Here is a 111,660-nt window from a genome sequence, read left to right on the forward strand (position 1 = left end):
CGGGCTGGGCCGGGAGAAGCATGTCGCTCGCGGGCGGCCTCCCGTCACGGGATGCCTCAGGGAGCCGCCACCTCGACGAGGCGCTCCGTCGCGAGGCAGGAGATGAGGCAGCGCTCCTTGGCGTCGCCGAGCAGCCGTGCGGTCCAGTCGGTGAAACCGCCGTCACCGATCTCCCATCCACCGTCGCGGACCGTGACCCGCAGCGCCGCACCTCGGTAGTAGCCGCGACCGCGTTGCCGCTCGGGCTCGTCATGCAGGGGAACCGGGCCGTCACCGAGCATCGGACGGACCGTGTCGGCGAGCCGGTCGCTGACGATCTCGTCCAGGGCCGTGACGTGCAGCCGAGGTGTTGCCGCCGGAACCAGGTCGGCCAGCACCGCACGCCAGAAGGCGAGATGCCGGACGAGCATCCGAGCCTCGGTGCGTCCCGACCCGGTGTCCCGTGCGGTGGAGACGAGCGCGCAGAGCCGGAAATGGGCCGAGGCGCCAGGCCCGAAGTCCTGTGCCCGCAGCACCCTGTGCATCGCGGCCAGGTGCACCTCATCGGCCTGCCTGCGGCGCACCGCAGCTTCCACCGCCAGAGCGTTCGTCGGGTCGCTGACCACCTCCGCGCCGCGCATCGTGGAGACGATGCGGTGCTGGCTGACCGGTGCGACGGTGGTGCAGGTGCCGAGTGGCGCCACCGGTGACAACTCCACCCCGGCCACGTCCGGCGGCAACAACGACCAGATCCGCCCCTCCACCCGGGACAGCGCACGGGGGTCGGCCACGGACGGCCGGACGAACCGGTCCTCATTCCAGCGCCGCAGCACCTGCGCCGGCCGGACGGCCCCGGCGCGGTCACGGGCGACGCCGAGAAGCAGGGTTCGCAGGTCCGCCGACGGGAGCGCCGCGAGCGCGTCGCGGCTACCGGCCGGCATTGCCGCCCACTCCCGACGTTCCGCGTCGCCGCCCACGAGGTCACGGTCGCGCACGTGCCTGTGCGAGTCCACCGGATTCTCGGCAAGCCGGGTGACGGGGCGGCACCGGAGCGACGCTCGGTCCGGCCTGGCTGCGCCAACGCGGCCGGCAGCTCTCGCGGGAAGGATGAGCTTCCGAGCGTTATGCCTCTCAGTCATAAATATGACTGAGAGGCATAACGCCCGAGGGGCAACTCTTCTGTTCCGAGGCGACACGCCGGGAGGGCGGTTAACCGGTCGACCGGGGGCGGGGGCCGTGCCACGATCGCGCGATGCCTGCCTCCGTGACCGGCGTGCTGCGCTGGCAGTTCGACCTGACCTGGGCGCTCGCCGAGTACCACCTCGACCGGCTGGAGCCGGCGGACTTCCTCTGGGAGCCGGCCGTGCTGTGCTGGACCATGCGTCCCGGCCCGGGCGGCGGGTGGCGTCCCGACTGGGCGGACAGCGAGCCGGACCCGGTTCCGGCGCCCACCATCGCTTGGCTGACCTGGCACGTCGGCTGGTGGTGGTCGGTCGCGACCGACCACGTGCGGCAGCGCCCGGCGCGGGAACGCGACGACATTCGCTGGCCCGGGCCGGGCGCGGAGACGGTCGCCTGGCTGCGGGAGCTGCGGGAGCAGTGGACGGACGCGCTGGACGGTCTGACCGCGGCCGATCTGGACCGGCCGTCCGCGTACCCCTGGCCGGCCGACGCGGGGCTCACCGTCGCGCACCTGGCCGCGTGGGTGAACGCCGAGCTGATGAAGAACGTGGCCGAGATCGGGCAGCTGCGGCTGCTGCGCGCGGCGGGCTGAGCCGGGCGACGCTCAGTGGGCGCCGCCGAGGTTGAGCACCACCACCCCGGCGATGACCAGTCCCGCGCCGACCACCTTCGCCACGCTCAGCGGCTCGCCCAGGAACGCCGCGCCGATCGCCATGATGGCGGCGGTGCCGAGGCCGGACCAGATCGCGTACGCGACGCCGACCGGGATGTCCTTCACGGCCAGCGAGAGCAGCCCGAACGCGGACAGGTACGCCACCGCCAGGCCGAGCGTCGGCCAGAGCCGGGTGAACCCGTCGGTCGCCTTGAGCAGGCTGGTGCCGATCACCTCGGCGGTGATCGCGCCGAGCAGGAAGAGGTACGCCATCGCAGGACCGTACCCGGTCCTGCGATGGCGTCCGGTCAGCTCGGTCAGGAGACCGTGCAGGCCTTTCCGTTCACTGTGACCAGCCCCGGATCCGGGTTGGGGAAGCGGGAAGCGGTGCCGTTGAAGCCGAACGTGGTGGACGCGCCCGGCGCCAGTTTCGCGTTCCAGGACAGGTTCTTCGCGGTGACCGTGGCACCGCTCTGGCCGACCTGCGCCGACCACGACTGGCTCACCTTCTGGTCGCCGAGGAACGCCCACCGCAGGCTCCACCCGTTCACCGCCGACGTGCCGGTGTTGCGCACCGTCACCTGGGTGGTGAAGCCGGACGGCCAGCTCCCGTGGGTGGTGTAGGTGACCGCGCAGGACGGCGCCGGCACCGCGCCGGCCTCACCCTGGTCGGCCAGGAACGACGCGAGCCAGGCCAGCGCCGAGTTCCAGTTGATCGCCACCTCGTTCGTCGCGTACGAGTTGATGTCGTCGACGAAGCAGAACATCGGCGCGCATCCGGCGAGCAGGTTCGCCGCGAACGGGTCCTGCAGGGCGGCGTTCGGGCCGCCGGCGAGCGAGCCGGCCGGCGGTCGCGGCAGGTCCGGGTTCAGCTGGTGGCCGAAGATCCGGCTGTGCTGGTTGCGGGCGTGCTGCTCGCCCCACCCGGTCACGTACGACATGTTCAGCGCGTTGCGGCCGAACAGGTAGTCGGCGGCCTGCACCGCGCCGTCGCGGTACTTCGCGTCCCGGCTCAGGTCGAACGCGGTGGCCAGCACGATCGCGTTGTTCACCAGGTTGCTGTTGCTGCCCCAGACGTACGCGTCGGCGCTGCCCGGGAACGGCAGCCCGTACGCCTGGCCGGCGATCGTGGCCAGGTAGCTGTCGGCGGCGGCGGTGATCGACTCGCGGATGCGGGTCTTCTCCGCCGCGGGCAGCGTGTTCGGCACGGTGGCCAGGTCCAGGCGGCCCAGCGCGGCGACGCTCTGCCAGCCGAACGCGCCGTTCGGGGCGAACACGTCGGCGGTGTGCAGCGGCGAGCCGGTGACGTCGGCCAGGTACGCCTTGTCGCCGGTGGTCAGCCACAGCTCGGCCGCGGCCCAGTAGAACTCGTCGCTGACGTTGGTGTCGTCGTACGCGCCGCCGCCGGTGCTGTCGCTGGCCGGGGCGTAGATCGCCGGGTTCGCCTTGGCCGCCGCGTACGCGGTCTTCGCGGCGGTGCCGCAGCGCGCGGCGAAGGCGGCGTCGTACGGGGCGTACAGCCGCTGGCACTGCGCCGCGACGGCGGCCAGGTTCAGCGTGGCGGCGGTGGACGGCGCGTGCAGCTCACGCGGCTGCGGGTCGTCCTGGGGCGAGAGCGGCAGGCCGGTCCAGTTCCGGTCGTGGATCTTGTGGTGGACCATCCCGGCCAGCGGCTTGCCGGCCGGCACCTGCATGCGCAGCAGGAACTCCAGCTCCCAGCGGGCCTCGTCGAGCACGTCCGGCACGTCGTTGCCGCGCTCGGGCAGCCGCAGCGTGGAGTCGCCCAGGGCGGCGCCGCCGTCGGCGGTCTCGGCCGTCTTGGTCCGCTCGAAGGTGCTCAGGAGCTGGTAGGCGGCGATGCCGCCGTTGACGACGTACTTGCCGTGGTCGCCCGCGTCGTACCAGCCGCCGCGCACGTCCAGCGAGTAGTCGCAGACGCCGGCCTGGCACGGCACGTCGGTGTCGCCCTGGTTCGGCGCGACGCCGAGGTGGCCGGCCGGGCGGGCGTACTCCTCGCCGATCAGGTCGCCGTCGATCTCGATACCGCTGCGCTGGGCGTAGAAGAACTGCAGCGAGTCGGCGCGCAGCCGGTCGTAGAGCGCGCCGGAGATGTCGAACGGGTGGCTGGTCTCACCGTCGACGGTGAGCGTGTAGCCGGTACCCGGCGTGCGGTACGCGGAGAAGTCGACGGTCTGCACGTTCTGCGCCGAGGCGGCGTCGGTGCCGCGCGGCGTGGTCTGCCCGCTGGCGACCACCGCGCCGCTGCCCGACTTCAACTGCCACGGCAGCGCTTCGGTGGCCTCGGTGACCACAGTCGCGTGCTTCGGCCCGCCGGGCAGGTAGCCGACCTGGTTGACCCGGACCCGGGGCCCGGTGTCCGGCTCGTACGGCGGCGCCGGCTCCCCGCCACGCAGCGACACGTTGTCCAGGCAGAACGTCTGCGCCTCGGCGCTGCCGCCGACCTGGAAGATCAGCTGGGCGGTGGGGTTCTCGGCCGGGGAGGTGAACGTGGTGGTGACGCGCTTCGCGGTGCCGGCGGCGGTCGCGTCGACGCTCGCGTACGTGGTGTAGGGGGCGCTGCCGAGCTGGAGCACCGCCTTGACGGCCGCGCCGGGGGTGGCGGAGACGTCGAAGGACAGCTCGTACTCGGCGCCCTCCGTCAGCGGCACCGCGTCCTGGCCGATGCCGGCGTCCCAGGGGTTGGCGGTGCCCGCCGCGACTGTGGTGCAGAGCCGGCCGTCGACGACCGCGAGGTCGCCCGTGCCGTAGGAGAACCAGGGGGAGACACCGGCGCTGAAGTCGCCGTTACGGAGTTGTTCGGGGGCGTCCGGCGGCACCTCGGCAAGGGCCGGGCCGGCGGAGAGGCCGGTGAGCGCCAGCGTGGTGGCCGCGAGCGCGGCGAGCCGACGACGGGATCGGGTCACGGAGGTTCCTTCCGTGCTCGGGGGTGGTGGGGGACCACGGGAGCTGGGAGCGCTCCCAATATCAGGGCGATGTTTCCACCGCGTTCCGTCGCTGTCAATCGATCTGGCCCGATGCTCGGCCGAACGCCCGCTCGCGGAGGGATCAGGCGCGCCACGTACGATGTCGGTGATCTCCTACAGACAACCGAGCCCTCGACCTGGCAGGCTGCGACCCATGACCCTGAAGCTTCGTTCCGTCGGAGCGAGCGACCGTGGGCTGATTCGTAGCGGCAACCAGGACGCGCAGCACGCGGGCCCCTGGCTGGTCGCGGTCGCCGACGGCATGGGCGGCATGGCGGCCGGCGACCTGGCCAGCCGCATCGCGATCGACGCGATCGCCCCGCTGGACGTGGAGACGCCGGAGGACGCGCTCGTCGCCGCGCTCCAGGGCGCGATCGAGCTGGCCACCGCGCGGATCCGCCAGGCGGTGGAGGAGGACCCGGAGCGTCAGGGCATGGGGACCACGCTCACCGCGCTGCTGTTCGCCCGTACCGGCAGCTGCCTGGCGCTGGCGCACGTCGGCGACTCCCGCGCCTACCTGTTCCGCGAGGGCGTGCTCAAGCAGGTCACCCGCGACGACACGTTCGTGCAGATGCTCGTCGACCAGGGCGTGATCACCGCCGAGCAGGCCAGCAGCCATCCGCGGCGGGCGGTGGTCACCCAGGCGTTGCAGGGCGACCAGGTCTCCCCGTCGTACGCGACGATGGTGCCCCGCGCCGGTGACCGCTGGCTGCTGTGCAGCGACGGCCTCTCCAACGTGGTCCGCGCGGACACGCTCACCGAGGTGCTCAACGAACAGCTGGAGCGGGACGCCTGCGCGGCCCGGCTGATCGACCTGGCGCTGCGGGCCGGTGGCCCGGACAACATCACAGTCGTGATCGCCGACGTCGTCGAGGAGTAGCCGTCACCGTCGACGCGGAGCGGCCCGACGGGTCGGCTCGGCAGTGGTCGGGTCCTCCGGCCACGGGTGGCGCGGGTAGCGGCCACGCAGCTCCGCCCGTACCTGCGGATAGCCGGTTCGCCAGAACGACGCCAGGTCGGCGGTGACCGCCACCGGCCGCCCGGCGGGGGAGAGCAGGTGCAGCAGCACCGGCACCCGCCCGTCGGCGATCCGCGGCACGTCCCGCCAGCCGAACGTCTCCTGGAGCTTCACCGCCAGCACCGGCGCGGCCGGATCGGCGTAGTCGACACGCACCCGCGACCCGCTCGGCACCGCGAGCCGTTCCGGGGCCAGCTCGTCCAGCCGGGCGGCCTGCCGCCAGTCCAGCAACCGGCGCAGCGCCGCCGCCACGTCCACCCGGCCCAGGTCGGCCCGGCGGCGGGCGCGGACCAGCTCCGGCCCGAGCCAGTCAGGCGCGCGGTCGAGCAGCGCCGCGTCGGAGACGTCCGGCCAGTCCTCGCCGAGCGCGTGGCGGCAGAACGCCATCCGGCGACGCAGCCCGGTCGCCTCCGGCGTCCAGCGCAGCAGTCCCGGCCCTTCCTGCCGCAGCCCGTCCAGCAGCGCCGCCGCGACCAGGTCCGGCGCCGGCGCGGTCAGTTGCCGCTCGACCAGCTCGATCGCGCCGAGCCGGACCACCTCCCGGGCCACCACGTCCCCGCCGGCCCAGGCCACCTCGCGCCCGGAGCGCAGCAGCGCCGCCCCGGCCTCCCGGGCGGTCGCCTCGTCGATCGGCGCGGCCAGCCGCACCCGGGCGGCCGGCGCGCCGGGGGAGCGGTCGGCCACCGCGACGGCCAGCCACGCCGACCCGGCCAGCCCGGACCCGGGCGCCAGCTCCGCTGCGGTTCCGCCGGCCATCAGGTACGCGGACCCGCCCGGCCGCCGCACCCGGGCCAGCCGTTCCGGGTACGCCAGCCCGGCGAGCAGCCCCGCGGCCAGATCGTCGGGCAGACGCTCCCGCCGGTCTCCCGCCGGCTGCCCGCTGGCGCCACGGTGCGGCGCCGGGTCGGTGGGCGTGCCGGTGGGGCGTCGGTCGGCGGGGGCGGTGGGCAGGGCGGCACGCAGCCGGCGTACCTCGGCGCGCCAGCGTGCGGTGGCGGCCGGGTCGGCGCCGGAGCGCAGGCGGCGCCAGCGGGCCGGCAGGTCGTCCCCCGGCCCGCCCAGCGTGTCGTCGGAGAGCACCGCCACCACCTCGGCGGCCCGGTCCGCGTCGACCCGGAGCGCACCGTCCAGCAGGGCCCGCGCCAGCCGGGGATGGGTGCCTGCCGCCGCGACCGCCCGGCCCCGCGCGGTGATCCGGCCGTCGTCGTCCACCGCGCCGAGCGTGCGCAGGGTCTCCCTTGCCACGGCCAGCGCGGCCGGTGGCGGCGGATCGGGCAGCGCCAGACCGGCGCCGTCCGGCGTGCCCCACGCCGCCAGCTCCAGCGCGAACCCGGTCAGGTCGGCGGTGGCGATCTCCGGCTCGGGTTGCGGGGCGAGCCGCTCGTGTGTCGCCTGCGACCAGCAGCGGTAGACCGCGCCCGGCGCCTCCCGTCCGGCCCGGCCGGCCCGCTGGGTGGCCGCCGCCCGGGACACCGGCACCGTGACCAGCGCGCCCAGCCCTCGGGCCAGGTCGGTGCGGGGTACGCGGCTCAGGCCGGCGTCGACCACCACCCGCACGCCCGGCACGGTCAGGCTGCTCTCCGCCACTGCGGTCGCCAGCACCACGCGCCGTCCGGCGGCCGGTGTCAGGGCCGCGTCCTGGGCGGCGGCGGGCAGCCGGCCGTGCAGCGGCAGGACGGCGACGTGCTCACGCAGGTCGGCCAGCCGCCCCGCGACCGCGGCGATCTCGCCCGCCCCGGGCAGGAAGACCAGCACGTCGCCGTCGCGTTCGCGCAGCGCCCGGCGGACCGTGGCGGCCACGTGGTCCAGCAGCGCCGGATCGACCCGGCCGCCGCCGGGCGGCGTCACCGGGCGCGGCGGCGGCGCCCACACCCGATCGACCGGGTGCAGGGCGGCCTCGGCGCGCACCACTGGCGCGGGGTCGCCGGAGCCGAGCAGCGCGGCGAACCGGTCCGCCTGCGGGGTGGCCGACATGGCCAGCAGCCAGAGGTCCGGGCGCAGCGTGCCGCGCGCCTCGACGCTGAACGCCAGCGCCAGGTCGGCGTCGAGCTGCCGCTCGTGGCACTCGTCGAGCAGCACTGCGTCCACGCCGGGCAGCTCCGGGTCGTGGTGCAGCCGCCGCACCAGCAGGCCGGTGGTGACCACCTCGATCCGGGTACGTGGCCCGGACCGCCGCTCGCCGCGCACCGCGTAGCCGATCCGGTCGCCGACCCGCTCGCCGAGCAGCCCGGCCATCCGGTGCGCGGCGGCGCGGGCGGCGACCCGCCGGGGCTGGGCGATCACCACCCGTCCGGCGACGGCGTCGGCGACCGCGAGCGGCGCGGTAGTGGTCTTGCCGGTGCCCGGCGGCGCCACCAGCACGGCGGCGCCCCGGGCGCGCAGCGCCTCGACGAGCGCCGGCAGCACCGGCCGGACCGGCAGGTCGAGGGTGACGTCGGCGAGCACGGACCCACTCTCGCACCGCGCCGCCGGACGGTCCGCGCTGCCCCCGGAACACGGAACGGCCCGGCCGGCGCACCGCCGACCGGGCCGGGTTGACCGCGACGCCGGGCCCGCCGCCCGGCCGCCGCCACCCCCTAGTACGTTCCGTCGAGCTGCCCGCGCAGCTTGGTCAGGGCCCGGGCCAGCAGCCGGGACACGTGCATCTGCGAGACGCCGATCTGCTCGGCGATCTGCGACTGGGTCAGGTTGCCGTAGAAGCGCAGCGTGAGGATCTTCTGCTCGCGCTGGTCGAGCGTGGCCAGCGCCGGGCCGAGGGCCACCCGCATCTCGGCCAGCTCGAACTCGCCGTCCTCGCCGCCGAGCAGGTCGCCGAGCTCGGTGGCGCGCTCGCCGTCGCCGGTCGGGGTGGACAGCGACACCGCGTTGTACGCGCGGGCGCCCTCCAGGCCCTCCAGCACCTCTTCCTCGGTGAGCTTGAGGTGGGCGGCGATGTCGGCGACCGTCGGCGAGCGGCCGAGCGTCTGCAGCAGCGTGTTGTTGGCGTCGGAGATGGCCAGGCGCAGCTCCTGCAGCCGGCGGGGGACGCGGATGTCCCAGGTGCGGTCGCGGAAGTGGCGCTTCAGCTCGCCGATGATGGTGGGGATCGCGTAGCCGGCGAAGTCGACGCCGCGCGACGGGTCGAACTTGTCGATCGCCTTGATCAAGCCGATCGCGGCGGTCTGCGCCAGGTCGTCGTTCGGCTCGCCGCGGCCGCTGTAGCGGTGGGCCAGGTGGTTCGCCAGCGGCAGCCAGGCCTCGATGGCGCGGTCGCGCAGCGCGGGCCGCGACGGGTGGTCGGCCGGCAGCGCCGCCATCGCGTCGAGCAGGTCGGCGGCGCTGTCGGTGAGCGAGCGGGGGTCGAGCTTCGCGGAGCCGGCCGGCGCGGTCGCCGGGGCGCTGATCGTGGGAGCGGTCATGGGTGGTCCTCCCTGCACCTCGTCCACGGAAGAAAAAAGACGTGACGCTTAGGTTTAGGTGACGGTAGTACGTTCGGAAGCCACCATAGCCCGATCGTGCTGCGGAAATCTAGCCGAAAGTACGATGTACTTAAGGTGTAAGTGGCCATGAAAGGCGTGAGCCGGTTGATATCGCGCTCGGCAGGGCGGCGCGCCGCAGTGACCGGTCGGCCCCGGTCCTACCCCGACCGGTCAACGCGGAATCCGACAGGTGGGCGAAGTGTCGCCTTTCTGTCGTTGTCCCGCCGACGGGACCGCCCGTACCGTCCGTAGCGACACGCTGGTTCCGGCCGGGCTGCGCCCGCACCCGCAGCGACAGGTCTTCGTCAACCAGTACGTGGTCGACGACGAGACGCAGACCTCCGGCTTCGGCGCGTACTCACTCACCTACATCGGTGTCTCGCTCGCGGACATGGACCCGCCCGACGGCGGGACGCCCGGGGGCTGGTGGACGCACTACCTCGCCTCCAGCGAACGGGTCCGGCAGTACGCCGCCGCGCGCGGCGCGCCGGCCGTCGAGGGGCAGACCCGGGTGGACGTGCGGGGCGACCGGCTCACCTCCGAGACCCGGGCCGCGGACGGCACGCCGCTGATCCGGGTCACCGCCCGGGTCGGGCACACCGGCACCGAGGCGCACAACGGCCACCACCGCTACCTCACCCGCGGCGACGGCGAGCTGATCGTGACCGACTACCCGTACGTGGCCGAGCCGGTGTCACCGTTCGAGGTCGAGTCGGTGGAGTTCCCGGCGCCGCAGCACCCGGTCCACGCGCTGCGGCCGGCCAACCCGCTGCAGGTGTGCTGGGGCTTCTACTCGCCGCGCGTGTCGTTCGCGTACCCGGCCCGCCCGAACGTGCCCGACGAGGTGACCGGCCTTCACCAGGTGCCGGCCCGCCGGGCCCGCAGCGGCCTGCCGTCCGGGTCGTAGACCAGCCGGTACGCCGGCAGCGCCCAGAGCCGCGTACGCCAGGGCAGCCGCTCCGGGCGGTGCGGCCGCAACCGGCCCGGCGGACGGGGACCGACCCGGCCACCGGCGTGCCAGCGGTCCAGTTCCTCCGCCGCCGCGGCGACAGCCGTCACCGCGTCCGCCGGGTCGATCAGGTCGTCGTCCTGCGCGCCGCCGGGATCGCGGTCCAGGTGCTCGCGCCACAACCGCAGCCGCAGGTCGCGGGCGAACACCCGGGCGCCGTCGCCCAACCCGGCCGGGTCGGCCGGCACCCGCTCGTCCCGGGTGTCGTCGAGCACCGCGCAGGACAGCTCGCTGTCGTGCGTCCAGGACCGGCGGTTGAAGTTGTCGCTGCCCACGCTGGCCCACACGTCGTCCACCACGCAGACCTTCGCGTGCACGTAGACGGGCGTGCCGTCGTGGTTCTCCACGTCGAACACGTACACCCGCTCCGGCGCGGCCCGGCGGCACAGCGACAGCGCCTGCTCCCGGCCCACCATGTTCGGCGGCAGCGCGAGCCGGCCGTCCACGTCCGGGTGCCGGGGCACGACCGCCACCAGGTGCAGGTCCTGGTGCTCGTGCAGCGCCTGCGCGAACAGCTCGGCCACCTCTGTCGACCAGAGGTACTGGTCCTCCAGGTAGATCAGCCGCCGCGCCCGGCGTACCGCCTTGGTGTAGCCGCGGGCCACGGTTCGCTCGCCGTCCGGGGCGAACGAGTAGCGGGGCCGCACCGCCGGGTAGGTGCGCAGCACCTGCACGTGGTGCGGCCCGCAGGGCGGCGGGTCGGCGGGCTGCTCGGGCAGCGGGTCCGGGCGCAGGTCCGAGCCGCGCATCCGGTCCCGCAGGTACGCCATCGGGTTCTCCGAGTCCAGCGGCATCGGGTCGGTCCACCGCTCCCGGAACGTCGTGTCGAGCGCGCCGACCACCGGCCCGCGCACCGCGAGCTGCACGTCGTGCCAGGGCGGCGTGGGGCCGTACCGGGGGGACATGCCGATCGGCTGCGGGTCGCCGGCGTGCCCGGCGTCGTCGCGGCGGCTGTGGCACAGGTCGATGCCGCCGGCGAACGCGATGTCGCGGCTCGGGTCGCCGGGCCGGCGCAGCACCACGAGCTTCTGGTGGTGCGAGCCGCCACGCCGGACCCGCTGGTCGAGCAGCACCTCGCCGCCGGCCGCGCGGATCGCCTCGCTGAGGTCGCGGTTCTCCGACTCGCTGTAGGAGAGCGTGTCGAGGTGGGAACGCCAGACCAGGCCCTTGACGATCACGCCGCGCTGGGCGGCCCGGGCGAACAACTGCGCCACAGTCGGGCCGTCCGGGCGCATCAGCTCGTCCGGGTCGCCACGCCAGTCGGTGAAGAACAGGTGGTCGCCCGCCGACAGCGCCTCCACCTCGCTGACCAGGCGGTCGAAGTACGGGGCACCGTGAATCAGCGGCTCGGCGAGGTTTCCATCGGTCCAGACGGGTAATTCAGAGCCCGGGTTGGCGCGTTCCTGTGCGGTGAGGAACCAGTCCCGCAGAGTCACGTTCCACCCCCCGAGGTCGACGACGTCCTCACACGGTAGGACCCCCGGCAGGGCCCCGCACGTCGAGCAGCAGGTCGGCGTCGGTGCGCGCGTCAGGGGTGCGCCGGACCCCTGGACCGCGAAACCGAGGAGGCACCGACATGCCCGTCGAGACGACGAACACCGTGACCGACGACCGCGACCAGGCGGTGGAGGGGGAGCGGGGTGCGCTGGTGGCGGTCCTGTTGATGGTGATCCTCGGGGTGGCCGGGATCTTCGCCGTCTCCTGAGACCGCGGCCGGGCGCCCCGGCGAACCGGGGCGCCCGTGGCAGGTCAGGGCCGGTCGCCCTGGCCGTCGCTGTGCGGTACCCGCCCGGTCGGGATCACCCCGAGCCGGCCGGCCTGGAAGTCCTCGACCGCCTGGATCAGCTCGGCGCGGGTGTTCATCACGAACGGGCCGTAGTGCGCCACCGGCTCGCGGATCGGCTGGCCGCCCATCAGGTAGAGCTCCAGCGCCGGGGCGTTGGAGTCCTGCGTCGGGTCGGCGGTGATCCGCAGCGCCTCGCCGGGCCCGTGCACGGCGAGCTGGCCGAGGTGGATCGGCCGCCGGTCGGTGCCGACGGTGCCGCGGCCGGCCAGCACGTACACCAGCGCGTTGAAGTCCGACCGCCACGGCAGGTTCAGCTCGGCGCCGGGCTGCAACGTGACGTGCGCGATGGTGATCGGCGTGTGCGTCGAGCCCGGGCCCTGGTGCCCGGCGACCTCGCCGGCGATGACCCGGATCAGGCCGCCGCCGTCGGGTGTGGTCAGCAACGCCGACTCCCGGCCGCGGATGTCCTGGTAGCGGGGCGCGCTCATCTTCGCCACCCGGGGCAAGTTGACCCAGAGCTGAAGGCCGTGGAACAGCCCGCCGCTCATCACCAGGTGCTCCGGCGGCGCCTCGATGTGCAACAGGCCACTACCTGCTGTCATCCACTGGGTGTCGCCGTCGGTGATGGTGCCGCCGCCACCGGTCGAGTCCTGGTGGTCCATGATCCCGTCGATCATGTAGGTCACCGTCTCGAAGCCGCGGTGCGGGTGCCAGGAGGTGCCCTTCGGCTCGCCCGGCGCGTAGTCGACCTCGCCCATCTGGTCGAGGTGGATGAACGGGTCCAGCTCGGTCATCGGCACGCCGGCGAAGGCCCGGCGGACCGGGAAGCCCTCGCCCTCGTACCCGCTGGGGGCGGTGGTGACCCGGCGGACCGAGCGGTATTCGGTGGCCTCCCCGAGCTTCGGCAGGCGGGGCAGGACGAGGACGTCGTCGACGGTGATCGCGGGCATCGCGGGGCTCCTTACTTGTCGGCCGGGGTGGACGACGCGGTGCGGTCGGCGCGCAGGCGCCGGCCGAGCCGCTCGAAGACCCGGGTGAGGCAGGCGACCTCGGCGTCGTCGAGGTCGTCGATCAGGTGGGCGCGCACGGAGCGCAGGTGGTGCGGCGCGGCCTCGCGCAGGGCGAGCAGGCCGGCCGCCGTGAGTACGGCTTCGCTGCCGCGCCGGTCCGCCGGACACGCCTCCTTCGCCACCAGGCCGCGCTTCTGCATCGTGGTGACCTGGTAGGTCAGCCGGCTCGGCGAGAACACCAGCCGGTCGGCCAGCTCACCCATGCGCAGCCGCTGGCCGGGCGCCTCGGAGAGCAGCACCAGCACGTGGTAGTCGGCGAAGCTCAGGTCGCTGTCGGCGCGCAGGTCGTCCTCGAGCCGGGTGAACAGCCGCTGGCTCGACTCGATGTACGCGCGCCAGCAGGCCATCCGCTCCGCGTCCATGCTCTCCGTCATGGCTCCGAGAGTAGCACTATTTAAAATTTAAACAAGCGCCCCTGCCGTGTGTGGTGCAGGTCGCTCGCGGGCCTTCCTTGAAAACTGAATATAGGGTCGGGGGATGGACGATCTCGACCTGCTCGACTGGCGGGAGCGGGTGGAGCTGTTCCGCACCCACCCCAGCAGCCCGGTGCCGCCCGCCGACCGGCCCGGCTTCACCGGGCTGCGGTGGTACCCGCCCGACCCGGCAGCCGTGGTCGAGGCGCCACTGCGGCCCGCCTCCGGTGAGCTGCGCATCGACACCGGCGGCCCGGACGGCGTGGTCGCGTACCGGCGGGTGGCAGTTGCCGAGACGCCGTGGGGACCGCTGACGCTCTGGTGGATCGAGGCGTACGGGGGCGGGCTGTTCCTGCCCCTGCGCGACGGCACCTGCGGCGACGGCTCGTACGGCGGGGGCCGGTACCTCACCGACACGGTGAAGGGCACGTTCGGCCGCGGCCTGACCGTGCTGCCCGGTGACCGGGTACGCCTGGACGCGCCAACTACCTCTACAACCCCAGCTGCGCCTACGACGACAGGTGGGCCTGCCCGCTGGCCCCGCCGGAGAACCGGGTGGACGTGCCGCTGCGCGCCGGTGAGCGGGCGTACCACTGACGCGGTGAGGGAGGACCCCGGCGGGGCCCTCCCTCGATGTCGCGTACCGCCGGTCAGCGGGCGGTGGCGCCGGTCGGTGTCAGGTGCATCCGGCTGAGCAGCTGCTGGGCCTGGCCGGCCAGGTCCGCGTCCACTGTGACCGCGTACTGGGCGGCCCGCAGCGAACTGGCGGACGTGAAGTCACGCTGACCGCCGCTCATCGCGTGCGCGACAGCGCCGAACACGGCGCCCCAGATCGCGCCGATCACCAGCCCGACCAGGATCACCGCCAGCCAGTTCCCGGCGGTGAAGATGCCGAAGAGCAACCCGATGAACAAACCGAACCAGGCACCGGTGCCGGCCCCGAGCAGGGCCGCCCGGCCCGTCGTGAGCCGTCCCATCACGGTCTCCACGAGCGTGAGGTCCGTACCGACGATCGAGGTACGTTCCACCGGGAACCGGTTGTCGGCCAGATAGTCCACCACGCGCTGGGCGGACGGATAGTCCGGGTACGAGCCGATTGTGACGGTCGCCGAACCGGCCTGCGGTCCGTGCCCGTCCCCGCTCGGCGGCGTCGGGCGACCGCCCGGGCCGGACGGGAGGTTGTCGCTGCCCGGCATTCCGGGTTGCCAGGCCGCGGTCGGAGTCGAGGGTCTGGTCATGAGCATCCTCCTTCGTCAACTCGCCGCGTTCCCGCCCGCGGCGAGCGGTAACGCGGCGACCGCCACCGATGCGGCCAGGCATGGCGGCACCCGTGCCGGGTAGGCACAGTCGTGCGGACCGGACGGATCAGCGAGCAAGGCTTCCTCGCCGACGGGCGCAGCGCGGCGCTTGTCGACCGGGAGGGCGCCGTCAACTGGTGGTGCCCGGCCCGCTTCGACTCGCCGTCGGTGTTCGGGCGGCTCCTCGACTCCGACGCCGGGCACTGGAGCATCCGCCCCGAGGGCGAGGCCACCAGCACGCGCTCGTACCTGGACGACACGCTCGTGCTGCGTACCGTCTTCGCCACCGGGACCGGCACGGTGGCCGTCACCGACGCGTTGGCGCTGGAGCCCGGCGCGCGCGGGCACGAGATCGGGTTGCGCTCGCCGCGGGTGCTCGCCCGGGTGGTGGAGGGGCTCACCGGCGAGGTGCCGATGCGCGTCGACTACGCGCCGCGCTTCGAGTACGGCCGCGTCGGCGCCTACCTCACCGAACGCGACGGCGTGGTGGGCGCCACCGCCGGGGCGTGTCACCTGGAGTTGCGCTGCGACGTCCCGCTGAGCTTCGACGGCGGGACCGCCGTCGGGCGGTTCACCGCCCGCGCCGGCAGCAGGCACCGCTTCACCCTCGGGTACGCCCCGACGTACGACGGCGCCGCCCCGGCGCTGCCCGACGCCGCCGACGTGGTGGCCGAGACGGTGGCGGGCTGGCGCTCCTGGTCCGCCCTGCACGACTACCAGGGCGAGTTCCGCGACGAGGTGCGGCGCAGCGCGCTCGCCGTGCAGGGCATGACGTACGGGCCCAGCGGCGCTGTCGTCGCGGCGGCCACCGCCTCGCTGCCGGAGAAGCCCGGCGGTGACCGCAACTACGACTACCGCTTCGTCTGGCTGCGCGACTTCAGCCTCACCCTCCAGGCGCTCTGGCGGGCCGCCTGCCCGGACGAGGCGGACCGGCAGTTCACCTGGGTGGCGCGGGCGATGGGGCGGATCGGCGACGAGCCGGTGCCGATCATGTACGGGGTCGAGGGTGAGCGGGACCTGACCGAGCACGACCTCGACCACCTCGCCGGGTACGCCGGCAGCCGGCCGGTGGTCGTCGGCAACAACGCCTGGCGGCAGCGGCAGAACGACGTGCTGGGCGAGGTGCTCGACGCGGCCTGGCTGCTGCGCTACTACCTCGATCCGATGTCCCCCGAGGTGCGTGACCTGCTGCGGACGCTCGCCGACCAGGCGGTGCGCGGCTGGCACCTGCCCGACTCCGGGATGTGGGAGGGGCGCGGCCCGGAGCGGCACTACGTCTCCTCCAAGGTGGAGTGCTGGACCGCGCTGGACCGGGCGGTCCGGTTCGGCTCCCGCATCGGCGAGCCGGCCGACGTGGCCCGTTGGGCGGCAGCCCGCGACGAGGTCCGGGCGGCGGTACTCACCCAGGGCTGGAACGAGCGGGTCGGCGCGTACACCGGGGTCTTCGGCTCCGACGAACTGGATGCCTCGGTGCTGGTCATGCCGCTCGTCGGCTTCCTGCCCGCGAGCGATCCGCGGATGCGGGCCACGATGGACGTCATCGAGCGCCGGCTGTCCCGGGGCGGGCTGCTGCGCCGCTGGGACGGCGACCCGGCCGGGTTCGTGATCTGCTCGTTCTGGTTGGCCGCCTGCCTGGCCGAAGCGGGCGAGCTGGACCGGGCCCGGCGGCTGTTCGGGCAAGTGGCCGCTCGCACCAACGACCTCGGGCTCTACGCCGAGCAGATCGACCAGGACACCGGCGAGCAGGTCGGCAACTTCCCGCAGGCGTACTCGCACATCGGCCTGATCATCGCCGCCGGCCACATCACCGACGCCGCCGCCCGCGCCGAGGCATCCCGCGCCGCCGCCCCCACCGCCGCCTCTCCGCGCCGATCATGAAGTTGACGGCGTAGTCGATCTCCCTGAGTGCCGCCAACCTCATGATCGACACGGGAAAAGAGGCGGGTGGGGGAGGATGAGGGGGTGGATCTCGTGATCATGGCGGACACGCATGTGCCGAAGCGGGCGCGGGATCTGCCCGCGCCGCTGTGGGCGGCGGTGGAGGCCGCAGACGTGGTGGTGCACGCCGGGGACTGGGTGGACGTGGCGCTGCTGGACGCGCTGGAGGCGCGGTCGCGTCGGCTGATCGGCGTGTACGGCAACAACGACGGGCCGCCGCTGCGCGCCCGGCTGCCCGAGGCGGCCCGGGTCGAGCTGGACGGCCTGCGGGTCGCCGTGGTGCACGAGACCGGCCCGAAGACCCGCCGCGAGGAGCGCTGCGCCGCCGCGTACGGCGACTGCGACCTGCTCGTCTTCGGGCACTCGCACATCCCCTGGGACAGCGTCGCCCCGGGCGGCCTGCGGCTGCTCAACCCCGGCTCACCGACCGACCGGCGGGCGCAGCCGCACGCCACGTACCTGACCGCGCGGGTGGCGGCGGGGCGGCTCGACCGGGTCGAGCTGCACCGCCTGCCCCCGCGCTGACCGCTCAGCGGCCCCGGCCGGTCTCCGCCTGCAACTCGTCGATCCGCCGGGACGCCTCGGCCTTGGTCAGGCCCTCCGGCACCGGCTCGCCCGCCTCCTGGGCCAGCGTGTGCAGGTACGACTCCTGGGCGGCGGTGGGCGGCTCGTCGCCGGTGACCCAGTCGTCCGGGTCCTTGACGGCGGCGTCCGGGTTCACGTTCCTGCCGTTGGTGTTGGCGCGGTCGGCCATGCTCATCACCTCTCCTCGAACAGGTGTTCCACTACCCTCGGCCCGCCGGGTTCATGCCGGCCGCCGCCTACGATCACCTGGTGACGGCGGACCGGGTGGGCGTGGTGGTGGTCGGCGCAGGCATCGCCGGAGTGGCCTGCGCGACCGAGTTGGCGCGGGCCGGGATCCCGGTACGGCTGCGCGAGCGCGCCCGGGTCACCGGCGGGCGGATGGCCAGCAGGCGTTTCGACGGCCGCCCCGCCGACCTGGGCGCCGCGTACTTCACGGTCGACGACCCGGACTTCGCCGCCGTGGTGGACCGGTGGCGGGCGGCCGGGCTGGCGCGGGAGTGGACCGACACGCTCGTCGCGTACGGGCCGCGCGGCCGCGAGCAGGTCAGCGGCCCGATGCGCTGGGCCGCCCCGCGCGGGCTGCGCTCGCTCGTCGAACATCTGGCCGGCGACCTGCCGGTGACCCACGACCGGCTGGTGATGAGCGTCGAGCCGGGCCCCCGGGTGGACGGCGCCGAGGCCGAGGCGGTCGTGCTCGCCATGCCCGGCCCGCAGGCCGCGCTGCTGCTGGACCCGGCTCTGGCCGAGGCGACCCGGGCGGTTGCCGCGCAGCGGTGGTCGCCCGCGTTGACCGGGGTGCTGCACTTCCCGGCCCGCCGCTGGGCGGACTTCCGGGGCGCGTTCGTCAACGACCACCCCGTGCTCAGCCTGGTCTGCGACGACGGCGACCGGCGCGGAGACGGCGCGCCGGTGCTCGTCGCGCACACCACCGCCGGGTTCGCCGCCGGGCACCTGCTCCAGCCCACCGGGGCCCGGGAGGCCGTCGAGCAGGCGGTCCGCGACCTGCTGGGGCTGCCCGAGCCGGCGCTGTCGACCCACGTGCACCGCTGGACGTACGCCACGCCGGCGGCCCGCGCCGACGGCGCGACCTTCCACCTGGACGACGACGGGATCGGCCTGGCCGGCGACGCGTTCGGCCGCCCGCGCGTGCAGACCGCCTGGCGCTCCGGCCGGGATCTCGGCCGCGCGCTCGCCGCCCGGCTGGCCTGAGGCGCGCCGGCCCGGGCCCGGGGCGTTCAGCCCGTGGCGCCGACCGGTTGCGCCGCCCGCCCGGCCTCGGCGCCCTCGCCGGTGCGCTGGCCCGCCCGGTCGAGCAGCTGCATGACAGGGGTCGCGGCGATGCCGTGCGCCACCACCGACACCACCACCACGAGACCGACAGTGGCCCAGACCAGATCCGCCTGCGGGAAGTCGGTCTTGCTGGTGGCGTACGCCAGGTAGTAGAACGAGCCGACGCCGCGGATGCCGAACAGCGAGATCACCCAGTGCTCGGCCGGCTTGCCGCGCGCACCGCGCAGCGACAGCCACCCGGCCAGCGGCCGGATCACCAGCACCAGGGCCAGTCCGGCCAGCGCCGCCGGCCAGGTGAGCGGGGCGAGCAGCCCACCGATCACCGCGCCGCCGAACAGCAGCAGCAACAGCACTGTGAGCAGCCGCTCCACCTGCTCGGCGAAGTCGTGCAGCACGGAGTGGAACTCGTGGGTGCGCTCGGCGGCGCGGATCGCGCGGGCGGCCACGAACACGGCCAGGAATCCGTACCCGCCGATCACCTCGACCAGCCCGTACGCGAGGAACGTCGCGGCCAGCGCGAGGAACCCCTCGGAGTGCCGGGCCAGCTGCAGCTTGCTCGGGGCGCGGAAGAACAGCTTGCCGAGCAGCCAGCCGACGAGCAGCCCGCCGCCCACCCCGGCGGCGAGCTTGTAGAACACGTCCACCGCGAACCACTCGGCGAGCCAGCCGGACGGCGCGAGACCTGTGGTGGCGATCGCGATGGCCGCGTACACGAACGGGAAGGCCAGCCCGTCGTTGAGGCCCGCCTCGGAGGTGAGCGCGAAGCGCACCTCGTCCTCCGAGTCCTCCACATCGGTCGGTTCCCCCACCTGCACGTCGGAGGCGAGGACCGGGTCGGTGGGGGCGAGCGCCGCCCCGAGCAGCAGCGCCGCGGCCGGCACCAGGCCGGCCCACCACCAGCCGAGCAGCGCCACCGCGGCGATGCACAACGGCATGGCGATGGCCAGCAGCCGCCAGGTCGTCGACCAGCGGGCCCAGCTCAACGGGCGGTCGATCTTCAGGCCGGCGCCCATGAGGGCGACGATCACCCCGACCTCGGTGAGGTGGGTGGTCAGCTCCGGCCAGCGCAGCGGGTCCGGTGTGGGCAGACCGGTGGGCAGCAGGAAGACGAGCATGCCGAGCCCGAGGAACGCGATGGGCATCGACAGTGGCCGTCTCTCCAGCACCCGGGGGAGCACCCCGGCCAGCAGCGCACCGACGCCCAGCAGAGCGAACGCGACATCGACCGGTTCCACGGCACCACCCTTCCGACGCCCGTCGCCCGGGCGGTGGAGTCCAGCAGTGCCCCGAAGCGGGCCCGGCTATGCCTGCGCGTGCCCGCCGGTTGAGGCCGGTCAGCCGAGCGACGCGATGGCGCTGTCCGACAGGGCGTCCAGCAGCGCGGCCGGGTCGTCGTACACCGCCACCGCGCCCGCGCCGGCCAGCTCCGCGCGGCTGGTGCCGCCGCAGGTCAGCCCGATGCAGGGGATGTCAAGCTTGCCGGCGGCGGCGACGTCCCAGACGGAGTCACCGACGAACACCACCCGCTCGGCGGCCAGTCCCGACTGCTCCAGCGCGGCGACCAGGATGTCCGGCGCCGGCTTGCTCTCCTGCGCGTCCGCCGACGAGGTGACCGAGTCGATCACGTCGTCCACGTCCAGCGCGGCCCGCAGCGCGGTCACCTCGTGCTCGGCGGCCGAGGTCGCGAGCACCACCCGCAGCCCGCGCTCCGCGCAGGCGCGCAGCAGCTCCCGCGCCCCGGGCAGCGGCGTGAGCCGCTCCCAGTACTCGCCGTAGAGCGCGTCGTGCGCGTCGCGCAGCCGGCCGTCGGCGTCCCGGTCGCGCTCCGCGCCGAGCAGATGGTCGAGGAGCTTGTCCGAGCCCATGCCGATGGACCTGTGGATCCGCGCCATCGGCACCCGGTGGTCGGCCTGGCGCAGCGCCTCCCACCAGCTCACCGTGTGCAGGTACGTCGTGTCGACCAGGGTGCCGTCCACGTCGAAGAGGACACCGCGGCGCTTGTCGTCGGTCATGGTCGGCTCCTACCTGGCCGGGGCGTCGCCGACGCGCGACCCGTCCGACGGAATGAGGATCTCGAACCACACAGTCGAGCCGCGTACGGTCGGGTCGGTGCCCCAGGCGTCGCTCAGCTCCTCGATCAGGCCGAGCCCGCGGCCCCGGCTGCTGAGCGTGTCGGTCTGGGCACGGGTGACCTGACCCCGGGTGCCCGAGTCGGCCACGGACACCAGCAGCCGCTCCGCGGACAGGTCCACCTCGACCCGGGCGGCGGTGCCGGCGTGCAGCAGCGCGTTCGTGGTCAGCTCGCTCGTGCACAGCACCGCCGCGCCGATCACCGCCTCGGGCACCTGCCACTCGGTGAGCTGCGCGGTCATCCAGTGCCGGACCCGGCTCGGCGCGGTCGGCTCGGCCGGCACCTCCATGCTCGCCGACCGGCTCGGCCGGACCGCGTACTCCACCGCGAGCACCGCCACGTCGTCCTCGGTGGCGCCCGGCACCGCGGCGGTCGCGACCGCGCACAGCGCACGCGGGTCCCCGCTGGTCGCCCCGGTGACCGCCGCGCCCAGTCCGGCCAGCCCGGCGGCCAGGTCCTGCCAGCGCCGCTCCACCACGCCGTCGCTGTAGAGCAGCAGGGTGTCGCCGGGGTGGAACGCCACGCTCGCGGTACGCGCGCGCCCGCCGAGACCCAGCGGCGGCGCGGGCGGCACCTGGACGAACTCGGCGACCGCCGGCGCGCCGGGCCCGGCGCGGCGGATCAGTGGCGCGGGATGCCCGGCGCTGGCGAGCGTGACCCGCTCCCGGTCCGCCTCGACCACGCCGAACACCACCGTGACGAACAGTTCCTGCGTGCCGCCCTCCACGCCGAGGCTGGCCACCAGCCGGTCCAGGCCGTCGAGCACCGCGTCCGGGCGGGGGTCGACCAGGGCGAGCGCGCGCAGCGCGGCGCGCACCTGACCCATCCGGGCGGCGGCCTGCACGTCGTGCCCGGCCACGTCGCCGAGCACCACCCCGAGCGCCCCGGTGGGCAGCAGGAACGCGTCGTAGAAGTCGCCGCCGGCGGCGTTGCCGTCCACGCCCGGGTCGTACCGGGCGGCGATGCGCAGCCGGGGCAGGTCCGGCAGCCGCTCCGGCAGCATGCTGCGTTGCAGCATCTGGGCGGTGCCGTGCTGGGTCTCGAAGCGGCGGGCCCGCTCGGCGGCCTGGCCGACCAGCTCCGCCGACGCGGCGAGCAGCGCCCGTTCCGCGGGGGACCAGGGACGCGGCTCCCGGTAACCGATGGTGAGCGAGCCACGGACCACAGTCGTGCGCAGCGGCAGCGCCGCGAGCGCGCGGATCTTCTCGTCGTGCCGGTCCGCCGCGACGCCGCGCAGCGGCTGGCCGTCGGCGATGAACGAGGCCACGCCGCTGCGCGCGGACACCACCGCCGGCAGCGCCGACTCGGCGGACATCCGCCGCCACAGCGGGGGCAGCCGCTCGTCGGCCTCGTCGAGGAGTTCGCCGCGGATGCGGCGGACCAGCCGCCAGGCGCTGCCCTCGTCCACCGCGAACGACACCCGGTCCGCGTCGAAGGAGTGCAGGCAGTAGCGCAGTGTCACCCGGGCCACGTCGTCCAGGGTGAGCGTGCCGGACAGCGCCGCCGCGAAGTCGCTCAGGCTCTGCAACTGCTGGGTCAGCTGGGTGGTCTGCGCCGAGACCGTGAGCACGCCGACGATGCGGCCGGCGGAGTCGCGTACCGCGCAGTGCCCACGGGTGAAGACGGCCGGCTCGGCCGGGCCCTGCCGGTCGGCGGGCAGCACCGCCTCCCGCTGCAGGAACGGCTCACCGTGCCGGTAGACGCGCTCCAGCGCCTCCCCGGCGCCGGGGTCGCGCCACACCTCGGCGAACGCCTCGACCGCCGGCCGGCCCAGCGCGTCCGGGTGCCGGTCGCCGATCAGCTCGGCGTACCCGTCGTTGTAGAAGACGACGAGGTCGTCGCCGAGGAGCAGCGCCATCGGCACCGGGGAGGCGAGCACCACGTCCATCACGGCGCGTACCGCCGGATCCCAGCTCTGCGGGGCGCCCAGCGCCGTGCCGGCCCACGGATGACCGGTCTGCGCGGACGGCCCGTGGACGACGGGATCGGCGGGCGCTCCCGGTGCGGGGGCGGACGGTGTGGGAACCCGACCGACGGTGCCTGGCATGACCGCAGCCTAACCGGAGCGTGGCGGGCTGGTTCCGATCATGCGTTCGTGGCGGGTCCCGGATTGCGGCTGCGTGGACGTTCGGGCAGGTCAGGGCCGGTTCGATCACCCATGTCGGGAAATTGGCCCGGTCCGGCCCGGAGTGCTGCCCTGGTCACCGGGTATGCGGGCGGCGCAGTTCACGCGACAGGAGGGACATCATGCCGAAAACCCTCGCGGTCGGGCAGGTCGACATCGGTGCGGCCTGGACCGACTTCTGGAGGTCGGTGCTGCTCTTCGTACCGCGGGCGATCGCGTTCATCGCGATTCTCGTCGTGGGTTGGCTCATCGCCCGAGCCGTACTCAAAATCGTGGACGCGGCACTGGAACGGGTGGGGTTCGACCGCGCCGTGGAACGCGGCGGCATCAAACGAGCCCTGGAACGCACCAAGTACGACGCCAGCGACATCCTGGCCAAACTGGCCTACTACGCGGTCCTGCTGTTCACCCTGCAGTTCGCCTTCGGGGTATGGGGACCGAACGCGATCAGCGACCTGATCCGCGGGGTGGTGTCCTGGCTTCCGCGAGCCTTCGTGGCGATCGTGATCGTGGTGATCGCCGCCGCCATCGCCAACGCTGTCCGGGACCTGGTCTCCGGCGCGCTCGGCGGGCTCTCGTACGGCCGGGTGCTGGCCGACGTGACGGCGATCTTCATCCTGGCGCTCGGCGTGATCGCCGCGCTGAACCAGGTGGGTATCGCCACCACGGTGACCACACCGGTGCTCGTGGCCTTCCTCGCCACCGTGGCCGGCATCCTGATCGTCGGTGTCGGTGGTGGTCTGATCAAGCCGATGCAGGACCGCTGGGACGGGTGGCTGCACCGGGCCGCGGAGGAGTCCCGGGCGTTCCGGGAGCAGCGGCAGGCGCAGCAGGCCGGCCGGGGCGACTACGAACGCAAGATGGCCGACCGGGGCGGGCAACCGACGCCGGCCGCGCCGCAGTCGTCGATGTCGGGCGCGGGCACGTACCGCTCCGGCGAGATGGGCGACGAGACGCAACAGTTCCGCCGGCCGGGAGGCTGACGGCAACGGGTGACGGGGTGTCCGCGGGGTGATCGCGGGCGCCCCGAAGCCGTGTCCGGAGCAGGCCGGCCGTCGAGGTCAGGCCGGGTGTACGGGTCAGGCCAGGTGACGCGGGTCGAGTGTGCGCGCCAGCAGGCAGACCGCCAGGAGGCGGGTGAGCACCCAGTCCGGCGCGGACCAGTCCACCGGCTCGGCCGGCGGCGTCCAGCCGTGCTCCGCCGCCGCGTCGCGCAGCCCTTCGGCGTATCCGGCGAGCGCCGCCACGGTCAGCGGGTGGCGGTCGCCGTCGAGGCTGTCGCGTACCCCCGCGGCGTGCTGGTCGACCTCGGCGAGCAGCCCGGGGTTCGCGTGGGCCGCGGCGAGGCCGGCGGTGCCGACGGCGGCGGTCAGCGTGGTGAGGGTCGACCGCGCGGCCACTGCCGCGGAGCGGGTCGCGACCCGGTTGTTCGGCACGCGCATGGTGTCCGAGGCTAACGCCGCCCGGCGCGGGCCGACCTCGGCCGACCGGCGGACTGCCGGGTCGTCCGGGGGACCGGCCACCCCGTCCGCGGGGATTGAGTCGCCCGTGCGGGGGCAGAAGTCCGGCACGAGGACCACGCAGCAGGCCCACGGAGGCACATCATGGGACACCAGGCCGACGGACCGGACCGGGCACACCGGCGCCCGGAGGGAGTGAGTGACGCCACGGTCGAGGCGCTCGGCAAGCTCAGCGAGGCCCTGGAGTGCGTCGAACGGGCACGTGGGCACCTCTACGAGCTGCACCAGCTGATCGGCCACGCCGACCTGATGCTCGACGACGCCGTGGAGATGTTCCGTTCCGCCGGGCACCCGGCCCTGGCCGAGCGCATCGACCGGGAGCTGCTCGGACGCAACGTCATCGCCGGGCGGTGGACGTTCCAGATCGTCGAGGACTTCGACGACGGGTACTACGCGCTCTTCCGGGAGCTGGACCGGCAGGCCCGCGACGAGCTGGTCGAGGGACGGCGGCACCTCTACGAGGCGGAGATGAAGGAACGCCGCCGCAGCCGGGGGGTGCCGGGGCACGAGGCGCGTCCCGGCACGAGCTGACTCAGTCGGAGGGGCGGGCGTCGGCCGGGCGGCGGCGCGCGCCGTCGTCGGCGATGATCACGGTGGCGACCATCAGCGCCACCACCAGGCTGAACAGCCAGGAGCTGTCCTCGGTGAACCGGGCGGAGACCGGAGCCTGGATCGCGGCGAGCAGGAAGCCCAGCCAGGCGAGCTTGCGCTGACGGTTGGAGAGGAAACCGGAGCCCTGTTGCATTCCGAAAGTCTTGCGCGCGACAGGGGGAGTGCCGTCAGCCGTTCGGCCGATTCTGGATGGGCTGTCCGTTTTCCTGCCTGTCCGTACCGCACTTTTTGTCATATCGGCCGAGCATGAATCCGGCGGCTACGGGCATCGGCGCGGGTGCCCGCAGCCGCCCGGGATCACATGCTGTCCGGGCCGGTCCGCCCGATCGTCGACGGCCGGTACGCCCGGTCCGCATCGGTCATCTCGCGCCGCTCAGCCTCCGGACCGGCGCCCCGGTCCACCGCCTCCGGGCCGTGGCCGAACGCGGCCTCCTCGCCGGCGTCGTTGGCCGTGACGTCGTCGCCCTGGCCGTCCATCGCCGACCGGGCGACGGCCTTGTCCAACTCGTGCAGGGGAGTACGGTCCTCGTCGCGCCACACGTGGCGGTCGTTGTCGGTCATTCCCCTGCCGTACCCGGACCGGATGATCGCAAACGGCCGGGCACGGCGATGGCCGCCGACAGTGCCGGCGGCCATCGAGGCTCGGGTAGGGGGAGGTGGCTCAGGGGACGGGCCGGTCGACCGAACCGCGCCAGGCGCCCGTCTCCTGGCCGCGCCGCTCGATGAAATGCTTGAACCGCTCCAGGTCGCCCTTGGCGCGCCGGTCGACCACGCCGAGCTTGTCGCCGGCCTTCTCGACCGCGCCGTGCGGCTCGAACTCCATCTGCAGCGTGACCCGGGTGTGCCCCTCGTCGAGGCGGTGGAAGGTCACCACACCGGCCTGCTGGGTGCCGCCGGTGGAGCGCCAGGCCACCCGCTCGTCCGGCAACTGCTCGGTGATCTCGGCGTCGAACTCGCGCTTCACGCCCGCGATCTCGACGGTCCAGTGGGTCATCGTGTCCGAGAGCTGCCGGACCTCCTGCACGCCCTCCATGAAGTGCGGGAACTCCTCGAACTGGGTCCACTGGTCGTACGCGGTCCGGATCGGGACGTCCACGTCCACATGCTCGGTAACACCACTCATGTCGGGGTTCCTCCTGTTCCGCTGGTACGTCTCGCGCGGGCCGTGGGCCGCCCCGCTCACCAGCGCGTCGTCTCGTTCTTGTGCCCGAGCGCGGCCCACACCTCGGAGATCGTGCGGTAACGGGTGCCCTCGGGCAGGGTCTCCAGGGCGGCGACGAGATCCGCCGGCGCCTCGTTCTCCCGCGCGTTGGCCAGCAGCGTCTCCCGGTCACCGGGCAGGGCCGTCATGGTGATGAACCGTCCCAGCCGGCTGCGCGCCTCGACGTCCTCGGAGCTCATGCCCTGCGGCGTGCCGCTGCGCAGCTCCCCGGCCGGGGCCGTGGTGGCCTCCGGCTGGTCCTCGCCGGCCGGCTCGGGGATCCGGAACTCCTCGGCCCGCGAACCGCCGGTCCCGGCGCTCTGGACGAGCCCGCTGACCTCGCTGCTCATCTGGTCGTCGACCCTGGGCGAGTGCTTGCTGCTGCCACGTTCCATGCCTTGGGAGATGCCCGGGGGAACCGCCGGTAAACCGGCGCCGGCCGGGGGAGCCGGTCATCCGGGCGGCAACCGGTCGGCCGTCTTCTCCCCGCCTGACTTCTCCCCGTCGGTCTTGTCCGCGTCGGTCTTGTCCGTGTCGGCCGGGGCGCGCGGCGGCAGCACCGGGTCGTCCGGCTCCTCGACCCCGGCCTGCATCACCCTCCCGCGTTGCAGCTCGGCGTTCACCTGCACGCCGAGCATCAGCGCGCAGTTGGACAGGTAGAGCCAGACCAGGAACGCGATGACCGCGCCGAGACTGCCGTAGGTGACGTCGTACGAGCCGAAGTTGGCCACGTACAGGCCGAAGCCGAAGGACGCGAGCACCCAGGCCACGAGCGCCAGCGCGCCGCCCGGGGTGAGCCAGCGGAACCGCGGCTGCCGGACGTTCGGCGCGATCCAGAACAGCAGCGACAGCAGCGTCATCGCGACCACGGCGAGCAGCGGCCACTTCGCCACCGACCACGTGGTGCGGGCCACCGCCCCGGCGTGCAGCAGGTCGCCCACCGCGTCGGTGACCGGGCCGCTGACGATCAGCCCGGTGGCCACCACGGCGAGCAGCACGATCGTCACCGCGGCCATGCCGATCTGCAACGGGCGCAGCCGGTAGAACGGCCGGCCCTCCCGCACCCCGTAGATCGCGTTGGAGGCGCGGGTGAACGCGCCGATGAACCCGGAGGCGGACCAGAGCGCGCCGAGCAGACCGAAGCTCAGCAGCACCTTCGCCGAGCCCTGCTGCTCCACGACGTTGCGTACCACGCCCACGAACGCGTCGTTGCCGACCACCGAGCCGGCGCCGATCTCCCGGGCCAGGTCGATCACCGTGTCGACGGTGCGCGGGCCGTCGGAGACCAGGCCGACCAGCGCCACCACCACGATCGTGGACGGGAACAGCGCGAGCACCCCGTAGTAGGTGAGCGCCGCCGCCCAGTCGGCGCAGTTGTCAGTGACGAAACCCTTGCCGCTGCGCACCAGCACGCCCCGCCAGGTGCGCCAGTTCAGCTGCCGGATCCGGCGGGGGAGACGGGACCGCGTCCGGCCGCCGACCGCCTGTGGTGCCGTCACGGTCATGTCCGCCTCCTTCACCGCCCCGCCGCCGGGCGTGGCCGGGCGATACCCCCAGGGGGAAATCGACAAACCGGGGCGTCGGTTTGCCCGCCGGGCGGCAGGGAACCAGGCAAGACAGACGATCGAGACTCCAGGAGGACGAGATGCCCGGGCGCGAGGTACTGCCCAGCACGCTGCGGCGCTCGCCGGCGAAGGCGCAGCGGACCTGGGAGAAGACGCACGACTCGGCGGTCGAGACCTACGGCGAGGGGGAGCGGGCGCACCGCACCGCCTTCGCCGCGGTCAAGCACGAGTTCGAGAAGGTGGGCGACCACTGGGAGCCAAAGGGCCGCAAGGGCCCCAGCGACAAGCAGGCCGAAGGCGGCGGCCCGGCCCGGCGCGCGAACACGGCCGGCGGGGTGGACGCCAACGCCACCAAGGACCACCTCATGGAGGTGGCGAAGAAACTGGACGTGCGCGGCCGGTCCCGGATGACCAAGCCGGAACTGGTCAAGGCGATCGAGAAGGCCAACAACAACGCGACCCGCAAGGCCCGCGGCGGTCGCTGACCCCTCGGGGTACGCGTCGAGCCCGGGACCGCCTCGGTCCCGGGCTCGCTTCGTGCCGGCTCACCAGTGGCCGCGGCCCGGCGCCTCCAGGTGCACCACCTTCACGGTGCTGAACTCGTCCAGCAGCTCCGGGCCGTACCCGAAGCCGTGGCCGCTGCCCCGGCGCGGCTGCGCGGCGCCGCCCGGCGCCCCGCCGAAGACCGCGTTCACCTTGACGGTGCCCACCGGCAGCTCCCGCCAGGCGCGCTGGGCGTGGCTCATCGAGCCGGTCAGCACGGTGGCGGCCAGGCCGTACGGGGAGTCGGCCGCACAGCGCAGCCCTTCGCTGAACGAGTCGACCACCACCACCGGGGCGACCGGCCCGAACGTCTCCTCGCGGACCAGAGCCATGTCGTGGCGGCAGCCCTCGATCACTGTGGCCGGATAGAACGCGCCCGGCCCCTCCGGCAGCGTGCCCCCGGCGCGTACCCGGGCGCCGGCGGCCACCGCGGCGGTGACCTGCCCGTGCACGTGGTCCCGGTGCCGCCGGTCGACAAGCGGGCCGAGCTGCGTGCCCGGGTCACGGCCGGGGCCGACGGTGAGGGCCTCGGCGCGCGCCACGAGCGCGTCGGTGAAGCCGTCGGCGACATCCCGGTGCACGTAGATCCGCTCGACCGCCACGCAGATCTGACCGGCGTTGGCGAAGCAACCGAGCGCCGCCTGCTCGGCCGCCCAGAGCGGGTCGACGTCCGCGTCCACCACCAGCGGGTCGCTGCCGCCGTTCTCCAGCAACACCTTAGCGCCGGTCCGCGCGCCCGCCGCGGCGATCGCCCGGCCGGTGGCTGTGGAACCGACGTGGGCGACGACGTCGACGTCCTGCCCGGACAGCGCGGCGCCCACCTCGCCGCCGCCGGTGAGCAGCGACAGCACCCCGGCCGGCAACGCCGAGTCCAGCGCCCGGGCCAGCAGCCAGCCGGTCGCCGGGGTCCGCTCGCTCGGCTTGTGCAGCACCACGTTGCCGGTGACCAGTGCCGCGCCGAGCAGGCCGCAGGACACCGCCACCGGATCGTTCCACGGGGTGATGGCGGCGACCACGCCGCGCGGCTCGGGGGCCATGAAGTCCAGCGCGTCGTGTCCGCCGTGCAGCGTCCGGCCGCCCCGCACCGGCGCCAGCTCGGCGTACTGTCGCAGCGTGCCGATGCCCGCCGCCACCCCGCCCCGCGCGTCGTCGAGGGGCTTGCCCATCTCCGCGGTGGTGGCCTGGGCCAGGTCCTCGGCCGCCGCCTCGACGGCGTCCGCCGCCCGGTGCAGCGCCGCGGCCCGGTCCGCGGGCGCGGCCGCCGCCCATTCCGCCGCTACGCCCCGGGCCGCCTCCACCGCCTTGGCCACCTCGTCGGCAGTCGCCACCGGCGCCCGGCTCACCGGCGACCCGTCCGCCGGATCGTGGACGACGAGTTCGCCACCCTCGCCGCCGGCGCCCCACACTCCACCTATGAGCTGCGCAACCGTGTACATGCGGCCGTGCTTGCCCCGGCCTGGGCGGGGCAAACGCGTTTCGCCCGGTGACCGGCCGGGTAGGCGGATCCGATGACCTCCACCGCCGACGCCGTCGTCATCGGAGCCGGGCACAACGGCCTGGTGGCCGCGAACCTGCTGGTGGACGCCGGCTGGGACGTCACGGTCCTGGAGGCCACCGAGGCGCCCGGCGGGGCCGTGCGGTCCGCGTACGTGACAGCGCCCGGTTACCTCAGCGACCTGTACAGCTCGTTCTACCCGCTCGGTTACGCGTCCCCCGTCCTGGACGGGCTGGACCTGGAACGGCACGGCCTGTCCTGGACGCACGCCCCGGACGTGCTGGCGCACCTGCTCCCGGACGGGCGGGCCGCGGTGGTCAACCGCGACCTGGACACCACAGCCGCGTCGATGGAGGCGTTCGCGCCCGGCGACGGGGAGCGCTGGCGGCACGCGTACGCCGACTGGCGTCAGGTCGCCGAGCCGATGCTGCAGACCATCACCACCCCGTTCCCGCCGGTACGCGGCGGGCTCGGCCTGTTGCGGCAGCTCCGGATCGGCGGCGCGCTCCGGCTCGCCCGCCGCCTCGTGCTGCCGGTACGCAAGCTCGGCGCGGAGCTGTTCGAGGGCGAGGGCGGGCCCGTGCTGCTGGCCGGCTGCGCCCTGCACACCGACCTGTCCCCGGAGGAGGCCGGCTCCGGGGTGTACGGCTGGCTGCTCGCCATGCTCGGCCAGCAGGTGGGCTGGCCGGTGCCGGTCGGCGGCGCGCAGCGGATCACCGACGCGCTGGTGGCCCGGCTGGTCGAGCGGGGCGGGCGGATCGAGTACAGCGCCCGGGTCGAGCGGGTGCTCACCGCCCGGGGCCGCGCGATGGGCGTACGCACCGCCGGGGGAACCGACTGGCGGGCGCGCCGCGCGGTGCTCGCCGACGTGCCCGCGCCTGCGCTCTTCCTCGACCTGGTCGGCGCGGCGGCGCTGCCGCCCCGGATGGTCGAGGACCTGGCGCACTTCAAGTGGGACGGCTCCACGCTCAAGGTCGACTGGGCGTTGTCCACGCCGGTGCCGTGGAAGAACCGGGAACTGGCCGGCGCCGGCACCGTGCACCTGGGCGCCGACATGGACGGCCTGACCACGTACGCGGCCGAGCTGGCCCGCGGCGAGCTGCCCCGGGACCCGTTCCTGCTGGTGGGGCAGATGTCGGTGGCCGACCCGAGCCACTCCCCGCCGGGCACCGAGTCGCTCTGGTCCTACACGCACCTGCCGTTCCGGCGGGACTGGCGGGCCGAGGACGTGGCGGGGCACGTGGAGCGGATGGAGGAGGTGCTGGAGGCGGCGGCACCCGGATTCCGGGCGTCGGTCGTCGGGCGGCACGTGGCCGGCCCGGCCGACCTGGAGGCCGCCCAGCCCAGCCTGGTGGGCGGCGCGCTCGGCGGTGGCACTGCTGCCGCGTACCAGCAGTTGTTCCTGCGGCCGATCCCCGGCCTGGGCCGCGCCGACACCCCGGTGGACCGGCTCTACCTGGCCAGCGCCTCCGCCCACCCCGGCGGCGGCGTCCACGGCGCGCCGGGGGCGAACGCGGCACGGGCCGCGCTGGCCCGCGATCGGGCCGTCACCGGCGCGGTGTACGCCCGCACGATCGCCGCCGCCCACCGCGCCGTCTACCGCTGACCACCCCCGCACCCGTTTCGGCTGACCACCTGGTCCGCGAACTGCGGAACACCGGCAGAACGGTTCACCGGAAGCTCGTCACCGCCGGCCGTGTCGGCGCGTCCCGCCATCTCGGGTCTCGGCAAGCGAGATGGGCAGCCCACATCTCGGGAGTCAGCGTAGATCCGGTCGCCACTTCTCCGATGTGGTGGCAACGAAGTGCCCCGGATTCAGCCACTTCGCCGGGCTGGCGAACCGGGCCACCACCACGGCGAAGTGGTGGCAACGGAGCGCCCGGCATCCAGCCAGCTCCCCGACCTGGCGGGCCACCCTGCTCAAGGCGGTGCTGCGCCGATGGCGGCAGAGCAAAGGGCGCAGCGGGGGATGTGGCAGAGCGAGCGCGCCCTCACGCGCGGTGACAGTTGCGCAGCGTGAGGGCGCGTTGCGGCGTGCGGGTAGGTCAGGAGTCGATGTTGCGGTGCCGGCTGCGCAGCTTGAACGGCATCAACGCGCTCTCGATCTTCGTGGCGGTGGTCATCTTCGAGTCGCCGTCACGGCGCTCCTCGAAGCGGATCGGCACCTCCAGGATGGTGTGTCCCAGCTTGGTGGCGAGGTAGTGCATCTCCACCTGGAAGCTGTAGCCGTTCGACTGGACCCGGTCCAGCCCGATCTCGCGCAGCGCCTCGGCCCGCCAGATCTTGAACCCGGCGGTCAGGTCACGGATGCGCACCCGCAGCAGCGTGTGCACGTACAGGTTGGCCCAGCCGCTGAGCGCGCGCCGGTAGAGCGGCCAGTTCTCGTCCAGCTCACCGCCGGGCACGTACCGCGAGCCGATGACCACCGAAGCCTGCGTGGAGAGCAGCGCGCCGAGCATGCCGGGCAGCGCCTCCGGCGGGTGCGACAGGTCGGCGTCCATCTGGGCGACGAAGTCCGCGCCGTCGTCGAGCGCCCGGCCGATGCCGTCCACGTACGCCCGGCCGAGACCCTCCTTGCCCGGGCGGTGCACCACCGTCACCCGCTCCGGGTGCTCGATGGCCAGCTTGTCGGCGACCTCACCGGTGCCGTCCGGGGAGTTGTCGTCCGCGACCAGCACCTTCAACCCCGGCAGAGGCAACGCGAGGAGGCGCTCGACCAGCACCGGGAGGTTGCCCGCCTCGTTGTAGGTCGGAACGACGACGGTCAGGCGCGCATCCCCCCACGGGGAGGGCAACTGCACGGGTTCGATCATCACGGACATCCTCGGTCAGCCGACAGGTTCACCTGAGAGGGTATCCAGTGGGCCGCGCGTCGGCCGCACAGACGCCCCGCCCGAGGGATCGATCACCGCTCCGGCTTCTGCCGCGTCGCGATGTCGGACAGCCGGGCCAGCGTCTCCCGGTTGCGCAGATGCAGCACCAGGTCGTTGAGCTTGGTCCGGACCCACCGCAGCGGCCCGGCGGCGAAGTCCTCGCCGAGGGTCACCCGGGTCCGGCCGTCCTCCAGCGGTTCCAGGGCGAACGCCACGATCGCCTCGCCGGCCGGCCACAACCCGGCGCGCAGCACGAGCCGGTGCGGCGCCTGGCACTCCAGCACGGTGGACTTGTCCTGGAGCGAGAACGGCCAGGGCCCGGCCCGATGGTGCAGATTGCTGCCGACGCGGGGCCACGCGTCGTCCACGTCCCGCACGTGCGCGGTGCCCACCACCCAGTCGCTGTACGTCCACCCGTCCGCGAGCACCTCGAAGACCTGCTCCGGGGGCGCGTCGATCACCTTCTCCACAACCGCCATCACCAACCGGTACCCCGGCGCGGGCCGCCGCTAACGGCGATGCGGGTTAGCTTCTCGGGGGCGGCGGGTAACGCCGGACCGGGCCGGTCGTGGCACGCGTGCGCCGGCCGTGCGGCACCGGCGGGGCGCGCCTGGCGCCGACGTCGACGTTTACTCCTCGGGGGCTCGGGAACCCGCCGCCCGTGCGACGGGACCAGGAGCGGGATCAGTGCAGGTCAGCCCGGGTTGACCCGGGTGCTGACCGGTTCCCGTCCGGCCTGTACGACGCGGTGCTGCTGGACCGGGACGGCACGCTGGTCGAGGACGTGCCGTACAACGGCGATCCGGAGAAGGTACGGCCGGTGCCGGGTGCTCGGGAGGCGCTGGACCGCTTGCGGGCGGCCGGGTTGCGGCTCGCCGTCGTCACGAACCAGTCCGGCCTGGCCCGCGGCTACTTCACCGCGGACGAGCTGCGCCTGGTCAACGCCCGGGTGGAGGAGCTGCTCGGGCCCTTCGACCACTGGGCGATCTGCCCGCACGCGGAAGCCGACGGGTGCGCCTGCCGCAAGCCCGCGCCCGGCCTCGTGCACGAGGCCGCTGCCGCGCTCGGCACCACACCCACCCGGTGCGTGCTGATCGGGGACATCGGCGCGGACACGGCTGCCGCCGCCGCTGCGGGGGCCGCCGCGATCATGGTGCCCACGCCGGCCACCCGGGCCGCCGAGGTGGCCGCCGCGCCGACAGTCGCCGCCGACCTGCCGGACGCGGTGAGCACCGTGCTGGCAAGGATGCGCCTGACGGCCGCGCCGGAACGCGCGCGCCGCAGCCGCCGGGGCACTGTCCTCGTCGTGCGCAGCGACGCCGCCGGGGACGTGCTGGTGACCGGTCCGGGCATCCGCGCGGTAGCGTCCGGGGCCGAGCGGGTGGTGCTGCTGTGCGGGCCACGCGGCCGGGCCGCAGCCGAACTGCTGCCCGGCGTGGACGAGATCATCGAAGCGCCGCTGCCCTGGATCGACGCGCCCGCCCCACCCGTCGACCCCGCCGCCATGCGCGCGCTCACCGACCGGCTCGCCACGGTACGCGTCGACGAAGCGGTCGTGTTCACCTCCTTCCACCAGTCACCCCTGCCCCTGGCGCTGCTGCTGCGCCTGGCCGGCGTGCCCCGGATCAGCGCCATCAGCGACGACTACCCCGGCAGCCTCCTCGACGTCCGCCACCGCGTCCCCGCCGGCGTACCCGAACCCGAACGCGCCCTGTCCCTCGCCGCCGCCGCCGGCTACGCGCTGCCCGACCACGACGAACCCGCCCTGCGCATCCGCACCGACCGCCTTCCGCCGCCCGCGGCCGAGGCCGGGGCGGCCGGCTACGTGGTGCTGCACCCCGGATCCTCGGTGGAGACCCGCGCCTGCCCGGAGGAACTGGCCACCCGCGTGGTCCGGGTGCTCGGCGCGGCCGGTCACCGGGTGGTGGTCACCGGCGGGCCGGACGAGCGAGGGCTGACCGCGCGGGTCGCCGCGGCGGGCGGCGTCGACCTGGGCGGGCGCACCGGGCTGGCGGAGCTGGCCGCGGTGGTCGCCGGAGCCGGCGCGCTGGTGGTCGGCAACACCGGGCCCGCGCACCTGGCCGCGGCGCTCGGCGTGCCGGTGGTGAGCCTGTTCGCGCCGACGGTGCCGTTCGGACAGTGGGGGCCCTACCGGGTGCCGACCGTGCGCCTCGGTGACGCGGCGGCGCCCTGCCGGGACACCCGCGCCACCGTCTGCCCGGTCCCCGGGCACCCGTGCCTGTCGGCGGTCGAGCCGGGCCGGGTGCTGGAGGCGTTGCGGCTGCTCGGCGTGCCGGCGCCGGTCCCGGGCGGGGTGGTCGGATGAACATCCTGCTGTGGCACGTGCACGGCTCCTGGACGACGTCCTTCGTGCACGGCAAGCACCGCTACCTCGTGCCGGTGACCCCCGACCGGGGCCCCTACGGCCTCGGCCGGGCGCGCACCTACCCGTGGCCGGACAGCGCCGTCGAGGTCACTCCCGAGGCTCTGCGGGACACCGACGTCGACCTGGTCGTCCTCCAGCGCCCCGAGGAGCTCGACCTGGCCGCCGAGTGGCTCGGCCGCCGTCCCGGCCGCGACCTTCCGGCGATCTACGTCGAGCACAACACGCCGAAAGGCGACGTGCCGAACACCCGGCACCCGATGGCCGACCGCGACGACCTGCTCCTGACGCACGTCACGGCCTTCAACGAGCTGTTCTGGGACAACGGGACGACCCGCACCACAGTGGTCGACCACGGCGTCGTACCGCCCGCCGTCGAATGGACCGGGAAGCTCGACCGCCTCGCCGTCGTCATCAACGAGCCGGTACGCCGCTGGCGGATCACCGGCACCGACCTTCTCGCCCGGTTCGCCGCCGTCGCCCCGCTCGACGTCTACGGCATGAAGGTGGCCGGCCTCGCCGCCCACCTCGGGCTGCCCGAGGACCGGCTGACCAGCCACGACGACGTACCGCAGCACGCCATGCACGCCGAACTCGCCAAACGGCGCGCCTACCTGCACCTGTGCCGCTGGACCTCACTCGGCCTCAGCCTCGTCGAGGCCATGACCATGGGCATGCCCGTGGTGGCGCTGGCCACCACGGAAGCGGTGGAAGCCGTACCGCCGGAGGCGGGCGCGCTCTCCACCCGGGTCGACACGCTCGTCGACGCCGCCCGTGGCCTGCTGGACGACCCGGAGTCCGCCCGCCGGGCGGGCGCCGCGGCGCGGGCCGCCGCCCGGAGCCGCTACGGCCTGGAGCGTTTCCTCGCCGACTGGGACCGGCTGCTGGAGGAGGAAGTATGCGCATCGCGATGATCTCGGAGCACGCCAGCCCGCTCGCCGTCCTCGGCGGCGAGGACGCCGGTGGCCAGAACACGCATGTCGCGGAGCTCTCCGCCGCGCTCGCGGCCGCCGGTCACGACGTCCGGGTCTACACCCGGCTCGACGCGGTGGACCTGCCGGTGAGCGTCCGCGCCCCGGACGGGTACGAGGTGGTGCACGTACCGGCCGGGCCGGCCGAGCCGGTGGCCAAGGACGACCTGCTGCCGTACATGCCGGCGTTCGGGGACTGGCTGGCCGACCGGTGGCGCGCCGGCGACTGGCAGCCCGAGGTGGTGCACGCGCACTTCTGGATGAGCGGGCTGGCCGGGCTCGCCGCGGCCCGCCGCGCGGGCGTGCCGGTGGTGCAGACCTACCACGCGCTCGGTACCGTCAAGCGCCGCCACCAGGGCGTGCAGGACACCAGCCCGCCGGGCCGGGTCGAGCACGAGCGGAAGCTGGGCCGCTCGGTGGACCGGGTGGTCGCCCAGTGCCAGGACGAGGTCGCCGAGCTGGTCCGGATGGGTGTGCCCCGCTCCCGGATGACAGTCGTGGCGTCGGGGGTGAACCTGTCCACGTTCTCCCCGCTCGGCCCGGTCGCCGACCGTGACGGCGGCCGGGCCCGCATCCTCACCGTCGGCCGGCTGGTCGAGCGCAAGGGCTTCCAGGACGTCATCCGGGCCGTCGCCGAGGTGCCGGACGCGGAGTGCGTCGTGGTCGGCGGCCCGCCGGCCGGGCTGCTGGAGACCGACCCGTACGCGTTGCGCCTGCGGACGCTGGCCCGCTCCCTCGGCGTCGCCGACCGGGTACGGCTGGTCGGCGCGGTGCCCCGGGAGGAGATGGGCCGCTGGTACCGGTCGGCGGACGTGCTCGTCGCCGCCCCCTGGTACGAGCCGTTCGGGCTCACCCCGCTGGAAGCGATGGCGTGCGGCGTACCGGTGGTCGGAACCGCCGTCGGCGGGCTCATCGACACGGTGGTGCCCGGCCGCACCGGCGACCTGGTGCCGGCCCGCGATCCGGCCGCCCTCGCCGCGGCGATCCGGGGCCTGCTCGGCGACCGGATCCGCCGGTTCGCCTACGCCACCGCGGCGCTGGAGCGGGCCCGCACCCGCTACTCGTGGGCCACCGCCGCGGACCGCCTCACCGAGCTGTACGGCGAGGTAACCACCGTCGGCCGCCCCACCCGGGTGGTCGCCTGATGGCGGCGACCCCGCCGGCCGCCGGCGGCACGCTGCTGGAGGACCACCTGGCGCTGCTGGCCGCCGCGCTGCTGCCGCTGCGGGAGTCGGAGCGGATGCTGGCCCGCTGGGGTGAGGAACTGGCGCACCGGCTCGCCGCCGGCGGGCGGCTGCTGGTGGCCGGCAACGGCGGCAGCGCCGCCGAAGCCCAACACCTCACCGCCGAACTCGTCGGCAAACTCCGCCATGACCGCCAACCCCTGTCCGCCATCGCCCTGCACGCCGAAACCAGCGCCCTCACCGCCATCGCCAACGACTACGGGTACGACGAAACCTTCGCCCGACAGGTCCGCGCCCACGGCCGACCCGACGACATCCTCCTACTCCTCACCACCAGCGGCACCAGCACCAACCTCCTCACCGCCGCCCACGCCGCCCACCAGACCGGCCTGCGCTGCTGGGCCTTCACCGGCCCCGCACCCAACCCCCTCGCCGACCTCTGCCACGAGCACCTGGCGATCGACTCGCCGGACGGGCAGGTGGTGCAGGAACTGCACCTGGTGGCCTCGCACGTGCTCTGCGAGTACATGGAACGGGCGCTGCCCGCGGCGCTCGCCGCCCCGGCGCCGGCCGAACCGGTGCGTACCGGCGTCGAGGTGGTGCTCGGCGACCCGGACCCGGCGGCGCCCGCCGGACCGGGAGGCCGGGCATGACGGGGCCGGTGGTGGTGCTCGGCGACACGCTGCTGGACCGCGACGTCGAAGGTCTGGTGAACCGGCTCTGCCCGGATTCCCCGGTGCCGGTGCTGGACGAGACGTCCTCCGTCGACCGTCCCGGGGGCGCCGGCCTGGCCGCGGTCTTCGCCGCCGCCCAGGGCGCCGAGGTCGCGCTGGTCACCGCCGTGGCCGACGACGCCGGCGGGGCCCGGCTCGGCACGCTGCTCGCCGCCGCGGGGGTGCGGTTGTACGCGCTGCCGCTGGCCGGCGCCACACCGGAGAAGGTCCGGCTGCGGGTACGGGGCCGGGTGCTGCTGCGCCACGACCGGGGCGGGGCGGCCGGCGTGCCCGGTCAGCCGAGCGACGCCGTGCTGCGGCTGATCGCCGGCGCGTCCGCCGTGCTGGTGAGCGACTACGGCCGGGGCGTGGCCGGGCATCCCGCGCTGCGCGCCGCGCTGGCCGCCACCCGGGCGCCCGTGGTCTGGGACCCGCATCCGCGCGGCCCGGCCGCCGTGCCCGGGGTGCACCTGGCCACCCCGAACGAGCCGGAGGCCCGCGACCTGGCGAAAACGCCGCCGGGCGGGTCCCGCCTGGCCGCCGCGTCCCGCAGCGCGCAGGCGCTGCGCCGCCGCTGGCAGGCGCGCGCGGTCGCGGTGACGCTCGGCGGGGACGGCGCGCTGCTCTGTCACGCCGGATCCACGCCCCTGGTGGTGCCGGCGCCACCGGCCGAGGGGGACACCTGCGGGGCGGGGGACCGGTTCGCGTCCACGGCGACGCTGGCCCTGGCCCGGGGCGCGCTGGTCTCCGAGGCGGTGCAGGAGGCGGTGGCGGAGGCGTCCGCGTACGTGGCCGGGGGTGGGGTGGCCAGCGCGCTGCCGGCCCCGGTACGGGCGGTGGCCCCGGCGGTGGTCACCGGCGGCAGCGACCGGATCGGCGCCGGGGCGGCCGGTGAGGTGGTGGCCCGGGTACGCGCGGCCGGCGGCACCGTGGTGGCCACCGGCGGCTGCTTCGACCTGCTGCACGCCGGGCATGTGGCGACGCTCCAGGCGGCCCGGCAACTCGGCGACTGCCTGGTGGTCTGCCTCAACTCCGACGCCAGCGTGTCCGGGCTGAAGGGACCGGAGCGCCCGGTCGTGCCGCAGGGCGACCGAGGGCGGCTGCTCGCCGCGCTCGGCTGCGTCGACGCGGTGCTGATCTTCGACGAGCCGACCCCGGAGGCGGCGATGTCCTGGCTGCGCCCGGACATCTGGGTCAAGGGCGGCGACTACGCCAGCGGCGGCGGCGCGGAGACGCTGCCCGAGTCGGAGATCCTGGCCCGCTGGGGCGGGCACACGGTGGTCGTGCCGTACCTCGACGGGCGCTCGACCACCGACATGATCGCGGCGGCGCGGGCGGGGCGGGGCAGCGCCGGCTGGCCGGCCGCGACGGTCGACCCGGCGGAGGCCGTCGCGCAGACGGTGGTCCGGTCCACGGCGAAGGGAGCACGATGAACGAGCGACGCATCCGTTCCGGCGCGGTCGCGCGGGCGGCGGCATGAGCGCCCCCGCTCCCGGAGCCGGGCCCGCGGTCCTGGTCACCGGCGGGTCGAGCGGGCTCGGCGCGGCGGTGGTCGCCGCGGTGGCCCGCTCAGGTGGACGCCCGCTGGTGCTGGACCGGCAGCGTCCCGCCGACGGGGTGCCCTGGGCCGAGTGCGACCTGGCCGACACCCGCGCCGCCGAGGCCGCCACCCGCGATCTCGCGGAACGCTCCGGCGGGCTGGACGCCGTGGTCACCGCCGCCGGCATGGACGTGCCGGGGAAGCTGGCCGACATCCCGGCGGAGACCTGGGAACGGATCGTCACTGTGGACCTGCTCGCCACGGCCGCGGTGATCCGGGCCGCGCTGCCCTGGCTGGAGGCGTCCCGCGGCAACATCGTCACGGTGGCCTCGACGCTGGGCGTGAAGGCGGTGAGCGACGCGACGGCGTACTGCGCGGCGAAGTTCGGGGTGGTGGGCTTCACCCGGGCGCTCGCCGCCGAACTGGCCGGCGCGGTCGGCGTGACGCTGCTGATCCCGGGCGGCATGCGCACCGCGTTCTTCGACGAGCGGGACGCGCAGTACCGCCCCGGCCCGGACGCGGTGCTCAACGAGCCGTCCGACACCGCCGCCGCGGTCATGTTCGCGCTGTCCCAGCCGGCCGGTTGCGCGGTACGCGAGATGGTGGTCTGCGCCGCGCAGGAGTCCTCGTACCCGTGATCCTGGTGCTGCGGGCGCTCGGCGTCGGCGACCTGGTCACCGCCGTGCCGGCGCTGCGCGGCCTGCGCGCCGGCCTGCCGGGCCGGGAACTGGTGCTCGCCGCCCCGGACTGGCTGGCGCCGCTGGCGCAGCTGACCGGGGCGGTCGACCGGGTCCTGCCCACCACCGGGCCGGACCGGATCGGGTGGACCGGGCCAGCGCCGGAGGTGGCTGTCAACCTGCACGGGCGGGGGCCGCAGTCGCACCGGGCGCTGGCCGCTGTCCGGCCCGCCCGGACGCTCGCCTACCGCAATCCGGCGGCCGGTCATCCGGACGGCCCGGCCTGGGACGACGACGAGCACGAGGTCCGCCGCTGGTGCCGGCTGCTGCACGCGTACGGCCTGCCGGCCGACCCGGGAGACCTGGCGCTGCGCCGCCCGGCGGCGGTCGGCGTACCGGCCGGGGTGACGCTGCTGCACCCGGGCGGCAAGATTCCGGCGAAGCGCTGGCCGGCGGAGCGGTTCGCCGGGCTGGCCCGGGAGCTGACCGCGCGGGGCCACCGGGTGGCGGTCACCGGGTCGGCCGGCGAGCGGGAGCTGGCCGAGCGGGTCGCCCGCGACGGCGGGTTGCCGCCGGAGGCGGTGCTGGCCGGCCGGACCGGGCTGGCCGAGCTGGCCGCGCTCGTCGCGGGCGCACGGCTGGTGGTCAGCGGGGACACCGGCGTGGCGCACCTCGCCACCGGTTACGGCACCGCCTCCGTGGTGCTGTTCGGGCCGGTGCCGGCAGCGCACTGGGGTCCACCGGCGGACCGGCCCCGGCACCGCGCGCTGGGTGCGATCGAGCCCACCCCCGTCAACCGGGATTCGACCGGGTCACGCGGGGTAGGAACCCACCCGACGTTGGATGCCATCGGGATCGACGAGGTGGTGGCTGCGGTGGCCGCTGTGGAACGGGTCTCCGGTGCGGTTGCGGCGTAGCGATCCGGGCCGGCCGGGGTACGCGCGCCGGCGGCGTGGCAAGGGCTGGCTGTTCCTCGACCCGGCCGGCGAGCCGGTGCGCGACGCCGGAGAGCTGGCCCGGCTGCGGGAGCTGGTCATCCCGCCGGCCTGGCAGGACGTGTGGATCTCGCCGTACCCGCACGGCCACATCCAGGCCACCGGCATCGACGCGGCGGGCCGCAAGCAGTACCTCTACCACCCGCACTGGCGGCGCAAGCGCGACGAGGCGAAGTTCGACCACGTGCTGGAGGTGGCGCACCGGCTGCCCGCGCTGCGGGACCGGGTCACGCACGACCTGACGCTGCGCGGCCTGCGCCGGGAGCGGGTGCTGGCCACCGTCGCCCGGCTGCTCGACATGGGCGCCTTCCGGGTCGGCAGCGACCAGTACGCCACCGGCGACGACCCGACCTTCGGGGTGGCCACGCTGCGCCCCGAGCACACCCGCTCCCGGGGCGGGTGCGTGGTCCTCGAGTTCCCCGCCAAGGGCGGCATCGAGCAGGTCCGCCGGATCGAGGACGCGGAGCTGTGCCGGGTGCTGCTCAACCTGCGCCGGCGACGGCGGGCCCAGGAGCGGCTGTTCGGCTACTGGGACGGCCGGGCCTGGCGCGACGTGCGCAGCGACGAGGTGAACGACTACCTGCGCGACGCCAGCGGCGGGGAGATGACCGCGAAGGACTTCCGCACCTGGCACGCCACCGTGCTGGCCGCGGCCGAGCTGGCCACTGTGGGCCCGCAGCGCTCCGCCACCGCCCGCAGGCGCGCGGTGGCGGGGGTGATGCGCTCGGTGGCCGAACTGCTCGGCAACACCCCGACGGTGGCGCGGGCCTCCTACGTGGATCCACGGGTGGTGGACCTCTACCACGACGGGGTGCTGGCGCCGGTGCAGCCGGAGATGCCGCGGGAGGCGGTGGAGAAGTCCGTGCTGGCGCTGCTGGAGGAGGAGGCCGGCTGACCGCTGACCGGCCCCGTCGGTCCTGGGGGGAAGCGCGACGGGGCCGGAAACCTCGGCGGGCGCGGATGCGGGAGACCGCCGACTGGCGGCCGCCCGCGGCCGGGCCGCCGCGGACGCCACGCCACGGCCCCCGTTACCCGTGGGCTGCCGCCATGAGCGGTGTCAGCCCTGTTTCAAGTATGTCCGCGCCGAGTTGACTGCGGATGCCGTGGTGTTGACGATCCGTGCCGGTTCCAGGTGACGGGTCCGGTATGCCTGCGGCGTCTCCGCGTGCGCGTTCCGGAACGCGCGGCTGAAGTGGGCCTTGTCCCGGAAACCCCAGCGGGCGGCGATGAGCTGGATCGAGCGGTCGCTCAGGCCCGGGTCGGCGAGGTCGCGGCGGCACCGGGCCAGCCGCTCGTCACGGATGTACGCCGCGACAGTGGTCTCCTCGTCCTCGAAGAGCCGGTGCAGCGAGCGCACCGAGATGTGGTGCGCGTCGGCGATCCGGCCCGGGTCCAGCGTGGCGTCGCCGAGGTGCTGCTCCACGTACGAGCGCACCTGGGCGAGCAGGGCGCGCCGCCGGATCTCGGTGGGGACCGCCTCCTCGGAGACCAGGTTGCGGCCGAGCAGCGTGGCGACCAGGTCCAGGCCGATCCCGCCCAGCTGCTCGGCGTCGGCCGCGTGGTACTGCTCGGGGTGACCGGTGACCCGGATGAGGAAGTCGGCGAGCAGGCCGCCGACGCCCTCGGAGCCGGACATCCGCCCGGCGAACAGGGGAGCGAGGCGGCGGCGCGGCAGCGGCAGCGCGTCGTACGGCATCAGGGCCACGATCGAGCGGGCGTACGCGGGCCCGGCCGGGTCGGCGTGGTGGCTGACCTCGTGCGGGCGGGAACAGTCGTAGAACGTCAGGTCGCCGGGGCGGCAGCGGGCCCGCTGCCCCGCCTGGTCGGCCTGGCTGGTCCCGGTGAGCGTGAGCGCGAGCAGGTAGTAGTCCGGGTCGGAGCGCTGGATCAGTTTCGAGGTGCGGACGCAGTCCACCGACGGGTAGCGGTAGCGGATGAGCCGCATCCGGCCCAGCTCGATGAACTCGGCCCGGGCGACGAAGTCGTGGGCGTGCGCGCTGTGCACCCGCAGCGGCGTCGGGCTGCTGGCCATCATGTCCAGCCACGTGCCGAAGCGCTCCCGTGGTGGCAGAACTTCCGTGTCGAGCACCTGCCGGCGCAGCTTGCCGTCCATCAACCGACCCCCGTCGTTTTGTCACACCTGTTAAAACCAGGACGCCCCACGGGGCCGGAAAGCGACACCCGTGGGGCAGTGACGTCCGTCATTGACGGACAGGGGAGCCTTCTGTTAGCAGTCCGTTCAGTCGTTCAGCACCTGGGCCAGCCGGTCGCGGAACCGGCGCTCGGAGTCGGTCACCGTGTCGCCGCCGAGGCCCAGGAGGCCGCCGCTGGACGCCGCGCCCACCACCTGCTCGGCGATGTCCACCAGCCAGTGCCGGTACGCCCCGGCCTGGCCCTCGTCCACCCGGGCGGCGAGCAGGGCGGCGGCCTGACCGGCCCGGGCCAGCACGTCCTCGATCATCGCCTTCGGGTCCTGCGGCGTGAGCACCGGAAGCTCCGCGCCGGTCTCCGGGTCGCCGACCCGGGACACGATCTCGCCGGCCACCGCGGCGACGAGAGGGCTCGCCGACTCGCGGCCGGCGGCGATGGTCTCCAGCCCGGCGGCGTTCTCGGCCATGGTGCGGCGGGTGCCGTCGGACTCGGCGGCGGCCGCCGCGGTGAGCACCGACTGCGGCAGTCCCACCAGCAGCCCCCACTCCTCGTCGGAGACACCGAACCGGGTGTACGCCGGCTGCTCGATCACGATCAGGCCCCTTTCGCCGTGGTCGTCGTTGTCGACGGGCGCCGCCGCGGCGCCCGGGTCAGGCTAGTCGAGTTCCAGCAGTCCCTGTTCGGACACCACGGGCACGGAGAGCGTCTTGTAACCGACCTCGTCGAAGAGCACCGTCATCCGGTCCTCCTCGTAGCTGAGCACCAGGCCGGCGCCCCACTCCGGGTGGCGTACCTGGCTGTGCACGGGGAACGGCCCGACCGCGCCGTCGGCGGCCACGCTGGTGCCGGCGTGGCAGTTGTCGCAGTGCCCGCAGACCTTCTGCATCTGCTCGCCGAAGTACGCCAGCAGGGCCTGGCCGCGGCAGCCGGTGGTCTCGGCGAAGGCGCGCATCATGTCGGTACGCGAGCGGGTCACTGTCTGCTGCCGTTCCGCCTCGGCGAGCGCCGCGCGGCCCGACTCGGCGGCCTCGGGCGCGTACCGGGGCGCGCCGATGCGCTGCCCGGCCCGCGGCTCGGCGGCGCCGATCTGCTCCAGCAGGGACAGGTACTGGCCCAGCTTGCGCGGACCGAGGCCGGTCAGCTCGCGCAGCTCCTTGCGGTTGCGGGCCTTGCCGCGCAGCACCGCGGCCAGTTCGGCCAGTTCCTTTTCGTCCGGCAGTCCGCCGCTGAAGTAGCGCTGCAGGCCGACGTCCTCGGCGCGCCACAGCAGCAGCACCCGGGCCGGCGCCCCGTCGCGCCCGGCGCGGCCGATCTCCTGGAAGTAGCTGTCCGGCGAGTCGGGCAGCGCCATGTGCGCCACCCAGGCGATGTTCGGCTTGTCGATGCCCATGCCGAACGCCGACGTGGCCACCATGATCGGCACCCGGTCGGCGAGGAACGCCTCGTGCAGCTCGTGCCGGGCCGCCGTGGGCATGCCGCCGTGGTAGAACTCGGCCGGGAAACCGGCGCCGGTGAGCCGCTCGGACAGCTCCTCGGCCGCCCGGCGGGTCGGCACGTAGATGATGCCGGGCCGCTCGTCGTCGCGCAGCAACGCGATCAGCCGCCGCCACCGGTAGTCGTCGGTGGGGCAGTGGGCCACCTCCAGGAAGAGGTTCGGCCGGTCCAGCCCGGAGACCACCACCTCGGGCTCGCGCAGCCGCAGCCGGGCGATGATGTCGTCGCGTACCGGCGGGGAGGCGGTGGCGGTGAGCGCCACCACCGGCGGGCGGCCCAGGCCGTCGATCAGGTGGCCCAGCGCCAGGTAGTCCGGCCGGAAGTCGTGGCCCCAGGCGGAGATGCAGTGCGCCTCGTCGATCGCCACCAGCGCCGGCTTCAGCTCACGGACCTCGGCGAGCCGGTCCGGGTTGCTCAGCGCCTCCGGCGTGATGAACAGGAACTCCGCGCGCCCGGCCCGGATGTCCTCGATCGCCTCGGCCTGCTGGGCGGCGCTCTCGTCCGAGCTGATCCGCACCGCGCGCAGCTCCGGACGCTGCCGCTCGTTGAGCGCGGCGATCTGGTCCTGCTGCAACGCCAGCAGCGGGGAGATCACCACCGTCGGGCCCGGGATCAGGCTGGCCGGGATCTGGTAGATCGCCGACTTGCCGGCGCCGGTGGGCAGCACCACCAGGGCGTCGCGGCGCTTCATGACGGCACGCATGGCGGCGAGCTGGTTGGGCCGCAGCGCGGTCCAGCCGAACAGGTTCCGCGCCGCCCGGCGCAGGCTGGAGGAGTGCGTCGTCAGTTTCATCAAGCGCCTCAGCTACCCCCGGCGATCCCGCGCGAAACCGTTCGCCCTCTCACCGCAGCCGGGGCAGGACCTCGTGCCGGTACAGGTCGAACAGGCCCTGCCAGTGCGGGCCGGTGTTCGCCACGTACACCTCGTCGAAGCCGGCCTTGGCGTACCTGTCGATCATCTCCAGGTGAGCGTCGGCGTCCCGGCCGCAGACGAACGCCTCCCGCACCTGCTCCGGCGAGACCAGCTCGGCGGCCTGCTCGAAGTGCCGGGGGGAGGGGAGCACCTGGGACAGCTCGCCGGGCACGCCCGCGTTGGGCCAGCGCTCGTACGCGATCCGCGCGCCCTCGTCGGCGCTGTCGGCGTACGCGGCCTTGAACCCGCCCTGGCACGGCTTGTCACCGCCGCCGGCCTCGCGGAACCGGCGCACCATGTCGGCGTCGGGCATGGTGCTGACGTAGCCGTCGCCGATCCGGCCGGCCAGCTCGATCGACTTGGGGCCGAACCCGGAGACGTAGATCGGCGGGGGCGTGTCCGGCCGGGTGTAGATCCGGGCGTGCTCCACTGTGTAGTGCTTGCCGTGGTGGTTGACGAACTCGCCGCGCCACAGCTCGCGGATCACCTCCACCGCTTCCTCCAGCATCTCCAGCCGCACGTCGGTCTGCGGCCAGGCGTCGCCGAAGATGTGCTCGTTGAGCGCCTCGCCGGTGCCCACCCCGAGTACGAAGCGGCCCTCGTGCAGCACCGCGCTGGTGGCTGCCGCCTGCGCGATCACCGCCGGGTGGATGCGCATGGTCGGGCAGGTGACGGCGGTGGTCACTGGTAGCCGGCAGACCTGGCTGAGCGCGCCGATGGTGGACCAGACGAACGGGCTCTGGCCCTGCGCGTCGACCCACGGGTGGTAGTGGTCGGAGATCCACAGTGCCTCGAAGCCGGCCTGCTCGGCGCCGCGCGCCTGGGCCAGCAGCTCCGCCGGGGTGTACTCCTCGCTGGACAGGAAGTAGCCGATCTTCATGGTGGGTGCCCTCTCCGCCCTGTCCGGACGTCCGGACAGGGCAAGCCCTACCCCCGGCGGCGGGCTCCAACCCGGCCGGCGTGGGCTCAGCGGCGGAACATGGCCCGGATCGCGATCAGCAGGAACAGGCCGCCGACGATCAGGCCGAGCAGGCGTACGCCGGGGATGTCGGCGGCGCTCGTGGCGTCGGCGAGCGGCAGGGCGGACATGTGGGAACTCTCCCACGGGTGGTCGCGGGGCGCCAGCGGCTAACAGTAAGGATTGTTGACTATTTAGCTGGGCGGTGTGACCATGGCAGCACCCGCCGGCCCCGGCGGGTCCGTGGGGGAGACGGGGGTACGACAGCACATGAGCGAGCGGACCGAGGGATCGACCGGAGACCTGGCGGCGCTCGCCGCCGCCGTCCTGCAACCGGGGTTCGTCGGCACCACGCCGCCGCCGTGGGTGTGCCGCTGGCTCGGCGAAGGACTCGGCTCGGTCGTCCTGTTCGCCCGCAACGTCGTCGACCACGAGCAGGTCGCCACGCTCACCGCGACCCTGCGCGCCGAACGGCCGGACGTCATCGTCGCGATCGACGAGGAAGCCGGCGACGTCACCCGGATCGAGTCCGCCCGGGGCAGCTCGCGGCCCGGCAACTACGCGCTCGGCGCGGTCGACGACCCGGCGCTGACCGAGGAGGTCGCCCGGGACCTCGGCGCCGAACTGGCAGCCGTCGGCGTCACGCTCAACTACGCCCCGGACGCCGACGTCAACTCCAACCCGGCCAACCCCGTCATCGGGGTACGCGCGTTCGGCGCCGACCCGGACCTGGTCGCCCGGCACACCGCCGCCTGGGTACGCGGCCTGCAGTCCGGCGGCGTCGCCGCGTGCGCCAAGCACTTCCCCGGGCACGGCGACACCCGGGTCGACTCGCACCACGACCTGCCCCGCATCGGCGGCGACCGGGCCCGCCTCGACGCGGTCGAGCTGGCCCCGTTCCGGGCCGCTGTGGCAGCCGGGGCGCAGGCGGTGATGACCGGCCACCTGCTGGTGCCGGCGCTGGACCCGGAGCTGCCCGCCACGCTCAGCCCGCTCGTGCTGGGCGGCCTGCTGCGCGAGGAGATGGGCTTCGGCGGCGTGGTGGTCACCGACGCGGTGGAGATGCGGGCGGTGTCCGACCGGTACGGCTTCACCGGCGCGGCGGTGCGCGCGCTCGTCGCCGGCGCCGACGCGATCTGCGTCGGCGGGGAACGGGCCACCGAGGCTGACGCCCGCGAGCTGCGCGACGCGATCGTCGCCGCGGTGATCAGCGGGGAGCTGCCCGAGGAACGGCTCGCCGAGGCGGCCAAGCGCGTCGGTCAGCTCGCCGCCTGGAGCGTCGCCGCCCGCGCCCGCCGGGTCGCCGGCACGCCACCGGCCGACGGCTCACCGATCGGGCTGGCCGCCGCCCGCCGGGCGGTACGGGTCAGCGGCGACGCCGCGCTGCTGCCGCTGGCCGGGCCGGCGCACGTGGTGGAGTTCGCGCCGCCGCGCAACATCGCCATCGGCGAGGAGACGCCGTGGGGGATCGCCGCGCCCCTGGCCCACCTCGTCCCGGGCACCACCACCGCCCGCTACGCCGCCGACGCCGTACCGGCCGACCCGGGCGACGTGCCCGCCGGACGGCCGCTCGTACTCGTGGTGCGCGACCTGCACCGGCACGACTGGATGCGGGACGCGGTGCGCCGGGCGCTCGCCGCGCGCCCGGACGCGGTGGTCGTCGAACTGGGCGTGCCCGAGCTGGTCACCGGCGCGGTGCACCTGGCCACCCACGGCGCCACCGCCGCCGCGGCGAGGGCCGCAGCCGAAGTGCTCACCGGCGCCCGCTGACTCCCGGGCCGGCCGGGTGGGGAGGTCCCCCGGCCGTCCCGGGCCTCACGCCGGGTCGACCACCAGGTCGGCGTACTCGGGGTGACGCTTGACGAACGCGGCCACGAAGGGGCACCTCGGCACGATCCGGTCGCCCCGGGCGCGAACCTCGTCCAGCGCGCCCCGGACCAGCGCCGCGCCGACGCCCTGACCCTGGAACCGGTTGTCGACCTCGGTGTGGGTGAAGACCAGCACCCCGTCGCCGGGGGTGTACGCGGCGAACCCGGCCAGCGCGTCGTCCACCAGGATCTCGAAGCGCCGCTTGGCGGGGTTGTCCTCGACCTGAAAGCTCACCGGGCCATTCTCCCTCCGGGGCCGGCCAGCCGGTCCAGTTCGACCAGCAGCCGGTCCACCTCCTCGACGGTGTTGTAGTGGTAGACGCTGGCCCGGACCGCGCCGCCGTCCGCGCGCAGGCCCGTGGTGCGGAAGTACTCGTAGGCGTAGTAGTCGCCGTGCGACAGGCACAGGCCCGCCTCGCCCAACGCCGCCGCCGTCTCGGCCGGGGACCGGCCGGCCACCCGGAACGACACCGTCGGGCAGCGCCGGGCCGGCGTCCCGTAGACGGTCACGAACGACCGGCCGGTCAGCCCGGCGAGCAGCCGGTCGAAGACCGCCTCCTCGTGCGCCTGCGCGGCGGCCAGCCCGGCGCGTACCCGCTCCCGGCGGTCGCCGGTCGCGGACGGATCCAGGCCGGCCAGGTGGTCCACCGCGGCGGTCACCCCGGCCAGCAGCGGGAAGCTCGGCGTGCCGTACTCGAACCGGTCCGGGACCGCGTCGGCGGAGGGGATCAGCTTCGCCGGGCGCAGCTGCCCCCACCGCGCCGGGTCGGCGGCCATCGCCGCCAGGTGCGGCCCGGACCACTTGTACGCGCTGGTCACCAGGAAGTCCGCGCCGAGCGTGGCCAGGTCGGTAGGGCCGTGCGGCACCGAGTGCACGCCGTCGACGCAGACCAGCGCGCCGGCCGCGTGCGCGGTCTTGGCGATCGCCGCCACGTCCGGCACCGTGCCGATCGCGTTGCTGCCGGCGGTCACCGCGACCAGCCGGGTGCGCTCGGTGACCAGGTCGGCGTACTGGCCGGTGGGCAGGTCGCCGGTCACCGGGTCGAACTCGGCCCAGCGCACCGTGGCGCCGGCCGCCTCGGCGGCCTGCACCCAGGGCCGGACGTTCGCGTCGTGGTCCAGCCGGGAGACCACCACCTCGTCGCCCGGCCGCCAGCCGGCGCCGAGCGTCCGCGCCAGGGTGTACGTCAGCGCGGTGGCGCTCGGACCGAGCACCACACCCGACGGCTGCGCACCGAGCAGGTCGGCGACCGCGGCCCGCGCCCCGGCGACCAGCTCCAGGGCCCGGCGGCCGGGCACGAAGGCCGTGCTGCGGTTGCCGGTGGCGGCGCGCATGGCGCCGGTCACCGCCTCGATCACGCCGGCGGCGGTCTGGGTGCCCCCGGCACCGTCGAAGTGGACGAAGCCCTCGCCCAGAGCGGGGTAGGCGGCCCGGACCCGGGCGACGTCGAAAGCCATTCCGGCACCCTAGCGCGCACCCCGCCAGACACCGCCCGGCGTGGCTGTCGCGGGCCCGGGGGCGCGACGGCACGGTGGCGCATGCCGCCTATCCTTGGACGGGTGACGATCCGACGCGCCACCTCCGCCCCCGCCCGCCGTGCCGCCGGTCTGCTCGCCGGGCTCGCGCTCGGCGCCGCACTGCTCGCCGGATGCAGCTCCGAGGGTGCCGAGACCGACTGCGGTCTCGACGCCTGCACGATCACCTTCGACCGCGGCGTGGAGGCCAGCGCCCGCATCCTCGGCGTCGAGGCGAAGCTGGTCAGCGCCGAGGGCGAGCAGGTCACCGTCGAGGTCGCCGGGGAACAGCTCTCCCTGACCGTCGGCCAGCAGGCCACCGAGGTCGCCGGCTTCCAGGTCAGCCTGGACAGCGTCACCGACCAGCAGGTGGTGCTGCGGGTCGCCCGCGACCTCAACGGCTGATCCGTTTCGGCCGCTCCCGGCGGGGGAGACGTTTGGAAAATCGCCCGCCGGGAGATTGAGTGCTCATGTCTCTCACCCGGAATGCCGGAGCCACCGCCTCCCAGGCTCGAAACAGCCGGTGGCTCGAACTGTTGACCCGTGCCGGATTCATCGGATACGGGGTGGTGCACCTCCTCTTCGCCTGGCTGGCGCTGCAGATCGCCTTCGGCAACTCGGGCGAGGAGGGAAACCAGAACGGCGCGCTGCGCACCCTCGGTGAACAGCCGCTCGGGAAGTTCCTCCTGATCGCCGTCGCGGTCGGCCTGTTCGCCATGGCGATCTGGCAGGCCTTCGAAGCGATCTCCGGCCACGTCTCCAAGACCGGCAAGGAACGACTGTTCGAACGGATCGCCTCGGCGGCCCGGGTCGTCGTCTTCGTCTGGCTGGGCTGGACCGCGATCCAGGTCTTCCAGGACGCCAGCTCCAACGCCTCGGACCAGCAGCAGCAGCTCTCCGAGAAGCTGATGGCCTCCGACGGCGGCCGGTGGCTGGTCGGGCTGGCCGGCCTGGCGCTCGCCGCGCTCGGCGTCGGCATGGTGATCTACGGCCTGAAGAAGAAGTTCGAGCGCAACCTGAAGACCGGCGAGATGAGCCCCAAGACCCGCCAGCTCACCCGCCGCCTCGGCATGGCCGGGTACGCCGCCCGTGGTGGCGTGTTCGCCATCGCCGGCCTGCTGGTCGTCGTCGCCGCGGTGAACTACGACCCGGAGAAGGCGCGCGGCCTGGATGCCGCCCTGCGGACGCTGCGCGACCAGTCGTACGGGCCGTGGCTGCTGGCGCTCATGGCGCTCGGCATCGCCGCGTTCGGCGTCTACTGCTTCTTCCAGTCCCGGTACCGCAAGGTCTGATCCTGGTCGATACCCGGGCCGCCGGGCACCATTGGGCCTTTGCGCCCGATTCCGCCCGGTCGGAGGGAGAGAGAGTTAGTGCAGAGTTACGTCGTGACCATCGCCGCCGCGCTTGCCGCGGCGGCGATCGCGTTGGTGCTGGCCCAGGTGGTGCACCGGGTCACCCGCCGGCTCGGGCGCCGCTCGCTGCTGATGACCGAGCTGACCGAGCACTCGCACCGCGCGTTCCAGGTGGCCGCCACTGTGGTCGCGGTGCAGATCGCGGTGCGGTTCACCACCCTGTACGCGGTCGGCAGCCCGTGGCGGCAGTTCGTCCTGCACACGCTCGTGCTGGCGATGATCGCCGCCACCGCCTGGCTGGTGGCCTCGCTGCTGGTGGTGGCGGAGGACACCGCGCTGGCCCGGTTCCGGGTGGACGTGCCGAACAACAGGCACGCGCGCCGGGTGCGTACCCAGGTGGTGCTGCTGCGCCGGCTGACCATCGCGGTGATCGTGATTCTCACCGTCGGCGTCATGCTGATGACGTTCCCGGCCGTACGTGGCGTCGGCGCCGGTGTGCTGACCTCCGCCGGTGTGATCGCCGCGGTCGCCGCGCTGGCCGCGCAGAGCCTGCTCGGCAACGTCTTCGCCGGTCTCCAGCTCGCGTTCAGCGACGCGGTGCGGCTCGACGACGTGGTGGTGGTCGAGGGGGAGTGGGGCCGGATCGAGGAGCTGACGCTCAGCTACGTGGTGGTGCAGATCTGGGACGACCGCCGGCTGATCCTGCCCACCTCGTACTTCACCAGCCGGCCGTTCCAGAACTGGACCCGCACCGAGGCGGCGGTGCTCGGCACCGCCGAGTTCGAGCTGGACTGGGCCATCCCGGTGCAGGCGATGCGGGAGGAGCTGCGCCGCCTGTGCGAGGGCACCGAGCTGTGGGACGGGCGGGTCTGCGTGCTCCAGGTGACCGACGCCACCGGCGGCATGGTCAAGGTCCGCGCGCTGGTCAGCGCCGCCGACGCGGGCAGCCTGTGGGACCTGCGCTGCCTGGTCCGCGAGCACCTGGTGACCTGGGTACGCGACCAGCGCCCGACCGCCCTGCCCCGGCTGCGCGCCGAGGTGGGCGACGCCGCCGGCCCGCTGCCCTGGCAGGCGGCGCAGCCGCGCCGCCCGGTCCGCCGCCCGGCCGGCACCGAGGCGCCCGACGACGCGCGGGTCTTCGGCGGCAGCGACGACGGCGAGGCCCGCAGCGAGGTGTTCGTGGGCAGCCGGGAGGAGCACGCCGAGGCGCGTCGCTGACCCGCGTACCCCGATCGGAGCCCTCGGCCGCCCACCGGCGCCGAGGGCTCCGCGCGTGCGGAGGGGGAGCTTTCGGGGACTTTCGGGCCGGACGGGTTTGCCCGGCCCGTTGCGGGGGACGTGGTGCGCACGCCCCGGATCCGGTGCTCGCGGCACCCGGGCTCCGGCGGCGCGCGGCCGGGCGGACCGGCCGCGCCGCGCAGGATTGACGGGCGGCGACTCCGGGCATACAGCGCGGTGATGACGAAAGGAGGACAGCATGGCTGACGTCGCGAGTCGCAGCACGTCCCGGACCGGGAACGAGCCGTCCACCGCGGAACTGGTCCAGCGCGCCACCGAGCAGGTCACCCGTCTGGTACGGGACGAGCTGGCGCTGGCCCGCGCGGAACTGACCCAGAAGGGCAAGCACGCCGGGATCGGAATCGGTCTGTTCGGCGGCGGCGGGGTGATGGCGCTCTACGGCGCCGGTGCCCTGGTCGCCACAGTGATCCTGCTGCTGGCGCTGGTCATGCCGGCGTGGCTGGCGGCCCTGATCGTGGCGGTGGCGTTGTTCCTGCTCGCCGGGATCCTGGCGCTGGTGGGCAAGAAGCAGGTCAGCCGTGCCGTCCCGCCGGTGCCCGAGGCGGCCGTCCGCAGCGTGCGGGCGGACGTCGACACGGTCACCGCCGCGGTGAAGGACGGGAGACGGGCATGACCGGCAACGGAACCGGGGACGTGGCGGCGCTCCGGGAGGAGATCCGCCGGACCCGGGTGGAACTCGGTGAGACGGTGGAGCTGCTCGCGGCCAGGGCCGACCCGAAGGCGCTGGTGCGGCACTCCGCCGAGCAGGCGAAGGCGCGGATGCGCGAGCAGGCGTCGCTGACCGCGGCCCGGGTGCGCGGTCGCGCGGCGGAGCGGGCCCGGCTGGTCCGGGCGCAGGCGTACGAGAAGGGTGAGGCGGTCGGGCGCAATCCGTTGCCGTGGGCGGCCATCGCGGCCGGTGCCCTGGTGACAGTGGTGGTGCTGGCCATCGTCCGAGGGAGGCGCAGGTGAGCGGGAAGATCGGCAAGGCGGCGTACAAGCCGGTGGGGGTGCTGCTCGGCCTGGCCGCCGGTACCGTCGCCGGTATGATCTTCCGCCAGGTCTGGAAGTTGACGGCGGGCGACGGCGAGGCGCCGAACGCCACCGACGAGGACCGCCGCTGGGGCGAGGTGCTCGCCGCCGCGGCACTTCAGGGGGCGATCTTCTCGGCGGTGCGGGCCGCCGTCGACAGGGGTGGAGCGGTCGGCGTACGCCGGCTCACCGGTCGCTGGCCGGACTGAGAAAAAGGCCGGAAAGGCCCCTTTCCCGAGCGCGGGGAAGGGGCCTTTCGCATGGCTCCGGCGCGACCTTCAGGTCACATGTCGGAGAATTTCGTCGGCTAGGCTGTGCGAAGTTTTTGCGTACGTGGTTTGCTTTCTCACGCTGTTGCGAGACGCGTGGGTTGAGCGAAGTCTCCGGTACTGGGGGCTGTCTCAGGCGCCGCTGCTCGAAAACGGCCAATCGGCCGCACGGCGTGCTCGGCCGCCAGTTTTAGAAGGAGATAGACATGGCGCAGGGAACCGTGAAGTGGTTCAACGCTGACAAGGGCTTCGGCTTCATCACCGTCGACGGCGGGGGTGCTGACGTGTTCGTCCACTTCTCGGCCATCCAGACCAGCGGCTACCGCACGCTGGAGGAGAACCAGCGGGTGGAGTTCGAGATCGCCCAGGGTCAGAAGGGTCCGCAGGCCGAGCAGGTCCGCCCCATCTGAGCTGACGCAGCGCCGGCCACGCCGGCTGGAGCGTCGTGAAGCCCCGCGTCCCGCACGGGAGGCGGGGCTTCGCCGTGCCCGGCGTGCGCCCGCCTCAGCGACGTCGGGCCCGCATGCCCCACCACAGCCCGGCGAGTCCGATCAGGATCAGCGCCACGCCGACGTACACCCAGCTCCGCTCGTCGCTCAGGACGCTGCCCTCGACGTACCCGAGCCCGAGCACCGTCCACAGCGCGCCCAGCACCACGGCGAGCAGCCCCAGGGTGAGCCGGAACCAACCCCTCATCGTTCCCCCTCCGACGACAGTTCCGCTCCAGCATGCCCGGCGGCGCGGGCGGCCGGCGACGCCGCGCCGGCCGTCCGGCTCACCACCGGTCGTGCACCTGCGGGCGGATCAGCTCGTCGTAGGCGGCCCGCACCGCGGCCAGCTCCACTTCGGTCAGTGCCGGCTGGCCGGCCGCCTCGGCGTTGCGCCGTGCCTGCTCGGGCGAGCGGGCGCCGGGGATCACCACTGTCACGCCGGGCTGGTCGAGGATCCAGCGCAGCGCGAACTGCGCCATCGTGCGGTCGTCGCCGACGAGCGGCGCGAGCCGGCGCACCGCGGCCAGGCCCAGGTCGTAGTCGACGCCGGAGAACGTCTCGCCGACGTCGAACGACTCGCCGTGCCGGTTGAACGTGCGGTGGTCGTTCGCCGGGAACGTGGTGTTCTCGTCGTAGCGGCCGGAGAGCAGGCCGCTGGCGAGCGGCACCCGGGCGATGATGCCCACCCCGGCGGCAGCGGCGGCGGGCAGCACCTGCTCCAGCGGCTTGTGCCGGACCGCGTTGAGGATGATCTGCACGCTCGCCACGCCGGGCCGGGCGATGGCGGTGAGCGCCTGGTCGCAGGTCTCCACGCTGACGCCGTACCCGGCCACGCGCCCCTCGGCGACCAGCGTGTCCAGCGCGTCGAAGACCCGGTCGTCGGCGAAGACCGCGGTGGGCGGGCAGTGCAGCTGAACCAGGTCGAGCGTGTCGACGCCGAGGTTGGCCCGGGACCGGTCGGTCCAGGCCCGGAAGTTGTCGAGCGTGTACGCCTCCGGCGTCTGCTCCACCCGGCGGCCCATCTTGGTGGCCACCGTGAGCCCGTGCCCGGGGCGGGAGCGCAGGAACCGGCCGATCAGCGCCTCGCTGCGGCCGTCGCCGTACACGTCGGCGGTGTCCAGGAAGGTGACGCCGGCGTCGACGGCGGCGGCCAGCACGGCGAGCGCCGCGTCCTCGCTGACCTCGCCCCAGTCCGCGCCGAGCTGCCACGCGCCGAGTCCGATGATGCCGACGTGCCGGCCGAGCCGGTCGAAGCTGCGCTGTTCCACCCGGCCGAGCCTAGTGAGCCGCTTGCCGTGGCGCGCGGCGGGCCGTACGGTCCAACAAGACGTACGTACGGTTTGGAGGCTGCCATGTGGGATCCACACACCTACCTGCGCTACGGAGACGAGCGCTCCCGGCCCTTCCACGAGCTGCTGGCCCGGGTCGGCGCCGAGCGGCCACGCGCCGTGGTCGACCTCGGCTGCGGCCCCGGCACGCTCACCGCCACGCTCGGCCACCGCTGGCCCGGCAGCCGCGTCACCGGCCTCGACTCCTCCTCGGAGATGATCGCGCGGGCGAACGCCGAGGGCGGCCCGGTCGACTACGCCGTCGCCGACGTCCGCGACTGGCGGCCCGAGCCGGACGTGGACGTGCTGGTCGGCAACGCGGTGCTCCAGTGGGTGCCGGAACACCGCGACCTGCTCCGCCGCTGGGCCGCCGAGCTGCCGGCCGGCGCCTGGCTGGCGTTCCAGGTACCAGGCAACTTCGACGCGCCCTCGCACCGGCTGCTGCGCTCCGTCGCCGCCCAGGACCGGTGGCGGGACGCGCTCGCCGCCAAGCTGCGCGAGGCGCCCGTCGACGAGCCCGTCGGCTACGCCACGCTGCTCGCCGACGCCGGCTGCGCGGCCGACACCTGGGAGACTACGTACGTGCACCTGCTGCCCGCCGCCGGCGCCGACCACCCGGTGCTGGCCTGGATGGAGGGCACCGCGCTGCGCCCGGTCCGCGCCGCGCTGGACTCCGCCGGCTGGGACGACTTCCGCGCCGAGCTGGGGGTACGGCTCGCGCAGGCGTACCCGGTGCGGCAGGGTCTGGTGTACTTCCCGTTCCGCCGGATCTTCATGGTGGCCCGCACCGGCGCCCGCGCAGAGGAGAACTCGTGACCGACCTGCCCACCTTCATCGCCGGACTGCCCAAGGTGGAGCTGCACGTGCACCACGTCGGCTCCGCCTCGCCCCGGATCGTCGCCGAGCTGGCGGCCCGGCACGAGGGGCGCACCCCGGTGCCGGCCGACCCGGAGGCGCTCGCCGACTACTTCGCGTTCCGCGACTTCGCCCACTTCATCGAGGTCTACCTCAGCGTCGTCGACCTGATCCGCGACGCCGACGACGTCTGGCTGCTCACCCACGAGGTCGCCCGGGAACTGGCCCGCCAGCAGGTCCGGTACGCCGAGCTGACGGTCACGCCGTACTCGCACGTCAACCGGGGGATCCCGGCGCCGGCGTTCTGCGAGGCGATCGAGGACGCCCGCAAGCGCGCCGAGGCCGACTTCGGCATCGCGCTGCGCTGGTGCTTCGACATCCCCGGCGAGGCCGGCCTGCCCGCCGCCGAGCAGACGCTGCGGATCGCGCTCGACGAGCGGCCCGACGGGCTGATCAGCTTCGGCCTCGGCGGCCCCGAGATCGGCGTGCCCCGGCCGCAGTTCAAGCCCTGGTTCGACCAGGCCCGCGCGGCCGGGCTGCGCTCGGTGCCGCACGCCGGCGAGACCACCGGCCCGGAGACCGTCTGGGACGCGCTGCGCGAGCTGGGCGCCGAGCGGATCGGCCACGGCATCTCCGCCGCGCAGGACCCCGCGCTGCTCACCTACCTGGCCGAGCGGCGGATCCCGCTGGAGATCTCCCCGACCTCCAACGTGCGGACCCGGGCCGTGCCCAGCCTCGACGCGCACCCGCTGCCCCGGATCGTGGAGGCCGGCGTGCCGGTCAGCATCAACTCCGACGACCCGCCGATGTTCGGCACCACCCTCAACGACGAGTACGCGGTGGCCGCCCGGCTGCTGCGACTCGGCCCGGACGGCGTCGCCGCGCTGGCCCGCGACGCGGTCGCCGCGGCGTTCCTGGCCCCGGCCGAGCAGGCCCGGATCAGCGCCGAGATCGACGCGTACCGGGCGAACGCGGCACGCTGAGCGGCCGTACGGGCGTCGGTCGCCGGGATCCCCGGGGCGGCCGGCGTCGCGCGGTCAGCATCACCCCGGCCAGGGCCAGCGCGGACAGCGCGGCGGCGGGGCCGGACGCGACAGCTGCGGGCCGGACCGGGCCGTGGGCGAGCACCGGGTCCTGCCAGAAGGCGAGCGTGAGGGCGACGCCCAGGCCGATCACGGCGGCCCAGCGGAGTAGACGGCCGACAGTCGGCGTCATGACGGTCACCTCGCCCGGAGCGAAGGGAGAGCGCGCGACGGGAGCGAGGTGTGGGGGGACCGAACTCCCGTCGCGCGCACCGATCCGCCGGCCGAAAGGTGTTACGGGGCGTCCCGGCCGACGGAACTGATGGGTTCTGTCGGTAATCCTGGCAGTTCACGGCGGTTTCCCGGCCGTCGTTAAACCACCTTTAAGGAGAACTTGCGCCGGCCCACAGCCAGGGCGTCAGCGCGGGCGCGGCCAGCGCCGTCCGGCACGCGGCTCGCGCGCGTCCCGGGCCATCCGGCCGACCAGCCCGAACCGGTTCACCGGCCGGGGCGCCGCGTCCGGGTCGGCCAGCAGCATCACCACGCTGGCCCCGCCGAGCCGGGCCCGGTCGATGCTCACCGAACCGTTCGCCTGCAACGCGACCCGCTTGGCGATGTCCAGCCCGAGCCCGGTGGAGCCCTGGTCGCTCTCGCCCCGGCGCAGCGCCCGGTCCGGGTTCGGGATGCCCGGCCCGGCGTCGTCGATCCGGATCGCCACCCAGCCGTCCCGGCGGCTCACCGCCACCTCGAACGCGGTGCCCTGCGGCGTGTACCGGAACACGTTGCCGATCACCGCGTCCAGCGCGGCGGCCAGCTCGGCGCGGGGCACCGGCGCCGGGATGCGCAACTGCGCCCCGACCACCCGGTGCGGCCGGTTCTGGTCCCCGGCCAGCGCCGACCAGAACACCATCCGGTCCCGCACCACCTCGCTGACGTCGCACGACGCCGGAGCCGACTCCTGACTCACCGCCTTGCGGGTCGTCTTGATCAGCTGGTCGACCTCGCCCTCCAGCGTGACGATCGCCTGCCGGATGCGCCGGATGCCACGCCGCCGGTCCAGCTCCGCCTCACTGAACGTGCCGATGCTCGTGTCGTCGGACTCCAGCGCCTCGGCGTCCAGCCGCAGCGCGGTCAGCGGCGTACGCAGCCGGTGCGACAGGTCGGCGACCAGCTCGTGCTCGTCGGCACGCAACGCCACCAGCCGTTCCGTCATCCGGTTGAACGCGTGCCCGGCCTCGGCCAGCTCGCGCGGGCCGGTCGGCTCGACCCGTACCCCCAGCTCGCCGTCGCCGACCGCGAGCGCCGCCTTGACCAGGTCGCCGGTGGCGTCCACGGCCCGGGCCGCCACCCGGTCGACCACCACCACCGCCGCGCCGACCAGCGCCAGCGCCACCGCGAGCAGCAGCAGCCAGCGTCCGCCGCTGCCGTCGTCGAGCACCTCGTCGGGTACGAAGACCTCCACCACGGCGACCCGCTCACCGAGCACCACCGGGTCCAGCCGCAGCACCCCGCCGTCCACCTCGGTCACCACCGAACGTCGCTGCTCGGCGGCGTCGGCGAGCGCTGCCGCGTCGGCCCGGCCGGCGGACTCGTCCGCCCCGATGCCGTGTACGACCGGGCGCAGCGCCGGGTCGTCGCCGGCCGCGGCCGCCACCGCCCGTTCGACAGCCGCCGTGTCGGTGCTCACCGCCAGCGCGCCGGTCACCAGCGCGGAGCGGCGCGCGGCGTCGGCCAGTTCCGCCTCCCGGGACCGGTCGGCGAGGGTGAGCCCGAGCGGAATGAGGAAGGCGAGCGCGACGAGGCTGCACATGCCGGCCGTGAGCGCGGCCAGCGACAGCCTCAGTCCGGCGCCACCAGCCGGAAGCCGACCCCCCGCACGGTGCGCAGGTAGCGCGGCTTCGCCGCGGACTCGCCCATTTTGCGGCGGAGCCAGTACAGGTGCACGTCGATGGTCTGGTCCTCGCCGACCGATGGCTGCCGCCATACCTCCTCCAAGAGTTCCCGCCGGGACACTACCCGGCCGGGACGCGCGGCGAGATACGCCAGCAGGTCGAATTCCTTGCGGGTCAGCGCCAGCGGCTCCCCGTCCAGCACCGCGCTGCGCTCACCCACGTCGACCCGCAGGCCGCCGACCGTGTGCACGGCCGGCGCGACGGTGCGGCTGGCCCGGCCGGCCCGGCGCAGCACAGTGGTGATCCGGGCGTCCAGATGCGCGCCGGTGAACGGCTTGACCATGTAGTCGTCCGCGCCGGCCCGCAGCAGCCGCACCACCGACTGCTCGTCGTCGCGGGCGGTGGCGATGATGATCGGCACGTCGGTGATGCCGCGCAGCATGCGCAGCGCGTCCGAGCCGTCCAGGTCGGGCAGGCCGAGATCGAGCACCACGAGATCGGGCGTCTCCGCGGCGACCCGGCGCAGCGCGTCGAGCGCGGTGCCGACGGCGTGCACCGCGTGCCCCCGGTCGGTGAGCGACCGCAGCATGGCGCCGCGCACGACGTGGTCGTCTTCGACCAGCAGGACGGTTGCCACGTCAGCACCGTACAAGGTGTGGCAAGCCGGTCGCGTTGCGGCGGTCCGGGGAAGCGGGCAAGCTGGGACAGCGATGACGTTCACGCTCTTCCCTGACACCCGCCTCACGCTCGCCCGCGACGCGCTGGCCGGGCTGTCGGTGGGTGACGCCCTCGGCTCCCAGTTCTTCGTCCCCGGCCGGCGCCCGGACGACCTCGCCGCCGGCCGGCTGCCCGCGCCGCCCTGGGAGTGGACCGACGACACCGAGATGGCCTGCTCCGTCGTGGCCGAGCTGGCCGCCGCCGGGCGGATCGACTCCGACCGGCTGGCGTTGGCGTTCGCGCACCGCTGCGAGCCCTACCGGGGGTACGGGCCGGGCGCGGTGACGGTGCTGCGGCTGATCCGTACCGGCACGCCGTGGCCGGTGGCCGCCGCGTCCGCGTTCGACGGGCAGGGCTCCTGCGGCAACGGCGCGGCCATGCGCGTCGCGCCGCTCGGCGCCTGGTACGCCGACTCCACCCGGCGCGCCGCCGAGCAGGCCCGCGCCTCGGCCGAGGTGACCCACGCCCACCCGGAGGGCGTCGCCGGCGCGGTGGCGGTCGCGGTGGCCGCCTCGCTGGCCGCCCGCGCCCGCCTCGACGGCGACCGGCCCGAGCCGGCCCGGCTGCTCACCGCCGTCGCCGGGGCGCTCGACCCGGCCGGTGAGGTGCACCGGGGGGTACGCCGGGCCGCCACGCTGCTCGGTCATCCGGCCGCCGAGGTCGCCGACGCGCTCGGCAACGGCTCGCGGGTCACCGCGCAGGACACCGTCCCGTTCACGCTCTGGGTCGCCGCCACGCTGCTGCACGACTATCCCGCCGCGATCCGCGCCTGCGTGGAGGCGGGCGGCGACGTGGACACCACGGCCGCGATCGTGGGCGGGACCGTGGCCGCGTACACCGGGGTCGGCGGGCCCGGCGGCGTCCCGGAGGACTGGCTGACCGCGCGCGAGCCGCTCCCCGGCTGGGTCACCACCCCGGCCTGACCGCCGCCCCTCGCCGCCGGCCCGGTCGTGCGCCAGTTCGGGGAGGTGGCGGGGTCGAGGGGTGCGTGATGCCGCAACCTCCCCGAGCAGGTGTGGATCACGGTCGGTTCCGACCGGGCACGCGGGCCATCTCGGGGAGGTGGCGGGGTCGACGGGGGTGGGATGCAGCCACCTCGGCGAAGTGGAGTCGATCATGCGTCCCGGCGTGCGCCACCAGCGGGGACGGGTTCGCTGAGCGGGCGCGCGGCGCTTCCCGAATCGGGCGAATCCGGTGCCGGGTCACCGCCCGACGAATGCGGTGCCGGGTCGCCGTGGGGCGAGGTGGGCGCCGGGCCGCTGCGGAGCGAATCCGGTGCCGGGGTGTCGGGGGCGACTTCATGCTCGGGGGAGTCGGAGCGGTTGTCCGCGTTTGGGCGCTCGGTGGCGTCGGGCTCGTCGGGGGAAGGGTTGTCGTCGGGCGGCAGGGTCATGGTGTCGCGTCGGCGGCGGCTGAGCAGCCAGCCGATCGCCGCCCCGCCGGCCAGCCCGGCGAGCAGGCCGCCGCCGAGCAGCAGGTCCGCGCTCGGCCCGTCGTCGGCCGCCGGCGCCGCGCCGTTCGGAGCGCCGTTCTGAACACCGCCCGGAACACCGCCCTGGGCGCCGCCCGCCGCGCCGTGACCGCTGTGCGCGCCGCCGTTCGTACCGGGGTCGCCGTTGTGCGTCATGGTGCCCGGCAGCGGCGGCAGCAGTTCGACAGTCGGTGCCGGGTGCTTGCCGCCGGCCGGGTCCGCCCACCGCACGACAGTGCCGTCGGCGTACGTCTGGACCACTGTGAACGTGAGCCGGTCAGTGGCGGGCATCGGACCCATGCCGAGCGGCAGCAGGGCCGCTCCGCTGCCGGTGCCGGGCACCCGCAGCCAGGTCACGGCGTGGGTCACCTGGTTCAGTTCGGCCGCGTGCATGCCGGGGACCGGCTGGTCCAGCGTGCGGGTGGTGATGGTGGGCGCCCAGTCCGGCACGGACAGCGGGTACACCTCGCCGATCGGGGCGTCCGGGGGCATGGTCAGCTCGATCTTGGTGGTGCGGCTGCCGGGCCGGTCCGCCGGCACCACCACCGACAACTGGATCGCGTCGCCCTGGCGTACCTCGGCGGGTGAGGTCGTGACCGTCACCCCGGCCGCGCTCGCCGCGCCCGGCCAGCTCACCGCTCCGGCGAGCACGGCGGCCAGCAGCGCCGCCGCCCACCGGCCCTGACGGGTCATCCTCATCGTGGCCCCCATCCATCTCGACCGGGGCCGGTACCGGCTCCGGCCCCACCTGGTAGTTCGGGCGGCGGGGCGAAAAGGTTCAACGCCTGCCGAACTCGTTGCCGGCGGGCAGCGGCGTCGGCGACGGCACGCGCCGGGGCGACCGATAGCATCGCAGGGGCCGGTCACCGGCTTATCCGTACCATCGACGACTAGGAGTCACCGTGTCCGCACCCCGTACCCCCGTCGTGGCCGACCCCGTCGTCGTCGCCGCCGGGACGACGGCGGCCGACGCGGTGGCCGCGGCCGGTCTGCCGATGAGCGGGCCGAAGGCGATCGTGGTGGTCCGCGACCCGCAGGGCCAGCTGCGCGACCTGGACTGGCGCCCGGCCGAGGAGGTCGCTGTCGAGCCGGTCGCGCTGGACAGCCCGGACGGGCTGAACGTGCTGCGCCACTCCACCGCGCACGTGCTGGCCCAGGCGGTGCAGGACGTCTTCCCGGAGGCGAAGCTCGGCATAGGCCCGCCGATCGAGAACGGCTTCTACTACGACTTCGGCGTCGACAAGCCGTTCCAGCCGGAGGACCTGACCAAGCTCGAGAAGCGCATGCAGGAGATCGTCAAGTCCGGCCAGCGGTTCCGCCGCCGCCGGTTCGCCGACCTGGACGAGGCGCGGGCCGAGCTGGCCGCCGAGCCGTACAAGCTGGAGCTGATCGACGTCAAGGGGGAGGGGCTGGACTCCTCCGAGGTGATGGAGGTGGGCGGCGGCGAGCTGACCATCTACGACAACCTCGCCGCGAACGAGGACAAGGTCTGCTGGTCCGACCTGTGCCGGGGCCCGCACCTGCCGAGCACCCGGCTGATCGGCGCGTTCAAGCTGATGCGCTCGGCCGCCGCGTACTGGCGCGGGTCGGAGAAGAACCCGCAGCTGCAGCGCGTCTACGGCACCGCGTGGCCGACCCGCGACGAGCTCAAGGCGTACCTGAAGCTCCTGGAGGAGGCCGCCCGCCGCGACCACCGCAAGCTCGGCGCGGACCTCGACCTGTTCAGCTTCCCCGACGAGATCGGCTCCGGCCTGCCGGTCTTCCACCCCAAGGGCGGCGTGCTCAAGCGGGTGATGGAGGACTACGTCCGGGCGCGCCACATCGAGGAGGGCTTCGACTACGTCGGCACGCCGCACATCTCCAAGGAAGGTCTCTTCCACACCTCGGGACACCTGCCCTACTACAAGGACACGATGTTCCCGCCCATGGAGATGGAGGGCAGCGACTACTACCTCAAGGCCATGAACTGCCCGATGCACAACCTGATCTACCGGTCGCGCGGGCGGTCCTACCGGCAGCTGCCGCTGCGGCTGTTCGAGTTCGGGTCGGTCTACCGGTACGAGAAGTCCGGCGTCATCCACGGCCTGACCCGGGTGCGCGGCTTCACCCAGGACGACTCGCACTCCTACTGCACGAAGGAGCAGGCACCGGCCGAGATCAAGCACCTGCTCGGCTTCGTGCTCAGCCTGCTGCGTGACTTCGGCATCGACGACTTCTACCTGGAGCTGTCGACCCGCGACGACTCCCGGCCGGACAAGTTCGTCGGCTCCGACTCCGACTGGGCGACGGCCACCGCCGTGCTGGAGCAGTGCGCGCTGGAGACCGGCCTGGAGCTGGTGCCGGACCCGGGCGGCGCGGCGTTCTACGGCCCGAAGATCTCCGTGCAGGCCAAGGACGCGATCGGCCGGACCTGGCAGATGTCGACCATCCAGTACGACTTCAACCAGCCGAAGGGCTTCGGGCTGGAGTACCAGGCCGCCGACGGCACCCGGCAGCAGCCGGTGATGATCCACTGCGCCAAGTTCGGGTCGATCGAGCGGTTCATCGGCGTGCTCACCGAGCACTACGCGGGCGCGTTCCCGGCCTGGCTGGCACCGGTGCAGGTGGTCGGCATCCCGATCCGCGAGGAGCACGGCGACTACCTGGCCGACTTCACCGCGACGCTGCGCCGGCACGGCATCCGCGCCGACGTCGATCTGGGCGACGACCGGATGCAGAAGAAGATCCGCAACGCGCAGCAGCAGAAGATCCCGTTCATGGTGATCGCCGGGGACGACGACGTGGCCGCCGGCACCGTCTCGTTCCGCTACCGCGACGGCTCGCAGCGCAACGGCGTACCGGTCGACGAAGCGGTCGCGCACGTGCGCGAGGTGGTGGAGTCGCGTACCAACGCCGGCCCCACCGCCACCGCCGCCGAGTAGACGCGCCGCCGCCCCGGCGGCGGCGCGGTTCGGCGCGGGTCCGGGCCGGATCGTAGGATCGCCGGTGTGACAGGGGCGGAGCGGGACACCGGGTACGGCGGCGACAACGGTCTGGCGGACGGGCTGGACCGGCTCTGGACGCCGCACCGGATGACCTACATCTCCGGCGAGGACCGGCCCGAGGGTGGGTACGAGAAGCCGGCCGGCTGCCCGTTCTGCCTGGCGCCCGGGCTGCCCGCCGAGGAGAGCCTGGTGGTGGCCCGCGGTGAGCACGTCTTCGCGGTGCTCAACCTCTACCCGTACAACCCCGGGCACCTGCTCGTCTGCCCCTACCGGCACGTCGCTGACTACACCGAGCTGGACGAGCCGGAGACGGTCGAGCTGGCCGCGTTCACCAAGGCCGCCATGCGGGTCGTCCGGCACGTCTCCAGCGCGCACGGCTTCAACCTCGGCATGAACCAGGGGGGCGTCGCCGGCGCGGGCATCGCCGCGCACCTGCACCAGCACGTGGTGCCGCGCTGGGGCGGCGACGCCAACTTCATGCCGGTGATCGGCCGCACCAAGGTGCTGCCCCAGCTCCTCGCCGACACCCGGGATCTGCTGGCCAAGGCGTGGTCGGCGGCCTGACGGCGGCCCGCCCCGACAGTACGATCTCGCGCATGGCTCTCCTGCACCGCGCGGAACTGCGCCCCTCGAAACTGGAACTGCTCGCCGGCTGGCTGCCCGGGCGGCAGTGGTTCGCCGGCGAGGCGGGCGCGCCGGTCAGCCGCGTCGCGGCGTACCGGTTCGACGACCCGGCCGGTGAGGTGGGCGTCGAGACGCTGCTCGTCCGCGCCGGTGACGGCCCGGTGCTCCAGGTGCCGTTGACCTACCGGGGCGCGCCGCTGGCCGGGGCGGACGAGCACCTGGTGGGCGTCATCGAGCACTCGGTGCTCGGCCGCCGCTGGGCGTACGACGCCTGCGGCGACCCGGTGTACCCGCCGCTGCTGGCCGCCGCCGTGCTCGCCGACGCCGGGCAGGCCGAGGAGTACTTCGAGGTCGACGGGAAGCGGGAGGCGCGTCCGGCGAGCATGACGCTGACCGGCAGCCGTACCGGCCGTCCGGTGCCGACGGGTCCGGTTTCGGCCGACCCGGGTGACGGCGGCGTGACGGTGGTCCGGGTGGGGGACGTCGAGCTGGCGGTGGTCCGGCGGCCCGTACCGGCCGACGTTCCGGCCGCGGGCGGCCTCGCCGGCGCCTGGCCGGGGCAGGACGAGCCGGTACTGCTGGCCTACGCGCGCTGACGGCTCGCCGGGCGGCGGCGTTCACCGCGACCGTCCGCCGCCTGCCGTCACGGGGCGTGACCGTGACCGTACTCAGGAGCCAGGAACCGGCCCGCGGCCGCCCGGAAGATGACAGGATGCGGCGGTGGCAGTCGACAAGCGACAGTTGGGGCGCAGCGGCATCGAGGTGAGCGCCCTCGGCATGGGGTGCTGGGCGATCGGCGGCCCCTGGGCCGAGGGCGCCCGCCCGCTGGGCTGGGGTCAGGTCGACGACGACGAGTCGGTACGTGCCGTCCGCCGCGCGCTCGACTTCGGCGTCACGCTGTTCGACACCGCTGACACGTACGGCGCCGGGCACGGCGAGCGGGTGCTCGGCCGGGCACTCGCCGGCCGGCGCGACGAGGCCGTGATCGCCACGAAGTTCGGCTACACGTTCGACGAGAGCGCCCGGCAGGCAACCGGGGAGAACGCCTCGCCGCACTACCTGCGCCGGGCGGTGACCGACTCACTGCGCCGGCTCGGCACCGACCACATCGACCTCTACCAACTGCACCTCGGCGACCTGCCGCTGCCCCGGGCCGAGGCGCTCATCGGCACGCTCGACGACCTGATGGACGACGGCCTGATCCGGGCGTACGGATGGAGCACCGACCGGGCCGACCGGGCCGCCGCGTTCGCGCAGGTCGCCCGGGGCGCCACCGCCGTACAGCACGCGCTGTCGGTGCTCCGGGACGCCCCCGCCATGCTGGACGCCTGCGACAAGCACGACCTGGCCAGCCTGGCCCGGGGGCCGCTCGGGATGGGACTGCTCACCGGCAAGTACACGCCGGAGTCGACGCTTCCCCGCGACGACGTACGCGGACTCGGGCCGACCTGGCTGGAGTGGTTCCGCAGCGGCCGGCCCGCGCCGGAGTGGCTGCGCCGGGTCGCCGCCGTCCGCGACGCGCTGACCGCCGACGGCCGTACGCTCGCGCAGGGGGCTATCGGGTGGATCTGGGCGCGCAGCGACCGCGCCGTGCCGATCCCCGGGGCCCGTACCGTCGCCCAGGTCGAGGAGAACGCTGCCGCGCTGAGCCGGGGACCGCTCGCGCCTGACCACTTCGCCGAGGTGGAGCGGCAGTTGGCGGCGGTACGCTCAGCCGCCCTCCGGGACGCCGACCGCCCGTACTGGCCGATGCCCCCGGTCCCCGCCGTCCGCCCCTGACCCGAACGACCCCCGCCCCCAGCCCCGCCCTCTCCACGCCGATCTTGCGGTTGTGGCCCTTGAGATGACCGGAATGCGCACCTTGTCAGGGCCGCAAGTGCAAGATCGCGGGAGCGGGAGGTGGGGCGAGGGGCGAGGGCGGGGGTGGGGTCAGTGAGTTGTGGACTCCTTGCGGGCCTGGTCGGCCAGGTGGGCGGGCATGGGCTCGTGGCGGGCGAACTCGCGGCGGAACGTGCCGGTGCCCGCCGTCATCGAGCGCAGCTCCACCGCGTATCGCAGCAACTCTGTCGCGGGCACCTCGGCGCGGACCAGCGTGCGGCCCTCGGCCTCCGGGTCCGGCTCGGTGCCGAGCACCCGGCCGCGCCGTCCGGACAGGTCGCCCATCACCGCGCCGACCGACGAGTCCGGCACCCGCACGGTGATCTCGTCCACCGGCTCCAGCAGCGTGGGCTGGCCCTTCTCGGCGGCGTCGCGCAGCGCCAGCGCGCCGGCGGTCTGGAACGCCGCGTCGGAGGAGTCGACGCTGTGCGCCTTCCCGTCGACGAGCGTCACCCGCAGGTCCACCACCGGGCAGCCGGCGACCAGGCCGCGTTCCATCTGCGCCCGTACACCCTTCTCCACCGACGGGATGTAGTTGTGCGGGACCGCGCCGCCGACCACCCGGTCGACGAACTCGAAGCCGGCGCCCCGGGGCAGCGGCTCCACCTCGATGTCGCAGACCGCGTACTGGCCGTGGCCGCCGGACTGCTTGACGTGCCGCCCGTGCCCGCGCGCGGCGGCGGTGAACGTCTCGCGCAGCGGCACCCGGACCGGCTCGGTGTCCAGCTCGACCCCGCCGCCGCGCAGCCGGTCCAGCACCACGTCGGCGTGCGCCTCGCCCATGCACCAGAGCACCAGCTGGTGGGTCTCCGCGTTGCGTTCCAGCCGCAGCGTCGGGTCACCGGCGACCAGCCGGGACAGGTTGCGGGCCAGCGCGTCCTCGTCGGCCCGGCTGCGCGCCACGATCGCCACCGGCAGCAGCGGCTCGGGCATCTCCCAGGGCGCGATCAGCAGCGGGTCGTCCTTGGCCGAGATGGTGTCGCCGGTCTCCGCGCTGCCCGACTTGGTGATCGCGCACAGGTCGCCCGCGACACAGGCGGCCACCTCGCGCAGCGTCGCGCCCAGCGGGGTGTAGACGTGGCCGACCCGCTCGTCGGCGTCGTGGTCGGGGTGGCCGCGCTCGGCCATGCCGTGACCTGACACGTGGATCACCTGGTCGGGGCGGAGCGTGCCGGAGAAGACCCGGACCAGCGAGACCCGCCCGACGTGCCGGTCGACTGTCGTCTTGACCACCTCGGCGACGAGCGGGCCGTCCGGGTCGCAGGTCAGCGGCGGACGGGGCGAGCCGTCCACCCCGGTGACCGCCGGCAGGTCGTGCTCCAGCGGGGACGGGAACGCCGCGACCAGGCCGTCGAGCAGCGCGTCCAGGCCGACGCCGGTTTCCGCGCAGACCGGCACCACCGGGTAGAAGTGGCCGCGGGCGACAGCCGTCTCCAGGTCGGTGATGAGCACCTCGGGGTCGATCTCCTCACCGCCGAGGTAGCGGTCCATCAGGGTTTCGTCCTCGCTCTCCGCGATGATCCCCTCGATCAGCTCGTCGCGGGACTCCTGGATGGCCGGCAGGTGCTCCGGGTCCGGCTCGCGCACCTCCGGCGGCAGCCCGGCGGAGTAGTCGTACACCCGGCGGGTGATCAGGCCCATCAGGCCGGCCACCGACTCGCCGTCGTCGCCGAGCATGGGCAGGTAGAGCGGGAGCACGTTGTCGCCGAAGACCCGCTGGCACAGCGCCACCGCCTCGTCGAAGTCGGCGCGCGGGTGGTCCAGCCGGGAGACCGCGACCGCGCGCGGCATGTCGACGGCGGCGCACTCCTCCCAGAGGGCGGCGGTGGCGGCGTCCATGCCGTCGACGGCGGAGACCACGAACAGCGCCGCGTCGGCGGCGCGCAGCCCGGCGCGCAACTCGCCGACGAAGTCGCCGTAGCCCGGCGTGTCCAGCAGGTTGACCTTGACGTCGCGGTGCGTCAGCGGCGCGCAGGCCAGGCTCACAGAGCGCTGCTGCCGTACGGCGGCGGGGTCGTGGTCGCAGACCGTGGTGCCCTCGGTGACGGCGCCGGCCCGGCTGATCGTGCCGCTGGCCGCCAGCAGCGCCTCGACGAGAGTCGTCTTGCCGGCGCCGGAGTGCCCGACGAGCACCACGTTGCGAACCCTGCCGGGCTCGGTCACCACCGGCGCGCTGCCGGTGACACCCTTCTCGTTCTTCTGCGCCATCGCGGCGCACCTCCCTCAACCGGTGGTGGTGGCGACCGCCGCGGGCGACGGGGGAGCGGACCCGGGACGGGCGCCGCGGCGATATCTTCCGGTGATCTCATGCTGGCCGGGAACGCGGACCGGTGATCCCGTGATCCGGCTCACCTCCTGGCTCGATCTCACACCCGCGCGGGTGCGGGGCACAAGGGCCGTCGGGCGGGTCGTGCGCCCGGCTGTGTCCCCGGCGGTTGCGGGCCGTTATCGTGGGACCGCCATGGCGAAGATCTTCCAAGTGACGGCCCGCGCGGGCATGACCCGCGTCGTGGAGCCGATCGCCCGTACGCTGCTGCGTGCGGGCGTGTCCCCCAATGCGGTCACCGTGACCGGCACCGTCGGCGTGCTCATCGGCGCGCTCGGCTTCGGCGCGCGCGGCCATCTGGTCGCCGGCGCGCTGATCGTCACGGTCTTCGCTCTCACCGACCTGCTCGACGGCACGATGGCGCGGATGAGCGGCGGGTCCACCCGGTTCGGGGCGTTCCTCGACTCGAGCATGGACCGGGTCGCCGACAGCGCGGTGTTCGGCGCCGTCGCGTACTGGCTGGCCACCCAGCACAACTACTCGGGCGTGGCGGCGGCGCTGATCTGCCTGGCCGCGGGCGGGCTGGTCTCCTACGTCAAGGCCCGCGCCGAGGGCCTCGGGATGACCTGCAACGTGGGCATCGCCGAACGCACGGAGCGCCTGCTCATCGTCGGGGTGGGCGGCATCCTCACCGGCGTCGCCGTACCGCTCGCGCTGGAGATCGCGCTCTGGCTGCTCGCCGCCGTCTCGATCTTCACCGTCGGGCAGCGGATGGCCCACGTGTACCGCCAGGCCCAGCGGGTCGGCGTCGAGTGAACCTCACCGAGGCGGGCTTCGTCGCGGGCTGGCGCCTGATCCGCGCGCTGCCCCGGCCCGTCGCGGCCGCGGCCTTCCGGGCGGGCGCCGACCGCGCCCACCGCAAGGACGGCGGGGGTACGCGCCGGCTGCGCGCCAACCTGCGCCGGGTGGTCGGCCCGGAGCTGCCCGACGCGGAGCTGGACGCGCTGGTGCGCGCCGGGCTGCGCTCGTACGCCCGCTACTGGATGGAGGCGTTCCGGCTGCCCGGCCTGAGCCGGGCGGAGATCCTCGCCGGGTTCCGCCTGGACGGGCAGGAGATGCTCGCCGCCGACGTGGCGGCCGGGCGGGGCGCCGTGGTGGCGCTGCCGCACGCCGGGAACTGGGACGCGGCCGGCGCCTGGGTGGCGGCCACCGGCTGGCCGATGACCACGGTGGCGGAGCGGCTCCCGAAGGGCGTCTACGAGCGGTTCGTGACGTTCCGGGAAGGGCTGGGGATGGAGATCCTGCCCAACACCGGCGGTCCGCGGCCCGCGTTCGACGTGCTGGTGGACCGGCTGCGCGCCGGTTACGTGGTGCCGCTGCTCGCCGACCGGGACCTGTCGGCCCGGGGCGTGGAGGTCGACTTCTTCGGCGCGCGGACCCGGATGCCGGCCGGTCCGGCGCTGCTCGCAATCCGCACCGGCGCGCCGCTCTACGTGGCCTCGATGTGGTACGAGCCGGACGCGGCGTGCGCCTCGATCGAAGGCCCGCTGCCGCTGCCGGACCCGGACAGCGCCCCGCTGGACGCGCGGGTCCGCGTGGTGACCCAGCGGGTTGCCGACTGTCTGGCGGCGGGCATCGCCCGGAATCCGCAAGACTGGCACATGTTGCAGCGGATGTGGCTGGACCAGGGCCGGGACGGTTCGCCCACGCCGGCGCAGCCGCCGGCCACCACCGGGACGGTCTAGGGGGAGGGCGCAGTGCGTATCGGCATCGTGTGCCCGTACTCGTTCGACGTGCCGGGCGGGGTGCAGAACCACGTCATGGACCTGGCCGAGGCGCTGCTCGGGCTCGGCCACGAGGTGAGCGTGCTGGCGCCGGCCGACGAGGACTCGGCGCTGCCGCCGTACGTGGTGTCGGCCGGCCGGGCGGTGCCGCTGCCGTACAACGGGTCGGTGGCCCGGATCGCCTTCGGCCCGGTCTCCACGACCCGGGTCCGTCGCTGGATCACCCGGGGCGACTTCGACGTGCTGCACGTGCACGAGCCGCTCACCCCGAGCCTGTCGATGCTTGCGGTGCTCTGCGCCCGCGGCCCGGTGGTGGCCACCTTCCACACCGCGATGACCCGCTCCCGGGTGCTGTCCGCCGCGCAGGGCGCGCTCCAGATCGTGCTGGAGCGGATCACCGCCCGGATCGCGGTGAGCGCGCTGGCCCGCAAGGTGCAGGTCGAGCACATGGACGGCGGCGCGGTGGAGATCCCGAACGGGGTGGCGGTGGCGAAGTTCGCCGGGGTGCCGCCGCTGCCGGGCTGGCCCGGGGAGTGCGCCCCGGGCACGGGCGGCACGCTCGGCTTCCTCGGCCGGTTCACCGAGCCGCGCAAGGGCTTCCCGATCCTGCGCGACGCGTTCGTGGCGCTGGCGCCGCACCGCCCGGGGCTGCGGCTGCTGGTCGCCGGCCCGGGCGACGCCGACGAGCTGTACGGGCGGTTCCCGGCCGGGCTGCGGGACCGGGTCACGTTCCTCGGCCTGGTCTCCGAGGCGGACAAGGCACGCATGCTGCGCAGCGCGCACCTGTACGTCGCACCGAACACCGGCGGGGAATCATTCGGGATGATCCTCACCGAGGCGCTCGCCGCCGGGACGACAGTGGTCGCGAGCGACCTGGACGCGTTCCGCCGGGTGCTCGACGGCGGGCGGGCCGGGCGGCTGTTCCCGACCGGCGACGCGGCCGCGCTGGGCGCCGTGCTGTCCGAGCTGCTGGACGACGCCGGCCTGCGGGCCGGGCTGACCGCCTGCGGCGACCAGGTGGTGGCGAATTTCGACTGGCCCGTGGTTGCCCGCCGCGTTCTGGAGGTATACGCAGCCGCGATCGAAGCCACCGACGGCCGGGTCATGGACCAGGAGTGGGCGGGACTGGGCTGACCTCGGTGGCCGCTGCGGCCGCTGTGACGAGCGCGTCGACCGGTGCCCCGCGCCGGCCGGGCGGGATGAGGAGCAGCACTACGATGCCGGGCATGTGGTGGGTGGTGGGCGCCGTCGGAGTGCTCGGGCTGGTCTCGGCGTACCTGATCTGGACCTCCGGCCGGGTGCAGCGGCTGCAGGTCCGCGCGGACTCGGCGGCCCGCGCGCTGGAGGCGCACCTGCTGCGCCGCGCGGCCGCCGCCGCGGTCCTGGCCGAGCAGCGGTACGGCGTGGAGCTGTACGCCGCCGCCCGGATCGCGCTCGACGCCGCCCCGGAGGAGCGTGAGGCGGCCGAGAACGACCTGACCCGGCAGTTGCGCGCGGTGCGGCTGGACCCGGACGATCCGCCCTGCGCGGCGGTGATCGCGGCGAGCCGCCGGCTGGCGCTGGCCCGGCAGGTGCACACCGACCTGGTCCGCGACGCCCGCTCGGCGCGGGGGCGTCCGGTGGTGCGGCTGTTCCGGATGGGGCGGGGCCGGGAGTGGCCCCGCTACTTCGACATCGACGACCCGACGCTGGCCTCCCCGGCGGACGTGACCACCGGCTGACCGGCGGTCGTGACGGGGGCCACACGGCAGGCCACCGGGGGTTCGATTGGCGCTCGGAGCGGCGTCGGGACGGTCGTAGCATTCCTGCGCAGTCACCTCCCGAGCACGCCGAGGAGCGATGTCCCGTGTCTGAGTCCGCAGCCCCGACCCCCGCCAACGCCGTAGGCACCGCCCGCGTCAAGCGCGGCATGGCCGAGATGCTCAAGGGTGGTGTGATCATGGACGTGGTCACCGCCGAGCAGGCGAAGATCGCCGAGGACGCCGGCGCGGTGGCCGTGATGGCGCTGGAGCGGGTGCCGGCCGACATCCGCGCGCAGGGCGGCGTGTCCCGGATGAGCGACCCGGACATGATCGACGGCATCATCCAGGCCGTCTCGATCCCGGTGATGGCCAAGGCCCGCATCGGTCACTTCGTCGAGGCGCAGATCCTCCAGGCGCTCGGCGTCGACTACGTCGACGAGTCCGAGGTGCTGACCCCGGCCGACTACGCCAACCACATCGACAAGTGGGCGTTCACCGTCCCGTTCGTGTGCGGGGCGACGAACCTGGGCGAGGCGCTGCGCCGGATCACCGAGGGCGCCGCCATGATCCGCTCGAAGGGCGAGGCGGGCACCGGGGACGTCTCCAACGCCACCACCCACATGCGGAAGATCCGGCAGGAGATCCGCCGGCTCCAGTCGCTGCCCTCCGACGAGCTGTACGTCGCGGCCAAGGAGCTGCAGGCGCCGTACGAGCTGGTCAAGGAGGTCGCGGAGCAGGGCAAGCTGCCGGTCGTGCTGTTCACCGCGGGGGGCATCGCGACCCCTGCCGACGCGGCCATGATGATGCAGCTCGGCGCCGAGGGCGTCTTCGTCGGCTCGGGCATCTTCAAGTCCGGCAACCCGGCGCAGCGGGCCGCCGCGATCGTCAAGGCGACCACGTTCCACGACGACCCGGACGTGCTGGCCAAGGTGTCGCGCGGACTCGGCGAGGCGATGGTCGGCATCAACGTCGAGGAGATCCCCCAGCCGCACCGCCTCGCCGAGCGCGGCTGGTGAGTGCAAGGAGGGGCCCCCTGTTAACGCCTGCGGTAGAGGCGGGGCCCCTTGTCAACGCCCCGGAAGGAGCATCGTGGCCGGTCCGGTGATCGGCGTGCTCGCCCTCCAGGGCGACGTACGCGAGCACGTCGCGGCGCTGACCGGGGCGGGCGCCGAGGCCCGGCCGGTGCGGCGCCCCGGCGAGCTGGACGCGGTCGACGCGCTGGTGGTGCCCGGCGGCGAGTCGACCACGATCAGCAAGCTGGTGGACATCTTCGAGATGCGCGAGCCGATCGACAAGCGGATCGCCGCCGGCATGCCGGTCTACGGCTCCTGCGCCGGCCTGATCATGCTGGCCGCGCAGGTGCTGGACGGCCGCCCCGACCAGCGCGGCTTCGCCGGCGTCGACATGACGGTGCGGCGCAACGCGTTCGGCCGTCAGGTCGACTCGTTCGAGGCGCCGGTGACGCTCACCGGCGTCGACGGCGGCCCGTTCCACGCCGTGTTCATCCGCGCGCCCTGGGTCGAGCGGGTCGGCCCGGACGTCGAGGTGCTCGGCCGGGTGACCGACGGCCCGGCCGCGGACCGGATCGTCGCGGTACGGCAGGGCAACCTGCTGGCCACCTCGTTCCACCCGGAACTGACCGGCGACCTGCGGCTGCACCGCCACTTCGTGGAGCTGGTCCGGGCCGCGTCCTGATCGGACGACCCACCCGGGCCGTCAGCCCGCGACGGCGCGCAGCTGACCGGGTCGCCGGCCGAGCAGCCCGTCCAGGGCGGACGCGGAGGCGGCGTCGGCGGGCAGGTGGACGACGATGCGCTGGTGCGCGGCGTCGGCCAGCTCCAGCGTCTCGTAGGCCAGCCGCAACGGACCGGCCTGCGGGTGCCGCAGCCCACGCACGCCGGTACGTGGCGCGGCCACCGGACGCCGCCGCCACCTGTCGGTGAACGGCGCGCCCACGGTGCGGGCCAGCCGCTGGGCGAACGCGTCCGCGACCGGGTCGCCCCGCCGCAGCCGGTGCAGCTCGGCGACCTGCTGGTCGGCCAGCTCCGCCCACTGCGGGAAGTGGTCGCGGGCACGCTCGTCGGCGAAGGTGAACCAGAGCAGGTTCGGCGGGCTGCCGTCGAGCAGACCGAGTGGCCGGCCCAGCCGCTCGAACGCGTCGTTCCAGGCCAGCACGTCGCTGAGCTGGTTGACGACGTACGCCGGGGTGTCCCGCAGCCCGTCGAGCACGGCCCGGACCGTCGGGCGGACGGCGCGGGCGACGGACGTCCGCTCGTGCGGGCACAGGTGCCGGCTGTGGCCGACTGTCGCGAGCTGGTGCAGGTGGTCCCGGTCGGCGTCGTCGAGGAGCAGGGCGTCGGCGAGCGCCGCGAGGATCTCCGGCGAGGGCCGGGTGTCGCGCCCCTGTTCCAGCCGGGTCAGGTACTCGACGCTGACCTGGGCCAGCGTCGCCAGCTCCGCCCGGCGCAGACCGGGCGTGCGGCGGCGCGGACCCGACGGGAGCCCCACGTCGGCCGGGCGCAGCGCCTCCCGGCGGCTGCGCAGGAACGCCCCCAGCTCGCCGTCCATCATCGGCCCAGTCTCGCACCGGCGGCGGGCCGCCGGGTGGCCCCGGCAGGGCCAGCCTCGCGCCGGTCTCCCGGTCCGGCGGCGACCGGACGGACGATTCCCGGCATGAGGACGACACAGAGGACAGGACCGTTCCGGATCGGTCTGATCGTGGGAAGCACCCGCCCCGGCCGTCGTGGCGCCGCCGTCGCCGGTTGGGCCGCGCAGGTGTGTTCCCGGCACCCGGCGGTGCGCGCCGGATCGGCCGAGATCGAGGTGATCGATCTGGCGGAGCAGGCGTTGCCGCTGCTCGACGAGCCGGTGCCGGCGATGTTCGGCGACTACCGGCAGCCGCACACCCGGCGGTGGAGCGCGGTCGTGGCCGCCTGCGACGCGTTCGTCTTCGTCACCCCGGAGTACAACCATTCGGTCCCCGCCGCGCTGAAGAACGCCGTCGACTACCTGTACGCGGAGTGGAACGACAAGGTGGCCGGGCTGCTCGGCTACGGCGTGCAGGGCGGCGTCCGGGCCACCGACCACCTGCGGCTCGTCCTGACCGAGGTGCGCGTGGCGGTCGTGCCCACGCAGGTCTCCGTCCCGATCTTCACCGATTTCGACTTCTCCGGGTCGGACCCCGGCGACCCCACCGCGCCCGGCGTCCTGACGCCCGGCGAGGAGCGGGAGGCGTCGTTGTCGGCCATGCTGACCGAGGTCCTGACCTGGTCCGCGGCCCTGCCCGCGCCGTGGCGGTCGGCGGACCGGGGGCCGGCGGGCCGCCCGGCCGCCGAGGGCAGCCCGGAGCTGGTGGCGTGAGCGTGGAGATGATCCTGATCCGCTACCGGGTCCGCCCGGAGCGCCTGACCGAGCACCTGCGCCTGCTGCGCGCCGTCCACGACGAACTGGCCCGGCTGCGCCCGCCCGGTTTCCGGTACGTCTCCTACCGGCTCGACGACGAACGCAGCTTCGTCGAGGTGGCCACGGCGCCGGAGCTGCCCGGGCCGCTGCCCGGGCTGGAGTCGTTCCGGCGTTACCGGGCGGGTCTGGAGGAGCGCTGTGAGGAACGCGAGACGTTCGAGCCGACGGTGGCGCTGTCGTACGGCTTCGGAGAATGAGTGACCGGTCCGTCCCTGGTTGCGCCGGTTCGGGCGGCCTGGGGCGGGCCGCTGCCGTGCGGCGCGTGACAGTCGCCCGCCCGCCGCCGGTAGGATTGCCGAGATTCGGCAGGGCCATCAGCCCGCCGCGGCTCCCAGCGAAGATCACAGCACCTCGACGTGCGCCGGCGGGGGAGCGGGGCGTGTGCGGTGCGGTCGATGCAGACGGCGGGTAGCAACGGAGGTAACAGATGTCCGGCCACTCAAAGTGGGCGACGACCAAGCACAAGAAGGCGGTCATCGACGCCAAGCGCGGCAAGATGTTCGCCAAGCTGATCAAGAACGTCGAGGTGGCCGCACGTACCGGCGGCGGCGACCCGGCCGGCAACCCGACTCTCTACGACGCCATCCAGAAGGCGAAGAAGAACTCGGTCCCGAACGACAACATCGACCGCGCGGTCAAGCGCGGCTCCGGCCTGGAGGCCGGCGGCGCCGACTGGCAGACGATCATGTACGAGGGTTACGGCCCGAACGGCGTGGCGATGCTGATCGAGTGCCTCACCGACAACCGCAACCGTGCCGCCACCGAGGTGCGTACCGCGCTGACCCGCAACGGCGGCTCGCTGGCCGACGCGGGCTCGGTGTCGTACATGTTCTCCCGCAAGGGCGTGGTGATCGTCCCCAAGGGCGGCACGACCGAGGACGACGTGATGATGGCAGTGCTCGACGCGGGCGCCGAGGAGGTCAACGACCTCGGTGAGGCGTACGAGGTGGTCTCCGAGCCGGGTGACCTGATCGCGGTCCGCACCGCGCTCCAGGACGCCGGCATCGAGTACGAGTCGGCCGAGTCCTCCCTCATCCCCAGCGTGAACGTGCCGCTGGACGAGGAGGGCGCCCGCAAGATCTTCAAGCTGATCGACGTGCTGGAGGACTGCGACGACGTGCAGAACGTCTTCGCCAACTTCGACGTCTCCGACGAGGTGATGGCCGCTGTCGGCTGACCCCGGCCCGACGTGCGCCGGCCCCCCGCTGCGGGGTGGCCGGCGCTCGGTGTTGCGGGCGGTCAGCCGATCGGCTCGCGCTGCCGCCACGCCGCCCGCACCGAGGTCCGCCCGTTGGTGCGCAGCAGCGAGCCCTCGTAGACCCGGGCCCCGGCGAGCAGGAACCCGGCCGCCGCGAGCAGCAGCAGCGCCAGCGACACGAACGGCTCCCACGTCGCCGCGTCGCCGGTGAACAGCCGTACCGGCATCGCGGTCGGCGAGGAGATCGGCAGGTACGACAGGACCCGCATCGCTGTGGCGTTGTCGTTGAGGAACACCACTGCGAAGAACGGCGCCATCACCGCGAGCTGCACCGGCGTGGACGCGCCCGCGATGTCCTCCTGCCGGTTCACCAGCGCCCCGGCGGCCGCCCACATCGCCGCCAGCAGCAGGAAGCCGCACAGGAAGAACGGCACGAACCAGCCGATCGCGGGCGCGATCAGGCTCAGCAGGTCACCGCCGCCGGTCAGGCGCATCCCGATCAGCGCGGCGGCCCCGATCAGGGTGATCTGCGCCAGCGCCAGCGCGCCCGCGGCGAGGATCTTGCCGGCCAGCAGCGCCCGGGCCGGCACAGCGGCCACCAGGATCTCCACGATCCGGGTCTGCTTCTCCTCGGTGACGCTCTGCGCGATCTGCAACCCGAACGTCTGGGACATGAAGAAGAAGACGAACGCGAAGGCGAACGGCACCAGGTACGCGACGAGCGGGTCCACCGCGTCCGGATCCAGCAGCCGTACCTGCGGCGCCGCGCTGAGCGCGGAGACCACGTCGTCCGGGGCCCGCTCGTCGGCGACCACGACCGGACCGGCGACCACCGCGGCGTCCGCGTCGCCGTCGCGTACCGCCTGCTCGGCGGCGCCGTCGTCGGCGACCACGAGGACGTCCAGCCCGGCCGCGCGCAGCGGCTCGGCGCCGGCCGCGGTCACCGCCACTGTGGACGGACCGCTGCTCAGCATCGCCGGCACCACCGTGGCGACGACGGCGAGCAGCAGGAAGATCAGCGTGCTGTAGAGGAACGTCTTGTCGCGAACCTTGACCTTGATCTCGCGGGCCGCGACCAGCCGGGCGGCCTGGAACGTGTTCACTGGTTGACCTCTCGGAAGATCTCGGCGAGGGACGGGGTGACCGGGCCGAACGCGCGTACCGGGCCGCGGTCCAGCGCCGCGCGCAGCACCGCCTGGTCGTCGGCGGGCGGGTCCACCTCGAACACGGCGCGGGCGCCGTCGAGGTCGACCAGCCGCACGCCGGGCTGGTCCCGCAGCCAGCCGGCGTCGCCGTCGACCACGAGCGAGAACCGGGGCAGGGTGTACGCGGCGCGCAGCTCCTCGCGAGCGCCGGCAGCCCGGATCGTCCCGCCGGCGATGAGCACCAGGTCGTCGCAGAGCCGCTCCACCACGTCGAGCTGGTGGCTGGAGAACAGCACCGGCGCTCCGGCGGCGGCGCGTTCCCGCAGCACCGCCACCACCATGTCGACGGCGAGCGGGTCGAGCCCGGAGAACGGCTCGTCCAGGATCAGCACCTCCGGGTCGTGCACCAGCGCGGCGGCGATCTGCGCGCGCTGCTGGTTGCCCAGCGACAGCGTCTCCAGCAGGTCGTCGGCCCGCTCACCGAGACCGACCCGCTCCAGCAGCGCGTCGGTGCGGCGGCGGGCCCCGGCGGCGTCCAGCCCGTACAGGCGGCCGAGGTGGACCACCTGCTCGCGGGGCGTCATCTTGGGATAGAGGCCGCGTTCCTCGGGCATGTAGCCGAACCGGCTCCGGTCCTCCCGGGTGAGCCGGTGTCCCCGCCACGTGACCTGCCCGGCGTCCGGGGCGAGGACGCCGAGGATGATCCGCATGGTGGTGGTCTTGCCGGCGCCGTTGCCGCCGACGAATCCGGTCATGCGCCCGGCTGTCACGTCGAAGGAGACGTCTTTGAGCACCTGACGGCCGCCGAAGCTGCGGTCGACGCCGTCGAGGCGGAGCACGCTGGTCATGATCCCGACGCTACGGCCGGCGCCCGCTCCCGTCGTCCCACCGCGGGACGATCGTCTGGTCCGTCGTGCGACGGACCGGCGTCATCCGCCGGGCCGGACCACCCCGTGCTCGTACGCGAACACCACGGCCTGCACCCGGTCGCGTAGCCCGAGCTTGGCCAGCACGCGGCTGACGTGGGTCTTCACCGTCGCCTCGCCGACACGCAGGACGTCCGCGATCTCGGCGTTGCTGGCCCCGCTCGCGATCAGCTCCAGCACCTCCCGCTCGCGCGGGGTCAGGTCCGCCGTCGCCGCGTCGTGCCGGGGGTCCGGCGGCGCCGCGCCGGGCCGGGCGAACGTGGAGATCACCCGCCGGGTGAGCGCCGGCGCGATCAGCCCTTCGCCGCGCGCCACCACCCGTACCGCCTCGACCAGGTCCTCCGGCGTGCCGTTCTTGAGCAGGAAGCCGCTCGCCCCGGCACGCAGCGCGGCGAACAGATAGTCGTCCCTGTCGAACGTGGTGAGGATGAGCACCGCGGGGCCGCCCGGCGTCGTGTCGCCGGTGATCCGGCGGGTGGCCTCCAGCCCGTCGAGGACGGGCATCTCCACGTCCATCAGCACCACGTCCGGCCGCAGCGCGGACGCCATCGACACGGCGCGCTGCCCGTCGGCGGCCTCGCCGACCACCTCGATGTCGTCCTCGACTTCGAGGATGACCCGGAAACCGGTCCGGACCAGGTGCTGGTCGTCGACGAGCAGCACCCGTACCGGCGCGCTCACGCCGCCCGCCCGGCGGCCTCGACCGGCAGCGGCATGCGGGCCCGGACCCGGAACCCGCCGCCGGGGCGCGGCCCGGCGGCCACCTCACCGCCGTGCGCGGCGACCCGCTCCCGCATGCCGATCAGGCCGAGCCCGGTCCCGGCCGCCGGCGCGCCGCCCTGTCCGTCGTCGCTCACGTCGATCTCCAACTCCCTCGCCAGATAGCGGATGCGCACGTCGAGCGTGGTGGCGTGGGCGTGCTTGACCACGTTCGTCACCGCCTCCTGGACGATCCGGTACGCCGCCTGCGACACCGAGCGCGGTAGCAGCACGGGCTCCCCGTACACCCCGAGGTCGGCCCGCAGCCCGGTCTCCCGGGCCCGGTCGACGAGCGCGCGGACCTGGTCGATGCCGGCGGTGTCCTCCGGCGCGGCGACCGTGCCGGCCGCGGCGTCCGGGTCGCGCAGCACGCCGAGCATCCGGCGCAGCTCGTCGACCGAGGTGCGGGCCGTCTCCTCGATGGCGGCCAGGGCGGTACGCGCCTTGTCCCGGTCGCGGTCGAACACGCGCCGGCACGCGGCGGCCTGCACGCCCATCACCGACACGTGGTGGGCGACCACGTCGTGCAGCTCGCGGGCGATGCGGACCCGCTCACCCATCACCGCGCGCTCGCGCGCCTCCGCCTGGGACCGGCGCAGTTGCTCGGCCTGTTCGCGTAGCTCGTGCCGGCGGCGCGCGGCCACCCAGGCGGTCTGCCCGGCGTAGTAGGCGAACCCGAAGAAGAGCACGTTGTAGAGCACGCCGTTGACCACGGCGGCGAGCACCGGCGGCACCGGACCGGCGGCGTCGGCGAAGGAGGCCGCCGAGATCTGGTCGGCCCGCAGCGCGAGGGACAGCGCGAGCCAGCCGAACATCGCCACGATGATGCCGACCCGCAGCCGCCCGGCCAGCCGCCGGTCGGCGCCCCACGCGCCGAGCGTGAACAGGGCGGCGAACAGCGCGCCCGACGGGAGCTGTGCCAGCGGGACCGCCCGGGCCTGCCCGGCGACGAAGGCGACGGCGACGATTACCGCGACAGTGGCGGGCCACCGCCGCCGTACGGCCAGCGGGGCGGTCACCGCGACGGTCCACCAGATCTGCTCGGCGACGCTCGGCGGCGGCCCGAGCAGGAACGCCCCGGTGCTGTACGCCAGGGTCAGCTCGAACAGGGCCAGCACGGTGACCGCGAGCCCGACCCAGAGGTCGGCGCGGAACTGCGCGGCCGTGGGAGCCGGCCGGCGCCAGGCGGTGGTGGGTGCGGTGCTCACCGTACGACCATGCCACCGACCGGGCCGCCGTGGTGGCCGGGGCGTAATCGGGTGGGCCGGACGACAGTGCCGACGTAGCCTGCCGGGGTGTTCGTGCCCGATCTGCCGTTGCGTACCGAGCGTCTGCTGCTGCGCGCCTTCACCGCCGCCGACCTCGCCGTGGTCCGGGACTACCGGGGCCGCCCGGAGGTGACCCGCTACCTCTACCACGAGCCGTACGACGACGCCGCCGCCCGGGCCGCGATCGAGCGGCTGGTCCGGCGGACCGCGCTGCGCGCCCCCGGCGACGTGCTCAACCTCGCGGTGACGCTCGCGGACACCGGCGAGTTCGTCGGCGACGTGCTGCTGAGCTGGACCAGCGGGGAGCACCGGCAGGGCGAGATCGGGTACGTGGCGCATCCCGCGCACACCGGCCGGGGGTACGTCACCGAGGCGGCCCGGGAACTGCTGCGGATCGGCTTCGACGGGCTGGGCCTGCACCGGATCGTCGGCCGGCTGGACGCCCGCAACACCGCCTCGGCCCGGGTGCTGGAGCGGCTCGGCATGCGCCGGGAGGCGCACCTGCGGGAGAACGAGTTCGTCAAGGGGGAGTGGGCCGACGAGGTGGTCTACGCGCTGCTGGCCCGCGAGTGGCGGGCGGCCGGCCGCCTGAGCGCGGGCCCGGCGTGACGGCCGGGCCCGACGCCCTCAGCAGCAGCAGCCCCGCCGGAACGACCGCTCGACGTACGACGCCAGACCGGCCTCGTAGAAGCCGACCCCGGGCCGGATCGGGTGGTCGCTGAACAGCTCGACCCGCGACCCGAACCGGACCAGGTACGCGTCGGCGTCCCCCGCGTCGTTGCGGATCATGCGGCCGCGCGGCCCGTAGATGCGCTCCAGCTCGGCGAAGGACATTCCGACCGACCCGCCGGCCGGGGAGCGCGGCGGGGCGGTGGCCGTGCCCACCGAGACGAGCCGGCCGTCCCGGAAGGTCAGCATGATCGCCCCGGCCCAGGAGCCGGTGACGCCGGCGTGCACGATTCCGGGACAGCCCGGCGCGGTCCAGCCGATCAGCCCGGCCGCGACGAGCCGGTCCAGCCGGGCCCCGATCCGGAACGGGCCGGCGCCGCGGACGCTGAGCACCTCGTTCTCCGCGACAGCCGGCCGGACGGGCGCGGCGTCGGCGGCGGTGCGCGCGGGCGCGGCGGCGGCCGGCGCGCCGGCGGTGACCGGCACGACAGCGGCCAGCGCCAGCAGGCCGGCGAGGACTGTGGACGGGATTCGGTTCATGGTGGTTCTCCTTCGGTCGGGTTCTCCTGTCCTGTTGGTCTCCGGCCGGTCCGGTTCGGTTCGGGATCGTCTACCGTCGACGTGACGGTGATCGTGGCGGCGGTCCCGGAGGTGATGCCGATGACCACGCCGACGCGGATCGGGGCGTTCCGGGTGGAGCGTCTGCTCGGGGCGGGGTCCTTCGCCACGGTCTGGCTGGCCTACGACCCGGCCCTCGCCGACCGGGTCGCGGTCAAGGTGCTGGCCGATAACTGGAGCCACGACCTGCGGGTGCGGGAACGGTTCCTCGACGAGGCCCGGCTGCTGCGGCGGCTGGACGACGACCGCCTGGTCCGGGTGCACGGCGTCGGCGAGCTGCCGGACGGGCGCCCGTACGCGGTGCTGGCCTGGGCGGACGGCGGCAGCCTCCGGGACCGGCTGGCGCGCGGCCCGCTGCCGGTGGGCCGGGCGCTGACGGTGCTCGACGAGATCGCGGCGGGCGTGGCGGTGCTGCACCGGCACCGGGTGGTGCACCGCGACCTGACGCCGAGCAACGTCCTGTTCCACTCCGGCCCGGACGGTGAGCGGGTGCTCATCGCCGACCTTGGGCTGGCCAAGGCGCTCGCCTCCGCCTCCGGGCTGACCGCGCGGGCGGGCACTCCCGGCTACATGGCGCCCGAGCAGAACGAGCCGCTGGCGGTGGTCGACACCCGGGCCGACGTGTTCGGGCTGGGCCGCCTGGGACTGCGGCTGCTCGGCCGGGGCGGCCGGGCCGACGCAGAACCGGCCGCCTCGCGGCTGCGTGCCGGCGTGCCGGCCGGTGTGGACTCGGTGCTGCGGCGGGCCACCGCCGTACGCCCGGCCGACCGCTACCCGGACGCGGACGCGTTCCGGCAGGCGCTGCGGCGCGCGGTGGCGGGTGGGCCCGCGCTCGTGCGGGCGCGGCGGGCGCCGCGCGCGGGCCAGGTGGTCGCCGCGGTCGCGGTGGCGCTCACCGTCGCCGGTACGGGCGCGGGGGACGCGGCCCGTCCCGACCCGGCCGGCGCGGTGGGGCGCAGCGGCCCGCTGACGGTGGTCCTGCCGGCCGGCTGGCGGGCCGAGGGCACCGGCTGGGCCGGCCAGTACGGCGACGACGGTGACCTCGAACCGGCGCTGGTGATCTCCCCGGATCCGGGGAGCTGGGCGGTCGACCCGGGCCTGCCCGGGGCATTCGTCGGCCTCTCCGCCGGTACGGCGCGTCGTACCGGCCCGGCGGGTTTCCTCGCCGAACGGCCGCACGCGGACTGCGCCGGGGCGCCGCCGCGGCACAGCCGGCAGGGTGGGGTCGAGTGGACTGTCGTCACGTTCACCTGCCCCACCGGCCGCCCGGTGATCGTCGAGGCCGCCGGGCTGGCTCCCGGCCGCGCCGGTCTGCTCTACGTCCAGCTCGTCCCGCCGGCGGGCGCGGGCGCGGACTTCGTCGACGGTGTGCTCGCCGGGGTGCGTGCCGGATAGCCGGCGCGGTCAGACCACCACGACCGTGACCGGGTACGCGCGGCCGTCCTGCGGAATGGTGACCACCACGGTCCCGGTACGCACGAACCGGATGTCCACCACACCGGCCTCGTAGTTGCGCGAGACGAGGTCCTCCCGGTCCACAGTGACCTCACCCGGCCCGATCCCCTGGATGCGCAACACACCTCCGGCGGCGAAGCAGAGGGACTTCAGCAGCGCCAGTTCGGTCTCGGCGAGGACCAGGTCGTAGCGGACCGGCCCGAGACAGGCGGCCGGTGGCGTGGTGCGTACCGGCGGGGTGGGCTTCGTGGTCCGGGGCGCGGCCGGTGGCCGTGACCGGACCGGCGGGTTCGGTGGCGTGGCGCGCGACGGCGCCGAGACCCCGTTGATGCCGGGCGTCGGGGTGAGGGCGGGCGGGGTCGTCGCGGCGGACGGCGCGGCGGCGCTGGTGACCGGCGGGCGTACCGGCAGCGGCGAGACCGGGCGGTCGGCGCAGGCGGGCGTCCCGGCGAGGACGGCGAGCGTGGCGACCGTCGCGGCGCGGCGGCGGGGTGGCTCACGCATCGGACATCCGCCGCCGCAGCTGCCGGCGGGCCTCGTGGACGCGGGACTTCACGGTGCCCTCGGGCACGTCGAGCAGGCCGGCGATCTCCCGGTAGCTCATCCCGAGCACGTCGCGCAGGGTGACCGTCTCGGCGAGGTCCGGCGGGACCGCGTCGAGCGCGTCCAGCAGGTCGAGCCGGGTGCCGGCCACCACGCTGGTCCGGCGGGGGTCGGGCGGGTCCGGCAGCGGGAGGCCGCCGGCCTCCCGCTGCCATCGCCGCCGCAGCGCCCGGTAGGTGGACCGGGCCCGGTTGGCGGTGATCCGGTACAGCCAGGTGTCGAACGACGAGCGTCCCTCGAATCCGGCGATGCCGCGGGCGAGCGCGAGCAGCGTGTCCTGGCAGGCCTCCTCGGCGTCCTGCCGGTGGGGCAGCAGGCGGGCGCACTGGCGCAGCACGTCCGGCCGGACGGCGGCCAGCAGGGCGTCGAGTGCCTGCCGGTCGCCGCGTGCGGCCGAGCGGGCCAGCTCGTCCGTGCCGTCGGGGAGGGGCATCAGGGGTGTCCAGTGCTCGCCGGTGGTGCGGGAGATCAGGCTATGCCCGGGGTGGCCGCGCCGCCGCCGCTGAGTCGGGCAGCCGACGGCCGGCCGCCCCGGCACCGACGGTGCCAGGGCGGCCGGAGGATCGGCCCGACTTCAGCGGGTGGCGCGGCCGGCCTTGACCGCGCTGTCGATCACGTCCCAGATCGCGACCAGCACGACCACCGCGCCCGCCACCCGGGCGAACTCGACGGTCCCGCCGTCCCGCAGCCAGGCGAACCGCTCGACCAGTTCCGGGTTGAGCAGCCGGTCGGTGGCGAGCAGCCAGAGCACCGGGGCGGCGAAGGCCACGTTGAGCACCGCGTTGACCGCCACCAGCGGCCAGGTCCACCGCCCGGACCGGTACTTGGCGATCTCCAGGCCGACGGTGGCCAGCAGCACCACGATCAGGGCCGGCAGCCAGAAGCTCCAGAGCGCCGGGTCGAGCGCCGGCAGCCGGGTGCCGTCGTCGGTGGTCCAGCGCTGGAAGTGCTGGCCGACCAGGAGGCCGATGGTGGCGAGCAGGAACACCACGGAGGCGATGCTGTCGGAGTGGCTGATCTGCCGTTCCCGGGTCTCCTCGGGCAGCTGGTCGACTGTCCACTCGGGCAGCCCGAGCGGCGTGTGGGTGCGTTCCAGCACGGCGAACACGAGCGTGACCCAGAACGCGATCTGCACCGCGGTCTGCATCGCGGCGACGATTGCCGCCCCGATCGCCGCGCCCGGCTCGCCGTCGAGCAGCGCCTTGCTGAGGCCGGTGAGCACGCCGACGATCGCCGGGATCCAGGTGAGCAGCAGCCGCAGCAGCCGCCACCAGGTCAGGTAGTAGCGCGGGCCGATGAGTTGCAGCGTGCGGTCGCTGTAGCTGGCCGCGAGCTTCTCGGGGTGGCCCAGCTCGGTGAGCACCTCGCGCTCGGCCGACGCGTGGTCCTGCCCGCCGGAGGTCCGGTCGTCGATCATGTCGGCGATGGAGCCGCGCAGCTCCTCGGCGATCTCCAGGCGGCGTTGCGCGGGCACGGCCCGCATGGTGGCGGCGACGTAACGGTCGGTCAGGGAACTCATCGTTCCGCTCCTTCGATCAGTTCGGTGACGGACGACCGCACCGCGGTCATGTCGTCGAGCAGGCGGTTCAGGAGGTCCTGGCCGTCGTCGCTGGTCCGGTAGAACTTGCGCGGCCGGCTCTCCTCGGTGTTCCACTCGCTGGTCAGCAGGCCCTGGTCCTCGAGCCGGCGCAGCAGCGGGTAGAGCGTGTTGGCGTCGACCGCGAAGCCGTGCGCGGCCAGCCGTTGCAGCAGGGCGTATCCGTAGTCGGGGCGGCGCAGGGCGACCAGGCTGGCCACCACGACAGTGCCGCGTCGTAGCTCCTGGAGATGGGTCCGGAGGACCTCTTCGCTGACCATGCTCAACACGATACTGTGTGGCACACAGTATTGTCCAACCCTGGATCATCGTGTGACTCGGGCTCCCGTCGGGTGGTCTGGCGCCCGTTCGGTTGTCGGCGCCCTCGTGACAAGTTCGGGCGTTCGAGAATGGACGCATTGACACACCCCGCAGTCGCCGTTACTGTTTCGGAAGTCGATCGAGGGTTTTGCTCGCTCGACGACGAAACGGGGGAAAGTGAATATGCTGCAGTGCTGGAGTACGTACGTCCACGGCTGGCGGTCGTGCCGTCGATCGGTCTTATGACCGCGTGTCCTGAACGTGTTCGTTGTCATGCGAAGCCCGCTCCGGATCGACGTCGCCGAATTCCTGCACCCTGTCCAGCCTGATCGGGCGCCGACGCGAGTGCAGCCCGCCGCCGCGTGACAACAGCGACCGCGCTTCTGATCATTGCCTGTGATCACCGGAAAGCGCCTCGGGCGAATTGATTCCAGAGTTCCCGGATCGGTGTGACCGACGCATTTCCGGAATTGCTGCACACAAATTCCGCTGGCCCCTGTTCGTCGCTTCCGCCCCTGCGAAATCGGAGGAACTATGAATTCCGCCAAGCGAACCTTCCGTTATCTCGCCGCCATCGGCGCGGCCGGGCTGGTCACCATGTGGGCGTCGCCCGCCCAGGCCCACGAGATGACCGCGTACCAAGGCCTCGACAAGGCCTGGATCTCGGCCGACCACAAGTCGGTCACCGTGCAGGACAAGGAGTGTGACGGCAACCGCGTGTTCGTGGTCGTGAACCTCGTCGGTGGCGGGAGCGCCGGCATCAACGACGAGGACGGGTGCAGCGGGAACACCGGCTACGGCAGCTTCAGCAAGGCCATCGCCAGCTTCTACGTCTGCGAGAACACCGAGGGGTGCGGCACGACCGTGCGGGTGCAGTAGCCCAGCGGCATCCGTCCGGGATCGCGCGTTACCGCGCGGCCCCGGACGGCCCCGGCTTTCGCGCAAGCGGTGATCCGCCCGCGCGGCTCACTGGAGACGCCTCGGGCAGCGGAGATAGGGTGGGCCGTCCGATCCCGCACCACCCATGACCGAGCCGGGGGGCGCCACGCATGGGCGATTCGTTCGCGCATCTGCACGTACACACCGAGTACTCGATGCTGGACGGGGCGGCCCGGCTGAAGGATCTCTTCGCCGAGGTCAGCCGGCAGGGGATGCCGGCGGTGGCGATGACCGACCACGGCAACATGCACGGCGCGAACGACTTCTACAAGCAGGCCATGGCCGCCGGGGTGACCCCCATCCTCGGCATCGAGGCATACGTCGCCCCGGAGTCGCGGTTCCACAAGAAGCGGGTGCGGTGGGGTCGGCCCGAGCAGAAGAGCGACGACGTCTCCGGCAGCGGCGGCTACACCCACAAGACGATCTGGGCCCGCAACAAGACCGGCCTGCACAACCTGTTCACCCTCACCTCCAAGGCGTACACCGACGGGTTCTTCGTCAAGTGGCCGCGGATGGACACCGAGCTGCTCGCCGAGTACTCCGACGGCCTCATGGCGACCACCGGCTGCCCGTCCGGTGAGGTGCAGACTCGACTGCGGCTCGGCCAGGACGCCCAGGCCCTGCAGGCGGCGGGGAAGTACCAGGAAATTTTCGGCAAGGAGAACTACTTCCTGGAGATCATGGACCACGGCCTCGACATCGAGAAGCGGGTCCGCGACGGGCTATTGGAGATCGGCCGCAAGCTCGGCATCCCGCCGGTGGTCACGAACGACTCGCACTACACGCACGAGGCGCAGGCCGAGGCGCACGACGTGCTGCTCTGCGTGCAGACCGGCAGCAACGTCGCCGACCCCAACCGGTTCCGGTTCGGCGGCAGCGGCTACTACATCAAGTCGGCCGACGAGATGCGCGCGGTCGACCAGTCCGACGTCTGGCTGGAGGGCTGCCGCAACACCTTGCTGGTGGCCGAGAAGGTCGACCCGGCCGGCATGTTCACGTTCCACAACCTGATGCCGCGGTTCCCGATCCCCGAGGGCGAGACCGAGGAGTCCTGGTTCCGCAAGGAGACGTTCGCCGGGCTGGCGCGCCGCTTCCCCAACGGCATCCCCGAGGGCCACGTCGTCCAGGCCGAGTACGAGCTGGGCGTCATCATCCAGATGGGCTTCCCGTCGTACTTCCTCGTGGTCGCCGACTTCATCCAGTGGGCCAAGAGCCAGGGCATCGCGGTCGGCCCCGGGCGCGGCTCGGCGGCCGGCTCGCTCGTGGCGTACGCGCTGGGCATCACCGACCTCGACCCGATCCCGCACGGCCTGATCTTCGAGCGGTTCCTCAACCCCGAGCGTGTCTCCATGCCGGATGTCGACATCGACTTCGACGAGCGCCGGCGCGGTGAGGTCATCAAGTACGTGACCGACAAGTGGGGCGAGGACAAGGTCGCGCAGATCGCCACGTTCGGCACGATCAAGGCGAAGGCCGCGATCAAGGACTCGGCCCGGGTGCTCGGCTTCCCGTACGCGGTCGGCGACCGGATCACCAAGGCCATGCCCCCGGCGGTGATGGGCAAGGACATCCCGCTGTCCGGCATCTTCGACCCGAAGCATCCGCGCTACGCCGAAGCCGGCGAGATCCGCGGCCTCTACGAGTCCGACCCGGACGTCAAGAAGGTCATCGAGACCGCCAAGGGCATCGAGGGCCTGATCCGGCAGACCGGCGTGCACGCCGCGGGCGTCATCATGTCCGCCGAGCCGATCATCGAGCACATCCCGCTCATGCGGCGCGACTCCGACGGCGTCATCATCACGCAGTTCGACTACCCGACCTGCGAGTCGCTCGGGCTGCTGAAGATGGACTTCCTCGGCCTGCGCAACCTGACGATCATCGACGACGCGGTGAAGAACATCCAGCTCAACCACGGCCGGGAGATGGACCTGCTCGGCCTGCCGCTGGACGACAAGGCGGCGTACGAGCTGCTGGCCCGCGGTGACACGCTCGGCGTGTTCCAGCTCGACGGCGGGCCGATGCGCTCGCTGCTGCGGCTGATGAAGCCGGACAACTTCGAGGACATCTCCGCCGTCCTGGCGCTCTACCGGCCCGGCCCGATGGGCGTGGACTCGCACACCAACTACGCGCTGCGCAAGAACGGGCTCCAGGAGATCACCCCGATCCACCCGGAGCTGGAGGAGCCGCTGCGCGAGATCCTCGCGCCCACGCACGGCCTGATCGTCTACCAGGAGCAGGTGCAGCGCGCCGCGCAGATCCTCGCCGGCTACACGCTCGGCCAGGCCGACCTGCTGCGCCGGGCGATGGGCAAGAAGAAGAAGGAGATCCTCGACAAGGAGTTCATCCCGTTCCGGGACGGCTGCCGCGAGCGCGGCTACTCCGACGAGGCCATCCAGGCCGTGTGGGACGTGCTGGTGCCGTTCGCCGGCTACGCGTTCAACAAGGCCCACTCCGCCGCGTACGGCCTGGTCTCGTACTGGACCGCGTACCTGAAGGCGCACTACCCGGCCGAGTACATGGCCGCCTTGCTCACCTCCGTCGGTGACGACAAGGACAAGATGGCCCTGTACCTGTCCGAGTGCCGCCGGATGCGCATCCAGGTGCTCCCGCCGGACGTGAACACCTCCGCCGGCCCGTTCACCCCGGTCGGCAAGGAGATCCGCTTCGGTCTCGGCGCGGTGCGCAACGTCGGCGCGAACGTGGTCGCCTCGATCATGCGGTGCCGGGAGGAGAAGGGCGACTACACCGACTTCTACGACTTCCTGTCGAAGGTCGACGCGGTGGTCTGCAACAAGAAGACGATCGAATCGCTGATCAAGGCCGGGGCGTTCGACTCGCTCGGCCACCCCCGCAAGGGCCTGCTCGCAGTGCACGCCGACGCCATCGACGCGTACGCCGACGTCAAGCGCAAGGAGGCAGTCGGCCAGTACGACCTGTTCGGCGCCGGCTTCGGCGAGGCGGACACCGGTGGCAGCAGCACCACCGTCATGCCGATCATCGGCGAGGGGGAGTGGGACAAGCGCGACAAGCTCGCGTTCGAGCGCGAGATGCTCGGCCTGTACGTCTCCGACCACCCGCTGTTCGGCCTGGAACACGTGCTCGGCGCCGCCGCGGACACCACCATCGCCGCGCTGTCGGAGGAGGGCACAGTGCCCGACGGCGCGGTGGTCACCCTGGCCGGCATCCTCTCCGGCGTGCAGCGCCGCGTCACCAAGCAGGGCCGGGCCTGGGCGTCGGCCACCCTCGAAGACCTCGCCGGTGGCGTGGAGACGCTGTTCTTCCCGAACACGTACGAGGTGATCGGCCAGTACATCGCCGAGGACGCCATCGTGGTGGTCAAGGGCCGGGTGGACCGGCGCGACGACACCCCGCGCATCATGGCGATGGACATGTCCATGCCGGACGTCACCAGCAACCCGGCGAACAAGCCGGTCACCCTGACCATTCCGGTGCACCGCTGCACGCCGCCGCTGGTGGAACGGCTCAAGGAGACGCTGGTGCTGCACCCCGGCGACACCGAGGTGCACGTCAAGCTGCTCAACGGCGGCAAGGTCACCACGCTGCGCCTCGGCCCGTTCCGGGTCGCTCCCACCACCGCGCTGATGGGTGACCTGAAGAGCGTGCTCGGCCCGGCCAACGTGAGCTGACCGGGCCGAGTGCCTGCGGGCCGTACAGCTAGACGCGGGTGACGCGGATGGCGTCGGCGATCACGTAACCGGTGCTGCCGGACCATCTGCTGACACCGACCTTGTTGGCGTCCCCGGCGGCCAGGGTGAAGGTGCCCAGCGAGCGCCAGGCGCCGCCGTTCGCCGTCTGGTTCACCGAGACCGTCTGGTTACCGCTGGTGGTCGCGACGATGTACGGCGTGGAGGTGTTGTAGCCGGCCACGGCCGGATACCAGACCTCCACCCGGTAGGTGGCTGTCGCCGGGATGTTCACCTTGTACCAGGCGGTGTCGCTGGCCGCGACGGGGTTGGCGTACCGGTAGTCGGCGCCGTAGCGCTGCGCCGAGTACGTCGAGGTGCCCCAGTTGGCGCTCGCGGTGAACCGGCCGGCCGTGGTGTTGTCCACAATGGTCGACCAGGCAGTCGGCGGGGGCGTGGTGTCGCCGGTCACGAGCTGCATGTAGTAGGTCCAGTTCCAGTTCGAACCCGGGTCGGTGTGCGTGGCGCCCGGCACCTGGTTGTGCCCGATGATGTTGTTACGGGTCTTCGGGATGCCGTACTTGTCGCACAGGAACCGGGTCAGCGCCGCCGACGACCGGTACATCGCGTCGGTGTACCAGGAGGCGTTGTCGACGTACCCCTCGTGCTCGATGCCGATCGACTGGGTGTTGTAGGTCCAGTTGCCGGCGTGCCAGGCGATGTCCTTGTCCCGCACCATCTGGGTCACCGCGCCGTCGGAGGAGCGGAGCAGGTAGTGCGCGCTGGTGCCGGCGGCGGCGTTCTGGAACCAGCTGATCGAGCCGGCGTAGCTGCCCTGCATGGTGTGGATGACGATGTAGTTGATCGGGTACGCCGACTCGCGGCTGGAGACCGTGTAGTTGGACGAGTTGGCCGGCACCCAGGCCGCCGGGCCGTAGTCGGTGCTCAGGGTGCCGAAGTCGCCGGTGCCCAGCGGCGCCACGTCGGCGTACCGGCCCCGCTGGGGTGCGACCGGACGGCCGTCCAGGCTGACCTCGCCGCCGGCAGTGGTCGCGATGAAGCCCCGGGCGAGCAGGTCGTACACGGAGTCGGCGTACAGCCGGGCGGTGGCCGCGTCCGTCGAGCCACCGTAGCGGGCGATCGGGCCGTACCACTGGTTGACGTCGTCGCGCTGCGCCGCGGTGAGCCCGGCCTCGTCGGCGTAGGAGCGCAGCACCGCCGCCGCGCCGGCGACGTTCGCCGCGTCCCGGGTACGCAGTTCGGCGCGGTCCAGCCGGGTCCGGCGCGCGGCCTCGTCGAGGGTCCGCACCTTCGGGTTGCTGGTCAGGTGCATCACGCCGTATCCGCCGGAGGCGCTGGGCTCGCCGCCGTGGCCGTCCAGACGTGTTTCGGCGTACCCGAGCGCGGCGAGCAGGTCGCGCGGCACGTCGGAATCGGCCGCGGCCTGCGCGAAGGCGGCGGCGAGCGGCTGCGCGCGGTGCTGAGGCGCAGCCTGGGCCGGCTGGCCGGTCAGGCCGATCGTGAGGATCATGGCGCCGCCGAGCAGGGTGCTCACCCGACGCGAGGGTCTCCGAATTGTCACGTCACTCCTCGTCGACTACTTGGTGCGACTGTGCTCCCGTCGCCGGTTCGCCGCACCTTATAGCGTGACGTTCGTCTATGTCGATACCTTGCATCGACAAGCTCTTTGCTGAAGACTTCCTTCAGATACTGGGCTGACCCCGTACCGTCGCGGTCTTGCCCGCCGGGCCGCGGCCGGGCAGCATCGTGCGGATGCCGCCCACCGACCTGCTGCGGGTCCGCGACCTGGTGCCCGACTTCCTCGCCTGCGCCGACCGGGGCGCTGCGGAGCTCCTGGTCTCCGGCTACCTGGCCGGGCACCCGGACGTGGTCCGGGCGCTGCGCCGCGACGGCGACTGGTCCGACGCCGCCGGTGTGGCCGCCGCCCTGGACGGGCTCCGCGACCGGGCCGCCGGCCTGGCGGTACGAGCCGAGACGGTACGCGCGGCGCTGCCGGACGGCGTCGCGGCGGTGGCCGGGGCGCTGGGCTGGTCCGGCGACGGCGGGCCGGTCGAGTGCGTGGTGCTGGTCGGGCTGAACCAGGCCAACGGCTGGGCCGGCGAACTGGACGGCAGGTACGCGCTCTTCCTCGCCGTGGAACAACTCGGGCCACCGGAGGACCTCGACATGCTGGTCCGGCACGAGGCCGCGCACGTGGTGCACGACCGCGGCGCCGCGATCCGCGACTGGCCCGAGTACGGGGTGGCGAACGCGCTGTTCACCGAAGGGCTCGCCACCCAGGTCACGGCGGAACTGGACCCCGGCCGGCCGGACGAGGAGTACCTCTGGTTCGGCCGCCCCGGGCACCGGCAGTGGCTCGACGAGTGCCGCCGCCGCTGGCCGGAGATCCTGCGCCGGGTACGCGCCGACCTCGACGCCACCGACGCCGACCACCACGCCCCGTACTTCCTGATGCGGGACTCGCCGCTGGCCGGCGGCCTGCCCAAGCGCTGCGGCTACCTGGTCGGCCTGGCCGCGGTCCGGCACCTGCGCCGCCACCACTCCCTGCGCGACCTGGCCACCTGGCCCCTGCCCCGAGTCCGCGAGGAGCTGGCCGTCGCGCTCCCCGACCTCCCCCCACCGCCCTGACCCCCGCGCCCACCCCACCCCCACCGCGCCCGCCCCCACCGCGACGATCATGAAGTTGGCGGCGACAAATCGGACCGTACATGCCGCCAACTTCATGATCGACCGGGCGAGGAGTTGGCGCGGCGCGCCCCGCCCGACCCCGCGATCTTGCGCATTCCGCCCCACGCCCTCGTTCCGCCGCGCGATCTTGCAGCTTCGGCCCTCGGGGACGCGTGTTTGTCCCGATTCGCCGGGGCCGAAAGTGCAAGATCGCCGAGGGCGGGGCGGGGGCCACGGGGGTGGGATTGGTGGTGTCGGGGTTGGGGTGGGGGTGGTTAGCGTCGATGGCATGGAGCTGGAGCAGGCACGGAAGTTGTGGCAGCCGGAACCGGGCTGGTTGAACACCGCCACCTACGGGCTGCCGCCCGAGCCGGTGTGGGACGCCGTGCAGCGGGTGCTCGCCGACTGGCGGGGCGGGCGGGTGTCGTTCGAGGTGTGGGACGAGTCGGTCGGGCGGTCCCGGGCCGCGTTCGCCCGGCTGGCCGGTGTGGACGAAGCCGACGTGAGCATCGGCTCCGCCGTGTCGCAGATGGTCGCGCCGATCGCGGCCAGCCTGCCGGCGGGGGCCACTGTGGTGGTGCCCGAGGTCGAGTTCACCTCGAACCTGTTCCCGTGGCTGGTCCAGCAGGAGCGCGGTGTGCGGGTACGCACCGTCCCGCCGGCCGGCCTGGTGGACGCGATCGACGCCGACACCGACCTGGTGGCGTTCAGCGTGGTGCAGTCCGCCGACGGCGCGGTGGCCCCGTACGACGAGATCGTCGCGGCGGCTCGCGCGCACGGCGCGTTCGTGGTGGTCGACGCCACGCAGGCGTGCGGGTGGCTGCCGTTCGCCGCGGACCGGGCCGACGCGGTGGTGGTGGGGGCGTACAAGTGGCTGATGGCGCCGCGGGGCGCGGCCTTCGCCTACCTGGCGCCGGAACTACGCGAGCGGATTCGCCCGGACGCGGCCGGGTGGTACGCCGGCAAGGACCCGCACGCCTCCTACTACGGCCTGCCGCTGCGCCTGGCCGACGACGCCCGGCGCTTCGACATCTCCCCGTCCTGGCTGTGCTACGTCGGAGCGGCGCCGGCGCTGGAGTTGCTCGCCGACCTCGACCCGGAGGCGGTGCGCGCGTACGACGTGGGGCTGGCCAACCGGTTCCTGGCCGGGCTGGGCCGCCCGCCCGGCGACAGCGCGATCGTCTCCGTCGACGTGCCGGACGCGCACGAGCGGCTGGCCCGCGCCGGGGTGCGCGCGGCGGTCCGGGCAGGCCGGGTCCGCGCCTCGTTCCACCTGTACACGACCGAGGAGGACGTGGACCGGGCGGTCGAGGCGCTGACCGGCTGACGGCTCAGGCCAGGTGACCGCTCAGGCCAGGTGGCCGCCGATCTTCGTGTATCCGCGCAGCAGGTCCCGGGAGATGATCAGCCGCTGCATCTCGTCGGTGCCCTCGAAGATCCGGTACAGCCGGACCTGCCGGTACCAGCGCTCGATCGGCAGCTCACGGGTGTAGCCCATGCCGCCGTGGATCTGGAGCACCCGGTCCACCACCCGGTTGACCATGCCGGCGCCGTAGAGCTTGCCCATCGAGGAGGCGTGCCGGGGGTCGAGGCCCTGGTCGACCGTCCAGGCCGAGCGCAGGATCAGCCAGCGGGCGGCCTCCAGCTCGGTCTCCGAGTCGGCGATCATCCACTGGATGGCCTGGTTGGTGGCGATCGGCGCGCCGAACGTCTCCCGGGTGTTGGCGTAGTCGATCGCCATCTGGAGGGCGCGTTCGGCGATGCCGATGGCGTGCGAGGGGATGGTGTAGCGGCCCTTGCCGATCCACTCCATGCCGAGCGTGAAGCCCTGCCCGATCTCGCCGAGGATGTTGCGGTGCGGCACGCGTACGCCGTCGAAGATCAGCGAGGCGGGACCGCCCTCGCCCATGGTCTGGATGAACTCCGACCGCCAGCCCATGTCGCGGTCCACCAGGAACGCCGTGGCGCCGCCGCGGCGGGCGCCCTTCTCCGGGTCGGTCACCGCGACCACGATGGCGAAGTCGGCGTCGTTGCCGTTGGTGATGAACGTCTTCTCGCCGTCGAGGACCCAGTCGTCGCCGTCGCGGCGGGCCCGCAGCCTGATGTTGGCAGCGTCGGAGCCCGCGCCCGGCTCGGTGATGGCGAAGCAGGAGATCCGTTCGCCCTCGATGGTGGGGATCAGGAACTCGCGCTTCTGCTCCTCGGTGGCGTGGAACAGGATGTTGTCGGCCTCGCCGCCGAAGCGGAAGGGCACGAAGCTGCGGCCCAGCTCGGTCCAGATCAGCGACTGCATGACCGCCGGCAGGGCCATGCCGCCGTACTCCTCCGAGGTGGCCAGCCCCCAGAAGCCGAACTTCTTCGCCTTGAGCTGGAGTTCGCGCAGCTCGGAGCGGTCGAGGCCGGGCTGGTGGGCGCGCTCGCGGCGCAGCACCTCCGCCTCCAGCGGCATCACCTCGCGGGTGACGAACGTGCGAACGGTGTCCCGGATCGCGCGTTCCTCGTCGGACAGTGCGAAGTCCACGGTGCCCCCTCAGGTCGACTGGCTATAAACTAGCGCTGGAAGTTTTCCCGCGTCCAGACCCGATGTCGAAAGGAGGATGATGATCAGGTGCCCCGACCCCGACAAGCCCTGCTCACACGCGACCGGATCGTCGATACCGCGCTGGCGCTGATCGACGCCGACGGGCTGGACGCGCTCTCCACCCGGCGGCTCGCCGCCGCCCTGGGCGTACGCGGCCCCTCGCTCTACAACCACTTCGCCACCAAGGAGGAGATCCTCGACGCGGTGGCCGACGGCGTCGCGGCAACCGTCGACATCGACGTCTTCGACGAGTACGAGTGGCTCGACGCGCTCGGCCGCTGGGCGCGCTCGTACCGCGCCGCGCTGGCCGCGCACCCGAACATCGTGCCGTACCTGGCGCAGGGGCCGGGCCGCCGTCCGGCCGCGCTCGCGATGGCCGACGCGGTCTACGGCGCGCTGGTCCGGGCCGGCTGGCCGCCCGCGCGGGCCACCCACATCGGCGCCGCGATGCGCTACTTCGTGGCCGGGTCAGCGCTCGGCTCGTTCGCCCGCGGCTTCGTCGAGGACCCCTCGCTCTACGCCGCGCACCCGCACCTCAACCAGGCGCACCGCCTCGCCGGCCACCAGCGCAGCGTGGACGAGGGGGCGTTCGCGCTCGGCCTGGACGCGCTGCTGCACGGCCTCGCCGCCGAGTACGCCGCCACCGTCGCCCCGCTGGAACGGGTCGGCGGTCCGGAGTAGCGTCCAAACTCCCACCGCTAGTTTCCGCCGCCCCCGAAGGACGCCATGGATCTCGCCGCCGCCCCGCCCGCCCTGTTGACGCGCCGCCACCTGCACATCGCCGGTGACTGGGCCGACCCGTCGTCGGACGACACCATCCCGGTGGAGAACCCGGCCACCGCGAGCATCATCGGCGAGGTGCCGGCCGGTACGCCGGCCGACGTGGACCGGGCGGTCGCCGCCGCCCACGCCGCGTTCCCCGGCTGGGCCGCCACCGCCCCCGAGCAGCGGGCCGCGCACCTGGACCGGCTGCACACCGCGCTCGCCGCCCGCGCCGACGAGATCGCCCGCACCGTGGCCACCGAGCTGGGCACCCCGCTCAAGCTCGCCACCCGCGTCCAGACCGGGCTGCCGCTCACCGTGCTGCGGAGCATGGTCGAGCTGGCCGCCCGCCCGGCCGCCGAGCAGACGGTCGGCAACTCCCTCGTCCTCCGGGAGCCGGTCGGCGTGGTCGGCGCCATCACCCCGTGGAACTACCCGCTGCACCAGGTGGTCGCCAAGGTCGCGCCCGCGCTCGCCGCCGGGTGCACAGTCGTGCTCAAGCCCAGCGAGCTGACGCCGCTGACCGCGTACCTGCTGTTCGACGCGATCACCGACGCCGGCCTGCCGCCCGGCGTGGTGAACCTGGTGCCCGGCACCGGCCCGGTGGTCGGCGAGGCGCTCGCCGCGCACCCCGACGTCGACCTGGTCTCGTTCACCGGCTCCACCGCCACCGGCCGGCGCATCGCCCGCCTGGCCGCCGAGCGGATCGCCCGGGTGTCGCTGGAACTCGGCGGCAAGTCCGCGAACGTCGTCCTGGCCGACGCCGATCTGCCCACAGCGGTCAAGGTCGGCGTCGGCAACGCGCTGCTCAACTCCGGGCAGACCTGCACCGCCTGGACCCGGATGCTCGTGCACCGCGACCGCTACGACGAGGCCCTGGACCTGGTCGCGGCGGCGGTGGCCGGCTACCGGCTCGGCGACCCCTTCGACCCGGCCACCCGGCTGGGCCCGCTCGCCTCCGCCGCGCAGGCCCAGCGGGTACGCGACCACGTCGACCGGGCGCTCGCCGACGGCGCCCGGCTCGTCGCCGGCGGCCCGGACGCGCCGCTGCCGTCGCAGGGCCACTTCGTGGCGCCCACCGTCTTCGCCGACGTGCACCCCGACAGCGCGCTCGCCCAGGAGGAGGTGTTCGGGCCGGTGCTCGCGGTGATCCCGTTCGCCGACACCGACGAGGCGGTCGCCATCGCCAACAACTCCCGGTACGGGCTGGCCGGCGCGGTCTGGTCCGCCGACTCCGACGCGGCGCTGGCAGTGGCCCGGCGGATGCGTACCGGCCAGGTGGACGTCAACGGCGGCGCGTTCAACCCGCTCGCCCCGTTCGGCGGCTACAAGCAGTCCGGCCTCGGCCGGGAACTGGGCGCGTACGGCGTGGAGGAGTTCACCGAGCTGAAGGCGATCCAGCGGTGAAGGCGCTCGTGGTGCGCGGCCGGGGCGAGACCCCGGCGGTCGAGGAGGTACGCCTGCCCGCGCCCGGCCCGGGCGAGCTGCGGGTACGCATCCGCGCCGCCGGCATCTGCCACTCCGACCTGGCCATGGTGGACGGCACGCTGGCGCCCGCGTACCCGCTGGTGCTGGGCCACGAGGCGACCGGCGTGGTGGCCGAGGCCGGGCCGGGCACGACGATCGCGGTCGGCACGCCAGTGGTGCTCAACTGGGCGCCGGCCTGCCGGGAGTGCTGGCACTGCCGGCACGGTGAGCCGTGGCTCTGCGCGGCCAATCCCAACCCGTCCACGCCCCGGGGCGAGACGGCCGCCGGTGAGCCCCTTCAGGTCACGCTCGGGCTCGGCGCGCTCGCCGAGGAGGTGGTGGTGCCGCAGCGCGCCGCCGTACCGGTGCCGGCCGGACTGCCGCCGGAGCAGGCCGCGGTGCTGGGCTGCGCGGTGCTCACCGGCGTCGGCGCGGTCCGCAACACCGCACGGGTCGCGCCCGGCGAGTCGGTCGCGGTGATCGGGCTCGGCGGGGTCGGCCTGGCCGTGCTGACCGCCGCCCGGCGGGCGGGCGCGTCGCCGATCCTCGCCGTCGACGTGGTGGAGGCCAAGCGGGACCTGGCGCTCGCGGCCGGCGCCACCGACTTCCTGCGCTCCGACGACACGCTCGGCAAGCAGATCCGGGCGCGCACCGACGGGCGCGGGGTGGACCACGCCTTCGAGTGCGTCGGCCGGTCCGTCACCATCCGCGCCGCCTGGCGGGCGACGCGGCGCGGGGGAGCGGTGACAGTGGTCGGCATGGGTGCCCGCGACGACATGCTCAGCCTCTCCGCGCTGGACATCTTCCACTCCGCCCGCACGTTGCGCTCCTCGGTGTACGGCTCGACCGACCCGGACCGGGAGGTGCCGGAGCTGGCCGCCGCGCTCGCCGCCGGTGACCTGGACCTCGGGCCGCTGGTGAGCGGCACGGTGCCGCTGTCGGAGGCGCCCGCGGCGCTTTCCCGGCTGGCCCGTGGTGAGGGCGCCCGCTGGGTGGTGACCTTCCCGGACTGACCCGGCGGCGGCCGGATCCGCCGTCCGCGCATCCGGATCGGCAGGTGCGAGCGAACCCTGGGTAGGAGAGCTACCCGGGGGTACGTCCGTTGCTGACCGAGAACATGCCGGCCGGGGCCGCCGAGACGGCCCGCAAACGGCTGACCGCCGCCGCCGAGGACCTGGACGACAACCAGGTCGCCGGGCTGCTGCTCGACCTGGCCGCCGAGGCCGGGGTGGTGCCCGTCTGGGAACAGGTCTGCCTGCCGCTGCTTGGTGCGCTGCGCGGCGACGGCGCCGCCGAGATCGCGATGGAGCACGCCCTCTCCGAGGGGCTGCGGGTCGGGCTGGACGTGTTCGGCCGAGAGCCGACCCGGCCGTTGCCCGCCCAGGGCGTGCTGCTGGCCGGCGCGGAGCACGAGACGCACTGCCTCGGGCTGCACGCGCTCGCCGCGGCGCTGCGCGAGCGCGGGCGCGGCGCCCTGTACCTCGGCCCGGCCCTGCCCTGGTCCGCGCTGGCCAGCGCGGCGGAGCGGGTCCGGCCGCGGGTGGTGGTGGTCTGGTCGCAGACCCCGGTGACCGGCCGCGCGTACCGCCTGGTCCGCCTGCGTCGCGACCTGCCCGGGGTACGGGTGCTCGCCGCCGGTCCGGGATGGATCGAGCCCTTCCCGCCGACCTCGGCGGTGCCGCAGCGCCTCACCACGCTCGGCGAGGCCACGCTGGCCTGCCTGCGCGGCGTGAGCCCTGCCTGACGCCCGGCGCGCTCAGGCGGCGCGCTCAAGCGGCGCGTTCAGGCGGCGCGGAAGCCGCGCAGCAGCACGGCGACCGCGGACTCCGGGTCGAAGTCGTCCTCCGGGCAGGCGAGCTGGTTGCTCAGCAGCCCTTCGATCAGCGCCAGCAGCATCCGGAAGTGGGCCGGCGGATCGGTCGAGCCGAGCGCGGCGAGCAGCGGCTCTCCCCGTTCGGCCAGCCGCGCCCGCCCGGCCTCGATCGCCGGGCGCAGGTCGGGCCGCACGGCCGCCTCGACGAACAGCGCGTACCGGGCCAGCGTGACCACCCGCCGCTGATCGGTGAACTCCCGGATCAGCTCGCCGAGCACCTGGGCGAACGCGGCGACGTCGCCGGGTGGCAGGTCCACGGCGAGCCGCTGCCAGGCCAGCGTCTCCACCTCGACCAGCCGGTCGAACACGCCGGTGACCAACGCCTCCCGGGTGCGGAACCGGTTGGACGCGGAGCCCTCGGGCAGGCCCGCCTCGGCGTCCACGGCCCGGTGGGTGAGCTGCCGCGGCCCGCCGGTGCCGAGCACCCGGATGGCGGCGTCGAGCAGGAGTTGCCGGCGATCGGTCACCCGGCCAGACTACAGCCGTAGTGCGGCCGACTACATCTGTAGTACGGTGGCGGCATGGGCGGACGAGCGGTAGTGGTCGGGGGCGGGATCGGCGGGCTCGCGGCGGGCATCGGCCTGCGGGCGGCCGGCTGGGAGGTGACAGTCCTGGAACGGTCCGCCGCGTTGCCGGACAGCGGCACCGGGCTCGGCATCTGGCCCGGCGCGATGCGCGCCCTGGACGCGCTCGGCGTCGGCGACGAGGTGCGCCGCCGGGGCCGCCGCCAGGCCGGCGGATCGATCCGGCGCCCGGACGGCAGCCGGATCGCCACCATCGACGTCGACCGGCTGGAACGTCGGCACGGCGAGCCCGTTCACCTGGTCACCCGGCCGGTGCTGCTCGCCGCCCTGGCCGGTGCGCTGCCCGCAGCGGCGCTGCGCCTCGGCGAGCCGGTGACCGACCCGGGGTCGCTGCTCGACGCGTACGATCTGGTGGTCGGCGCGGACGGGATCAACAGCGTGGTGCGCGCCGCGATGCACGGCGGGCGCTACCCGCTGCGCTACGCGGGCGCGGTGGCCTGGCGCGGCGTTGTCGACCTCGACCTCGATCCGGGCGAGGGCGGTGAGACCTGGGGGCGGGGGCGCAAGTTCGGGCTCACGCCGGCCGGGCCGGGCCGCACCAACTGGTACGCGGCGGTGCGGCTGCCCGAGGGGCATCCGGCGCCCCCTGACGACCGCGCCGAGTTGCGCCGCCTCTTCGGCGACTGGCACCGGCCGGTGCCGCAGGTGCTGGACGCGCTCACTCCGGAGGGGATCCTGCGGCACGAGATCCGTGACCTGACGCCGCTGCCCTCCTACGTGGCCGGCCGGACCGCGTTGCTCGGCGACGCCGCGCACGCCATGACGCCGGACCTGGGGCAGGGCGCCTGTCAGGCGCTCGTCGACGCGGTCGCGCTCGCCGACTGCGTACGCGAGGCCGGCGACCTGCACGCCGCGCTGCTGGCGTACGACAGGCGCCGGCGGCGGCCCACGCAGCGGATCGCGGCGGGCGCGCGCTGGGCGGGGCGGCTCTCCGGGGTGCGGCGGCTGCTGCCGGTGCGCGACGCGCTGCTGCGGGTGGCGCTGGCCACCGGTCCGCCGGCCTGACGCGGGGCGCGGTCGCGGGCCCGCGAGTCCGGCCGTGACCCGGCTCACATCCGATACGAAACCGTTCCGTATCGAAATCGGTTCACCTACGCTCGGCTGCGTTACGAGTCTGACCCGTATCGTATTTTGACTCGGGTGAAGCGGGGGGAGAACCGCAGTGGAACCGCACGAGAACACCGGACACCCGAGGAGGTGGGCGATCCTCGGGGTGCTGGTGATCAGCCTCCTCGTGGTCGTCCTCGACAACACCATCCTCAACGTCGCGCTGCGCACCCTGGCCGACCCGGTGCACGGCCTCGGCGCCACCCAGGGCGAGCTGGAATGGGCGATCAACTCCTACACGCTCGTCTTCGCGGGGCTGCTGTTCACCTTCGGCGTGCTCGGTGACCGGCTCGGCCGCCGCCGCTTCCTGATCCTCGGGCTGGCGCTGTTCGGGCTGGCCTCGCTGCTGTCGGCGTACGCGCAGGACCCGGCCCAGCTCATCGCGGCCCGCGCGCTCATGGGCGTCGGCGGCGCGGCCATCATGCCGGTGACGCTCTCGATCATCTCCAACGTCTTCGACCCGCGCGAGCGGGCCAAGGCGATCGGCGTCTGGGCCGGCGCGGTCGGCCTCGGCGTGGCGATCGGCCCGGTGCTCGGCGGCGCGCTGCTGGAGCACTTCTGGTGGGGCTCGGTCTTCCTGATCAACGTGCCGGTGGTGGCGCTCGGCGTGGTGCTGGTCGCGACCCTGGTCCCGGAGTCCCGCGACCCGAAGCCCGGCCGGGTCGACGTGCCCGGCGTGCTGCTGTCGGTGGTCGGCCTGGTCGCGCTCACCTACGGCATCATCGACGGCGGCGAGCACGGCTTCGGCCGGCCGCAGGTGTGGGTCGCGGTGCTGGGCGGCCTCGCGGTGCTCGGCTGGTTCATCGTCCACGAGCTGCGCAGCGACCACCCGTCGCTGGACGTGCGGCTGTTCCGGGTGCCCCGCTTCGCCGCCCCGGTGGCGCTGGTCGGGCTGGTCTTCTTCGCCGCCATGGGCGTGATGTTCTTCGGCGCGTTCTACCTGCAGCTCGTGCGCGGCTACAGCCCGCTGGAGAGCGGCCTGCTGTTCCTGCCGTTCGCGGTGGCCCAGCTGTTCTTCGCCCCGCGCAGCGCGGCGATGGTCCGCCGCTACGGCGGCCGGTCGGTGGCGGCGGTCGGACTGCTGCTCACCGCCACCGCGCTCGGCGCGTTCGTCTTCATCGACGCGGACACCCCGATCTGGATCTTCTCGGCGCTCGGGTTCCTCCAGGGCGCCGGGATGGCCAACATCATGCCCCCGGCCACCGAGTCCATCATGTCGTCGCTGCCCCGGGAGAAGGCCGGCGTCGGGTCGGCGGTCAGCAACACCGTGCGGCAGGTGGCCGGCGCGCTCGGCGTGGCGGTGCTCGGCTCGGTGCTCAGCGCGGTCTACCGCGACCAGGTCGCCCCGGCGGTGGCCGCGCTTCCCGCCCCGGTACGCGACGCGGCCCGCGAGTCGGTCTCCGGGGCGTACGCCGTCGCCGACCGGCTCGGCCCCGCCGCGCCGCGGCTCATCGACGCGGCCAACGACTCGTTCGTCTCGGCCATGCACTGGGCCGCCGGCGTCTCCGCCGTGGTGGCCGCGCTCGGCCTCGTCATCGTGCTGCGCTGGATGCCGGGCCGGCCGGCCGCCGCCCCCGGCGCGACCCCCGCCACGGACCGGGAGCTGGCCGGGGCCGCATAGGTTCGTGGACAATGTCTGACATGACTTCCACGGCGGATGCTCCGCGGTCGCCCGGGCGACCGCGGAGCACCCGCGCGGACGAGGCGATCGTCGACGCCACCCTCGACCTGCTGGCCGAGGGCAACAGCATCGAGGCGCTGACCATCGAGGCGATCGCGACCCGCGCCGGAGTCGGCAAGGCCACCATCTACCGCCGCTGGCCGGGCAAGGACGCGCTGCTGCTGGACGCGCTGCGCACGCTCAAGGGGCCCGCGCCGCACTGCGCCGGACGCTCCGTCCGCGACGACCTGGTGCTGCTCGTCGGCGCCGTCGGCCAGCACGCCGACCCCCGGGCCCGCAAGATCATGCCGTGCCTGGTGCCCGAGGTGAACCGCAGCTCGGCCCACCGGCAGGCGTACGAGGCGATCGTCGAGCCCCGCCGCGAGGCGTTGCGCGAGGTGCTTCGCCGCGCGATCGACCGCGGCGAACTCCGCGCCGACATCGACATCGAGGTGACCATGGCGCTGCTCACCGCGCCGATGCTCACCCAGCGGATGCTGCAGTGGTACGCCGGGGACGAGCGGATGCTGCCCGAGCGGATCGTGGACACCGTCCTGGACGGCCTGCGCGTCCGCTGACCCGCGCTCCGGTCGGCGTGGTCAGCGTCCGCCGCTCAGCGGGCGGGCGTGCGCAGCCGGTGCAGGCGCAACGCGAGCTGCACCTCCAGCGCCCGCTCCGGCCGCTGCCAGTCCGCGCCGAGCAGCTGCCCGACCCGTTCCAGCCGCTGGGTGACAGTGTTCACGTGCACGTGCAGCTGCTCGGCGGCCCGGGCCAGGCTGCCGCCCACCCCGAAGTACGCCTCCAGCGTCTTCACCAGCGCGGTGCCCCGCCGGGCGTCGTAGTCCACCACCGGACCCACTGTCGCGGTGAGGAACCGGGACACGTCGCGGTCCCCGGCGTCGCCGACCGCGCCCAGCAGCAGCCCGACGAAGCCCAGCTCGGCGGTGCTCGCCCCCTGCCCGGCCCGGCCCAGCGCGCCGAGCGCGGACAGGCAGCGCTCCGCCTCGGCGAACGTGACGGCCAGCGACGCCGGCCCGGTCGACGGGCCGCTCGCCCCGGCGGTCACCGGCCGGCCGGTCAGCCGCGACAGGTCCCGGGCCACCGCCCGGGCCGCGCCGCCCGCGTCCTGGCCGGGCAGCATCAGCACCACCCGCCCGTCGCGCGCCGCCGCCAGGCCGCCGCGGGTCGAGGCGTACGTGGTGGCCCAGGACAGCACGCGCTGCCGGGCCGAGCCGGTCTCGGCGAACGCGTCGTCGCCGACCGCCACCAGCACGTGCGGCGCGTCCAGGTCCACCCCGATGCGGTGGGCCCGCGCCCGCAGCGCGTCGGCGTCGCGCAGCGGCCGGGCGATCAGGTCGTCCAGCAGCTCGCCGCGGACCCGCCCCTCCGCCTCGGCCACCGTGCGGCGGAACAACAGCAGCAACGCGGTCACCAGCGCGGCGCGCTCCAGGATGCGCTGGTCGGCGTCGACCAGCTCGTCGTCCGGGCGCAGCACCAGCGCGCCCAGGTTCTCCGCGCCGGCCACCACCGCGGCGTACCAGAGCGGACCCCGGCGCACGCTGCGTCCCTCGGTACGCGACGCGGCGACCGCCTCCACGATGTCCGCCCGGTCCGGCTCCTCGATCTCGCCGACCCGGGCCAGCCGCCGGCCCTCGGCGTCCAGCGCCAGCAGCGCCCCGCCGAGCACCTCGGTGACCGCCGCGGCCACGTCCTCCATCCCGCCGCCGCGCACCACCAGCGCGGTCATCCGGTCGTGCGCGGCGGCGGCGCGCTCCACCGAGCTGCTGTGCGCCCGGATCGTGCTGTTCGCCGCCGACAGCTCCGCCAGCGCCGCCCGCGTCTCGGCGAGCAGTCGCGCGGTGTCGATCGCCACCGCCGCGTGCGCCGCGAGCGACACCAGCAGCGACACCTCCTCCCGGGCGAACGGCCGGGCCGAGCGGTTCGCCGCGTACAGCACGCCGATCACGCTGGAGCCCAGCCGCAGCGGCACGCCCAGGATGGCCACCAGGCCCTCCTCGCCCACCCCGCCGTCGATCTCGCCGGTGTGCCGGAACCGCTCGTCCTCCTGGTAGTTCGAGGTGACGTACGGCGTGCCGGTCTGCGCGACCAGGCCGCCCAGGCCGTCGCCCAGCTCCAGCCGCAGCCGCTGGAACCGGGCCGAGATCGAGCCGTCGGTCACCCGCATGTAGGTGTCGCCGCGCTCCTCGTCGTTGAGCGTCATGTACGCCACGTCGGTGCCGAGCAGGATCCGCGCCCGGTGCACGATCGCGCGCAGCACGTCGTCCAGGTCGCGCAGCCCGGCCAGGTCGCTCGCGGTGTCGTACAGGCCGGACAGCTCGGTCTCCCGGCGGCGCCGGCGGGCCAGCAGCGCCCGCACCCGCAGCGCCACCACCTTCGCCTGCTCCAGCTCGGCCAGCCGCTCGGCGGGCAGCCCGGCGGCGCGCGCGGCGACGAGCGGACCCTCGAACTCGACCGCGGCTGCCTCGCGCGCCAGCAACTCCAGGAACTCGACCGGCGACGACATGACCGACATTGTGCGGGGCGCCACTAGTTCGCCGTCCAGCCCCCGTCGAGGGCGATCGAGGCGCCGGTGAGGAACGCGGCGGGCGGGGAGCACAGGTACGCCAGCAGCTCGGCCACCTCCTCCGGCTCGATCAGCCGCTTGATCGCCGCCCGGGCCAGCATGATCTTCTCGACCACCTCGTCCTCGCCGATGCCGTGCGTGGCCGCCTGGTCGGCGATCTGGCTCTCCACCAGCGCGGTGCGCACGTACGCGGGGTTGATGCAGTTGGCCGTGACGCCGTGCGCGGCGCCCTCCAGCGCGACCACCTTGGACAGGCCCTCCAGCGCGTGCTTGGCCGAGACGTACGCGGCCTTGAACGGCGAGGCGCGCAGCCCGTGCACCGAGGAGATGTTGACGATCCGGCCCCAGCCGTTCGCGTACATCCGGGGCAGCGCCCGGCGCACCAGCAGGAACGGCGCCTCGACCATCACCCGCTGGATGTACTCGAAGCGCTCGACCGGGAAGTCCTGCACCGGCGAGACGTGCTGGAGGCCGGCGTTGTTGACCACGATGTCGGCGTCGACGTCGAGCCGGTCCACCGCCGCCGGGTCGGCCAGGTCGATCCCCACCGCCCGGCCACCGGCCTCGGCGGCCACCGCCTCGGCCGCCGCCGTGTCGCGGTCCAGCACCACCACTGTCGCGCCGGCCGCCGCCAGGCGCAGGGCGCAGGCGCGTCCGATGCCGCTGCCGCCGCCGGTGACCAGCGCGGTACGGCCGGTCAGGTCGACGTGTACGACGTGGGGGACCACCACGGGTTCTGCCGTCATGGCGCATGAACGTACGAGCCGGGTGCCGCCGGGCACATGGGGCGGCGACACATACTCCACCGCCTGCGTGTGTGGTGCGCCGCGTCACCGCCCGCGCCCGGCGTGTCCGGCCGACCCGCCGTCGGCGGGCACCAGTAGGGTGTGTCGAACACACGTACTGCTGGCGGCTCGGGGAGGAGGCGGCGTGCGGGTGCTGGGCGTCGACCCGGGGCTGACCCGGTGCGGGGTCGGCGTGGTCGAGGGTGTGCCGGGCCGCCCCTGCACGCTCGTGGCCTACTACGTGGTCTACACCGACCCGGCCGACGACCTGCCGCTGCGCCTGCTGCACCTGGACCGTTCGCTCACCGACCTGGTCGCCGAGCACCGGCCGGACGCGGTCGCCGTGGAGCGCGTGTTCAGCCAGCACAACGTCCGCACCGTGATGGGCACCGCGCAGGCCAGCGGCGTCGCGGTGCTCGCCGGGGCCCGGGCCGGGCTGCCGGTGACGACGTACACGCCGAGCGAGGTGAAGGCGGCGGTGACCGGCTCCGGCCAGGCAGACAAGGCGCAGATGACCGCGATGGTCACCCGGCTGCTGCGGCTGCCCGAGCCGCCGAAGCCGGCCGACGCCGCCGACGCCCTGGCGCTGGCCATCTGTCACGTGTGGCGCGGCGGCACCCGGTCCAAGCTGGCCGCGGCCGCGCAACGGGCCCGACGAGGAGGGACGCGATGATCGCGAGCGTACGCGGCACGGTGACCGCCACCGGCCCGGATCACGCGGTGGTGGAGGTGGGCGGCATCGGCCTGGCCGTGCAGTGCGCCCCCGGCACGCTCGCCGAGCTGCGCGTGGGCCAGCCGGCCCGGCTGGCCACCAGCCTGGTGGTCCGGGAGGACTCGCTCACGCTCTACGGCTTCGCCGACGACGACGCCAAGCAGCTGTTCGAGCTGCTCCAGACCGCCAGCGGTGTCGGTCCCCGGCTGGCCCAGGCGGTGCTCGCCGTGCACACGCCGGACGCGGTCCGCAAGGCCGTCGCCAACGCCGACACCGCTGCGCTGACCCGGGTGCCGGGCATCGGCAAGAAGGGCGCCGAGCGGCTGGTGCTGGAGCTGCGCGACCGGATCGGCCCGGTGCCGGTGGGCACCGACGGCGCGGCCGGGGTGACCGCCGGCGCCTGGCCGGATCAGGTCCGCCAGGCGCTCGTCGGGCTGGGCTGGACGGCCGCCCAGGCCGAGCAGGCGGTGGCCGCGGTGGCGGAGACCGTCGACGGTGAGACGCCGCCGGTGCCGGTGCTGCTCAAGCAGGCCATCCGCCTCCTGGGCCGGACCCGATGACGGGCGTGCGCGGATGACCGGCGAGAACCTGGTCTCGGCGTACGTGAACGACGCCGAACTGGACGCGGAGGCCAGCGTCCGCCCGAAGCGGCTCGACGAGTTCATCGCCCAGCACCGGGTCCGCGACCAGCTCGACCTGCTGTTGCAGGGCGCGATGCGGCGAGGCTCCCCGCCCGATCACATCCTCCTGTCGGGGCCGCCCGGCCTCGGCAAGACCACCCTGGCCAACATCGTCGCCGCCGAGCTGGGCGCGGGGATCCGGGTGACCAGTGGCCCGGCCATCGAGCGCTCCGGCGACCTGGCCGCGATCCTGACCAGCCTCGCCGAGGGCGACGTGCTGTTCATCGACGAGATCCACCGGATCGCCAAGCCGGCCGAGGAACTGCTCTACAGCGCGATGGAGGACTTCCGCGTCGACGTGGTGGTGGGCAAAGGGCCGGGCGCGACAGCCATCCCGCTCGACGTGGAGCCGTTCACGCTCGTCGGCGCCACCACGCGCTCCGGCCTGCTGACCGGGCCGATGCGCGACCGCTTCGGCTTCGTCGCGCATCTCGACTTCTACGCGCCGGCCGACCTGGAGACGCTGCTGCACCGGTCGGCCCGGATCCTCGGCGTGCCGATCACGGCCGACGGCGCGGCGGAGATCGCCGGCCGGTCCCGGGGCACCCCGCGCATCGCCAACCGGCTGCTGCGCCGGGTGCGCGACTACGCCGAGGTGCGCGCCGAGGGCGTGGTCACGCTGGAGACCGCGCGGGCGGCGCTGACCGTCTACGACGTGGACGCGCTCGGCCTGGACCGGCTCGACCGGGCGGTGCTCACCGCGCTCGTCGACTCGTTCCGGGGCGGCCCGGTGGGCCTGTCCACGCTGGCGGTCGCGGTGGGGGAGCAGCCGGACACGGTCGAGGAGGTCTGCGAGCCGTTCCTGGTGCGGGCCGGCCTGCTGGCGCGTACGCCGCGCGGGCGGGTGGCGACGGAGGCTGCTTGGCGCCATCTGGGCCGCAACCCGCCGAATGGTACATTTGGTGCGGATACCTCTCCGGGGCCCGATCTCTTCTCGGTGCAGACCGACCAGCCGTGATCCGTTCGTGATCTGTGCCGCATTCGGTCTTCTCAGGAGCAGGGACTAGACTTCGCCGCGGTTTGTACAGGACGTGAGAATCTGCTTCCGCTGCGGCGCCCTCCGGCGCCGGGACGGAGGCCAACCGGAAGGTCTACACCGTGCTTTACGCAGCAGCGAGTGGCGGGGGAGCCGGCGGTCTGACGCCGATCCTGATGATCGCTCTGCTCTTCGTCGTCATGTACTTCATGATGATCCGACCGCAGCAGAAGCGCCGCCGCGAGGCCGAGCAGATGCAGTCCGCCCTGGCCCCGGGCGATGAGGTGGTCACCATCGGCGGCCTGCACGGCACTGTCACCGCGGTCGAGGACGAGACCGTCCTGCTGGAAGTTGCCCCGGGCGTGCAGACCCGGTACGCCCGCCCGGCCGTGGCCCGCGTGATCAAGCGCGCCGAGGCGCCGGCCGCCGAGACGATCACCGAGGAAGCCGAGCCGGTCAAGGAGTGACTGGTGCCCCGGACGGGGCAGCGGAATCATCGGTACAAGTGGATAGTTGGGGTCGGCGCCCGGCGCCGGCACCCGGCCAGGCCGTGCGGCGCCCCCGTGCCGCGCCCCGGTCGGCGTGCCGTCAGCTGGTGCCGACCCGCCGGAGCAGTCGGGCGGACACCCCCGGCCCGACAGTTGTCGCCGCCGCGGAAGCGGCGCGACCGTACAGGGAGACAGGACAGCCGTGGCACCACCTCAGGGACAGATGCGGCCCGGGCGGCAGCTCGCCGTGCTCGGGCTCATCTTCGTCGTCCTCTATCTTTTGGTGTTCTTCTCGGGCGGTGCCAGCGGTGGCTGGAAGGACCGGCTGGAGCCCCGGCTCGGCCTGGACCTCGTCGGCGGCACCCGGCTGACGCTCGAGGCCACAAACACCGTGGACGGCAAGCCGCCGACCGCCGGCAACCTCGAGGAGGCGCGCCAGATCATCGAGAGCCGGGTCAACGCGTACGGCGTGGCCGAGGCCGAGGTGGTCACCGAGGGCAACCGCAACATCGTCATCTCCCTGCCCGGCCAGAACCGGGACCTGACCGACGTCGGCAGCGCCGCCGAGCTGCGCTTCCGCAAGGTCCTCAAGGCCACCGACGGCAGCGGCGCCGCCGCCGCGCCCGCGCCGACCCCGAGCGTCGCTCCGTCCGGGACCGCCAGCCCGGCGCCGTCGGGCAGCGCGTCGCCGCAGGCGACCACGAGCCCCAAGGTCAGCGGGTCGCCGAGCGCCGGTGGACAGGGCGGCATGGCCCCGACGCCGAGCGCCAGTGCCCCGGCCACCCCGTCGGCCACGCCGAGCGCCGCTTCCCCGAGCGCCAGCGCCGAGCCGGTGCCGCAGAGCATCGAGCAGCAGCGCAAGGCCGTCGAGCAGAAGGTCGGCGCGGCCGCCTGGGCCGCCGCCTCGGGCCTGCAGGCCCCGGCCGACCTCACCACGGACCCGACGCTCGCCGACAAGCTCAAGCCGTTCGGCACGCTCACCCCGCAGGAGATCGCGGTCCTGCCGGTCGAGATGCAGTTCAACGTCCCGACCATCACCTGCGCCCAGCTCGACAA

Annotated in this window: 112 protein-coding genes and 1 pseudogene (1 of these 113 cut by a window edge); 62 read left to right on the forward strand and 51 right to left on the reverse strand. The window is 74.1% G+C overall.

The annotated features are described in order from the left end of the window. Positions 1-56: 56 nt before the first annotated feature. Positions 57-974 carry a hypothetical protein gene (locus FHU28_RS14210; protein ID WP_311773586.1) on the reverse strand — a complete coding sequence of 306 codons (918 nt, stop codon included), beginning with the start codon at positions 972-974 and terminating at the stop codon, positions 57-59. 257 nt (positions 975-1,231) lie between these two features. Here FHU28_RS14210 and FHU28_RS14215 point away from each other — a divergent pair, with 257 nt between their 5' ends. After that, positions 1,232-1,753, forward strand: coding sequence for a DinB family protein (locus FHU28_RS14215; protein ID WP_184684383.1), 522 nt, complete (start codon positions 1,232-1,234; stop codon positions 1,751-1,753). 12 nt (positions 1,754-1,765) lie between these two features. On the opposite strand, the gene FHU28_RS14220 is transcribed toward FHU28_RS14215, so the two are convergent. Further along, positions 1,766-2,086, reverse strand: coding sequence for a DMT family transporter (locus FHU28_RS14220; protein ID WP_184684385.1), 321 nt, complete (start codon positions 2,084-2,086; stop codon positions 1,766-1,768). Between the two features lie 44 nt (positions 2,087-2,130). Next, complete coding sequence (locus FHU28_RS14225; RefSeq protein ID WP_184684387.1) at positions 2,131-4,737, reverse strand: glycoside hydrolase family 9 protein; 2,607 nt, start codon at positions 4,735-4,737, stop codon at positions 2,131-2,133. A gap of 214 nt (positions 4,738-4,951) precedes the next feature. Between FHU28_RS14225 and FHU28_RS14230 the strand changes: the two genes are divergently transcribed. Next, the gene (locus FHU28_RS14230) at positions 4,952-5,677 is read left to right on the forward strand and encodes a PP2C family protein-serine/threonine phosphatase (RefSeq protein ID WP_073827565.1); all 726 of its coding nucleotides are present in this window, start codon (positions 4,952-4,954) and stop codon (positions 5,675-5,677) included. A 3-nt stretch (positions 5,678-5,680) separates the two neighbouring features. Here the strand turns inward: FHU28_RS14230 and hrpB are convergent, their stop codons facing one another. Then, positions 5,681-8,260: an ATP-dependent helicase HrpB gene (gene hrpB / locus FHU28_RS14235; RefSeq protein WP_184684390.1), complete on the reverse strand. Its 2,580-nt coding sequence runs from the start codon at positions 8,258-8,260 to the stop codon at positions 5,681-5,683. Between the two features lie 131 nt (positions 8,261-8,391). Then, positions 8,392-9,213 carry a SigB/SigF/SigG family RNA polymerase sigma factor gene (locus tag FHU28_RS14240; RefSeq protein WP_184684393.1) on the reverse strand — a complete coding sequence of 274 codons (822 nt, stop codon included), beginning with the start codon at positions 9,211-9,213 and terminating at the stop codon, positions 8,392-8,394. A gap of 259 nt (positions 9,214-9,472) precedes the next feature. Between FHU28_RS14240 and FHU28_RS14245 the strand changes: the two genes are divergently transcribed. Beyond that, complete coding sequence (locus FHU28_RS14245) at positions 9,473-10,180, forward strand: hypothetical protein (protein ID WP_311773587.1); 708 nt, start codon at positions 9,473-9,475, stop codon at positions 10,178-10,180. Here the strand turns inward: FHU28_RS14245 and FHU28_RS14250 are convergent. Beyond that, positions 10,129-11,718 carry a phospholipase D family protein gene (locus tag FHU28_RS14250; protein WP_184684395.1) on the reverse strand — a complete coding sequence of 530 codons (1,590 nt, stop codon included), beginning with the start codon at positions 11,716-11,718 and terminating at the stop codon, positions 10,129-10,131. The two genes, FHU28_RS14245 and FHU28_RS14250, sit on opposite strands and share 52 nt — an antisense overlap. Positions 11,719-11,858: 140 nt before the next feature. Between FHU28_RS14250 and FHU28_RS32660 the strand changes: the two genes are divergently transcribed. Next, positions 11,859-11,987 (forward strand): hypothetical protein, encoded by a 129-nt coding sequence (locus tag FHU28_RS32660; RefSeq protein ID WP_260412969.1) that lies wholly within the window; start codon positions 11,859-11,861, stop codon positions 11,985-11,987. A gap of 44 nt (positions 11,988-12,031) precedes the next feature. Here the strand turns inward: FHU28_RS32660 and FHU28_RS14255 are convergent, their stop codons facing one another. Next, positions 12,032-13,018: a pirin family protein gene (locus FHU28_RS14255; protein WP_184684397.1), complete on the reverse strand. Its 987-nt coding sequence runs from the start codon at positions 13,016-13,018 to the stop codon at positions 12,032-12,034. 11 nt (positions 13,019-13,029) lie between these two features. Next, the gene (locus FHU28_RS14260) at positions 13,030-13,512 is read right to left on the reverse strand and encodes a MarR family winged helix-turn-helix transcriptional regulator (protein ID WP_184684400.1); all 483 of its coding nucleotides are present in this window, start codon (positions 13,510-13,512) and stop codon (positions 13,030-13,032) included. 103 nt (positions 13,513-13,615) lie between these two features. Between FHU28_RS14260 and FHU28_RS14265 the strand changes: the two are divergent. Next, positions 13,616-14,148: pseudogene (locus FHU28_RS14265) on the forward strand (DUF1684 domain-containing protein). 53 nt (positions 14,149-14,201) lie between these two features. Here the strand turns inward: FHU28_RS14265 and FHU28_RS14270 are convergent. Next, complete coding sequence (locus tag FHU28_RS14270; protein WP_184684403.1) at positions 14,202-14,789, reverse strand: general stress protein; 588 nt, start codon at positions 14,787-14,789, stop codon at positions 14,202-14,204. A gap of 111 nt (positions 14,790-14,900) precedes the next feature. Between FHU28_RS14270 and FHU28_RS14275 the strand changes: the two genes are divergently transcribed. Together FHU28_RS14275 and FHU28_RS14280 are read left to right on the forward strand one after the other, a co-directional pair. Continuing rightward, positions 14,901-16,727 carry a glycoside hydrolase family 15 protein gene (locus FHU28_RS14275; protein ID WP_184684404.1) on the forward strand — a complete coding sequence of 609 codons (1,827 nt, stop codon included), beginning with the start codon at positions 14,901-14,903 and terminating at the stop codon, positions 16,725-16,727. Positions 16,728-16,811: 84 nt separating this feature from the next. Next, positions 16,812-17,312, forward strand: coding sequence for a metallophosphoesterase family protein (locus tag FHU28_RS14280; RefSeq protein WP_184684407.1), 501 nt, complete (start codon positions 16,812-16,814; stop codon positions 17,310-17,312). Positions 17,313-17,316: 4 nt separating this feature from the next. On the opposite strand, the gene FHU28_RS14285 is transcribed toward FHU28_RS14280, so the two are convergent. Continuing rightward, on the reverse strand, positions 17,317-17,541 hold the full coding sequence (locus tag FHU28_RS14285) for a DUF3072 domain-containing protein (RefSeq protein WP_013474820.1): 225 nt from the start codon (positions 17,539-17,541) through the stop codon (positions 17,317-17,319). A 101-nt stretch (positions 17,542-17,642) separates the two neighbouring features. Here FHU28_RS14285 and FHU28_RS14290 point away from each other — a divergent pair, with 101 nt between their 5' ends. Beyond that, entirely contained in the window at positions 17,643-18,581 is a 939-nt protein-coding gene (locus FHU28_RS14290) for an NAD(P)/FAD-dependent oxidoreductase (RefSeq protein ID WP_184689519.1), read from the forward strand. Positions 18,582-18,607: 26 nt separating this feature from the next. Here the strand turns inward: FHU28_RS14290 and FHU28_RS14295 are convergent, their stop codons facing one another. The 3 genes from FHU28_RS14295 to FHU28_RS14305 all read right to left on the reverse strand — a co-directional run bounded on the left by FHU28_RS14295 (position 18,608) and on the right by FHU28_RS14305 (position 22,840). Further along, complete coding sequence (locus FHU28_RS14295; RefSeq protein ID WP_184684416.1) at positions 18,608-19,897, reverse strand: cation:proton antiporter; 1,290 nt, start codon at positions 19,895-19,897, stop codon at positions 18,608-18,610. 99 nt (positions 19,898-19,996) lie between these two features. Further along, on the reverse strand, positions 19,997-20,674 hold the full coding sequence (locus tag FHU28_RS14300; protein WP_184684418.1) for an HAD family hydrolase: 678 nt from the start codon (positions 20,672-20,674) through the stop codon (positions 19,997-19,999). A gap of 9 nt (positions 20,675-20,683) precedes the next feature. Beyond that, positions 20,684-22,840 (reverse strand): ATP-binding SpoIIE family protein phosphatase, encoded by a 2,157-nt coding sequence (locus FHU28_RS14305; RefSeq protein WP_184684420.1) that lies wholly within the window; start codon positions 22,838-22,840, stop codon positions 20,684-20,686. Between the two features lie 200 nt (positions 22,841-23,040). On the opposite strand from FHU28_RS14305, the gene FHU28_RS14310 reads away from it, so the two are divergent. Then, complete coding sequence (locus FHU28_RS14310) at positions 23,041-23,901, forward strand: mechanosensitive ion channel family protein (protein ID WP_184684422.1); 861 nt, start codon at positions 23,041-23,043, stop codon at positions 23,899-23,901. Positions 23,902-23,997: 96 nt separating this feature from the next. Here the strand turns inward: FHU28_RS14310 and FHU28_RS14315 are convergent, their stop codons facing one another. Beyond that, positions 23,998-24,360: a DUF6401 family natural product biosynthesis protein gene (locus FHU28_RS14315; RefSeq protein ID WP_184684424.1), complete on the reverse strand. Its 363-nt coding sequence runs from the start codon at positions 24,358-24,360 to the stop codon at positions 23,998-24,000. A 162-nt stretch (positions 24,361-24,522) separates the two neighbouring features. Between FHU28_RS14315 and FHU28_RS14320 the strand changes: the two genes are divergently transcribed. After that, positions 24,523-24,969, forward strand: a complete 447-nt coding sequence (locus FHU28_RS14320; RefSeq protein WP_073827579.1) for a hypothetical protein — start codon at positions 24,523-24,525, stop codon at positions 24,967-24,969. Position 24,970: 1 nt separating this feature from the next. Here FHU28_RS14320 and FHU28_RS14325 read toward each other — a convergent pair whose 3' ends face one another. From FHU28_RS14325 to FHU28_RS14345, 5 genes are all read right to left on the reverse strand, one after another. Next, the gene (locus FHU28_RS14325; protein ID WP_073827580.1) at positions 24,971-25,183 is read right to left on the reverse strand and encodes a hypothetical protein; all 213 of its coding nucleotides are present in this window, start codon (positions 25,181-25,183) and stop codon (positions 24,971-24,973) included. Positions 25,184-25,347: 164 nt separating this feature from the next. Next, a complete protein-coding gene (locus FHU28_RS14330; RefSeq protein WP_184684426.1) occupies positions 25,348-25,611 on the reverse strand; it encodes a hypothetical protein in 264 nt (87 codons plus the stop codon). A 100-nt stretch (positions 25,612-25,711) separates the two neighbouring features. Then, the gene (locus FHU28_RS14335; protein WP_184684428.1) at positions 25,712-26,173 is read right to left on the reverse strand and encodes an SRPBCC family protein; all 462 of its coding nucleotides are present in this window, start codon (positions 26,171-26,173) and stop codon (positions 25,712-25,714) included. Between the two features lie 56 nt (positions 26,174-26,229). Next, entirely contained in the window at positions 26,230-26,646 is a 417-nt protein-coding gene (locus tag FHU28_RS14340) for a DUF2795 domain-containing protein (RefSeq protein WP_184684430.1), read from the reverse strand. Positions 26,647-26,703: 57 nt separating this feature from the next. Then, positions 26,704-27,756 carry a YihY/virulence factor BrkB family protein gene (locus FHU28_RS14345; protein ID WP_184684432.1) on the reverse strand — a complete coding sequence of 351 codons (1,053 nt, stop codon included), beginning with the start codon at positions 27,754-27,756 and terminating at the stop codon, positions 26,704-26,706. Between the two features lie 140 nt (positions 27,757-27,896). Between FHU28_RS14345 and FHU28_RS14350 the strand changes: the two genes are divergently transcribed. Next, positions 27,897-28,301 (forward strand): ChaB family protein, encoded by a 405-nt coding sequence (locus FHU28_RS14350; protein WP_073827585.1) that lies wholly within the window; start codon positions 27,897-27,899, stop codon positions 28,299-28,301. 60 nt (positions 28,302-28,361) lie between these two features. On the opposite strand, the gene FHU28_RS14355 is transcribed toward FHU28_RS14350, so the two are convergent. Next, the gene (locus FHU28_RS14355; RefSeq protein ID WP_184684434.1) at positions 28,362-29,795 is read right to left on the reverse strand and encodes an aldehyde dehydrogenase family protein; all 1,434 of its coding nucleotides are present in this window, start codon (positions 29,793-29,795) and stop codon (positions 28,362-28,364) included. A gap of 72 nt (positions 29,796-29,867) precedes the next feature. Between FHU28_RS14355 and FHU28_RS14360 the strand changes: the two genes are divergently transcribed. Beyond that, entirely contained in the window at positions 29,868-31,460 is a 1,593-nt protein-coding gene (locus tag FHU28_RS14360) for a phytoene desaturase family protein (protein ID WP_184684436.1), read from the forward strand. A 439-nt stretch (positions 31,461-31,899) separates the two neighbouring features. Here the strand turns inward: FHU28_RS14360 and FHU28_RS14365 are convergent, their stop codons facing one another. Then, on the reverse strand, positions 31,900-32,667 hold the full coding sequence (locus tag FHU28_RS14365) for a polyprenol monophosphomannose synthase (RefSeq protein ID WP_184684438.1): 768 nt from the start codon (positions 32,665-32,667) through the stop codon (positions 31,900-31,902). 92 nt (positions 32,668-32,759) lie between these two features. Next, a complete protein-coding gene (locus tag FHU28_RS14370; protein ID WP_184684440.1) occupies positions 32,760-33,206 on the reverse strand; it encodes an SRPBCC family protein in 447 nt (148 codons plus the stop codon). A 182-nt stretch (positions 33,207-33,388) separates the two neighbouring features. On the opposite strand from FHU28_RS14370, the gene FHU28_RS14375 reads away from it, so the two are divergent. From FHU28_RS14375 to FHU28_RS14410, 8 genes are read left to right on the forward strand one after another with little or no spacing between them, the layout of a single operon-like run. Then, a complete protein-coding gene (locus FHU28_RS14375) occupies positions 33,389-35,053 on the forward strand; it encodes an HAD-IIIA family hydrolase (RefSeq protein ID WP_376700767.1) in 1,665 nt (554 codons plus the stop codon). Continuing rightward, positions 35,050-36,024 (forward strand): glycosyltransferase, encoded by a 975-nt coding sequence (locus tag FHU28_RS14380; protein ID WP_184684442.1) that lies wholly within the window; start codon positions 35,050-35,052, stop codon positions 36,022-36,024. The genes FHU28_RS14375 and FHU28_RS14380 overlap by 4 nt, the downstream gene beginning before the upstream one ends. Next, positions 36,009-37,226 carry a glycosyltransferase gene (locus FHU28_RS14385; protein WP_184684444.1) on the forward strand — a complete coding sequence of 406 codons (1,218 nt, stop codon included), beginning with the start codon at positions 36,009-36,011 and terminating at the stop codon, positions 37,224-37,226. Before FHU28_RS14380 ends, FHU28_RS14385 begins: the two co-directional genes overlap by 16 nt. Then, entirely contained in the window at positions 37,226-37,918 is a 693-nt protein-coding gene (locus tag FHU28_RS14390) for a D-sedoheptulose-7-phosphate isomerase (protein ID WP_184684446.1), read from the forward strand. The genes FHU28_RS14385 and FHU28_RS14390 overlap by 1 nt, the downstream gene beginning before the upstream one ends. Then, complete coding sequence (locus FHU28_RS14395) at positions 37,915-39,411, forward strand: PfkB family carbohydrate kinase (protein ID WP_184684448.1); 1,497 nt, start codon at positions 37,915-37,917, stop codon at positions 39,409-39,411. Before FHU28_RS14390 ends, FHU28_RS14395 begins: the two co-directional genes overlap by 4 nt. 43 nt (positions 39,412-39,454) lie before the next feature. Further along, entirely contained in the window at positions 39,455-40,156 is a 702-nt protein-coding gene (locus FHU28_RS14400) for an SDR family oxidoreductase (RefSeq protein ID WP_184684451.1), read from the forward strand. After that, the gene (locus tag FHU28_RS14405) at positions 40,153-41,112 is read left to right on the forward strand and encodes a glycosyltransferase family 9 protein (RefSeq protein WP_184684453.1); all 960 of its coding nucleotides are present in this window, start codon (positions 40,153-40,155) and stop codon (positions 41,110-41,112) included. The genes FHU28_RS14400 and FHU28_RS14405 overlap by 4 nt, the downstream gene beginning before the upstream one ends. Next, positions 41,096-42,085, forward strand: coding sequence for a DNA topoisomerase IB (locus FHU28_RS14410; protein ID WP_184684454.1), 990 nt, complete (start codon positions 41,096-41,098; stop codon positions 42,083-42,085). The genes FHU28_RS14405 and FHU28_RS14410 overlap by 17 nt, the downstream gene beginning before the upstream one ends. Before the next feature lie 162 nt (positions 42,086-42,247). On the opposite strand, the gene FHU28_RS14415 is transcribed toward FHU28_RS14410, so the two are convergent. The 5 genes from FHU28_RS14415 to FHU28_RS32665 form a co-directional block, all read right to left on the reverse strand. Then, on the reverse strand, positions 42,248-43,303 hold the full coding sequence (locus FHU28_RS14415) for a helix-turn-helix domain-containing protein (RefSeq protein WP_184684455.1): 1,056 nt from the start codon (positions 43,301-43,303) through the stop codon (positions 42,248-42,250). Between the two features lie 126 nt (positions 43,304-43,429). Next, on the reverse strand, positions 43,430-43,933 hold the full coding sequence (locus FHU28_RS14420; RefSeq protein ID WP_073827597.1) for a hypothetical protein: 504 nt from the start codon (positions 43,931-43,933) through the stop codon (positions 43,430-43,432). A 63-nt stretch (positions 43,934-43,996) separates the two neighbouring features. Further along, positions 43,997-45,628 (reverse strand): RecQ family ATP-dependent DNA helicase, encoded by a 1,632-nt coding sequence (locus FHU28_RS14425; protein ID WP_184684456.1) that lies wholly within the window; start codon positions 45,626-45,628, stop codon positions 43,997-43,999. A gap of 49 nt (positions 45,629-45,677) precedes the next feature. After that, positions 45,678-46,628, reverse strand: a complete 951-nt coding sequence (locus FHU28_RS14430) for a TIGR03557 family F420-dependent LLM class oxidoreductase (protein ID WP_184684457.1) — start codon at positions 46,626-46,628, stop codon at positions 45,678-45,680. Between the two features lie 86 nt (positions 46,629-46,714). Further along, positions 46,715-46,837 (reverse strand): hypothetical protein, encoded by a 123-nt coding sequence (locus FHU28_RS32665; protein ID WP_255358596.1) that lies wholly within the window; start codon positions 46,835-46,837, stop codon positions 46,715-46,717. A 139-nt stretch (positions 46,838-46,976) separates the two neighbouring features. On the opposite strand from FHU28_RS32665, the gene FHU28_RS14435 reads away from it, so the two are divergent. Continuing rightward, the gene (locus tag FHU28_RS14435; protein ID WP_184684458.1) at positions 46,977-48,476 is read left to right on the forward strand and encodes a glycoside hydrolase family 3 protein; all 1,500 of its coding nucleotides are present in this window, start codon (positions 46,977-46,979) and stop codon (positions 48,474-48,476) included. A 45-nt stretch (positions 48,477-48,521) separates the two neighbouring features. On the opposite strand, the gene FHU28_RS14440 is transcribed toward FHU28_RS14435, so the two are convergent. Continuing rightward, positions 48,522-48,809: a GNAT family N-acetyltransferase gene (locus tag FHU28_RS14440; RefSeq protein ID WP_184684459.1), complete on the reverse strand. Its 288-nt coding sequence runs from the start codon at positions 48,807-48,809 to the stop codon at positions 48,522-48,524. Beyond that, complete coding sequence (locus FHU28_RS14445) at positions 48,806-50,032, reverse strand: cysteine desulfurase-like protein (protein ID WP_184684461.1); 1,227 nt, start codon at positions 50,030-50,032, stop codon at positions 48,806-48,808. Before FHU28_RS14445 ends, FHU28_RS14440 begins: the two co-directional genes overlap by 4 nt. A 102-nt stretch (positions 50,033-50,134) precedes the next feature. Here FHU28_RS14445 and FHU28_RS14450 point away from each other — a divergent pair, with 102 nt between their 5' ends. From FHU28_RS14450 to FHU28_RS14480, 7 genes are all read left to right on the forward strand, one after another. Further along, positions 50,135-50,494 carry a hypothetical protein gene (locus FHU28_RS14450; RefSeq protein ID WP_184684463.1) on the forward strand — a complete coding sequence of 120 codons (360 nt, stop codon included), beginning with the start codon at positions 50,135-50,137 and terminating at the stop codon, positions 50,492-50,494. Between the two features lie 65 nt (positions 50,495-50,559). After that, a complete protein-coding gene (locus tag FHU28_RS14455; RefSeq protein ID WP_184684466.1) occupies positions 50,560-51,381 on the forward strand; it encodes a DUF1206 domain-containing protein in 822 nt (273 codons plus the stop codon). A 78-nt stretch (positions 51,382-51,459) separates the two neighbouring features. Next, positions 51,460-52,659: a mechanosensitive ion channel family protein gene (locus FHU28_RS14460; RefSeq protein ID WP_184684468.1), complete on the forward strand. Its 1,200-nt coding sequence runs from the start codon at positions 51,460-51,462 to the stop codon at positions 52,657-52,659. A gap of 259 nt (positions 52,660-52,918) precedes the next feature. Continuing rightward, a complete protein-coding gene (locus FHU28_RS14465) occupies positions 52,919-53,353 on the forward strand; it encodes a phage holin family protein (RefSeq protein WP_043325014.1) in 435 nt (144 codons plus the stop codon). Then, positions 53,350-53,691, forward strand: a complete 342-nt coding sequence (locus FHU28_RS14470; RefSeq protein WP_116509788.1) for a DUF3618 domain-containing protein — start codon at positions 53,350-53,352, stop codon at positions 53,689-53,691. Before FHU28_RS14465 ends, FHU28_RS14470 begins: the two co-directional genes overlap by 4 nt. After that, entirely contained in the window at positions 53,688-53,960 is a 273-nt protein-coding gene (locus tag FHU28_RS14475; RefSeq protein WP_184684470.1) for a DUF4235 domain-containing protein, read from the forward strand. Before FHU28_RS14470 ends, FHU28_RS14475 begins: the two co-directional genes overlap by 4 nt. A 266-nt stretch (positions 53,961-54,226) precedes the next feature. Then, complete coding sequence (locus tag FHU28_RS14480) at positions 54,227-54,430, forward strand: cold-shock protein (RefSeq protein ID WP_007075740.1); 204 nt, start codon at positions 54,227-54,229, stop codon at positions 54,428-54,430. A gap of 94 nt (positions 54,431-54,524) precedes the next feature. Here the strand turns inward: FHU28_RS14480 and FHU28_RS14485 are convergent, their stop codons facing one another. Both FHU28_RS14485 and FHU28_RS14490 read right to left on the reverse strand, forming a co-directional pair. Then, positions 54,525-54,716, reverse strand: coding sequence for a hypothetical protein (locus tag FHU28_RS14485; protein ID WP_184684472.1), 192 nt, complete (start codon positions 54,714-54,716; stop codon positions 54,525-54,527). 79 nt (positions 54,717-54,795) lie between these two features. Continuing rightward, entirely contained in the window at positions 54,796-55,779 is a 984-nt protein-coding gene (locus FHU28_RS14490; RefSeq protein ID WP_184684474.1) for an aldo/keto reductase, read from the reverse strand. An 84-nt stretch (positions 55,780-55,863) separates the two neighbouring features. Here FHU28_RS14490 and FHU28_RS14495 point away from each other — a divergent pair, with 84 nt between their 5' ends. Further along, positions 55,864-56,655, forward strand: a complete 792-nt coding sequence (locus tag FHU28_RS14495; protein WP_184684476.1) for a trans-aconitate 2-methyltransferase — start codon at positions 55,864-55,866, stop codon at positions 56,653-56,655. Beyond that, complete coding sequence (locus FHU28_RS14500; protein WP_184684479.1) at positions 56,652-57,677, forward strand: adenosine deaminase; 1,026 nt, start codon at positions 56,652-56,654, stop codon at positions 57,675-57,677. The genes FHU28_RS14495 and FHU28_RS14500 overlap by 4 nt, the downstream gene beginning before the upstream one ends. On the opposite strand, the gene FHU28_RS14505 is transcribed toward FHU28_RS14500, so the two are convergent. The 3 genes from FHU28_RS14505 to FHU28_RS14515 all read right to left on the reverse strand — a co-directional run bounded on the left by FHU28_RS14505 (position 57,634) and on the right by FHU28_RS14515 (position 60,245). Next, the gene (locus tag FHU28_RS14505; protein ID WP_073827612.1) at positions 57,634-57,909 is read right to left on the reverse strand and encodes a hypothetical protein; all 276 of its coding nucleotides are present in this window, start codon (positions 57,907-57,909) and stop codon (positions 57,634-57,636) included. The genes FHU28_RS14500 and FHU28_RS14505 overlap by 44 nt on opposite strands. Before the next feature lie 225 nt (positions 57,910-58,134). Further along, positions 58,135-59,526 carry a HAMP domain-containing sensor histidine kinase gene (locus tag FHU28_RS14510; protein WP_184684482.1) on the reverse strand — a complete coding sequence of 464 codons (1,392 nt, stop codon included), beginning with the start codon at positions 59,524-59,526 and terminating at the stop codon, positions 58,135-58,137. Between the two features lie 29 nt (positions 59,527-59,555). Next, positions 59,556-60,245 carry a response regulator transcription factor gene (locus tag FHU28_RS14515; RefSeq protein WP_064448739.1) on the reverse strand — a complete coding sequence of 230 codons (690 nt, stop codon included), beginning with the start codon at positions 60,243-60,245 and terminating at the stop codon, positions 59,556-59,558. Between the two features lie 73 nt (positions 60,246-60,318). Between FHU28_RS14515 and FHU28_RS14520 the strand changes: the two genes are divergently transcribed. Continuing rightward, on the forward strand, positions 60,319-61,248 hold the full coding sequence (locus tag FHU28_RS14520; protein WP_184684484.1) for an ADP-ribosylglycohydrolase family protein: 930 nt from the start codon (positions 60,319-60,321) through the stop codon (positions 61,246-61,248). Positions 61,249-61,439: 191 nt separating this feature from the next. Here FHU28_RS14520 and FHU28_RS14525 read toward each other — a convergent pair whose 3' ends face one another. Beyond that, positions 61,440-62,495, reverse strand: a complete 1,056-nt coding sequence (locus tag FHU28_RS14525; protein WP_260412975.1) for a YcnI family protein — start codon at positions 62,493-62,495, stop codon at positions 61,440-61,442. A gap of 203 nt (positions 62,496-62,698) precedes the next feature. Between FHU28_RS14525 and thrS the strand changes: the two genes are divergently transcribed. The 4 genes from thrS to FHU28_RS14545 all read left to right on the forward strand — a co-directional run bounded on the left by thrS (position 62,699) and on the right by FHU28_RS14545 (position 67,183). Further along, positions 62,699-64,717 (forward strand): threonine--tRNA ligase, encoded by a 2,019-nt coding sequence (thrS, locus tag FHU28_RS14530; RefSeq protein ID WP_184684486.1) that lies wholly within the window; start codon positions 62,699-62,701, stop codon positions 64,715-64,717. A gap of 66 nt (positions 64,718-64,783) precedes the next feature. Then, a complete protein-coding gene (locus tag FHU28_RS14535; protein ID WP_376700770.1) occupies positions 64,784-65,344 on the forward strand; it encodes an HIT family protein in 561 nt (186 codons plus the stop codon). A 32-nt stretch (positions 65,345-65,376) separates the two neighbouring features. After that, entirely contained in the window at positions 65,377-66,000 is a 624-nt protein-coding gene (locus FHU28_RS14540; RefSeq protein ID WP_184684489.1) for a CG0192-related protein, read from the forward strand. A 181-nt stretch (positions 66,001-66,181) separates the two neighbouring features. Beyond that, complete coding sequence (locus tag FHU28_RS14545; protein WP_184689528.1) at positions 66,182-67,183, forward strand: aldo/keto reductase; 1,002 nt, start codon at positions 66,182-66,184, stop codon at positions 67,181-67,183. Positions 67,184-67,333: 150 nt separating this feature from the next. Here the strand turns inward: FHU28_RS14545 and FHU28_RS14550 are convergent, their stop codons facing one another. Beyond that, positions 67,334-69,490 (reverse strand): elongation factor G-like protein EF-G2, encoded by a 2,157-nt coding sequence (locus FHU28_RS14550; protein WP_184684491.1) that lies wholly within the window; start codon positions 69,488-69,490, stop codon positions 67,334-67,336. A gap of 253 nt (positions 69,491-69,743) precedes the next feature. Between FHU28_RS14550 and pgsA the strand changes: the two genes are divergently transcribed. The 6 genes from pgsA (at position 69,744) to pdxT (ending at position 74,769) form a co-directional block, all read left to right on the forward strand. Then, complete coding sequence (gene pgsA / locus FHU28_RS14555) at positions 69,744-70,364, forward strand: phosphatidylinositol phosphate synthase (protein WP_184684493.1); 621 nt, start codon at positions 69,744-69,746, stop codon at positions 70,362-70,364. Further along, on the forward strand, positions 70,361-71,293 hold the full coding sequence (locus FHU28_RS14560; protein ID WP_184684496.1) for a phosphatidylinositol mannoside acyltransferase: 933 nt from the start codon (positions 70,361-70,363) through the stop codon (positions 71,291-71,293). Before pgsA ends, FHU28_RS14560 begins: the two co-directional genes overlap by 4 nt. A gap of 12 nt (positions 71,294-71,305) precedes the next feature. Continuing rightward, positions 71,306-72,466 (forward strand): glycosyltransferase family 4 protein, encoded by a 1,161-nt coding sequence (locus tag FHU28_RS14565; protein ID WP_184684498.1) that lies wholly within the window; start codon positions 71,306-71,308, stop codon positions 72,464-72,466. Positions 72,467-72,549: 83 nt separating this feature from the next. Beyond that, positions 72,550-73,053, forward strand: coding sequence for a hypothetical protein (locus tag FHU28_RS14570; RefSeq protein ID WP_184684500.1), 504 nt, complete (start codon positions 72,550-72,552; stop codon positions 73,051-73,053). A 125-nt stretch (positions 73,054-73,178) separates the two neighbouring features. Then, positions 73,179-74,090 (forward strand): pyridoxal 5'-phosphate synthase lyase subunit PdxS, encoded by a 912-nt coding sequence (gene pdxS, locus FHU28_RS14575; RefSeq protein WP_184684502.1) that lies wholly within the window; start codon positions 73,179-73,181, stop codon positions 74,088-74,090. A 73-nt stretch (positions 74,091-74,163) separates the two neighbouring features. After that, positions 74,164-74,769, forward strand: coding sequence for a pyridoxal 5'-phosphate synthase glutaminase subunit PdxT (gene pdxT, locus FHU28_RS14580; RefSeq protein ID WP_184684504.1), 606 nt, complete (start codon positions 74,164-74,166; stop codon positions 74,767-74,769). 21 nt (positions 74,770-74,790) lie between these two features. Here the strand turns inward: pdxT and FHU28_RS14585 are convergent, their stop codons facing one another. Continuing rightward, complete coding sequence (locus FHU28_RS14585) at positions 74,791-75,645, reverse strand: helix-turn-helix transcriptional regulator (RefSeq protein WP_184684506.1); 855 nt, start codon at positions 75,643-75,645, stop codon at positions 74,791-74,793. Positions 75,646-75,747: 102 nt separating this feature from the next. On the opposite strand from FHU28_RS14585, the gene FHU28_RS14590 reads away from it, so the two are divergent. The 3 genes from FHU28_RS14590 (at position 75,748) to FHU28_RS14600 (ending at position 77,713) form a co-directional block, all read left to right on the forward strand. Beyond that, positions 75,748-76,434, forward strand: coding sequence for an NADPH-dependent FMN reductase (locus FHU28_RS14590; RefSeq protein WP_184684508.1), 687 nt, complete (start codon positions 75,748-75,750; stop codon positions 76,432-76,434). Then, on the forward strand, positions 76,431-76,733 hold the full coding sequence (locus tag FHU28_RS14595; protein ID WP_184684509.1) for a hypothetical protein: 303 nt from the start codon (positions 76,431-76,433) through the stop codon (positions 76,731-76,733). Before FHU28_RS14590 ends, FHU28_RS14595 begins: the two co-directional genes overlap by 4 nt. Before the next feature lie 230 nt (positions 76,734-76,963). Further along, on the forward strand, positions 76,964-77,713 hold the full coding sequence (locus FHU28_RS14600; protein ID WP_116509815.1) for a YebC/PmpR family DNA-binding transcriptional regulator: 750 nt from the start codon (positions 76,964-76,966) through the stop codon (positions 77,711-77,713). A 62-nt stretch (positions 77,714-77,775) separates the two neighbouring features. Here FHU28_RS14600 and FHU28_RS14605 read toward each other — a convergent pair whose 3' ends face one another. The 4 genes from FHU28_RS14605 to FHU28_RS14620 all read right to left on the reverse strand — a co-directional run bounded on the left by FHU28_RS14605 (position 77,776) and on the right by FHU28_RS14620 (position 81,772). Beyond that, complete coding sequence (locus tag FHU28_RS14605) at positions 77,776-78,837, reverse strand: ABC transporter permease (RefSeq protein ID WP_184684511.1); 1,062 nt, start codon at positions 78,835-78,837, stop codon at positions 77,776-77,778. Next, on the reverse strand, positions 78,834-79,727 hold the full coding sequence (locus FHU28_RS14610) for an ABC transporter ATP-binding protein (protein ID WP_184684513.1): 894 nt from the start codon (positions 79,725-79,727) through the stop codon (positions 78,834-78,836). The genes FHU28_RS14605 and FHU28_RS14610 overlap by 4 nt, the downstream gene beginning before the upstream one ends. Positions 79,728-79,808: 81 nt before the next feature. Beyond that, a complete protein-coding gene (locus FHU28_RS14615) occupies positions 79,809-80,486 on the reverse strand; it encodes a response regulator (protein ID WP_184684515.1) in 678 nt (225 codons plus the stop codon). Further along, entirely contained in the window at positions 80,483-81,772 is a 1,290-nt protein-coding gene (locus FHU28_RS14620; RefSeq protein ID WP_184684517.1) for a sensor histidine kinase, read from the reverse strand. The genes FHU28_RS14615 and FHU28_RS14620 overlap by 4 nt, the downstream gene beginning before the upstream one ends. Positions 81,773-81,859: 87 nt before the next feature. Between FHU28_RS14620 and FHU28_RS14625 the strand changes: the two genes are divergently transcribed. Continuing rightward, on the forward strand, positions 81,860-82,441 hold the full coding sequence (locus tag FHU28_RS14625; protein ID WP_184684519.1) for a GNAT family N-acetyltransferase: 582 nt from the start codon (positions 81,860-81,862) through the stop codon (positions 82,439-82,441). An 18-nt stretch (positions 82,442-82,459) separates the two neighbouring features. On the opposite strand, the gene FHU28_RS14630 is transcribed toward FHU28_RS14625, so the two are convergent. Beyond that, on the reverse strand, positions 82,460-83,041 hold the full coding sequence (locus FHU28_RS14630; RefSeq protein WP_184684521.1) for a hypothetical protein: 582 nt from the start codon (positions 83,039-83,041) through the stop codon (positions 82,460-82,462). 81 nt (positions 83,042-83,122) lie between these two features. Between FHU28_RS14630 and FHU28_RS14635 the strand changes: the two genes are divergently transcribed. Then, entirely contained in the window at positions 83,123-84,514 is a 1,392-nt protein-coding gene (locus FHU28_RS14635; RefSeq protein WP_311773588.1) for a serine/threonine-protein kinase, read from the forward strand. A 9-nt stretch (positions 84,515-84,523) separates the two neighbouring features. Here FHU28_RS14635 and FHU28_RS14640 read toward each other — a convergent pair whose 3' ends face one another. From FHU28_RS14640 to FHU28_RS14655, 4 genes are all read right to left on the reverse strand, one after another. After that, entirely contained in the window at positions 84,524-85,078 is a 555-nt protein-coding gene (locus FHU28_RS14640; RefSeq protein ID WP_184684523.1) for a hypothetical protein, read from the reverse strand. Continuing rightward, on the reverse strand, positions 85,071-85,610 hold the full coding sequence (locus tag FHU28_RS14645) for an RNA polymerase sigma factor (RefSeq protein ID WP_184684525.1): 540 nt from the start codon (positions 85,608-85,610) through the stop codon (positions 85,071-85,073). The genes FHU28_RS14640 and FHU28_RS14645 overlap by 8 nt, the downstream gene beginning before the upstream one ends. 141 nt (positions 85,611-85,751) lie before the next feature. Continuing rightward, on the reverse strand, positions 85,752-86,696 hold the full coding sequence (locus tag FHU28_RS14650; protein WP_184684527.1) for a permease prefix domain 1-containing protein: 945 nt from the start codon (positions 86,694-86,696) through the stop codon (positions 85,752-85,754). After that, the gene (locus FHU28_RS14655; RefSeq protein WP_184684529.1) at positions 86,693-87,034 is read right to left on the reverse strand and encodes a PadR family transcriptional regulator; all 342 of its coding nucleotides are present in this window, start codon (positions 87,032-87,034) and stop codon (positions 86,693-86,695) included. Before FHU28_RS14655 ends, FHU28_RS14650 begins: the two co-directional genes overlap by 4 nt. Positions 87,035-87,608: 574 nt before the next feature. On the opposite strand from FHU28_RS14655, the gene FHU28_RS14660 reads away from it, so the two are divergent. Then, on the forward strand, positions 87,609-87,953 hold the full coding sequence (locus tag FHU28_RS14660) for a hypothetical protein (RefSeq protein ID WP_184684533.1): 345 nt from the start codon (positions 87,609-87,611) through the stop codon (positions 87,951-87,953). Positions 87,954-88,123: 170 nt separating this feature from the next. Beyond that, complete coding sequence (gene dnaE, locus FHU28_RS14665; protein WP_184684542.1) at positions 88,124-91,660, forward strand: DNA polymerase III subunit alpha; 3,537 nt, start codon at positions 88,124-88,126, stop codon at positions 91,658-91,660. Between the two features lie 28 nt (positions 91,661-91,688). Here the strand turns inward: dnaE and FHU28_RS33260 are convergent, their stop codons facing one another. Continuing rightward, positions 91,689-92,639, reverse strand: coding sequence for a golvesin C-terminal-like domain-containing protein (locus FHU28_RS33260; RefSeq protein ID WP_376700871.1), 951 nt, complete (start codon positions 92,637-92,639; stop codon positions 91,689-91,691). Positions 92,640-93,394: 755 nt separating this feature from the next. Here FHU28_RS33260 and FHU28_RS14675 point away from each other — a divergent pair. After that, positions 93,395-94,306 carry a DUF2268 domain-containing protein gene (locus tag FHU28_RS14675; RefSeq protein WP_260412978.1) on the forward strand — a complete coding sequence of 304 codons (912 nt, stop codon included), beginning with the start codon at positions 93,395-93,397 and terminating at the stop codon, positions 94,304-94,306. A gap of 328 nt (positions 94,307-94,634) precedes the next feature. Further along, complete coding sequence (locus FHU28_RS14680; protein WP_184684548.1) at positions 94,635-95,672, forward strand: aminotransferase class V-fold PLP-dependent enzyme; 1,038 nt, start codon at positions 94,635-94,637, stop codon at positions 95,670-95,672. A gap of 21 nt (positions 95,673-95,693) precedes the next feature. Here the strand turns inward: FHU28_RS14680 and FHU28_RS14685 are convergent, their stop codons facing one another. Next, entirely contained in the window at positions 95,694-96,866 is a 1,173-nt protein-coding gene (locus tag FHU28_RS14685; protein ID WP_184684549.1) for an acyl-CoA dehydrogenase family protein, read from the reverse strand. Positions 96,867-96,953: 87 nt separating this feature from the next. Between FHU28_RS14685 and FHU28_RS14690 the strand changes: the two genes are divergently transcribed. The 4 genes from FHU28_RS14690 (at position 96,954) to FHU28_RS14705 (ending at position 100,899) form a co-directional block, all read left to right on the forward strand. Then, the gene (locus tag FHU28_RS14690; RefSeq protein ID WP_184684551.1) at positions 96,954-97,607 is read left to right on the forward strand and encodes a TetR/AcrR family transcriptional regulator; all 654 of its coding nucleotides are present in this window, start codon (positions 96,954-96,956) and stop codon (positions 97,605-97,607) included. 45 nt (positions 97,608-97,652) lie between these two features. Beyond that, positions 97,653-99,095, forward strand: a complete 1,443-nt coding sequence (locus tag FHU28_RS14695; protein ID WP_184684553.1) for an aldehyde dehydrogenase family protein — start codon at positions 97,653-97,655, stop codon at positions 99,093-99,095. Next, positions 99,092-100,168 (forward strand): alcohol dehydrogenase catalytic domain-containing protein, encoded by a 1,077-nt coding sequence (locus FHU28_RS14700; protein WP_311773590.1) that lies wholly within the window; start codon positions 99,092-99,094, stop codon positions 100,166-100,168. The genes FHU28_RS14695 and FHU28_RS14700 overlap by 4 nt, the downstream gene beginning before the upstream one ends. An 89-nt stretch (positions 100,169-100,257) precedes the next feature. After that, positions 100,258-100,899 (forward strand): transcriptional regulator, encoded by a 642-nt coding sequence (locus FHU28_RS14705; RefSeq protein WP_241826287.1) that lies wholly within the window; start codon positions 100,258-100,260, stop codon positions 100,897-100,899. A 38-nt stretch (positions 100,900-100,937) separates the two neighbouring features. Here FHU28_RS14705 and FHU28_RS14710 read toward each other — a convergent pair whose 3' ends face one another. Next, complete coding sequence (locus tag FHU28_RS14710; RefSeq protein WP_184684555.1) at positions 100,938-101,495, reverse strand: TetR/AcrR family transcriptional regulator; 558 nt, start codon at positions 101,493-101,495, stop codon at positions 100,938-100,940. 54 nt (positions 101,496-101,549) lie between these two features. Here FHU28_RS14710 and FHU28_RS14715 point away from each other — a divergent pair, with 54 nt between their 5' ends. The 3 genes from FHU28_RS14715 (at position 101,550) to FHU28_RS14725 (ending at position 104,957) form a co-directional block, all read left to right on the forward strand. Continuing rightward, positions 101,550-102,617 carry an FAD-dependent monooxygenase gene (locus tag FHU28_RS14715; RefSeq protein ID WP_184684557.1) on the forward strand — a complete coding sequence of 356 codons (1,068 nt, stop codon included), beginning with the start codon at positions 101,550-101,552 and terminating at the stop codon, positions 102,615-102,617. Between the two features lie 157 nt (positions 102,618-102,774). Further along, positions 102,775-104,340, forward strand: coding sequence for an MFS transporter (locus FHU28_RS14720; protein WP_184684559.1), 1,566 nt, complete (start codon positions 102,775-102,777; stop codon positions 104,338-104,340). An 11-nt stretch (positions 104,341-104,351) separates the two neighbouring features. Then, entirely contained in the window at positions 104,352-104,957 is a 606-nt protein-coding gene (locus tag FHU28_RS14725) for a TetR/AcrR family transcriptional regulator (protein WP_116511853.1), read from the forward strand. A gap of 35 nt (positions 104,958-104,992) precedes the next feature. Here FHU28_RS14725 and FHU28_RS14730 read toward each other — a convergent pair whose 3' ends face one another. Beyond that, positions 104,993-106,912: a helix-turn-helix domain-containing protein gene (locus FHU28_RS14730; RefSeq protein ID WP_184684561.1), complete on the reverse strand. Its 1,920-nt coding sequence runs from the start codon at positions 106,910-106,912 to the stop codon at positions 104,993-104,995. 14 nt (positions 106,913-106,926) lie between these two features. Beyond that, a complete protein-coding gene (locus FHU28_RS14735; protein WP_116509847.1) occupies positions 106,927-107,709 on the reverse strand; it encodes a 3-hydroxybutyrate dehydrogenase in 783 nt (260 codons plus the stop codon). A gap of 184 nt (positions 107,710-107,893) precedes the next feature. Here FHU28_RS14735 and ruvC point away from each other — a divergent pair, with 184 nt between their 5' ends. The 5 genes from ruvC to secD all read left to right on the forward strand — a co-directional run. Further along, positions 107,894-108,421 (forward strand): crossover junction endodeoxyribonuclease RuvC, encoded by a 528-nt coding sequence (ruvC, locus tag FHU28_RS14740; protein WP_073827648.1) that lies wholly within the window; start codon positions 107,894-107,896, stop codon positions 108,419-108,421. Next, positions 108,418-109,020, forward strand: coding sequence for a Holliday junction branch migration protein RuvA (gene ruvA, locus FHU28_RS14745; RefSeq protein WP_184684563.1), 603 nt, complete (start codon positions 108,418-108,420; stop codon positions 109,018-109,020). The genes ruvC and ruvA overlap by 4 nt, the downstream gene beginning before the upstream one ends. A gap of 13 nt (positions 109,021-109,033) precedes the next feature. After that, complete coding sequence (gene ruvB / locus FHU28_RS14750; protein ID WP_184684565.1) at positions 109,034-110,098, forward strand: Holliday junction branch migration DNA helicase RuvB; 1,065 nt, start codon at positions 109,034-109,036, stop codon at positions 110,096-110,098. Positions 110,099-110,238: 140 nt separating this feature from the next. After that, positions 110,239-110,583 carry a preprotein translocase subunit YajC gene (yajC, locus tag FHU28_RS14755; RefSeq protein WP_073827651.1) on the forward strand — a complete coding sequence of 115 codons (345 nt, stop codon included), beginning with the start codon at positions 110,239-110,241 and terminating at the stop codon, positions 110,581-110,583. 223 nt (positions 110,584-110,806) lie between these two features. Beyond that, positions 110,807-111,660 carry the start of a protein translocase subunit SecD gene (gene secD, locus FHU28_RS14760; RefSeq protein WP_184684567.1) on the forward strand. 1,048 nt of this gene lie beyond the right edge of the window, so 854 of the gene's 1,902 nt are visible here — the first part of the coding sequence; it begins with the start codon at positions 110,807-110,809; its stop codon lies off the right edge, out of view.

Origin of the sequence: Micromonospora echinospora, from assembly GCF_014203425.1 — a bacterium.
Classification (GTDB): domain Bacteria; phylum Actinomycetota; class Actinomycetes; order Mycobacteriales; family Micromonosporaceae; genus Micromonospora; species Micromonospora echinospora_A.

Bases quoted from the DNA above. Each gene is read 5' to 3' on its own strand.
- FHU28_RS14610 (WP_184684513.1), bottom strand. From the start codon at position 79,727: ATGACCAGCGTGCTCCGCCTCGACGGCGTCGACCGCAGCTTCGGCGGC.
- FHU28_RS14305 (WP_184684420.1), bottom strand. From the start codon at position 22,840: ATGCCAGGCACCGTCGGTCGGGTTCCCACACCGTCCGCCCCCGCACCG.
- FHU28_RS32660 (WP_260412969.1), top strand. From the start codon at position 11,859: ATGCCCGTCGAGACGACGAACACCGTGACCGACGACCGCGACCAGGCG.
- FHU28_RS14415 (WP_184684455.1), bottom strand. From the start codon at position 43,303: ATGGACGGCAAGCTGCGCCGGCAGGTGCTCGACACGGAAGTTCTGCCA.
- FHU28_RS14680 (WP_184684548.1), top strand. From the start codon at position 94,635: ATGGAGCTGGAGCAGGCACGGAAGTTGTGGCAGCCGGAACCGGGCTGG.
- FHU28_RS14215 (WP_184684383.1), top strand. From the start codon at position 1,232: ATGCCTGCCTCCGTGACCGGCGTGCTGCGCTGGCAGTTCGACCTGACC.
- FHU28_RS14340 (WP_184684430.1), bottom strand. From the start codon at position 26,646: ATGGAACGTGGCAGCAGCAAGCACTCGCCCAGGGTCGACGACCAGATG.
- FHU28_RS14240 (WP_184684393.1), bottom strand. From the start codon at position 9,213: ATGACCGCTCCCACGATCAGCGCCCCGGCGACCGCGCCGGCCGGCTCC.
- FHU28_RS14220 (WP_184684385.1), bottom strand. From the start codon at position 2,086: ATGGCGTACCTCTTCCTGCTCGGCGCGATCACCGCCGAGGTGATCGGC.
- FHU28_RS14400 (WP_184684451.1), top strand. From the start codon at position 39,455: ATGAGCGCCCCCGCTCCCGGAGCCGGGCCCGCGGTCCTGGTCACCGGC.
- FHU28_RS14260 (WP_184684400.1), bottom strand. From the start codon at position 13,512: ATGACGGAGAGCATGGACGCGGAGCGGATGGCCTGCTGGCGCGCGTAC.
- pgsA (WP_184684493.1), top strand. From the start codon at position 69,744: ATGGCGAAGATCTTCCAAGTGACGGCCCGCGCGGGCATGACCCGCGTC.
- ruvB (WP_184684565.1), top strand. From the start codon at position 109,034: ATGACCGGCGAGAACCTGGTCTCGGCGTACGTGAACGACGCCGAACTG.
- FHU28_RS14255 (WP_184684397.1), bottom strand. From the start codon at position 13,018: ATGCCCGCGATCACCGTCGACGACGTCCTCGTCCTGCCCCGCCTGCCG.
- FHU28_RS14350 (WP_073827585.1), top strand. From the start codon at position 27,897: ATGCCCGGGCGCGAGGTACTGCCCAGCACGCTGCGGCGCTCGCCGGCG.
- FHU28_RS14360 (WP_184684436.1), top strand. From the start codon at position 29,868: ATGACCTCCACCGCCGACGCCGTCGTCATCGGAGCCGGGCACAACGGC.
- FHU28_RS14435 (WP_184684458.1), top strand. From the start codon at position 46,977: ATGAGCGAGCGGACCGAGGGATCGACCGGAGACCTGGCGGCGCTCGCC.
- FHU28_RS14465 (WP_043325014.1), top strand. From the start codon at position 52,919: ATGGCTGACGTCGCGAGTCGCAGCACGTCCCGGACCGGGAACGAGCCG.
- FHU28_RS14570 (WP_184684500.1), top strand. From the start codon at position 72,550: ATGCCGGGCATGTGGTGGGTGGTGGGCGCCGTCGGAGTGCTCGGGCTG.
- FHU28_RS14330 (WP_184684426.1), bottom strand. From the start codon at position 25,611: ATGACCGACAACGACCGCCACGTGTGGCGCGACGAGGACCGTACTCCC.
- FHU28_RS14735 (WP_116509847.1), bottom strand. From the start codon at position 107,709: ATGACGGCAGAACCCGTGGTGGTCCCCCACGTCGTACACGTCGACCTG.
- FHU28_RS14545 (WP_184689528.1), top strand. From the start codon at position 66,182: ATGGGGTGCTGGGCGATCGGCGGCCCCTGGGCCGAGGGCGCCCGCCCG.
- FHU28_RS14520 (WP_184684484.1), top strand. From the start codon at position 60,319: ATGACGTTCACGCTCTTCCCTGACACCCGCCTCACGCTCGCCCGCGAC.
- FHU28_RS14310 (WP_184684422.1), top strand. From the start codon at position 23,041: ATGCCGAAAACCCTCGCGGTCGGGCAGGTCGACATCGGTGCGGCCTGG.
- FHU28_RS14525 (WP_260412975.1), bottom strand. From the start codon at position 62,495: ATGAGGATGACCCGTCAGGGCCGGTGGGCGGCGGCGCTGCTGGCCGCC.
- FHU28_RS14590 (WP_184684508.1), top strand. From the start codon at position 75,748: ATGAGGACGACACAGAGGACAGGACCGTTCCGGATCGGTCTGATCGTG.
- FHU28_RS14455 (WP_184684466.1), top strand. From the start codon at position 50,560: ATGTCTCTCACCCGGAATGCCGGAGCCACCGCCTCCCAGGCTCGAAAC.
- FHU28_RS14345 (WP_184684432.1), bottom strand. From the start codon at position 27,756: ATGACCGTGACGGCACCACAGGCGGTCGGCGGCCGGACGCGGTCCCGT.
- FHU28_RS14315 (WP_184684424.1), bottom strand. From the start codon at position 24,360: ATGCGCGTGCCGAACAACCGGGTCGCGACCCGCTCCGCGGCAGTGGCC.
- FHU28_RS14640 (WP_184684523.1), bottom strand. From the start codon at position 85,078: ATGCGTGAGCCACCCCGCCGCCGCGCCGCGACGGTCGCCACGCTCGCC.
- FHU28_RS14365 (WP_184684438.1), bottom strand. From the start codon at position 32,667: ATGATCGAACCCGTGCAGTTGCCCTCCCCGTGGGGGGATGCGCGCCTG.
- FHU28_RS14655 (WP_184684529.1), bottom strand. From the start codon at position 87,034: ATGGTCAGCGAAGAGGTCCTCCGGACCCATCTCCAGGAGCTACGACGC.
- FHU28_RS14585 (WP_184684506.1), bottom strand. From the start codon at position 75,645: ATGATGGACGGCGAGCTGGGGGCGTTCCTGCGCAGCCGCCGGGAGGCG.
- FHU28_RS14300 (WP_184684418.1), bottom strand. From the start codon at position 20,674: ATGACCGACGACAAGCGCCGCGGTGTCCTCTTCGACGTGGACGGCACC.
- FHU28_RS14695 (WP_184684553.1), top strand. From the start codon at position 97,653: ATGGATCTCGCCGCCGCCCCGCCCGCCCTGTTGACGCGCCGCCACCTG.
- FHU28_RS14395 (WP_184684448.1), top strand. From the start codon at position 37,915: ATGACGGGGCCGGTGGTGGTGCTCGGCGACACGCTGCTGGACCGCGAC.
- FHU28_RS14600 (WP_116509815.1), top strand. From the start codon at position 76,964: ATGTCCGGCCACTCAAAGTGGGCGACGACCAAGCACAAGAAGGCGGTC.
- FHU28_RS14540 (WP_184684489.1), top strand. From the start codon at position 65,377: ATGGCTCTCCTGCACCGCGCGGAACTGCGCCCCTCGAAACTGGAACTG.
- FHU28_RS14645 (WP_184684525.1), bottom strand. From the start codon at position 85,610: ATGCCCCTCCCCGACGGCACGGACGAGCTGGCCCGCTCGGCCGCACGC.
- dnaE (WP_184684542.1), top strand. From the start codon at position 88,124: ATGGGCGATTCGTTCGCGCATCTGCACGTACACACCGAGTACTCGATG.
- FHU28_RS14445 (WP_184684461.1), bottom strand. From the start codon at position 50,032: ATGGCTTTCGACGTCGCCCGGGTCCGGGCCGCCTACCCCGCTCTGGGC.
- FHU28_RS14505 (WP_073827612.1), bottom strand. From the start codon at position 57,909: ATGACGCCGACTGTCGGCCGTCTACTCCGCTGGGCCGCCGTGATCGGC.
- FHU28_RS14480 (WP_007075740.1), top strand. From the start codon at position 54,227: ATGGCGCAGGGAACCGTGAAGTGGTTCAACGCTGACAAGGGCTTCGGC.
- FHU28_RS32665 (WP_255358596.1), bottom strand. From the start codon at position 46,837: ATGTCCGCCCTGCCGCTCGCCGACGCCACGAGCGCCGCCGACATCCCC.
- FHU28_RS14650 (WP_184684527.1), bottom strand. From the start codon at position 86,696: ATGAGTTCCCTGACCGACCGTTACGTCGCCGCCACCATGCGGGCCGTG.
- FHU28_RS14730 (WP_184684561.1), bottom strand. From the start codon at position 106,912: ATGTCGGTCATGTCGTCGCCGGTCGAGTTCCTGGAGTTGCTGGCGCGC.
- FHU28_RS14470 (WP_116509788.1), top strand. From the start codon at position 53,350: ATGACCGGCAACGGAACCGGGGACGTGGCGGCGCTCCGGGAGGAGATC.
- FHU28_RS14270 (WP_184684403.1), bottom strand. From the start codon at position 14,789: ATGACCAGACCCTCGACTCCGACCGCGGCCTGGCAACCCGGAATGCCG.
- FHU28_RS14725 (WP_116511853.1), top strand. From the start codon at position 104,352: ATGTCTGACATGACTTCCACGGCGGATGCTCCGCGGTCGCCCGGGCGA.
- FHU28_RS14370 (WP_184684440.1), bottom strand. From the start codon at position 33,206: ATGGCGGTTGTGGAGAAGGTGATCGACGCGCCCCCGGAGCAGGTCTTC.
- FHU28_RS14660 (WP_184684533.1), top strand. From the start codon at position 87,609: ATGAATTCCGCCAAGCGAACCTTCCGTTATCTCGCCGCCATCGGCGCG.
- FHU28_RS14335 (WP_184684428.1), bottom strand. From the start codon at position 26,173: ATGAGTGGTGTTACCGAGCATGTGGACGTGGACGTCCCGATCCGGACC.
- FHU28_RS14285 (WP_013474820.1), bottom strand. From the start codon at position 17,541: ATGGCCGACCGCGCCAACACCAACGGCAGGAACGTGAACCCGGACGCC.
- FHU28_RS14380 (WP_184684442.1), top strand. From the start codon at position 35,050: ATGAACATCCTGCTGTGGCACGTGCACGGCTCCTGGACGACGTCCTTC.
- FHU28_RS14630 (WP_184684521.1), bottom strand. From the start codon at position 83,041: ATGAACCGAATCCCGTCCACAGTCCTCGCCGGCCTGCTGGCGCTGGCC.
- FHU28_RS14485 (WP_184684472.1), bottom strand. From the start codon at position 54,716: ATGAGGGGTTGGTTCCGGCTCACCCTGGGGCTGCTCGCCGTGGTGCTG.
- FHU28_RS14495 (WP_184684476.1), top strand. From the start codon at position 55,864: ATGTGGGATCCACACACCTACCTGCGCTACGGAGACGAGCGCTCCCGG.
- FHU28_RS14320 (WP_073827579.1), top strand. From the start codon at position 24,523: ATGGGACACCAGGCCGACGGACCGGACCGGGCACACCGGCGCCCGGAG.
- FHU28_RS14230 (WP_073827565.1), top strand. From the start codon at position 4,952: ATGACCCTGAAGCTTCGTTCCGTCGGAGCGAGCGACCGTGGGCTGATT.
- FHU28_RS14355 (WP_184684434.1), bottom strand. From the start codon at position 29,795: ATGTACACGGTTGCGCAGCTCATAGGTGGAGTGTGGGGCGCCGGCGGC.
- FHU28_RS14425 (WP_184684456.1), bottom strand. From the start codon at position 45,628: ATGAAACTGACGACGCACTCCTCCAGCCTGCGCCGGGCGGCGCGGAAC.
- FHU28_RS14385 (WP_184684444.1), top strand. From the start codon at position 36,009: ATGCGCATCGCGATGATCTCGGAGCACGCCAGCCCGCTCGCCGTCCTC.
- FHU28_RS14430 (WP_184684457.1), bottom strand. From the start codon at position 46,628: ATGAAGATCGGCTACTTCCTGTCCAGCGAGGAGTACACCCCGGCGGAG.
- ruvA (WP_184684563.1), top strand. From the start codon at position 108,418: ATGATCGCGAGCGTACGCGGCACGGTGACCGCCACCGGCCCGGATCAC.
- FHU28_RS14325 (WP_073827580.1), bottom strand. From the start codon at position 25,183: ATGCAACAGGGCTCCGGTTTCCTCTCCAACCGTCAGCGCAAGCTCGCC.
- FHU28_RS14715 (WP_184684557.1), top strand. From the start codon at position 101,550: ATGGGCGGACGAGCGGTAGTGGTCGGGGGCGGGATCGGCGGGCTCGCG.
- FHU28_RS14510 (WP_184684482.1), bottom strand. From the start codon at position 59,526: ATGTGCAGCCTCGTCGCGCTCGCCTTCCTCATTCCGCTCGGGCTCACC.
- FHU28_RS14550 (WP_184684491.1), bottom strand. From the start codon at position 69,490: ATGGCGCAGAAGAACGAGAAGGGTGTCACCGGCAGCGCGCCGGTGGTG.
- FHU28_RS14390 (WP_184684446.1), top strand. From the start codon at position 37,226: ATGGCGGCGACCCCGCCGGCCGCCGGCGGCACGCTGCTGGAGGACCAC.